Origin of the sequence: Streptomyces caniscabiei (genome assembly GCF_014930365.1) — a bacterium.
GTDB classification, from domain to species: Bacteria; Actinomycetota; Actinomycetes; order Streptomycetales; family Streptomycetaceae; genus Streptomyces; species Streptomyces caniscabiei.
This window is the reverse complement of the sequence record NZ_JABXWI010000019.1, coordinates 57,672-153,600: the sequence shown is the minus strand read 5'-3', so window position 1 is coordinate 153,600 and position 95,929 is coordinate 57,672. Positions and strand designations below refer to the sequence as shown.

The window sequence follows — 95,929 nt, the reverse complement described above, 5'->3', positions numbered from 1 at the left end:
GCGGCGGGCTTCGGGGCAGCCGGGGCGGGGGCGGCCGGGGCGGCGGGTGCGGCCTGGGCCGGGGCGGCGGGGGCCGCGGGTGTGGTGGTCGCTGCGGCCCCCGTGGCCGCAGAGCTCGCCGGAGCCGGGGCGGCAGCCGCGCCTGGCTTGTAGTCGGCGAAGAAGTCCCACCAGGCTCGGTCTACCGAATTCGGGTCCTGGAGGTACTGCTGATAGATCTCGTCGACGAGCCACTCGTTCGGACCGAAGGCCGCGGCGGGGTTCTTACCCGCTTGGTCTGCGTCGGTCGAGATGCTCGAGTTACTGGGGGACTGTGGCGACACGGCGGCAACCGCCCTCTTCCGCTTCACAAGGTGATGGACAGCGGGAATAAAGGCTACGCCCCCGTGGCCGGGAAGGTCAGGCCGAGCCCGCTCTTCGTCGCGTAAGTCACATCGGAACGCGTGTTTCGGGGGTGGAAATGGCGGGAAACAAGCGTGGTTCCGGTCTGGAACGGGTGTGGGGGGCGGGCGCCGGGCATGCGTCGGGTGGGGCCTGCGGGGATGTGCACCCGGCCCTCTGCTCGAACGCACCTGATCACACGTGTCCGGCTGGGCGGATCTGCCATGGATCTTGTGGCTCCGGTTCGAACTTTACGTCAACTTGGGGGAGAAGTAAGCCCCGGGAGGATGAGCGAAATCTGGCAATGGCGGGGGGATTCAGCCAGGTGGGATGTGGGTATCGCGGGATTTTTCCGCCCCCGCCGCCCCTACCCGTCCCATCCTGTCCCTGGGGGCTGCGCCCCCGGACCCCGCTGGGTGGGTGAGGGTGCGTGGTCGGGTGCGGGTGGGTGGGGGTTGCTCGCGCAGTTCCCCGCGCCCCTGAAAGCCTGCGGTCGCCCGGCGCCTGAAAGCCGCGGTCACCCGGCGCCTGAAAGCCGCGGTCACCCGGGGCCTGAGAGCGTGCGGTCGCCCGGCGCCTGCAAGCGGTGGCTCGGTGGTCCCCGCCAGTGTGCGGCTCGCCTACGTGAGTGCCGGGCCCTGGGGTTTCGGGGGTATGCCCGGGAGGATCACCTGGATGCGGCAGCCCTTGGGGGATTCGGCTACTCCGATGCGGCCGCCGTGGAGGTCCACCGCCCAGCGGGCGATCGCCAGGCCCAGGCCGGTGCCGCCGTCGCTGCCGGGGCCGTGGGGGGAGCTGACGGCGCCGCGGTTGAAGCGTTCGAAGACGCGGTGCCACTCGGACTCGGGGATGCCGGGGCCCTCGTCCAGGACTTCCAGGTCGAGGGAGTCCGGGGTCGGTCCCCGCCGGGCCTTCACCGTCACGCGGCCGTGCGCCGGGCTGTGCTTCACCGCGTTGTCGATGAGGTTCGCGACGACCTGGTGGATGCGTTCCGGGTCCGCGTTGGCCGTCAGCTCCGGCGGGTGCACGTCCAGGTGCAGGTGCACGTCCGTACGCGTGTGCTTGCCGGAGTCCGAGGCGACGCCGCCGCGGGCCGAGGAGACCATCTGGGCCTCCTTGAGGACGCCCGAGAGGTACGGCCAGACCTCGAAGCGGCGGCGGCGCAGCGGGACGACGCCGTTGTCCAGGCGGGACAGATCCAGGAGGGTCTCCACCAGCCGGCCGAGGCGCTCGGTCTGCTTCAGGGCCGTACGCATCGTCTCCGGGTCGGCCTGGGTGACGCCGTCGACGATGTTCTCCAGGACCGCCCGCAGGCCCGCGATGGGCGTACGCAGCTCGTGGGAGACATTCGCCACGAGCTCCTTGCGCTGGCGGTCCTGGGCCTCCAGCTCGTCCGCCATGAGGTTGATCGTGTGGGCGAGGTCGCCCAGCTCGTCCCGGCGGTTCTCACTGACCCGCCGGGTGTAGTCGCCGCGCGAGATGGACCGGGCGACCGCGTTCATCTCGTCCAGCGGCGCGGTGAGCGAATGCGCCACGAACTGCGTTATCAGGAGTGTGGCGATCATCGAGAACACCGTGATGAAGCGGAGCTCCGTCTTGGTGTGCACCGCGATCATCGACAGACCGGTGGTGATCAGGACCGAGATGACGACGAGCGCGCCCAGCTTCGTCTTGATCGAGAAGGGGCGCACCCCGCCGAGCGGGCCCGCGCCCTTCCGCGACTGCATGCCACCGGGAGTCCGGTTCCGGGACCTCGGGTCACCGATTCCGCTCATCACGCCACCAGCCCCCTGCGCCTACCTGTCTGCGTGCCTACGAATGTCCCGCGCACGCGGGGCGGCGAGCACGGGTCAGGGAGTCGGGGTCTCCAGGGCGTACCCCACACCGTGCACCGTGCGGATCCGCTCCGCGCCGATCTTCCGCCGCAGCGCCTTGATGTGGCTGTCCACGGTCCGCGTCCCGGACGCGTCCGCCCAGTCCCACACCTCGGCGAGCAGCTGCTCGCGCGAGAGTACGGCACGCGGGGTGTTCGCGAGACATACGAGGAGGTCGAACTCGGTGGGCGTGAGGTGCACGTCCTCGCTGCGCACCCGGACGCGGCGCTGCGCGTGGTCGATCTCCAGCTCGCCGAGGCGCAGGATGCCCGAGCGCGGTGTGGTCGCGGCCAGCGCGGCGCGCTCCACCCGGCGCAGCAGGACGTGCACGCGCGCGGCCAGTTCACGCATGGAGAACGGCTTGGTCATGTAGTCGTCGGCGCCGACGCCGAGCCCGACCAGCATGTCCGTCTCGTCGTCCCGGGCGGTGAGCATCAGCACGGGGACGGGCCGCTGGGCCTGGACTCGCCTGCACACCTCCAGGCCGTCGAAGCCGGGCAGCATGATGTCGAGGATCAGCAGGTCGGGCTGCCAGGCCTCCGCCGTGTCCACCGCGGCCGGTCCGTCGGACGCGGTCTGCACGACGAAACCCTCGGCGCGCAGGCGGGCCGCGATGGCGTCGACGATCGTCGGGTCGTCCTCGACCACGAGCACGCGGCGCTGTGCGCCCGGCGTCGCCGTGGCGCTGTTGTGGGTGGTGTGTGTCTGCTCCATCGCCCGCCCCTGTGTTGCTTTCCGGAATCCGTGGGGTGATCCCTTGACTACGCATGGCTGCGCATGACTGCGATTGACGCTTGAATGATCGGCGTCAGGCAAGCAGGGTACGGGCAGTCACCGCACCAGGGCTATCCAGGTCGGATCGCGAGGTGCACGACGTCCGGAACTCCTCGGGCAACCGGGATCTCTTCGGTACGCACCTGCTGGAACCCGGCATTCCCCAAGGTTTCCTCGAATTCCGCAGATGGCCGGGCCGACCACACGGCAAGCACCCCACCTGGCCTCAACACCCTTGCGCAGCTTGCCAGTCCGGTAGGCGAGTAGAGGCTGTCGTTGGTCTCGGAGACGGTCCAGTCGGGCCCGTTGTCGATGTCCAGGCAGAGCGCGTCGAACGTGTCGGATGTCTCATTGACGTACGTGACGAGATCGGCTTCCACGACCTCCGTACGGGGGTCCGCGAGCGCCTCGGCGGACACCTCGGCCAGTGGTCCTGCGCGGTGCCACGCGATGACGGAGGGTTCGCGTTCGACAACTGTGATCGCGCCCCAGCGCGGGTCCGCGGCGGCTCGGGCGAGCGAGAAGCCGACGCCGAGACCCCCGATGAGCACATGTGGCCGAGAACGATCCGTCAGCGCGGAGAGGGCGGCGTCGACCAGCAGCCGCTCCGAGCGGCCGTCCGAAGTGTCCATCAGGAAGCACCCGTTGGCGATGATCTGCAACAGCTCTCCGTGCCGTCGCAGCACGACCTCGCCGTAGGGGCCCTCGTGCCGGTCGATGACCACGGGTTCGTCGGTGATGGGCATCCGCCCATCCTCGCGTGCCCCCGGCTCCGGAGCAGCCGAATTACGGCGGACGGTGACGCCGCGTGTACAACTCGGTGGTGAATGGCTCGAACGCCGCGTGGTGTCAGAGCGTCAGGCCGTGGCCGTACGGGAAGACCGGGTCCGCGGTGTCGTTGGGGACGTCCGGGCGGGACGCCTCGACGGCCGCCATGGAACGGGGCAGTTCGAAGGGCAGCCGGCCCTCGGCCCGGGCCCGGCCGAAGGCCACGTCGAGCAGGGCCGTGTCCGAGGCCCCGTAGTCGGCGACGAGCGCGGCGGCCTTCTCCGCGATCTCCGGGAGCACGGCGGGCCGATCCAGGTTGACGCAGACCAGGGTCGGCACGGCCGCCAGCAGCGCCAGGATCTCCTTCAGCCGCTCCTCGTCGAACGCCAGCGACCCGGAGTGGAAGAAGGACTCGAACAACCCCGGCCGCTCCTCGTACGGCGTGCGCAGCCGCAGCACGGCGACGTCCGCGTGGGCCGGGTCGGCCACGACGTTGCCGTACAGGGACGCCGTCTGCGCGCCGACCCCCTCGACGTACAGGTTGGGGCGGTCGGTGAGCGGGAGGAGGGAGTGGTTGGTCAGGACCGTGAGCGAGCGGCGCTGGGCGGCCTCGCCGAGGGCGGTGAACTCGCTCGCGCCGACGGTCTCCTCGGCCCGGTCCGGGTCGACGTACCGCCTCTCGAAGAGGCCGAGCGCGAACTTCACGCGCAGCAGACGGCGGACCGAGGCGTCGACGCGGTCCTCGGTGATCCGGCCGGAGCGGACCAGCTCGACGATCACCTCGGGGCACTGTTCGCCGCCGAACTGGTCGGCGCCCGCGTCCAGGGCCTTCGCGGCGCGTTCGGCGACGGTGAGGTGTTCGACGCCCCAGGCGTGGGCCTGGTGCGGTTCGCCGCCGATGGTCGCGTCGGTGAGCAGGCCCCAGTCGGTGCAGACGACGCCGTCGAAGCCGAGGCGTTCGCGCAGCAGTCCGGTGAGGACGTCCCGGTTGAAGCCGAAGCCGACCTCCTCCCAGCCGTCCACGCCGATCGGCTGCCCGTAGTACGGCATCATCTGCGCGCACCCCGCCTCGACGGCGGCCCGGAAGGGCGCGAGGTGGTGGTCGTGCATGCCGCCGGGATAGATCTGCTCCTTGCCGTACGGGAAGTGCGGGTCCTCGCCGTCGCGTTGCGGGCCGCCGCCGGGGAAGTGCTTGACCATGGCGGCGACCGACCGCGGGCCGAGCCGGGGTCCCTGGAGGCCGCGTACGTACGCCCTGGCCAGCGCGCTCGTGACCTCGGCGGACGAGCCGAAGGTGCCGGACTGGCGCGACCAGCGGGGCTCGGTGGCGAGGTCGATCTGCGGGTGCAGGGCGACCCGGAAGCCGACGGCGAGGTACTCGCGGCGGACCGTGTCGGCGAACTTCTCCACCAACTCCGGTTCGCCGATCGCGCCCAGGCCCAGCGGCTCGGGCCAGGCCGAGAAGGCACCGGCGCCGAAGGAGGCGCCCGGGTGGTCGGTGAACGAGTGGCGCGGGTCGGTGGAGAGGGTGACCGGGATGCCCAGGCGGGTGTCGGCCGCGAGCGCCTGGAGCCGGTTGACCCATTCCGCCGTCTCGCGCGCGCCGTGGCCGCCCATGAGGTTGAAGTGGGTCAGCCGGCCGTCCACGACCAGTTCCGTGGTGCCCTGCCGGGGTGACGGCCCGTCGGTCGACTCCACGAGCGTCCCGTTCTCGTTCATCGTCAGCATCGTGTGGAAGAGCTGACCCGCCTTCTCCGCGAGGGTCATCCGGGACAGCAGGTCCTCCACCCGTTCGTCGACGGGCCGGCTCGGGTCGAGGTACGGGGCTGTGGACATCCTGGGTTCCTTGGACGAGGCGGGGGCAGGGTGCGAGTGGGGGTCACCTGACCGCGCGGACGGTCCGGGGTGACGGTGATGACTCTCCTGGGAACTCGGGGGGACGAGGGCTGCGGCGTCGCCGCGCAGGTCAGTTCAGGGAAGCAGTAAAACCGAGTGGCTACTAGGTTTTGCGCAAGTGGCCACTCTCACGCGGCAGATGGCTTGAAAGAAGAGGGTGGTTGACTCGTGTAACCGCCGGTCCGCGAGGGCTCTGGCGGCCGTGGGGCGGGGGCTAAAGTGGCGGACATGGTGCGAAACCCGAGGCCGGAGGGGCCGGAGGGGCCGGAAAGTTCCGACAGCTCCGCGGTGCGCGCGCCGGAGGACTCCGGTGGCGTGCGGGGCACGTACGCCGTCGGGGACGAGCGGCGGCTGCGCATCCTCGACGCGGCCGTCGATCGCTTCGCCCAACGGGGTTTCCATGCCTCCTCGTTGACGCGGATCGCCGCCGACGTCGGCATCACCCAGGGCGGGCTGCTCCATCACTTCCGGAGCAAGGAGGACCTGCTCGTCCAGGTCCTGGAGCGCATGGACCAGACCGACCGGGAGCGGTTCTTCTCCCGGGAGTTCGAGTCGGCCGCCGACATGTTCACGGCGCTCGTGCGACTGGCCGAGTACAACAGCACCCGGCTGGGCCGCACCCGGATGTTCAACGTCCTGGCCGCCGAGGCCGGCGACCCCGGGCATCCCGCCCACGCCTACTTCGTCGAGCGGTACGCCGAGGTGATCGGCACGCTGTCCGCGGCGCTGCGGCGCGGGGTGGACAGCGGTGAACTGCGGGCCGGCACGGATGTGGTGGCCGTGGCGCAGGAACTGGCCGCGGTGATGGACGGGCTGCAGATCCAGTGGGTGCTGGATCCGAAGGGGTTCGACATGGCGGGCCGGTTCCGGGCGTATGTGGAGCGGGTGGGGCGGGAGATCGGGGCGGCGGGGACGTAGGGGACGTCGGGGGCGTGGGGTCGCGTAGCTGTCGGCTTGCTGTGAATCGTCCTTCGGGTGGCGGAGGTCACAGACAAGGACGTACCGGGGCGTCGAGGGTGAGGTGAAACGGAAGGAGCGCCTCACCTTGGATGCCGCCGAGACTGTGGAGACCGCGGGGCCCGTCCTCGACGGCATCCCGCGGCAGCCCGGTGGGGTGCCGGGTGGAGCGTCCGTTGCGGCGCCCGGCGGGGCGTCCGGTGGGGCGTCCCGTGGGGTGACGGAGCGGGGACCGGCGGAGGTCGCGGACGTCGGGGCGTACGTGAAGCCCGGGGCGTACGCGGCGCCCGGGGCGTACGCGGCGCCCGGGGCGCATGTGGAGCCCGAGGCGCACGCCGGGCGGGTGTCCTCCTTGCGTCGGCGCGCGCCGTTCCCGCGACCCTGGCGGCTGCTCCCCACCCCCGTCGGCACGCCCTTCACCTTCCTCTACGCCACCGTCCTCGTGGTGACCTCGCTCGTCGCCGAGTACGCCGACCCTGCCCTGGTGCACGCGCTGCACCAGGGCTCCAGTACGGATGTGGCGCATCTGGTCCGCACCCCCGTACTCGTCCTGCTCGCGAGCGCGCTGTGGGTCGCGGGCGGGGTCGCTTCCCTGTACGCCGTCGCCTTCCTGCTGGTGCTGACCGCGCTGGAACGCCGGATCGGCGGGTGGCGCACGGCCGGTGTGTTCCTGTCGGGCCATGTCCTCGCCACCCTCGCGACGGAGGTCCCGGTGGGCTTCGCCGTCCTGGCCGGCCATCTTCCCGACAGCTCCCTCCACCGCCTCGACTACGGCATCAGCTTCGGAGTGGCCGTGAGCGCGGGCGCGTTGGCGGGCCTGCTGCCACCGTGGCCGCGCCGGCTGCTGCTGCTGGGCTTCGGCGGGATGCTGGTGGACGACCTGCTCGCCTACGCGGACCCGATGACCAACTGGGGGCATCTGCTGTCCCTGGCGATCGGGGTGGCTGCCTGGCCGGTGGTGCGGCGGTGGCGGCACCAACGCCGTGGCTCAGGCGGGGCCGGTGAACTTCGCGCTGGTCAGTGGGGCCCGCACCGTCCAGCCCAGTGACTCGTACAGGGCCCGGCCGTCCGGGCTGCCGGCCAGTACGCCCGTCTCCGCGCCCTGTTCACGGGCGGTCCGGGTGAGGGTGCGCATGACGAGGGTGCCCAGGCCGCGGCGGCGGTGGGCCGGGGATGTCTCTATCTGGTCGACGACCGCCGTCGCGCCGGTCGGGGCGACCTGGCCGCGGGCCGCCAGGGAACCGTCCGGTGCCGCGACCATCACGCGGGTCACGCCGCCGCGCGACCAGACGCGCAGCCGGTAGCCGTCGGGCACGGAGGCCGGGGGCTCGTGGGGGTCCAGGCGTACGGACATGAGGTAGCCGGGGTCGGGGTCGATCCACCAGCCCTCGCCGAGCCATGAGGTCACCGACGACGAGTCCGCGAAGACCTTGAGCCAGGTGCCGGGCCCGGTGACCGCGTCCGCCACCTTGCGTACGGCCCTCTCCTCCACGTCGACGTTCGTCGCCGCGAGGACGTGACGGGTGACGTGGTGGGCCAGGCCCATGTCGATGGTGAAGCCCCACGGCTCGACCACCGGGGGCGCCGCTCCCCGCGACACGACCCATCCGTCGACCCACGCCCGCACGATTCCGTCCACGCCGCCCCCGCTCCGCGATCTCTGTAAGGGATGGGATGAGAATACGGGTGTTACGGGAGGGTGGGGGTGTGGCGTGGGTCTCCCGTTCGGCCTCGTCCGTCGCCCGTCGCCCGTCGGCCTCGTCCGGTCGCCCGTGGGGCCGGCCGTCGTGATCGCCCACAGCGAACGGGCGGCGGCTCGGGGAACATTCCTCGGCTCATGCGCATTGAGTCGGCATAGCTCAACTTGACTGCCGAGGGAGAGATCATGGCTTCGACGTCCGCACCGCTCACCCTGCCCGTACTGCCGCTCGACGACGAGGTCGTGCTGCCTGGCATGGTGGTGCCGCTGGACCTCAATGACACGGATGTACGGGCCGCGGTGGAGGCCGCGCAGGCCGCGGCGCGGGCGGTGCCCGGGAAGCCCAAGGTGCTGCTGGTGCCGCGGATCGACGGCGCGTACGCGAGCACCGGTGTGCTCGGGGCCGTCGAGCAGGTCGGACGGTTGGCCGACGGGGATCCCGGAGCGCTGATCCGCGCCATAGGGCGGGTACGGATCGGGGCCGGGACCACCGGGCCCGGTGCCGCCCTGTGGGTGGAGGGCACGCGGCTCGACGACAGCGTGCCGGAGCCGCTGCCCGGACAGGTCGCCGAACTCGTCAAGGAGTACAAGGCACTTGCCACCAGCTGGCTGCGCAAGCGCGGCGCCTGGCAGGTCGTGGACCGGGTCCAGGCGATCGACGACGTCTCCGCGCTCGCCGACAACTCCGGCTACTCGCCCTTCCTCACCGTCGAACAGAAGATCCAGCTCCTGGAGACCGCCGACGCCGTCGCCCGGCTGAAGCTCGCCACCCAGCTGCTCCGCGACCACCTCGCCGAGCAGGACGTGGCCGAGACCATCGCCAAGGACGTCCAGGAGGGCGTCGAGAAGCAGCAGCGCGAGTTCCTGCTGCGGCGTCAGCTCGAAGCCGTCCGCAAGGAACTGCGCGAACTGAACGGCGAGAAGGACGGCGAGGAGTCCGACGACTACCGGGCCCGCGTCGAGGCCGCCGACCTGCCGGAGGCGGTCCGGGAGGCCGCGCTCAAGGAGGTCGACAAGCTGGAGCGGTCCAGCGACCAGTCGCCCGAGGGCGGCTGGATCCGCACCTGGCTCGACACCGTCCTCGAACTCCCCTGGAACGAGCGGACCGAGGACGCGTACGACATCCAGGGTGCGAAGGGTGTCCTCGACGCCGAGCACGCCGGGCTGGAGGACGTCAAGGAGCGCATCACCGAGTACCTGGCGGTGCGCAAGCGGCGTGCTGATCGGGGCCTCGGCGTCGTCGGCGGGCGGCGCGGCGGTGCCGTGCTCGCGCTCGTCGGGCCGCCCGGCGTCGGCAAGACCAGCCTCGGCGAGTCCGTGGCGCACGCCATGGGGCGCAAGTTCGTCCGGGTCGCGCTCGGCGGTGTGCGGGACGAGGCGGAGATCCGCGGCCACCGGCGCACGTATGTCGGGGCGCTCCCCGGACGGATCGTCCGCGCCGTCAAGGAAGCCGGGTCCATGAACCCCGTCGTCCTGCTCGACGAGATCGACAAGGTGGGCTCCGACTTCCGGGGCGACCCGGCGGCGGCGCTGCTGGAGGTCCTCGACCCCGCGCAGAACCACACCTTCCGGGACCACTACCTGGAGGTCGAGCTGGACCTGAGCGATGTCGTCTTCCTCGCCACGGCCAATGTGCTGGAGGCGATCCCCGAGGCCCTGCTCGACCGGATGGAACTCGTCCGGCTCGACGGGTACACGGAGGACGAGAAGGTCGTCATCGCCCGGGACCACCTGCTGCCCCGCCAGCTGGAGCGGGCCGGGCTCGACGCCGACGAGGTCGTGCTCGACGAGAGCGCCCTGCGCAAGCTCGCCGGTGAGTACACGCGCGAGGCGGGCGTCCGGAACCTGGAGCGGTCCGTGGCACGGCTGCTGCGCAAGGTCGCGGCCCAGCACGAACTGGGGCAGCGGGAGCTGCCGTTCACCGTCACCGACGAGGATCTGCGCGAGCTCATCGGCCGGCCGCACCATGTGCCCGAGTCGGCCCAGGACCCGGCGGAGCGGCGTACGGCGGTGCCCGGTGTCGCGACCGGACTGGCCGTCACCGGGGCGGGCGGCGACGTCCTCTACGTCGAGGCGTCCCTCGCCGACCCGGAGACGGGCGCGGCGGGGCTGACCCTCACCGGTCAGCTGGGCGACGTCATGAAGGAGTCCGCGCAGATCGCGCTCTCCTTCCTGCGCTCGCACGGCGCGGAGCTGGAGCTGCCCGTCGCGGACCTCAAGGACCGGGGCGTGCACATCCACTTCCCGGCGGGCGCGGTCCCCAAGGACGGCCCCAGCGCCGGCATCACCATGACGACGGCCCTCGCCTCGCTGCTGTCGGGGCGGCTGGTCCGTACGGACGTGGCGATGACGGGTGAGGTCTCGCTGACGGGCCGTGTGCTGCCGATCGGCGGGGTGAAGCAGAAGCTGCTCGCCGCGCATCGGGCCGGTGTCACCACCGTCATCATTCCCAAGCGGAACGAGGCCGACCTGGACGATGTGCCGGCCGAGGTGCTGGACAAGCTGGACGTCCACGCGGTCACCGATGTCCGGCAGGTGCTGGAGCTGGCGCTGGCTCCGGCGGCGGTGGAGGTGCCTGTGGCGGCGTGAGCGCTCCGCTGTGAGGGGGTGGGGTGCGTGCGGGTGAGTGGGCGGGTGCGGGTCCGGTGGGGCTTCTCGCGCGGTTCCCCGCGCCCCTGAGAAGCCGGGGCTGCGCCCCGTGCTTTTCGTCGAAGGGCCGAAGGCTCCTTCAGGGGCGCGGGGAACCGCGCGACCAGCCCCCACCGGACCCGCGGGTGACCTGGGCGATGTCCACCCCCCACCTACGAAATACTGACCCGCAGGTAGCCGGAATCGGAAAGCAGGAGCGCTGACGTGCACGACGAGGGCGGAAACGGCGACGGCGGTGGGGTCGGGGCCGGCGGGCCGGTGGCAGAAATGCCGACGGCCGGCATGGACCAGGCGTTCCTGGCCCTCGAACGCGAGTTGACGGTCCTGCTGCGGCGGGCCCGCGCCAAGTCCGGCGAGATGGCCCGGGCCGTCCACCCCGACCTGGAGTCCGCCGCCTACGGCCTCCTCGCCCGCCTCGACGAGGCCGGCCGGCTCCGCGCCACCGAACTCGCCGCCTACATCGGCGTCGGCAAGGCCACCATGTCCCGTCAGCTCCGCGCCCTCGAACACCTGGGCCTCATCGCCCGCGAACCCGACCCGGCCGACGGCCGCGCCTGGCTCGTCCACCTCACGGAGGAGGGCCGTGCCCGCTTCCGGGCGGTCCGGGACGCCCGGCGGGGGGCGTACGTACGACAGCTGGCGGGGTGGGACCGCGACGAGGTGGCCGAACTGGCGCGGTTGCTGCACCAGCTGAACCGGGGAGTGGAGGGCTGAGGCCCGAGAAGGGCGCTCACCACTCCACGAGCACCACGCTCGCGTCGTCGTGTGTCTTGGCGCGGCCCAGGAACCGTCGTTCCACGTCGGTGGTCTCCAGTTCCCGTACCCGCTGCACCAACCCCCGCGCCCCCGTCTTGCGGACCAGGGTGAGGCAGTCCGTCCAGTCGCCCTCGTGGAACGTCTCCACCCAGCGGCCCGCCCCGTCGGTCAACGCCACCAGTGCGCGGACCTCCTCGCGGGGGACGGTTCCCGTCACCGCCCGCGCGGCCACGGCGGGGTCTGCGGCGGCCGTCCAGAATCCGCCCTCCTTGTTCCGCACCGTCGAGTCGACGATCGCGGCCGTCGCGAGCGAGGCCCGGGGCAGCAGGGAGAGACGGTCGTCCAGGACGGCCCACACCGCGCCGTCCGGCCGCTCGAACAGCAGGGCCGAGTCCGACAACACCAGGTACTCCACGGCCTCCGTGGACCAGCGGGCCAGGACCACCGTGGCCTGCGGGGTTCGCGGGTGAGAAAGGTCACAGGTTTGGGCGTGGGCCCGGGCGGTACGAGAAATGGCCTGTGAGAGCACGTCGGGCAACGGTGAATCCCGCTCCGAAACGGACAGTTCGGTCAGGGTGCCGCCGAGGCGGGAAGTGAACCATGCGACCGAATGTCGACAGCCGTAGCCCTCGGGCGGCGGAGTCACGCCGTCGAGGACGACGAGGGCGCCGCCCTGTCCCCCCGCGGGCAGGGCCACCGACGCGAAGTCCTCGTTGGGGCGAAGGGGATCGCCGGGTTCCGAGACGAGTTCCGTGCGCATTCGGCCAGTCTGCACGAGCCCGCCACAAGATCCGTGAAAGGCCGACAACGGTCGCCGTACGACCCGGACCCTCCAGGCGGGCCGCCGGGTTTGGCATGGAATGATCGTGAGCGGTGAAGCGCGGCGGCGAATACTGTCAAAGCGCGTCGCCGACGTCCAACCGGCCCGCTGCGGAGGGCATCGGCACGAGCCGGAGGAACTTGCCCGCCAACTCCCCGGGGATGTTCACTCCTTCGGGTGGCGGGACTGATGATGCGGGACCACTGCCCACCGGCACTGGGAGGGTCGGGAGCCGTACCGGGGGGACGGCCGTATTTGACGAGTTGACGGATCGTCACCCGGGCCAATGGGTACACGAGTCAGGAATGCGAGCACCGGTGCAGAAGACGCGGCCTCGGCGCGCAGGCAAGCAGGCAGCTTCGAAGGCCTCCGCGGCCTCCCCGAACCAGCAGGGGACGGCACAGGCAGGGGCCCCCGCCGTCGGCACCGGGCGGAAGGCGCACGTACGCAACCGGCTCATCGTCGCCGTGGCCGTCGTGGCCGCCGCCATAGCGGGCGCCGGGGCGCCCTCGATCCTCGCCGCCTCGGAACAACTGCACGACACCCAGCGCCTGGTCACGCTCGCCGAGCAGACCCAGGAGGCCCTCACCCTCGCGCACGCGCTCGCGGACGAACGGGACGAGGTCACCGCGTACATCGCCGCCGGGCGCCCGAAGTCGGCCGCGCCCAGCAAGCAGCGCAGTGACCGCGTCGACACCCAGGCCGAGGAGCTGAGCGCCGACACCGACACCTCCGCCGCCCTGCGGGAGGACATCGAGTCCATCGCCGCCGTGCGGCAGGCGGCTGTCTCCGGGAAGAGCACCGCTCTGGAGGCGCACACGGCGTACACCGCCGTCGTCACCGAACTCCACGCCCTCGCCGAGGAACTGGCCGCCGACCTGCCGCCGCGCGCGGGTGGCGGCGCCTACGCCCTGGCCGAACTCGACAGCGCCGTCCAGCAGGCCGCCGCCGCCCGCGGGCTCCTCGTCGCCGCGCTCAGCGTCCCGACGACCACCCAGACGGTCATCGACCCCACCACCGGGCTGCCCACCACCAGGACCGGCGCCTCGGCCGCCGACGCGAAGCAGCGCGACGCCCTCACCGCCGTCGCCCAGCAGGCCCGCGTCCGTTCCGACGCCGCCCTCGCCCACTTCCGCGAGACCGCTCCCGCCGCAGGACGCTCCTCCTACGACGCCACGGTCAACGGCCCCGAGGCCGACGCCGCCGACACGTACCTGGCCGACCTCACCGACCAGCCCACGCTCTCCGCCGGCGAGGCCGGCACCAGCGCCGAGAAGGTCGGCGCCGCCCTCTCCGCCCGTGTGGACCTGATGCGCGGCGCCGAGTCCTCCCTCTACGACCGGCGCACCAAGGACCTCGCCCAGCTGCGCGACGAGGACGTCACCGCGCTGGAGATCCGGGTCGCCGTCCTCGGCGCCCTGATGCTCCTGGCCGTCGGTGTCGCCACCGGCATGGCCCGCTCCCTCACCCGCCCGCTCGCGGTGCTGCGCATCGGCTCCGCCCGGGTCGCCGGCGACCCCGCGCACGAGGAACCGGTCAAGTTCACCGGCCGCAACGACGAGTTCGCCCAGGTCGTGCGCTCGGTCAACGCGCTCCACGCGCACGCCCTCGCCCTGCACGAGCGGCTCGCGCCCCTGGAGGGCGACCGCAAGCACCTCATCGGCCAGCGCCAGACCATGGCCGACGACCGCGACCGACTGCGCGCCGAACTCGCCGAGGCGACCGCCTGTCTGACGAAGGTCCAGCACAGCGTCCACGCCACCTTCGTCAACCTCGCGCTGCGCACCCTCGGCCTCGTGGAGCGGCAGCTCGCCGTCATCGAGTCGATGGAGGAGCGCGAGCAGGACCCCGACCGGCTCGCCACCCTCTTCAAGCTCGACCACTTCGCGACCGTCATGCGCCGCCACAGCGAGAACCTCCTCGTGCTGGCCGGCCACGAGCACGTCCAGCACCACGCCGGACCCGTCCCGCTCGTCGACGTCGTCCGCGCCGCGGTCAGCGAGATCGAGCGCTACGAACGCGTCCGCATCGCCGCGCTGCCCCCGGGGGCGCACGTCGCCGGGTTCGCCGCCGACGACCTCAGCCACCTCCTCGCCGAACTCCTGGAGAACGGCACCTCGTTCTCGCCGCCGGAGATGTCCGTCGAGGTCACCGGCCATCTGAGGGAGAACGGCGAGATCACCCTCTCCGTCCAGGACGGCGGCATCGGCGTCGCCCCCGAGCGGCTCGCCCGGCTCAACTCCCGCCTCGCCGACTTCGATCCCGAGGCGCCCTACGAGCAGGAGGACGGCGAGGGCCTCGGCCTCGGCCTGTACGTCGTGGCCCGCCTCGCCCACCGGCTCGGCACCCCCGTCCGGCTCCAGCCGCACGGCTCGGGCGGCACCGCCGCGGTCGTCGTCCTGCCCAAGGCGCTGCTGGCCCCCACGCCCGCCGTGCCCGTGGGCACACCGGCCTCCGTCACGCCCCAGTTCTCGCTGCCGGGCGCCGACGCCGAGGCCAACTCAGGCGTCCTGCCCGGCCGATCCGTCGCCGTACGCGAGCCCGAGGGCGACGGCGACCCGCTCATCGAGGCGGCCGAGCGGGCACTTCAGGCGAGGGAGGCCGTGGGGACGGCCGCCGACGCCGCAGAGGCCGCCGGGAGCGTCGTACCGGAAGACGACGCACCCGAGGCCGCACCCGGCCCCGACACCGGGGCCGGGACCGGGACCGGGGCCGGGACCGGACCCGTGTCCGGGGCCGAGTCCGTGTCCGAGACGACGATGGAGCTCTTCGCTCCGGTGGCCCCGGGGAAGGGCGCCGACGAGGAGAGCGACGAGGGCTTCGCCGCCCACGACACCGACGCCGGCACAGGCGTGGGCACGGACGGCGACACCGACGGCGACACCGACGTCTCGTACCCGGGCGAACCCGACACCCACGAGCGGGCCGCCGACGAGGGGAACACGGCGCGCGCGACCGAGGGATCACGGTCCGGGGCGGAGGGGCCACGGGGTGATGCGACCCCGCGGCTCACCGACAAGGGGCTGCCCAAGCGCACGCCCAGGATCACCGCGCCGGTGCCCACGACCCCCCGGCCACGGGTGGGCGGCGTGAACGCCGAGGAACTGCGCCGTCGGCTCGGCGGGTTCCACCAGGGGGCCAGGGAGGGGCGGCGTGACGTCGAGGCGGAGATCGCCGAGCAGTCGGGTGAGACACGGATGCCCGTGCCGCACGAGTACCGGACAGAGGCAGTTGACACCACGGGGGGCACTTCCGAGGAGGAAAGCAGTTGACCGCGCCCATGACCTTCGGACTGAGCAGTGAAGCCCGCAACCTGCACTGGCTCCTGACCAACCTGGTGGAGGAGGTGCCGGGACTGCTGTCGGTCGCGGTGGTCTCCTCCGACGGACTGCTGCTGCTCTCCTCCGACCCCGGCAGAAACGCCGCGGCCCGCGAGGCCCGGGAAGCACGCCCGCAGGGCCCGCGGGGCTCCGCCGCCGACCTGGCCACCATCGTCTCCGGCATCGGCAGCCTCACCATCGGCGCCGCCAAGCTGATGGAGTTCGGCGGGGTCAAGCAGACGATGGTCGCGATGGACGAGGGCAGCCTCTTCGTGATGTCGATCAGCGACGGCTCGCTGCTCGGGGTGCACGGCTCCCCGGACTGCGACATGAGCGTGGTGGCCTACCACATGGCGCTCTTCGTCGGCCGCGCCGGCCATGTGCTCACCCCGGAACTCCGCAGCGAACTGCGCAAGTCCCTGGAGGCCGAGTCCCAGCGGGAGACCGAGGCGGCCGGGAGCCGGCGATGAGCGGCCCCAGGCAGAACAGGGCGCGGGCCCACGAGTCCGGCCGGGTGAAGCGGCCGCCCGCGACGAAGGGCGCGACGGGCGCCAGGAGCACGAAGGGCGCCAAGAGGCTGCCCGTGCGCGGCGGCGACCGCAAACCCGCCCGCGTACGCCCTTACTCGCTCACCGGCGGCCGCACCCGCTTCGGTCACGTCCTCCTCGTGGAGACGTTCGTCGCCGTGCTCGAAGCCCCGGCGGAGCGGCCGGAGTTGGCTGGGGGTGCCGCCCACATGTTCCATCGTGGGGGAGGTTCACTCAACACCAAGGTGATGCCCGAGATGCGGGCCATCGTCGAACTCTGCCGCCGCATGCGGACGGTGGCGGAGATCGCCGCGCTGCTGAAGATGCCGCTCGGCGTGGTCCGCGTCCTCCTCAGCGATCTCGCGGACCAGGGAAAGATCCGTGTGTACGGAACAGGTCACGGACCGGGACAGCCGGACCGCGCTCTGCTGGAAAGGGTGCTGAGTGGACTCCGCCGTCTCTGACGCCGCCTCGGCCGGCGTCAACCCCGACGCCTCGGCCGGCGTCACCCCGGGCGTCGACGACGACGCCTCCCGTGTCGGGACAGACACGGACGCGCCTCGTGTCGGGACGGACGCGGACGCGCCCCGTGTCGAGATAGACGCGGACGCTCCTCGTCTGGACGTGGACGCCGTGCGTGCCGGTCTCGGCACGCACGGCGTCGGCATCGACACCGGTACGACCCCACCCGGGGGCTACGCCCGGGCGGCCTCCCGCGGTCTCGACCGGCTCGCCGAAGCCGAGGCGGAGGCCGACACCGGCCCCGCCGGGCCCGGCGCGGAGCCCGAGGAGGAGCTGAAACCCTGGCAGTCCGACCTGAGCCGGGCCCCCATCGCCACCAAGATCGTGGTGGCGGGCGGCTTCGGCGTCGGCAAGACCACCTTCGTCGGCGCGGTCTCCGAGATCACCCCGCTGCGGACCGAGGCGCTGATGACCGAGGCCAGCGTCGGCACGGACGACCTCTCCAAGACGCCGGACAAGCTCACCACCACCGTGGCCATGGACTACGGCCGCATCACCCTCGACGACGACCTCGTCCTCTACCTGTTCGGCACCCCCGGGCAGGAACGGTTCTGGTTCATGTGGGACGACATGGTGCGCGGCGCGATCGGCGCGGTCGTCCTCGCCGACACCCGCCGCCTCGACGACTGCTTCCCCGCGCTCGACTACTTCGAGAGCTGCGGACTGCCGTACATCGTCGCGGTCAACGCCTTCGACGGCAGTGTGCGCTACGAGCCCGAGGACGTCCGGGACGCGCTGACCGTGCCCGACCACGTGCCTGTCATGATCATGGACGCGCGCAAGCGGGCCTCCGCGATGGAGACCCTGCTGGCGCTGTGCGCCCACGCGATATCCCTCAGCCCCGAGTAGTCCCCGAGCGGGACGTCACGGGACGCCACGGACGAACCAGGAGACCTGTCCGGATGCGGAAGATTCTCGTCGTCGGAGCCGGCCAGTCCGGGCTGCAACTCGCCCTCGGGCTCCAGTCGCACGGGTACGAGGTCACACTGATGTCCAATCGCACCCCGGACGAGATACGCGCGGGCCGCATCATGTCCACCCAGTGCATGTTCGACTCGGCCCTGCGCCACGAGCGCGAGAGCGACCTCGGCTTCTGGGAGTTCCAGGCGCCGCGGATCGAGGGCGTCGGCGTCTCCGTCGCCGGCCCGGACGGGCAGCGCGCCGTCGACTGGGTCGGCCGGCTGCGCGGGTACGCGCAGGCCGTGGACCAGCGGGTGAAGATGGCCGGCTGGATGGAGACGTTCTCCCGGCGGGGCGGCCAACTGGTCGTCCACGGCGCCGCGGTCTCCGACCTGGACTACTTCTCCCGGCTGTACGACCTCGTGCTCGTCACCGCGGGCAAGGGCGAACTGGTGCGGATGTTCCGCCGCGACGCCGCCCGCTCGCCCTACACCGAACCGCAGCGCGCGCTCGCCGCGGTGTACGTCCACGGACTGGGCCCGCGCCCCGAGCACCCGGAGTTCGACGCGGCCCGCTGCAACCTGGTGCCCGGCGCCGGCGAACTCATCGTCCAGCCCGTCCTCACCACCTCCGGGCGCGCCGACGCCCTCTTCTGGCTGGGCCGGCCCGGCGGGCCGCTCGACGTCTTCGAGGGCGTGCGGAACGCGGAGGAGCAGCTCGCGCTGACCCTGGAGCTCATGCGGCGGCACACGCCCTGGGAGTACGCGCGGGCCACGGACGTCGAGGTCACGGACCCGGGGGCGGCGCTGACCGGCCGCTACACACCTGTCGTACGGCACCCCGTCGGACAGCTCCCGAGCGGCGGGCTGGTGCTGGGCGCGGGGGACGTCGTCGTGGCCAACGACCCGCTCACCGGGCAGGGCGCCAACTCGGCGGCCAAGTGCGCGGCCGTGTACCTCTCGGCGATCCTCGACCACGGGGACGGCCCGTTCGACGAGGTGTGGATGCGGCGGACGTTCGAGCGGTTCTGGCAGATCGCGGGGCCCGTCACCAAGTGGACCAACACGATGTTGGCTCCGCCGGCCGAGCACGTCATGGAGCTGGTCGGGGCGGCCGAGGGGCTGCCGGTGGTGGCGGATCGATTCGCCAATGGCTTCGACGACCCTGCGGATTTCGAGGGGTACTTCTACGAGGCGGAGAAGACGCGGGCGTATCTCGCGGAGGTCGCGGGCGGGTAGGGACCGGGCGCCTACCGGGGTGAGGGTGCGGGTTCGTCGGCGGGTGCGGGTGGGTGGGGCTTCTCGCGCAGTTCCCCGCGCCCCTGAAAAGCTTGAGGGCCCGGCAGCTTCGACGATGCGGCCTTGGCGGTGTCCTCCGATTCCTTGACGGCGGCGAGCTGGTCCGGGGTCAGGGAGGCGAGGAGTTTCTCGATCTCGTCCAGGCGGTCGGACGCGGTGTCGTGTTCTCGCCGGTGCTGTTCGGCGAGGGTGAGCTGACGGTCCAGGGCCACGCGCGCCCGGCGGGCGAGGGCGTCGGTGTCCTGTTCGCTGCCGGCCAGGCGCTTGATCGTCTCGGCCCGCTCCCGCGCCACCTGCCCGATCACATGGCCCTGCTCCAGCGCCCGGTGCGGGTCCCGGCTCATCAGCAGCCGTACGTAGGGGGAGAGCGCGGTGCTGCTGTTCTGGTACTGCTGCCGGGCCAGCCGGCCGGCCGCGCCCCGGCTGTCGTGCAGGGAGAGACGGGCCGCCGCGAGCCGGTGGTCGAGCCCCGCCACCTCGGCCCGTTGTCTCCTCAGCTCCTCGCCGGTCCGGTGGTACGCCCCGGTGGCCTTCTCGGCCTCCTGGTGGAGCCGCCGCAGGTCGGTGAGAAGCTCGGCGACCGAGTGACCCTCGGGGGAGGGGGACTCGTCGGGGATCTCGGCGGTCTCGTCGGTGGTCTCGGCGAGGGAGCGCGTGGGGGCGTCGGCGGCGGGCGGTTCCGTCGTGGCCAGGGCGGGTGCGGGGGCCGTGGTGAGGAGGGCGCCGGCCGTGAGGGCCGTGACCGTCACCGTACCGACCAGGCGCAGAAGCCTTTCTGACATGTCATCACCTCCGGTGCTCAGGTGGGCCGTCCACCTCGCACCGGCAGGATCGGGGCGGGGGGAGGCGGCCGCGCGCCGGGTGGACCGTTCGGTGCCGGGGTGTCACTCGTCGGTGGGGCGCGGACGCGCGGGCGGCGTGGCGGATTGCCCGTCCGCCGCGCCCGGGGTGCCGGCGTCCGCCGGGGCGTCCGGCTTGGACCAGGGCCACTTCAGATGGCGCCGGGGGTCCGCGTCCGGGGCGTACTCGTACTTCCACAGCTGGTGCAGCAGGCCGCCCCGCCCGGCGTCGACCCGGCGGTAGACGAGGACCGTCGGCGGGCCGCCGGCCGCGTCGGGCACCGGGACCCGGTACGTCTTCGGGGGGTGCCCGGTGATGCCGAGCAGCACGGGCAGGACGCGCCCGTCGAGGGGGCCGCCCACGAAGGGGGTGTCTTGGCTCTTCACCGGACCAGTGTCACAGCAGGTGCCCGGCGTCGGCGACGACGGGCAGGACGCGGCGGGCCAGGGCTCCGACGGCGCCTTCGGGGGTCTCGACGGTGAGGGCGTGCCTGACGGCGGCGGCGGTCTGCGCGTCGCGGCCGGCGGTGGCGGTGAGACAGGCGACGAACTGCTCGACGAGCCAGTCGCGGAGTTCGCCGACGTCCGGCTGTTTGCCCTCGTCGAGCCAGATGAGGGAGGCGGCCTCCACGGAGGTGATCCACATCCGGACGGTCATCCGCAGCCGGAGGCCCGGCTCGGTGACCTCCAGGTGGCGCAGGATGTGCTCGGCGGCGGCGCGCCGGACCCCGTCCACGATGGCCGTCGCGCGGGAGGTCTCCACGACGCTGCCGCCCTGGAGGAGGGCGCTGAAGCCGGTGTCATGGGTGTCCACGAAGGCGAGATACCGGTCGAGGGCGCGGGCGAGGCGGCTGGTGAGGGGGCCCTCGGCGGGCTCGTCGAAGCAGTGCTCCAGCTCTTCGGCGGCCGTGCGCAGGGCCGCCTCGTAGAGCTGCTGCTTGCCGCCGGGGAAGTAGCGGTAGACGAGGGGCCGGGAGACGCCGGCCGCCTCCGCGACGTCGTCGAGGGAGACGTCCTCGGGCGCGTGGTGTGCGAAGAGCTCCAGGGCCGCGTCCAGCAGCTGGCTGCGCCGTTCTTCGACACTGAGCCGACGGTACGTGCGGGTGGGGGCCTCGGACGTCATACCCGCAGGGTAGTCGGGGGTGGGTGGGGACTGCCGAGATCGCGTCAGGGGGTGGGGCTGCGTGTGCGTCGGCGGGTGCGGGGCCGTGGTCTTTCAGGCCCGCAGGGGCCTGGTCCTTTAGGGGCGCGGGGAACTGCGCGAGAAGCCCCACCGGGCCGCACCCGCCGACGCACCCGAACCCCCATCCCCTGACGCACCCGAACTAGACCTACGGCAACAACCCCGACGACTTCCACATCCGTCGGCCCACACCCCGCAGCACCCCGATGTCGTCCAGGAAGTCCGTCAACCGCTTCGCCCCGGTCTGCATGATGTCGCGCCGGTGCCCGCTGGCCCGTACCTGGGCGACGGCCGCCCGCTGGTCGAGGCCGACGTTCGAGTAGACCTCGGGGTTGATGAAGGCGACCGAGAAGACGCGGGCGAACTCGCCGGACGAGACGCGGGTGAAGCTCCGGGACAGCCGCGGAGCGGTCACCATCTGGCGGCGCAGCTCCTCACGCGCGTACCGCACATGCCGTGCCTCCTCGACGACATGGATCCGCGTGACCCCCCGGATCAGCGGCTGCACCCGCTCGTCCGCGAAGGTCAGCCGCTGCATCCAGTCGAGGATCTCCTCGCCGAGCAGGGTCGCCGTGAAGGACCCCGGTGTCGTCGAGATCGTCTTGAAGACACGGCCCAGATTCTGGTGCAGCCGGCTCACCGGGTAGTACGGCGTACCGCCCTTGCTGATCAGCCGGGCGAACATCTTCGAGTGCCGGCACTCGTCCTCGATCTCGGTCAGCGCGTAGCGCACATGCGCGCTGGTCGCGGCCCGGTCGTAGATGTGCCGGACGAGCAGCTGCATGAGGATGATCTCGAACCAGATGCCGAGGGAGGCCAGCGCCGCGGCCTCGTGCCGGGACAGCGCGATGCGCTGCTCCTCCGACATCCTCCGCCACATCGGCGTCCCGTACAGGGACACCAGCTCCGGCGGCCAGAACCACTTCCCCTCCTCGAAGGGGGCGTCCCAGTCCAGCTCCTCGTCCGGGTCGAAGGAGTGCTTCGCGGACGAGAGGAGCAGCCGCTCGGCCACCTGTTCCCGGTCCTTGAGGAGCCCGAGCGCGTCGCGCAGCACGTCCGCCTCCGACCCGGGGTTGGTCGCGTTCACCGAGGTCACCGTAGTCATGGCTGTCGCAGCTCCTCGTACGGGATGGCAGGGGGTCACCGGCGTGGTTACCAGCGGTCACCGCTTATGAGACTACTTGTCAGCAAGGCCGTCAATCCTTTGCGCGTGACTTGTGCAGTAGCGTGCTGGCGTGTCCATGCCTCCATCGCCTCAGCAGCCCTACGGCCAACAGCCGCCGCACCAGGGGCCCTACGGCCAGCAGCCGCCGCCTCAGGGGCCCTACGGCCAACAGCCGTACCCGCCGCAGCAATCACAGCCGCAGCCCTACGGTCAGCAGCCGCACGTACCGCAGCAGTACCCGCCGCAGCAGTACCCGCCGCCACCGCAGCAGTACGGCGCGCCCCACCCCGCCGGGTGGCAGCCCTCGCCGCCGCCGAAGAGCCGGACGGGGCTCGTCCTCGGGCTCGTCGGCGGGGTCGTCGGGCTCGTGGTGCTCGGGGCCGTGGGCCTGTGGGTCGTCGGGACGCAGAGCACCAGCGGTTTCCCGGAGGCCGAGTACAAGCTGGCCCTGCCCGAGACCGTCCTCGACGGTGAGTACAAGCTGGCCCAGGACCTCTCCGACACCGAGGGAAGCCAGGTGGAGGACGAGGCGGAGGGCGCCTTCGACGCCCGTGACGTCACGGCCGCCGTCGCGCAGTACGCGCCCGCGGGCGACGGGGCCGAGGGTGCCCTGATCGTGTCGGGCATGTACGGCCGGTTCAAGAACACCGACGCCGCCCGCGACAACATGCTGAAGGGCGCGGCCGGGGTCAGCTCCATCACGGTGGTCGTGCCGCCCGAGGACTACACCCCGGGCGACTCCGACCTCACCATCAGCTGCCAGGTCGTCACCCAGAACCAGGCCGGCAGCAAGATCACGTACCCCATGTGCGCCTGGGCCGACGGCAACACGGGGGCGTCCGTCGCCGAGCTGAGCGTGGAGAGCGTCGGACAGGACGCCTCGAAGGTGGACGTGGAGGCCTTCGCGGAGCGCACCCTTCAGGTCCGCTCCGAACTCCGGCAGCCGATCAGCTGAGGACCGCGTCAGCGACGGGCTCCGCCGGTCCCGCCGGGAACGACGTGCGCAAGGTGAAGGCGTACGGCGTCGGGCCGTGGGCGCGGAGGTGGAGGATCCGTGCCTCCGCCTCGGCCACGGTGGGCCGGTGGCCGGCCGGAACCCACCACAGCGCGGTCGCCGCCTCGCTCAGCCGCTCGAACCACTCCCGCCTGCGGGACAGCAACTCCCGGTGCTGTCCCTGGTACATGAACGCGGTCAGAGCGTCGGTGTCCCGCCACACGGACATGTTGATGATCAGCCACTCGTCGTCGAGGACGGGGATGTCGGTCGCGTTGCCGGAGTCGCTCTGGAGGCGCCAGACGAAGCCGGGGGAGCGGTCCGCGACCGCGTTCACGGGGTCGAGGGCGTCGACGAAGTCCTTCAACTGGGGTGAGTCCAGGGGGGCTTGGAGGCGGGCGATGTTCACCTGGGCGAGTTCGTACGCGGCGGTCGTCATGGGCGAACGGTAGGGCCGGGCGGGAGGGCGGACCCACTGCTTATCTCAGGAACCGGACAGGTGATCACGGGGCGCTCCCCTCAGCCGGAGGCCTTCAGCACCGCCCGCATCACCTCCCGCGCGATCGGTGCCGCGTCCCCACCCCCGCTGATGTCGCCCCGGACCGCCTCCGCGTCCTCCACCACCACCGCCACGGCCACCTCGGGTTCCATCGCCTCGTCGGACTGGGCCCAGCCGACGAACCAGGCGAACGGGGTGCCGGAGTTGCCGAGGCCGTGCTGGGCGGTGCCGGTCTTGCCGCCGACGGTGGCGTGGCGCAGGGCCGCGTTGGCGCCGGTGCCGTTCTCGACGACGCCGCGCATGAGGTCGCGCAGCCGGCGCGCGGTGGTGGGTTCCATGGCCTGGCGCGGGGTGCGCGTGCCCGAGCCGGCGACCGTGCGCCCGCTCGCCGTGGTGATGCGTTCGACGAGGTACGGCGGCCGCACCGAACCGCCGTCCGCGACGGCCGCCGCGACCAGCGCCATCTGCAGGGGGGTCGCCCGGGTGTCGTACTGGCCGATGGACGAGAGCGCGAGCTGCGCCCGGTCCATCTCGGTGTCGAAGCTGCTGGGGGCGACCGAGAAGGGGATCCGCAGGCCGACGTCGTTGAAGCCGAAGGCGCGGGCGGTGTCCGTCATGGCGTCGAGGCCGACGTCCACGCCCAGTTTCGCGAACACCGTGTTGCAGGACCACTCGAAGGCATAGCGCAGCGAGGCGTTCTCGCACCCCTCGACCTCGTTGGAGAGGGAGGTCGTGGTGCCCGGCAGGGTGTACGGATCGGGAGAGCGGGTCGGCGCGTCGAGGTCCTCGACCACGCCGGTGTCCAGCGCGGCGGCCGCCGTCACCACCTTGAAGGTCGAGCCCGGCGGATAGGTCTGCCGCACCGCCCGGTTGAGCATGGGCCTGCTCGCGTCTTCGTTCAGCCGGGCCCACGCCTCGGCCGCCTCGCGCCCGTTGCCGGAGAGCGCCCCGGGGTCGTACGACGGCCGCGAGACCAGCGCCAGGACGCGTCCGGTGGCCGGTTCGAGCGCGGCGACCGCGCCACGACGGGTGCCGAGGCCCACGTACGCCGCCCGCTGGGCCGCCTCCTGGATCGTGGTGACGACCGAGCCGCCCGCGTTGCGGTCGCGGGTGATGTCGTTCCACAGCGGGAGGAAGGAGAGCAGCGGGTCGCTGCCGTCGAGGACGGAGTCCTCCGCGTGCTCCAGGAACGTCGTCCCGTACACCTGCGAGGCGAAGCCGGTGACCGGCGCGTACAACGGGCCGTCCCGGTAGGTGCGTTCGTAGCGGAGCTGCTCCCCGGTGTCCTTCGAGCCGGTGACCGGGCGCCTCTCGACCATGATGTCGCCGCGCGGCTGGCCCCAACGGGCGATCTCCGGGCGGCGGTTGGCGGGGTTGTCGTCGTAGGCCCGGGACTGGAGGACCTGGACCCGGGTGGCGTTGAGAAGAAGGGCGAGCAGCAGCAGGGCGCACAGGGCGGCGGCCCGGCGGATGTACCTGGTCATGCGCCCCGGCCCTCCCCGTGCGCGGCGGGGCCCGGCGGGCTCTCCTGCGGCGGTCCGGGGGCGTACTGCCGCCTGGAGGAGTCGCTCAGCCGGATCAGCAGCGCCACGATGACCCAGTTGGTGACGACGGACGAGCCGCCCTGCGCGAGGAAGGGCATCGCCATGCCGGTCAGCGGGATGAGGCCCATGACACCGCCGGCGATGACGAAGACCTGGAGGGCGAGGATCGAGGCGAGGCCGGTGGCCAGGAGCCGGCCGAAGGGGTCGCGCAGGGCGAGGCCGGCCCGGAAGCCGCGCTCCACCAGCAGGGCGTAGAGCAGGAAGATCGCGGAGAGTCCGGCCAGGCCCAGCTCCTCACCCGCCGTGGCCAGGATGAAGTCGGACTTGGCGGCGAAGCCGATCAGGATGGAGTGGCCGAGGCCGAGCCCGGTGCCGAGCAGCCCGCCGGCGGCGAACGCGAAGAGGGACTGGGCGAGTTGGTTGGGTCCCTGTCCCGCCTCGATCGACGCGAACGGATGCAGCCAGTCCTCGACCCGGCTGTGGACGTGCGGTTCGAGCCAGCCGACGGCGACCGCGCCCACGCATGCCAGCAGCAGCCCCACCGCGATCCAGCCGGTGCGGCCCGTGGCGACGTACAGCATGATCACGAACAGGCCGAAGAACAGCAGGGAGGTGCCCAGGTCCCGTTCCAGGACCAGCACGCCGACGCTCAGCAGCCAGATGGTGACGATCGGGCCGAGGACGCGCCCGGTGGGCAGCTGGAGACGCTTGAACCGCCAGATCTGACGTCCGGCGTACGCCAGCGCGTTGCGGTTCGCCGCGAGATAGCTGGCGAAGAACAGCGCGAGCAGCACCTTCGCGAACTCGCCCGGCTGGATGGAGAACCCGGCGATCCGCACCCAGATCCGGGCCCCGTTGACCGGCGGGAAGAGGATCGGCAGCGCCAGCAGCCCGAGCGCGGCCACCACGGAGACGTACGCGTACCGCTGGAGCACCCGGTGGTCCCGCAGCAGCGCCACCACCGTGATGAACAGCGCGACCCCGAGCGTCGACCAGTTCAGCTGCGCGGGCGCCGCGTGGTCGGCGGGCGTCTCCAGGTCGAGCCGGTGGATCAGCACCAGACCCAGGCCGTTGAGGAGCACCGCGATCGGCAGCAGCAGCGGATCGGCGTACGGCGCCCGCAGCCGGACCACGAGATGGGCCAGCAGCGCGAGCACGCCGAGCCCGGCGCCGTAGTCGGCGGCGCCGGGCGGGACCGTGCCGTTCTCGGCCAGACCGACAGCGCAGTAGCCGTACACGGAGAGCAGGACGGCCGCGACGGTGAGGGTGAGCTCGACGCCTCGGCGCCGGAGCAGGCGTACGGCGGGCGGCGGGGACGGGTCCGAGTGATCCGCCGCCAGGGTCGTTCCGGCCTTGTGGTTCATGCCCGGAACTTACCCAAATGCACTGCCTTGTGTGTCTTGTCGGTCAGGCGTCGCACCAGCGTGGCGCCTTGAACGGGGCGATGTAGCGGGCCGAGCCCCAGGCCCAGGTGCCGTCGACGAGCAGGTACCACTGCCGGTTGCCGTCGACGCTCTGGCCCTCGGTGCGGCAGTAGATCTTGACGATCTCGCCGTGGCGCGCGACCCGGACGACCGAACCTCCACGGGTCGGGGCGCTGCGCAGGACGAGGCCGGTGCGGGCGACGACCTCGCCATTGACGATCTGCTTGCTCTCGCGGGGGTCCTCCTGTTCGACGCCGGCGGCGGGAGTCGTGGCCGCGAACGCCAGAAGGGCGCCACCGGCAGCGGCTATTCCGAACCGCATGAGCAGAATCCGCAGGGACATCTGATGCTCCTCCAGGGAATAAGCGGGCGAGGCTGACTATTCGCCACGTTAGGAGGAGGGAGGGTGGGGCGCCTTTCCCAATGGGCCATCAGAGCGGCGCGGCCCGTCAGGGGCGCGGGGCAGTGTCTGATGTGCGGCTCCGCCGCGTGGGCGCGATCAGCCCCCACCGGCAGTCAGTCGCAGAACAGCCGACGCACCCCCATCGGGAGCGTTTTCGAATTCCAACCGAGCCCCCAACACCTCCGCCTGCCCCACTGCGATCGTCAACCCCAACCCGTGCCCCTTGGCGGAGCCCGACGTACGAAACCGCTGCGGCCCCTCGGTCAACAGGTACCCCGGGAACCCGTCCCCGTGGTCCCGCACACTCACCACCGCCCCCTCCACGGTCAGCACCACCGGAGGCGCCCCGTGCCGGTGGGCGTTGGCCACCAGGTTCCCCAGCACCCGCTCCAGCCGCCGCCGATCGGTCTCCACCCACGCGTCCTCGACGACCCGCACCTCGGTCTCGCCGTTCGTGTGCGCGGCCACCCGCTCCACCACCGGCCCGAGCCGGATCGCGTCCAGCTCCAGCCGCTCGCTCCCCGCGTCCAGCCGCGAGATCTCCAGCAGATCCTCGGTCAGCGTCCGCAGCGCGGCGACCCGGTCGCGCACCAGCTCCGTCGGCCGCCCCGCCGGCAGCAGCTCGGCCGCCGCGTGCAGCCCGGTCAGCGGTGTCCGCAGCTCGTGCGCGACGTCCGCCGTGAACCGCTGCTCGCCGAGCAGCTTGCGTTGCAGCGTGGACGCCATGGTGTCGAGCGCGGCGGCCACCGCGGCCACCTCGTCGCGGTACCGCGCCGGGTCCGTCGTACGGGGATCGCCCACCCGCGCGTCCAGGTCGCCCGCGCTGATCCGCCGGGCCACCTGCGAGGTCGTGCGCAGCCGCCGGGTCACCCCGCCGACGCCCAGCGCGCCGACGACCAGCGTCACGCCGATCGCCAGGGCCGAGGAGCCCAGGATGGCCCGGTCGAGGTTCTCGATGGTGGCCGCGCTCTGCGCGTAGTCGATCTGTACGGCGAGGGCGCGACCGTCGGCCGGAGCGGCGGCCCACATCGAGGGAACCCCGGCGACGACCCCGACCATCGTGCCGCGCCGCCCGCTCACCGCCAGCTCGCGCAGCTCCCCCGGCAGGCCACGCGGATCGATCCCGGAGTCGGGCGGGAGCCGGTTCCCCGCCTCGTACGCCCGCGCCGCCTCGTCGAGCCGGACCAGCGCGCGGGAACGGGCGTCGCTCACGGTCCGGTCGGTGACGGAGACATGGACGAGGGCGCCGAGCAGCGCGGCCAGCCCGCAGCACATGACCGTGATGAAGGCCAGCGCCTTCCAGGTGAGCGAGGACGTCCACCGGGGCAGGCCGAACCGTTTCCGCGCGGACCTCTCGCCGCTCACCCCGGCCTCACCGACGACGAGGCGGAGGATGAGGCGGCGGGGGAGTGGGAGTGCTTCCCCGGTCCGCCCACGCGGAGGATCTCGTCCCGTGTGAGCAGCATCGCCAGCTGGTCCTCGTCCCAGGTCCACTGTGTGCGGTACTCGTAGCCGACGATGCCCGCGGGGGAGCGGATGATCACCGTACGGCCGGCCAGCTCGACCGCGAGCACGGCGTCGTCGCTGGCCAGCACCTGCACCAGCCGGTCCGCCTGGAACGTGTACATCCGCACCGCCGTCTGATTGCCGGGCAGCAGCCGGAAGCCGAGCACCATGTCGTCGCGCCCGTCGCCGGTGAGGTCCCGGTAGTAGGCCTTGAGGACGGGGCACCGGGTTCGACGGGCGTCCGTGCCGGAGGTCCCGTCCGGGCCGGCGGTTCCGTCCGGGCCCTCCTCGGCGCTCTCCCCGGCGCCCTGTCCGCAGTCGGCCATGCGCGCGGCCGTCCCCCCGTAGACGGCATCGGACCCGGAGTACACCTCGGGGTGCGCGGCGATCTCGGCGCGGACCACGGCCAGCGGGTCCACCTTGTGGATGTCCTCGCCGGGGGCCTTGACGCCCCTGACCACCTCCGTCTCGGCCTCGCCGTAGTCGTAGGCGGGGGAGGAGGCGGGCGGCTCCCCGGGCCACAGCCGGGTCGGGCCGCTCGCGGTGGGTGTCGTGCCCGCGCTCACCAGGCCCCCGGAGTCGCCGCAGCCGCCCAGCAGCAGGACGGCGGCGAAGGCGCCGACGGCAGCGCGCGCGGGGCGGCTGGGGGACACGGGACTCCTGGGCGTACGGGTGAGGGACATGGGGAAGGGGGTGTGGTCCCGTACACCCTAATTCGTGCGGAAGTACTTTTTCGTGACGGCTCGGTCGCGCCCGCCCGGTGCTGGGCCTGCTACTGCCGTTCGCCCGGCTACTCGGCCGACTCCTCCAGCTCCTCCAGCAGCCGGACCGTGGCCAGTCCCGTGTGCAGGTACTCCACGAACAGCTCGTTGTGCAGCGCCCACGGCGAACGGCGGGTGCGGATGAGCCGGATCGCCTCCTCGGCGGAGTGGCCGTCGCGGATCAGCGCGTGCGCCACGACCAGACCGGAGCGGTTGTACCCGCTGTAGCAGCGGACGAGGACCCGTTTGCCGTCCTCCAGCGCGTCGCACGCCGCCTGCGCCAGCCGCATCACACCCGCCAACTGCGTCCCGTCCAGCGGCCCGTCCGGGATCGGCCACACATGGTGCTCGACCCCGTCGTCCGGCCCGTGCCCCGGCAGTCGCAGCAGGGTCAGCACCAGGTCGAACTCATCGCGCACGACCGCGAATTCGACGCCCCCGGCACCGGCCGGCCCAGCGAACTCGTGTCCGCCCATCCACAGCCCGGGCACGATCTCGCTCCACGGTTCCCGCGGAGCCGGGACATCGGGTTGCTTGCGCGTCCGCAACGGCGCCTCCCCCAGGCCTCGGAGCCCATCCGACGGACCATGGCCCTCGACGACGGGTCGTCACCCCAAAGGTAGCCGGGTTCTTGCCGATGGAGCACCCCGCCTGTTCCCATGGTCGTGGGGTGATGGTGCATGAGCGGACTGCGCGTCATACCGACCTGGCGTCACGGACAGCAACGTTTGTACGTGTGCCGGACCGACGGGAGGAACGTCGCCTGGTACGACCGTGAGTCGGGCCGGGTGAATCTCCTCAGCGAGGAGCTGAGACAGGACGTGATGGCCGTCCTCGGCCCCTTCGTCACCGGCCCGGTCACCGTGGGGCCGCCACCCGTGCCGACCCCCGCCGAGCTGGCCCGGCTGAGTCTCCCCCCGGACGACGACCTCGCCCCCAACCGGCCCGGCGAAGCCCTGCTGATCTCCCTCGACCGCGCCCCCGGCCCGGCACACCGGCTGCGCCCCGACCCGCGCCGTCGGGCCCTGGCCGCCGAGCGGACCGTCGGTGACGCGCTGGACCGGCTGGAGGGCGCCGGCTGGCACACCCTGCACTCCGTGCCGCTGCCCGGCGGTGACCGCATCCACCATCTGGTCGTCGGCCCCGGGGGCCTGTTCTGCGTCCGCTCCGTCCACGCCCGCAGGCAGCGCGTCGTCGTCACCGACCCCATGGTCGCGGTCGGCCGGCACGAGCCCCGCGCGCTGCTGCGCGGACTCCGCGCCGACGCCGACCGCGCCTCCTACGCCCTGACCGCCGAGGTCCGTCCGGTCCTCGCCCTCGCCGAACCCTCCTCCGTCGCGGTCACCACGCCGCTGCGCGAGGTGCGCGTCCTGCGCGACACGGACCTGGCCGAACTCGCCCGCGCGGGTGGGGTGCTGAAGCCGGCGGACGTGGAGGGACTGCACGCGATGGCCCGCGACCGGCGGACGTGGACGCGGGTGTAGACCGTCGGTGTCGGTGTCGGTGTCGGTGTCGGTGTCGGCGTGTGCGGTGGCGGGTTGCGTCACGGCAGGGGGTGCGCGGCCTCCGGGTCCAGGAGGGGGGCCAGCAGGTCGCCGTGGTCCTGGAGGCGGGGCGCGATGTCCGGGGCGCGGAAGACCAGCACGCCGGGGGAGGCGCACTCCTCGACCTCGGTCCAGGTCACCGGCGCGGAGACGGTCGGCTCGGGACGGGCCCGCAGGGTGTACGGCGCGGCCGTGGTCTTGCGGGCGGCGTTCTGGCTCCAGTCGACGAAGACCTTGCCGGGGCGCAGACTCCGGGTCATCCGGTGGACGACCCGGCGGGGCATGGCCTGCTCCGCCTCGACGGCGAGTTCCCTGGCGTACTCCGAGACCCGCTCCGAGGACGCCCCGCGCACCGCCGCCAGCAGATGCAGCCCCTTCGACCCGGACGTCTTCGCGTACACCTCGATCCCGTCCGCCGCGAGCCGCTCCCGCAGCCAGCAGGCCACCTCGCAGCACTCGACGACCGTCGCGGGCGACCCCGGGTCCAGGTCGAACACCAGCCGGTCGGCCTCGTCGGAGGTGCGGACGGTCCACTGCGGTGTGTGGAACTCGGCGACCAGGTTCGAGGCCCACATCAGGCTCGCCAGGTCCTGGACCAGCACCATCCGGGCCGGCCCCTCCATCCGCCGCACCTCGGCGGTGGTCACCCAGTCCGGGGTGCCCGGCGGCACGTTCTTGGTGAAGAAGACCTGGCCGCCCGGCCCGTCCGGGTAGCGGAGGAAGGAGACCGGGCGGTCGCGCAGGTGCGGCAGCAGGGCGTCCGCCGTCGTGGCGTAGTAGTGCAGCAGCTCCCCCTTGGTGAAGCCGGTCGCCGGGTGGAGGACCTTCTCCAGGTTGGAGAGGGCGACCCTGTGCCCCTCCACCTCGGTGATCGGCGTCATGGAAGCCAGAATCCCATTGCGCAGGAAAGGGGGCAAAGCGCCCCGTATTCGGACGCTCAGGCGCCCACGTACGCCGCCAGGTGCTCGCCGGTGAGGGTGGAGCGGGCCGCGACCAGGTCGGCCGGGGTGCCCTCGAAGACGATCCGGCCGCCGTCGTGGCCGGCGCCGGGGCCGAGGTCGATGATCCAGTCGGCGTGCGCCATGACCGCCTGGTGGTGCTCGATGACGATCACCGACTTGCCGGCGTCGACCAGCCGGTCGAGCAGCCCCAGCAACTGCTCCACGTCGGCGAGGTGGAGACCCGTGGTCGGCTCGTCGAGCACGTAGACCCCGCCCTTGTCGCCCATGTGGGTGGCCAGCTTCAGCCGCTGCCGCTCACCGCCGGAGAGCGTGGTGAGCGGCTGGCCGAGGGTGAGGTAGCCGAGCCCGACGTCCGCCATCCGTTCGACGATCCGATGGGCGGCCGGGGTGCGCGCCTCGCCCTCGCCGAAGAACGCCTCGGCCTCGGTCACCGACATCGCGAGCACCTCGCTGATGTCCCGCCCGCCGAAGCGGTACTCCAGCACCGACGCCTCGAACCGCTTCCCCTCGCACTCCTCGCACGTCGTGGCGACGCTCTGCATGATCGCCAGGTCGGTGTAGATGACCCCGGCACCGTTGCAGGTGGGACAGGCGCCCTCGGAGTTGGCGCTGAACAGCGCCGGCTTGACCCCGTTGGCCTTGGCGAAGGCCTTGCGGATGGGGTCGGCCAGCCCGGTGTACGTCGCCGGGTTGCTGCGCCGGGAGCCGCGGATCGGGGTCTGGTCGACCGACACCACGCCCTCCTCGCTCGGGATCGAGCCGTGGACCAGCGAGCTCTTCCCGGAGCCGGCCACACCGGTGACGACGGTGAGCACGCCGAGCGGGATGTCGACGTCCACGTCCTGGAGGTTGTTCGCCGTCGCGCCCCGGATCGCCAGCGTGCCCGTGGGCTGGCGCACCGTCTCCTTCAGCGCGGCCCGGTCGCCGAGATGACGTCCGGTGACGGTGTCGCTCGCCCGCAGCCCCTCCAGGGTGCCCTCGAAGCAGACCGTGCCGCCCGCCGTACCGGCGCCGGGCCCGAGGTCCACGACATGGTCGGCGATGGCGATCGTCTCCGGCTTGTGCTCCACCACCAGCACCGTGTTGCCCTTGTCGCGCAGCCGCAGCAGCAGGTTGTTCATCCGCTCGATGTCGTGCGGGTGCAGCCCGATGGTCGGCTCGTCGAAGACGTACGTGACATCGGTGAGCGAGGAACCGAGGTGGCGGATCATCTTCGTCCGCTGCGCCTCACCGCCGGAGAGCGTGCCGGAGGCGCGGTCCAGCGAGAGGTAGCCGAGGCCGATCTCCACGAAGGAGTCGAGCGTGTAGTGCAGCTTGGCGAGCAGCGGCGCCACCGACGCGTCCTCGATGCCGCGCGCCCACTCGGCGAGGTCCCGGATCTCCATGGCGCAGGCCTCGGCGATGTTGAGCTTGCCGATCCGTGAGGAACGGGCCAGTTCGCTGAGCCGGGTGCCGTCGCAGTCGGGGCAGACGGCGAAGGTGACCGCCCGGTCCACGAAGGCCCGGATGTGCGGCTGCATCGACTCGCGGTCCTTGGAGAGGAAGCTCTTCTGCAGCTTCGGGATCAGCCCCTCGTACGTCAGGTTGACCCCGTTGACCTTCACCTTGGTCGGCTCGCGGTACAGGAAGTCGTGCCGCTCCTTCTTCGTGTACTTGCCGATCGGCTTGTCCTTGTCGAAGAACCCGGACTCGGCGATCACCCGCACCACCCACCCGTCCCCGGTGTAGGTGGGGATGGTGAACGGGTCCTCGGACAGCGACTTGGACTCGTCGAACAACTGCGTGAGATCGATGTCGGAGACCGTGCCCCGGCCCTCGCAGTGCGTGCACATCCCGCCGGTGCGGCTGAACGTCACCTTCTCGGTCTTGGTCTTGTCGGCGCCCCGGTCGACCGTGAGACCGCCGCTCGCCGAGACCGAGGCGACGTTGAAGGAGAACGCGCCGGGCGGGCCGATGTGCGGTCTGCCGAGCCGGCTGAAGAGGATGCGCAGCATCGCGTTGGCGTCGGTGGCGGTGCCGACGGTGGAGCGCGGATCGGAGCCCATCCGCTGCTGGTCCACGGTGATCGCGGTGGTCAGCCCGTCCAGCACGTCCACCTCGGGGCGGGCCAGGTTCGGCATGAAGCCCTGGAGGAAGGCGCTGTAGGTCTCGTTGATCAGCCGCTGCGACTCGGCGGCGATCGTGTCGAACACCAGCGAGCTCTTCCCCGAGCCGGAGACCCCCGTGAACACGGTCAGTCGGCGCTTGGGGATCTCGATGCTGACGTCCTTGAGATTGTTCTCCCGCGCCCCGTGCACACGGATCAGGTCATGGCTGTCGGCGGCGTGCGGCCCGGGAGCCTGCGCCCGCGTCCGCGCGCTCGTGGCCTTGGTCATCGTTCCTCCATCTGTCGTGCGGGGCCGCGTCCACGGCCACCACCGGCGTCGCCGCCCGCTTCCGATCCGCTGGGCCCGGCTCCACCGACACCAGGTGTCCCGGTTCCGGGGCCGCCGGAACAGTCCGCTGCGTACGGTACGTGCGAGGGGGCGCCGGAGGCGCGTGTTCCGGGGGTCGGCCGAGGGGCAGCGGGGTTCTGCCGGGGTTCTGCCGGGGTTCTCTCGCGGACACCGAAGTCACGGACGCCGTACGGCTGCTTCGCCGGCTCCCGGACGATCTCGGCGCCGTCCGCCTCCAGCCGTGCGAAGGTGCCGTGCGTCCGGGTCGGTGTGCGGGAGGAAGCTCGCGTCGATGGTGAGGTCCATGACTTTCACGCTAGGCGCGCCCCACCCACCGGCGCTTCTCGAATCCTGACCGGTCGGGCGGTCGGGCGGTCGGGCGGTCGGGCGGTCGGGCGGTCGGGCGGTCGGGCGGTCGGGAGGTCAGGCGGCCTGGTGGTCGGGGGTGGTCGGGGGTGTGCCGGGGGTCGACGGGCAGGGGTGGCGGGTCGGCGTTACGGTGTGGACAAACCGGAAGCAGGGACCCGAAAGGTGCGTGCTGCCCCGTGCGATCCATCTGGAACGGCGCCATCTCCTTCGGCCTGGTCAGCATCCCGATCAAGCTGGTGAACGCGACCGAGAGCCATTCCGTCTCCTTCCGCCAGGTCCACCTGGAGGACGGCGGCCGCATCCGTTACCGCAAGGTCTGCGAGCTGGAGGACCGCGAGGTGACGCAGGGGGAGATCGGCAAGGCGTACGAGGACGCGGACGGGACGATGATCCCGATCACCGACGAGGATCTCGCGTCGCTGCCCATCCCCACGGCCAAGACGATCGAGATCGAGGGCTTCGTACCGGCGGAGAGTGTCGATCCGCTCCAGGTGGACGCCGCGTACTACCTCGCGGCGAACGGGGTGCCCGCGGCCAAGCCGTACACCCTCCTCCGTGAGGCGCTCAAGCGCAGCGGAAAGGTCGCCATCTGCAAGTTCGCGCTGCGGGGGCGCGAGCGGCTGGGGATGCTCCGGGTGGTGGACGACGTGCTGGCGATGCACGGTCTGCTGTGGCCGGACGAGATCCGTACGACCGAGGGGGTCGCGCCCGACGCGAGTGTCACCGTCCGCGACAAGGAACTCGACCTGGCGGACGCCCTGATGGACACGCTCGGCGAGGTCGACCTGGATACCCTCCACGACGACTACCGCGAGGCGGTGGAGGAACTGATCGCGGCGAAGGCCTCCGGCGAGGAGCCGCCGAGCACTCCGATGCCGGCCGCGGAGGGCAAGGTCCTCGACCTCATGGCGGCGCTGGAGAAGAGCGTGCGCGAGGCCAAGGAGTCCCGGGGCGAGGACGTCGACGCCGATGTCACGCACCTCGCGTCCCGGCCGACGCCCAAGCAGTCGCCCGGCAAGAAGTCCACGGCGTCGACGGCGTCAACGGCGTCCACGGGCGGAACGGGCAGGAAAACGGCCGCACCCAAGAAGTCCACGTCCAAGTCGGCCCAGCCGACGAAGAAGGCGGCCACGAAGAAGCAGACGCCCAGAAAGACGGCGGCGACGAAATCGACGAAGTCGTCCACGGCGAAAACCGCGGCGAAGAAAACCCCCGCAAAGAAAACAACCACCCGCAAACGCACGGCGTGACCAACCAGCCGACGAGCGAACAGAGCCGCGGCTGACCACCACCAACGCCGCGCCGCCGAGGCCTGCGCCACAGCGCCGACACCTCGCCCCGACGCCTCTGATCCGACGCCCCGCGCTGAGGCCCCACCCCGCCGCCCCTGCGCCGAGACCTGCGGCGCCGCCCTGCGCTGGGTCCCGGTCCGGGGGCCGCTCCGTGCACTTTGGTGGCATGCGCCGGGATCGCCCGTGCCGAGGTCCTACGCCGCCGCTCCTGTACCGACGCCTTGCGCTGGGGCCCAGTCCGCAGGGCCGCTCCACGGCTCTGGGTGGCCGCGCACCCCCGCGCCGCCGCCCTGAACTGCGTTCCCCTGCGTCCGCCGCCCCCGGCCCGCGCTGAGGCCCTGGGCCAGAAGCTCGCTCCGGGCAGAGATCGCCTGCGCGAGCCGGGATCGCACGCGCTGAGGCCCTGGCGCTGAAGCCCCTGCGTCGCCGCCCCCGCTGAGGCCCTGGCGCTGAAGCTCCTGCGTCGCCGCCCCCCCGCTGAGGCCCGGGCCGTATGGCCGCTACACGAGCGGGGATCGCCCGCGGCGGGATCGCCCGGGCGGGGGCTGGGCGCTGAGGCTCTGGTCCGACGCCCCGCGCTGAACCCTGCGCCATCCCCAGGGCTGAAGCCTCCGCCCCCCGCCCCGCCGATTCCCGCCCCTCCCTCCTCTCCGCCGCTGCCCGACCGCTCTCCCTCTGCCGGGCCCACCTACCGCCGAGCCCTCTCTGCCGAGCGCACCCTCCGCCAGCGCCGCCCGTACTCCGCCGAACCCCCACCCGCCGAACTCCTACTCCGCCGCAGCGGCGCTCAGCCACGGTCGTGGCGGTCGGCGGTGTCGAGACGGCCGGACGTGTGGCTGTCGCAGTAGGCGGTCGGCGGTGGCCTTTGCGTCCCGTGGCCGCCACCGGCGCGCCGCCCCGGCCCAGCCTCTTTCCCGACCCGGTGAGCCTGCCGCCGGCCCCCCTTCGCTGTCCGGCAGCCCGCCCGTCGCTGAGCCACTCCTCCGCCGCACCCGGGGCCGGGGGGTGTCCGCCCCGCCCGGAGGGCTACACGCGGCGGAGGGCCAGGACCGCGTTGTGGCCGCCGAAGCCGAAGGAGTTCGTGAGGGCGAGGTCGCCGTCGGCCGGGAGCGGGCGCGGCGCGCTGGTGACGACGTCGAGCGCGATGGCGCGGTCCTGCTCGGCGCAGCCGATGGTCGGCGGGATGAGCCCGTGATGGAGTGTGAGCGCGGTGGCGAGGGCCTCCACCGCCCCGGCCGCCCCCTGAAGGTGCCCGAGGTGCCCCTTGAGCGCCGTCACCGGCACCCGGCGCCCCGACAGCACCGCCCCCAGCGCGTTCGCCTCCGCGAGGTCACCGTCGACCGTGGCGGTGGCATGCGCGTTGACGTGGACCACGTCCGAGGGCGACGCCGCCGCGTCCTCCAACGCCCGCCGCAGCGCGAGCGCCACCCCCGCCCCCGAGGGATCGGGCGCCGCCATGTGGTGCGCGTCGGCGGACAGCCCCCACCCGGCGGCCTCGCAGTAGACCCGGGCCCCACGAGCCCGGGCGTGGTCCTCCGCCTCCAGCAGCAGGAACCCCGCCCCCTCCCCGTTCACGAACCCGTCCCGGTCCTTCGCGAACGGCCGGGACGGACTCGCCCCACCACCGTCCAGCCCGTGCCGCGACAGCGCCCGCATCGCCGCGAAGGACGCCATGATCGCCGGCGTCACCACCGCCTCCGCGCCACCCGCGAGCGCCATGTCCACCCGCCCGTACCGGATCCGGTCGACCGCCTGCCCGATCGCCTCGGTCCCGGAGGCGCACGCACTGGTGACGGTCCGCGCCTCCCCGGTGATACCGAGGTCCAACGAGATCTGCGACGCCGCCTGCGAGGGCACGCACATCGGCGTCGTGAGCGGCGAGACACCGCGCGGCCCCCGGTCCCGTAACTGCCGGTCGCCGGCCACGAGCACCGACGCGTCCCCGAGGATCGCCCCGGCGGACACCCCGACCCGCCCCGCGTCGACCCCGCTCTCCGCCGTACCGCCGGGAGGGAGGCCCCCGTCCCGCCACGCCTCCCGCGCCGCCAGTACGGCGAACCGCGCGGCCCGGTTCATACGCCGGGCCCGGGGCCGTGGGAGCAGCTCGGCGGGATCCACCGGCACCGTCCCCGCGACCCGCACGGGTAACCCCGCGAACTCCTCCCCGTCCAACTCCCGTATCCCGCAACGCCCGTCCAGCAGGCCCTGCCACAGCTCACTCACGCCCACCCCGAGCGGAGTGACGGCCCCCAGCCCCGTGACGACCACCCGACGCCCCACCGAGTACGACATGCGCCCTCCCCAACCTGCCGGCCCCGCCCCATCCTCCTGTTCCAGAGATAGTTCCCGCTTCAACTGCTAGGACGCACCCGGGGAGGGTGTCTCACAGGCACGCCCGAGCGCGCAGCACAGCGCAGCACGACCCGTAGCCCCTCGTGACGCCGTAGCCCCTTGTGACGCCGAAGTCCCTTGTGACGCCGTAGCTCCTTGTGATGCCGAAGTCCCTTGTGACGCCGTAGCCCCTCGTGACGCCGAAGTCCCTCGTGACCCGTAGCCCGTCGCGACGCCGCAGCGCGCGCACCGCGATCCGCAGCGCCCCGGGAGCCCTTGCGCACCCGAGCCGCAGCGCGCATCGCGCGCCACCCCGCTCCGCCCGCTCAGAGCACCTTCGCCCGCACCAACGCCGAGAGGACGAGCGTGCCCGGCAGAAGGGGCAGCCAGACGGTGAGCACGCGGTAGCCGATGACCGTGGTGGTCGCCAGGGTCGCCGGCGCGCCGAAGGCGACCAGGGTGAAGACGAGCGCCGCGTCCATCGGCCCGAGGCCGCCCGGCGCGGGCACGGCACCGGCGGCCGTGCTGGCGACGAGGTAGGCGAAGAGCATCTGCGGCCAGGACACGGGCAGCCCGAGCGAGGAGCCCACCGACGCGACCACGGCCCCCTGGCACAGGGGGAAGGCGGCGGCCCCGCCCCACAGGGCGAGCGCGCGGACGGGGCGGCCGTGCACGATCCGGGTGTCGGTGAGGGCGGTCCGCAGTCCTCCGATCAGGGGACGCCGCAACGGCCGTACGGTCGTGATCAGTGTGACCAGGGCGGCGAGGCTGACGCCGGTGATCGCGCCGATCAGGGCGAGCGTCTCGCCCTTGGGAAGCAGTTCGGTCAGGCGCAGCGTGCCCGGGAAGGCGACGACGAAGGCGACGATCACCAGCGTCTTGGCCACGGGTTTGACCGCCGAGTAGAGGGCGAGCGAGGACGTGGCACGGGCGAGGGGGATGCCCCGGCGCCGCAGGAAGCGCAGGACGACGGCGTGGGCGCCGATGTTGCCCGGCAGCGCGTGCCCCGCCGCCCCGGCCGCGAACTGCGTCGCCAGCAACTGGCCCCGCGGCAGCCGTTCGGGCACCGCGCCCTGCCGTACGCACGCGGAGGCCACCGAGCACAGGGCGGTGAAGAACACCCCGGCCAGCAGCCACCGCGGATCGGCCGACGCCAGCCGTACGGCACCGCCGTGCACGGTCCGCCAGTCGACCGCCGCCCAGATGCCGAGCAGCACCAGCGGCAGCATCGTGAGCGCCAACCGCAGCCGTCGGCCGTTGGCGGGCGTCCGGGCGGGAAGCAGTGCCCGGAGCCTGCCGGGCAGCAGAGCCATGAGCCGGCTCGGGTGGGAGCCCGTGGGACAGGAGGGATCGGGATCGCAGGAGGTGACGGAGTCGCAGGGGGCGACGGGGTCGTGCAGGTCGGGGGAGGGGCGCACCGAGGTGTGGCCGGGAAGCGGCGTCGGCTCAGGCGCCGGGGCGGACTCCGGCGCAGGCTCCGCGTCGGGCGTGAGGGCGCGTGGCGGAGAGGCCGGCACCGGCGGGTCCACGGGACGGGCCGGGCTGGGTATCAGGGTGAGCGGATCGGGGACCGGGGACGGGGTGGGCCGCGAGGGGGGCGGCGCGTCGAGCGGGAGCGGGAACAAAGGGCACGTCGTCCTTCCGCGTCGCGTCGGTACGGCGGGGGACCGCGCCGGCGGAGGCAGGGCAAGTCAAGAACGAAGGGAACCCCAGGACCGTTCCCACCCCAAATGACTCCCCGGTATGCACCGCCCGAACTCCTGCCACCGCGAGAACGACGACACCGCGTCCGAACAGCGGCTCCGCCGCCGAGACCCGCCGCACCCCACCATCCCACATGAGACACAAGTCACTCCCAAACCCCCCGCGGCGGGGACACCACCCACCCCTGCGCCACCCTCCCCCCACCCCGCTGCGCCCGACTCCACCGAAAGCAAAGCCGCCCACCCCCCCCATCCCCGCGCAAGCCTCACCCACCCACAACCTCCCCACCCGGCCCGCCCCACCCCGCCGTTGTGATATGCGTCACCCAAGGTCTAGGGTTGTAGCGCCTGGCAGGCGGCCCGTGGGCGCGTCCGGTGGCGGGGTGCGGCGGGTCGTGCGCAGGTGAGGGAAGTGATCCCGTTGTCCGTCTCCTGGGACGACATCGGCGGTCTCGTCGATGCCCATGAACGTTTCCTCGCGGGCGCGCACGTCGACTCCGACGTCCGTGACCCGGTCCTCGACTCCTGGAAGCGCTGCCGTTCCGCCGGCCTGGAACCCCACCGGCTGCTGGTCCCCTTCGTGCCGGACCTGGCCATGGAGGACCCGTTCCTGCGCGCCGCCGACCCGGTACTCACCCGGCTCACCGCGTCCCTCGCGCACGTCAGCATGACCGTCGTGCTCTGCGACGGACAGGCCCGCATGGTCCAGCGACACGGTGGCGACCGCCAGCTCCTCACCCGGCTCGACGAGGTGAACTTCGCCCCCGGTTTCTGCGCCTCCGAGGCCGCCGCCGGCACCAACGGCGTGGGCACCGCCCTCGCCGAGCGGCAACCCGTCCTCGTCCTCGGCCGGGAACACTTCGCCGACTGCCTCTCCCCGTTCGCCTGCGCCGGCGCCCCCATCCGCAACCCGCTCAGCGGCCGCGTCGAGGCCGTCCTCGACCTCACCTGTCTGCGCGACGACGGCGACCCCACCATGCTGCGGCTCGTCCGGGAGGCCGCCCACGACATCGAGGCCGCCCTCCTGGAACAGGCCACGGAACGCGAACGCGCCCTCCTCGCCGCCTACCGCCGAGCCGCCCGCGCCACCGCGGGCCCCGGCCCCGGCTCGGGCCCCGGTGCGGGCGTATTTCCCAGCGCATCCGATCCCGCATCCGATCCCGCATCCGCATCCGCTTCCCCCTCCGCCGTGGCCCCGGGCACCGCCACCTGGCCCCGCCAACCCGAGCGGCCCTCCTGGCCGCCCGACGGCGAGGGCAGGTACGCCGAGACGCTCGGCCGCGTCGACCTGGCCATCCTCCGGGAGAAGGCCGAGGAACTCATCGCCTCCCCGCACCGCACCCTCGACGAGGTCACCCTCTCCGGCAACCGCGTCGCCACCCTCCTGCGCCGCCCGATCATGAGCGAGTCGGGCGAGACCGGCGTCGTCGTCGAGGCCCGCGTCCTGGGCGGCCCCCACATCCGCCACACACAACTGGCCCCGCCCGCCGAAGCCCCGCCGCCGCACCCCCCGACGCGCCCCCGCCCGCACCGCCCCGCGCCCGCGACGGCACGCCGGTCCTCGCCCCCGCCCGCACCGCAGCCCCTCTCTCCCACCACCAGACGACAGCCCCCCGCGCCGTCCCTCACCCCCACACTCGCCCCCCGACCCACCACCACCCCCGCCCCGTCATCCCCACCGGTCCTCCTCCGCCCCGGCCCCCGCCCGACTCTCACACCCCCACCGCCCCACCCGGCCCCGTACGAACCCACCCCGCACGAACCCGACGCACCCCCCGGAACCGCACCCTCCGGAACCGCACCCCCCGGAAACACCACCCGCGGAACCACGCCCCCTGAAGCCACCACCCCCGAAACCTCCACCCCCGAAACCTCCACCCCCGACGCCTGGCTGCTCCTCATCGGTGAACCCGGGGTCGGCCGTCTCGCCGTCCTCGCGCGTCGGCGCCTCGAACTGCTGCACGACGCCGGAGTCCGCATCGGCACCACGCTCGACGTCACCCGTACCGCGGAGGAACTCGCCGAGGTCGCCGTCCCCCGGTTCGCCGACTTCGCGGCCGTGGACCTGCCCGTCTCCGTCCTCCTCGGCGACGAGCCGGAGCCCCTCGGCCCCGGCACCCGGCTGCGCCGGGTCGCGCTGAGCGCCGTACACGAGGAATCGCACCTGTACGAGGTCGGGGACCCCGTGCGCTACGTCCCCTCCACCCCGCAGGCCCGCAGCTGGGAGACCGGCCGCTCGGTGCTGGAACCCGTCCTCGCGGAGGCGGGCGGCTGGCTCGCCCAGGACCCGGCCCGGCTGGAGCGCGCCCTCGCCGCCGGCATCCACTCCCTGATCACCGTGCCGCTGCGCGCACGTGGCGCGACCCTCGGCGTCGTCAGCTTCTACCGCTCCGAGCAGCCCGCCCCGTTCGAGGACGACGACCTGTCGCTGGCCCAGGAACTGGTCGGCCGCGCGGCCATCTGCATCGACAACGCCCGCCGCTACACCCGCGAGCACAACACCGCCCTCGCCCTGCAACGCAGCCTGCTGCCGCGCGGCCGCCCCGAACAGAGCGCGGTCGACGTCGCCTACCGCTACCTCCCCGCCCAGGCGGGCGTCGGCGGCGACTGGTTCGACGTCATCCCGCTCTCCGGCGCCCGGGTCGCCCTCGTCGTCGGCGACGTCGTCGGCCACGGCCTGCACGCCGCCGCGACCATGGGCCGACTGCGCACCGCCGTCCACAACTTCTGCGCCCTCGACCTGCCCCCGGACGAACTGCTCACCCACCTCGACGACCTCGTCGGCCGCCTCGACCGCGGCGAGGGCTGGGCGGTGGAGAACACCCACGAGGACTCCGGCATCGTCGGCGCGACCTGCCTGTACGCCGTCTACGACCCGGTGTCCCGACACTGCGCCCTCACCCGCGCCGGGCACCCGCTGCCGGCGGTGGTCGCCCCCGACGGGACGGTGGAGTTCGTCGACCTGCCCTCGGGGCCGCCGCTGGGCCTCGGCGGCATGCCCTTCGAGACGATCGAGCTCGAACTGGCCGAGGGCAGCCAACTGGTCCTCTACACCGACGGCCTGGTCGAGGACCGCCACCGCGACATCGACACCGGCCTCGACATGCTCCGTACCGTGCTGGCCCGCCCCGACCGCGCCCCCGAGGACACCTGCGAGGCCGTCCTCGACGCTCTGCTCCCCGCCCGGCCCTGTGACGACGTGGCCCTGCTCGTCGCCCGCACGAACACGCTGGGCCCGGAGCGGGTCGCCCAGTGGGACCTGCCCAGCGACCCGGCGGTCGTCTCCCGCGCCCGCGAGGCCGTCACCGGGCAGCTCGCCGCCTGGGGACTGGACGAACTGGCCTTCACCACCGAACTGGTGGCCAGCGAACTCGTCACCAACGCCATCCGCCACGCCACCGGCCCGGTCCAGCTCCGCCTCCTGCGCGACCGCGCCCTGATCTGCGAGGTCTACGACGGCAGCGGCACCTCACCCCGGCTGCGCCGCGCCCGCACCGAGGACGAGGGCGGCCGGGGCCTCTTCCTCGTGGCCCAGCTCACCGAACGCTGGGGCACGCGCTACACCCCCGACGGCAAGACCATCTGGACGGAACAGCCCCTGCCCCGACCGTGATAGCGGAGGACCGGTCGACCCTGTCGGCGGCGGCCCCAGAGCACCCGCGGGAACGGGCAGCCGGGCCAGCCGGTCGTCACGGGTGAAGCCCATCTGCCACAGCGTGCGCAACGTGTTCGGCCCCGATGGGCGGCGCAGTGGCGGTGTGCCAGCGCCTCAGGGGCGATGCTCACCCCGCCTCGGGCGCCGATCACCGAGTCGGGCACGTCGGCCGCGTCACGCCCGCTTGCTCTACGAGGCGGCGGTCAGCATGACGGAAGGTCGGGGCGGCGGCGACAAGTAAAATCCAGCAGCAAAAGCCCAGTTCACCCCACCCCCGCACCCCACGAGGCCACCGGACGATGCGCCCCCCTCAACCCGCCCCCTGCCGGGTAACGGTCTGCCGGGACTGCTGCTGCGGCACCCCCAAACTCCCGGGCGTGGACCACGAGGCCCAGACCACCCGCCTCAAATCCCTCGTCCCCACCCGCATCTCGGCCTGCCTGGACGCCTGCGACCAGGCGAACGTGATCGTCGTCCAACCCTCGGCAGCAGGCCGAGCCGCAGGCGCCCGCCCCGTCTGGCTGGGCCTGGTCAACGACCCCGAAGCCACGGAGGACATAGCCACCTGGGTCCGCTCCGGCGGCCCGGGCGTAGCCCCCATGCCCCCCATCCTCGACCTCTACCTCTTCACCCCACCGGCCCGCCGCACTTCCCCCTGAGCCATCGCGCCCGACGACCAGCCACACCACCGAAGGTTGCCGACCTACTGCTGAACTGACACTGAGCCAATCAACAGACACCCGAAGCCCAACCACTCAACAGCCCGCGCCCCGACCAACCCATCAAGCTCCACCGCTGACCAGCCACAACCCAATGCCCACCAACTGAACAACGCAGGTCCACGACGAAGCCCGGACTACGGGACAGCCCCATAAGCAAAGACCCCGGCCTCAGCGTTTCCGCTGGTGACGGGGTCTTTGGGCACCTCATACAGGGTGCCCCCGGCAGGATTCGAACCTGCGCACACGGCTCCGGAGGCCGTTGCTCTATCCCCTGAGCTACGGGGGCGTGTCGGGCGCCTTGTGTGGCGGCGACGGGTAGAACCCTACCAGCTCTCCAAGGGAGATCATGAACGGGTTTTGCCGGGGTGAGAGCGGGGTTGAGGGGCCGGGCGTCGCCCGCAGGGGGTGGAAGTGGGGAAAACCCGGACGCGGCGGTGGGCGCGGACCTACTCTCGAGTTGTGCCAGGCGCGTCCGGCCGGGTGCTTGTTGTGGACGACAACAAGGTCATCCGGCAGCTGATCAGGGTCAACCTCGAGCTGGAGGGCTTCGAGGTGGTGACCGCGGCCGATGGTGCCGAGTGCCTTGATGTCGTGCATCAGGTGCGGCCCGACCTCATCACCCTCGACGTCGTCATGCCTCGGCTCGACGGACTCCGTACCGCCGCCCAGCTCCGTGGGGACCCGCGGACACGGCGTCTCCCTCTCGCCATCGTCAGCGCCTGTACCCAGTACGAGGTCGAGGCGGGACTCGACGTCGGTGTCGACGCGTTTCTCGCCAAGCCCTTCGAGCCCAGCGAACTCGTCGCCCTGGTAAGGCAGTTGGTCGAGCGTTCCCGTGACGGGGGCGACAGCCTCCCTGACAGTCCCGCTGCCGCCAACGGCGTCTCCGCCAACAACATCGGCACCGGCACCAACGTCACCACCACCCCCGGCCCCGCCTCCACCAGTGCCCCGGCCGGCGGCGTCGGGAACGCGAGTGAGCCCGCCGAACGCGCGGAGCGCGCCGGTCGCACCGGAAGTTGACGGTCGTGTGTTGAGGGGCGAGTGGTTCAGTGATCTCCCTGAGCTTCCGTCCCGGTGACCCCCTGCCGTCTCCCACTCCGGCACGCCCGCTCCCGCCGCGCCCCCTATTCAGTCCAGCCCCGCCGTCCACATCGCGGACCCCGGGGTAAACCGGCTCGCATACCCACCCCCCTCCTCCCATACGCTTGTCCCGTGACCCCCGTCGAGCTCTCCCGCACCGTGCTGCGCGCGGTGCGTCGTGCTGTGGACGAGGGTGAGCTGAGCGTGGCGGTCCCCGCACGCGCCGTCGTCACTCCGCCCGGGCCCGGCGGACGTGGGGACTACGCCACGAACATCGCCCTGCAGCTCGCCCGGCCCGCCGGCCGGCCCCCACTGCAGGTTGCCGAGATCCTGCGACCCCACCTCAGCCGTACCGACGGCGTCGCCGCCGTCGAGATCACCGGTCCCGGCTTCCTCAACATTCACCTCGACCGGGCCGCCGTCACCGCCCTGGTCCACCAGATCCAGCGAGACCACGGCACCCGATCGGGCCAGGTCAGCCAACCCGGCCAGGCCACTCACCTCGGTCAAGCCGGCCAACCAGGTCAAGGTCCCGCCCCGCTCCCGTACGGCCACAGCGACGCCCTCGCCGGGCACCTCGTCCGGTTGCGCATCCCGTACGAGATCCGCGCCGAGGTCGTAGCCGACGCGCTCGTACGGATCGTCGGCAGCCAAGGCGGTCGAGTCGAGGTCCACCACCTCCGACCCCATGCCGCCCCAGAGGCAGACGAAGACGAAGACACAGGGGCAAGGGCAAGGGCAGTGGCAGGAGCAAGGGAAAGGACAGGGTCGGAGAAGTTCCACGAGCACGCCTCTCTCGACGAACCGGCGATCAGCCCCATCGATCTCAGCCCGGTCCCCGCCCCGGAAGACCCCACCCCCCTCGGCCCCGACGCCCTCCGCTGGGCCCTTCTGCACCCGGCCGCCCACGACCGCCCACGGATCACCGCGGACCTCCTCGTGCAGCGGGCGGCCAACCCCCTCTTCCGTGTCCGTTACGCCCACGCCCGAGCCCGCGCGCTCACCCGTAACGCCGCGGCCCTCGGTTTCACCGGCGCCCCGGGCGATCTGAACACCCCCGACGCCCCGCAGACCCCCACCCCCCACACCCCCACCCCCCACACCCCACCCCCCTCTCGCCCAACCGCCGCCGTCACCACCCCAGACGCTGCGACCACGCCCTCCGCACCCCCCACCGCCGTCACCACCCCCGACGTGACCACCCCCCTCGTCAGCGCCCTCACCGAATACCCGTCCGCCCTCGCCCGAGCAGCCACGCACCGCGCTCCCGATCGTCTCGCCCGGCACCTGGTCGTCCTCGCCGACGCCCTGCTCGCTTTCCAGCACACGGTGCTGCCGCGCGGCGACGAGAAACCCTCGGCCGCCCACCGCGCCCGGCTGGCTCTTGCCGAAGCCGCCGGGACGGTGCTGGCCGGCGGCCTGTCCCTGCTCGGCATCGACGCACCCGAATACCTCTGAGCAACCCCGCGGAGCCCAAGCCACAGAGCGGCAGCCAGCAAGCAGCAACCAGGAAGCAGCAAGCAGGGAGTAGGGGCCCTCCGCCCCGCACCTGCCCCCCTGCCCCTGTCCCCCCGGCCCCGCCCCGTTCGCCCAAGCCCGCGCCCCCGCCCAGAGAGCACACAGAAAGCCCAACAGACATGAGCCGTTCCGCACACCCCGCCGGGCCCCGTCACGCCGACGTGCTTCCCGAGGGGCACTACTCCGCTCCGCCCGCCGACCTGAACACGCTGGACCCGAAGGTGTGGGCGCAGACCGTCACCCGTACCGCCGACGGAGTCGTCAGTGTCGGTGGGATCGATGTGAAGGCGCTCGCGGAGGAGTTCGGCACGCCCGCGTACTTCGTCGACGAGGCCGACTTCCGCGCGCGGGCGCGCGCCTGGCGCACCGCGTTCGGGCAGGACGCCGACGTGTTCTACGCCGGCAAGGCGTTCCTGTCCCGTGCCATCGTGCGCTGGCTGCACGAGGAGGGGCTCAACCTCGACGTCTGCTCCGGCGGTGAACTCGCGACCGCGCTCTCCGCCGGTATGCCCGCCGACCGCATCGCCTTCCACGGCAACAACAAGTCCGAGCAGGAGATCCGCCGGGCCGTCGAGGCCGGCGTCGGGCGGATCGTGCTCGACTCGTTCCAGGAGATCGTGCGGGTCGCGCACATCGCCCAGTCGCTCGGTACACGGCAGCGGGTGCAGATCCGCGTCACCGTCGGCGTCGAGGCGCACACCCATGAGTTCATCGCCACCGCCCACGAGGACCAGAAGTTCGGGATCCCGCTGGCCGGGGGGCAGGCCGCCGAGGCCGTACGGCGGGCGCTCAAGCTCGACGGGCTCGAACTCATCGGGATCCACAGCCACATCGGGTCGCAGATCTTCGACACCTCCGGGTTCGAGGTCGCCGCCCACCGCGTCGTCGGGCTGCTCAAGGACATCCGTGACGAGCACGGTGTCGAGCTGCCCGAGATCGACCTCGGCGGCGGACTCGGCATCGCCTACACGAGCGACGACGACCCCCGCGAGCCGCACGAGATCGCCAAGGCGCTCACCGAGATCGTCAACCGGGAGTGCGAGGCCGCCAGGCTGCGCGCGCCCCGGATCTCCGTCGAGCCCGGGCGTGCCATCGTCGGTCCGACCGCCTTCACGCTCTACGAGGTCGGCACCATCAAGCCGCTGGACGGGCTGCGGACGTACGTCTCCGTGGACGGGGGCATGTCCGACAACATCAGGACCGCGCTGTACGACGCCGAGTACAGCGTCGCGCTGGTGTCCCGGACCTCCGACGCCGAGCCGATGCTGGCGCGGGTGGTCGGCAAGCACTGTGAGAGCGGTGACATCGTGGTGAAGGACGCGTTCCTGCCGGCGGACCTGGCACCGGGTGACCTGATCGCGGTGCCGGCCACCGGTGCGTACTGCCGTTCCATGGCGAGCAATTACAACCACGTGCTGCGCCCGCCGGTGGTCGCCGTCAATGATGGAGAGGCCCGCGTCATCGTCCGCCGCGAGACGGAGGATGATCTTCTCCGGCTCGACGTCGGCTGATCCGCAGACGGAAGCGGTTGATCCGCAGACGGAAATCTGCTGATCCGCTGACGAAGGCTTTCGGTCGTCGGCTGGTCCGCTGACGAAGGAAAGACCCGGGCCGGAAGATCTTCGTCTTTCGGCCCGGTGAAAATGAAATAGATGTCTCACGATCCGGACCGGGGATAGAAACTCCCGTCCGGTGAGTGAGACTGGTCCCACCGTGTTCGGTATGTCGGTATGTGAGGAAACGAGGTCGGATGATGCGTACGCGTCCGCTGAAGGTGGCGCTGCTGGGCTGTGGGGTAGTCGGCTCAGAGGTGGCGCGCATCATGACGACGCACGCGGACGACCTCGCCGCGCGCATCGGCGCCCCGGTCGAGCTCGCGGGCGTGGCCGTACGGCGGCCCTCCAGGGTCCGTGAGGGCATCGACCCCGCCCTCGTCACCACCGACGCCACCGCGCTCGTCAAACGGGGGGACATCGACGTCGTCGTCGAGGTCATCGGCGGTATCGAGCCCGCCCGCTCCCTGATCACCACCGCGTTCGAGTACGGCGCCTCCGTCGTCTCCGCGAACAAGGCCCTCCTCGCTCAGGACGGCGCCGCCCTGCACGCCGCCGCCGGGGACCACGACGCCGACCTCTACTACGAGGCCGCCGTGGCCGGTGCCATCCCGCTGATCCGTCCGCTGCGCGAGTCCCTCGCCGGCGACAAGATCAACCGGGTGATGGGCATCGTCAACGGGACGACCAACTTCATCCTCGACAAGATGGACACCACCGGCGCCGGTTACCAGGAGGCCCTCGACGAGGCCACCGCGCTCGGCTACGCGGAGGCGGACCCCACCGCCGATGTCGAGGGGTTCGACGCCGCCGCCAAGGCCGCGATCCTCGCCGGCATCGCCTTCCACTCGCGCGTACGCCTCGACGACGTGTACCGCGAGGGCATGACCGAGGTGACGGCGGCCGACTTCGCCTCCGCCAAGAACATGGGCTGCACCATCAAACTGCTCGCCATCTGCGAGCGGGCCGCGGACGGCGGGTCCGTCACCGCGCGCGTGCACCCCGCGATGATCCCGCTGACGCATCCGCTCGCCTCCGTGCGCGGCGCCTACAACGCGGTGTTCGTGGAGTCGGACGCCGCCGGTCAGCTGATGTTCTACGGACCGGGCGCGGGCGGTGCCCCCACCGCCTCCGCCGTGCTCGGGGACCTCGTGGCCGTGTGCCGCAACCGGCTCGCGGGGTCCACCGGACCCGGCGAGTCCGCCTATGCCGCCCTGCCGGTCTCGCCGATGGGCGAGGTCGTCACGCGCTACCACATCAGTCTCGACGTCGCCGACAAACCGGGTGTTCTCGCCCAGGTGGCGACCGTGTTCGCGGAGCACGGAGTGTCGATCGATACGGTTCGCCAGCAGGGCAAGGACGGCGAGGCCTCTCTCGTCGTCGTCACCCACCGCGCCTCCGACGCCTCCCTCACCGGGACCGTCGAGGCGCTGCGCAACCTCGACACCGTGCGGGGTGTCGCCAGCATCATGCGGGTTGAAGGAGAGTAACCAGCAATGACCCACCAGTGGCGCGGAATCATCGAGGAGTACCGGGACCGGCTGCCCGTCTCCGACAGCACGCCGGTCGTGACGCTCCGCGAGGGCGGTACGCCCCTCGTCCCCGCGCAGGTGCTCTCGGAGCGCACGGGCTGCGAGGTCCACCTCAAGGTGGAGGGCGCGAACCCCACCGGGTCCTTCAAGGACCGCGGGATGACCATGGCCATCACCCGGGCGAAGGAGGAGGGCGCGAAGGCCGTCATCTGTGCCTCCACGGGCAACACCTCTGCCTCCGCGGCCGCCTACGCCGTCCGTGCGGGCATGGTCTCGGCCGTGCTCGTCCCGCAGGGCAAGATCGCGCTCGGCAAGATGGGCCAGGCCCTGGTGCACGGCGCGAAGATCCTCCAGGTCGACGGCAACTTCGACGACTGCCTCACCCTCGCGCGTGAACTGAGCGACAACTACCCGGTGGCGCTGGTCAATTCGGTGAACCCGGTGCGGATCGAGGGCCAGAAGACCGCCGCGTTCGAGATCGTGGACATGCTCGGCGACGCCCCCGACATCCACGTCCTGCCGGTGGGCAACGCGGGCAACATCACGGCCTACTGGAAGGGCTACAAGGAGTACGCCGCCGACGGTATCGCCGCGAAGACGCCCCGTATGTGGGGCTTCCAGGCCTCCGGCTCGGCGCCGATCGTGCGCGGCGAGGTCGTCAAGGACCCGTCGACGATCGCCACCGCGATCCGTATCGGCAACCCCGCGTCCTGGAACTACGCCCTGGCCGCGCGGGACGAGTCGGGCGGCTTCATCGACGAGGTGACGGACCGTGAGATCCTGCGCGCCTACCGGCTGTTGGCCGCGCAGGAGGGTGTCTTCGTGGAGCCCGCCTCCGCCGCTTCCGTGGCCGGTCTGCTGAAGGCCGCCGAGGCCGGCAAGGTCGACCCGGGCCAGACCATCGTCTGCACGGTCACCGGCAACGGCCTCAAGGACCCGGACTGGGCCGTCGCGGGCGCCCCGCAGCCCGTCACGGTCCCGGTGGACGCGGCGACGGCGGCCGAGCGCCTCGGTCTCGCCTGACTTCCTCCACGGCCACTCGCGTATCCTCTCGCCCAGCCGTTCGAAAACACCTGAGAGTCGCGCGTAGACGTCGATTCTCGGGGGATAACCCTGACAGGACCCGACGGGGGGTGCACAGGGGGCTTACGACACGCATCGTGCGCCTCCTGTGCGCCCTATGTCGCCACAGAACCTTCCTTCGATAGGCTGTGGTGAACCCGCCCGCCGCATATGCCCCGCAAGGGTGCGGCGCCGTGCCGTCCTGAGCGGCCGCCGGGTTCCAGGTACCTGTCGAACGTCAATCGAATGTCATTCGGCAATCGTCAATCCCGCAGTTCAAGGAGAGTCATCGAGCGATGGCCGGTCCAGCGTTCCGCGCCGCCGCCGTACGGGTGCGCGTCCCCGCCACCAGCGCCAACCTCGGTCCGGGCTTCGACGCCCTGGGCCTGTCGCTGGGGCTCTACGACGACGTGGTCGTCCGGGTGGCCGACTCCGGCCTGCACGTCGACATCGCGGGGGAGGGCAGCGAGACCCTTCCGCGCGACGAGCGGCATCTGCTCGTCCGCTCCCTGCGCACCGCCTTCGACCTGCTGGGCGGACAGCCCCGGGGCCTGGAGATCGTCTGCGCCAACCGCATCCCGCACGGCCGCGGCCTCGGCTCCTCCTCCGCCGCCATCTGCGCCGGCATCGTCGCCGCCCGCGCCGTGACCATAGGCGGCGACAACCGCCTCGACGACGCCGCGTTGCTCGAACTGGCCACGGAGATCGAGGGTCACCCCGACAACGTCGCGGCCTGCCTCCTCGGCGGTTTCACCCTCTCCTGGATGGAGGGCGGCGCCGCGCGGGCGATCAGGATGGACCCCGCGGATTCCATCGTTCCGGTGGTTTTCGTCCCCGGGAAGCCGGTTCTGACGGAGACGGCGCGCGGACTGCTCCCGCGCAACGTCCCGCACGTCGACGCGGCAACCAACGCGGGCCGGGCGGCCCTCCTCGTGGAAGCCCTGACCAGGCGCCCCGAGCTGCTGCTGCCCGCCACCGAGGACCGGCTGCACCAGGAGTACCGGGCGCCCGCCATGCCGGAGAGCGCGGCCCTGGTCGAGCGACTGCGGGCCGACGGCGTCCCGGCGGTCATCTCCGGCGCCGGACCCACGGTCCTGGCCCTGGCCGACGAGGCCAGCGCCGACAAGGTGGCCGATCTCGCCGGTGCGGGATGGGCCGCCAACCGGCTGGACCTCGACGCCCGAGGGGCGTGTGTCCTGCCGCTGACCACCACCGTCGCCGAACCCGGCGCCGACAGCGGCGACGAGTAGGCGTTCGGTTGCCGGATTTCGAGAGGGGGAATGTTTGTTGGATCCGGTAGTGTTAACCTCAAGTCTGCACCTGCCCCAGCCATGGCGAGGTGCTTATCGTCCCCGTCCGGGACAACCATTCTTCCGGGAGTCTCCCAAGCCGCACTGTGCTTCGTACGTCAAGCTGTACGCCGTACGCAGGCACTGAGCGGTCTGCCGAGCAGGCTCCGGAACCGGCGCATCGCCGAGCCGCGTGACACAGACACTGAGTGCCACGGCCCGGAAAGCGCCGAATCACCAGAAATTCCCCTCCGCCGCCTTTGGCGGACCACCGCCCCGGCACGGTCCACACGAACAGGACCGAAGCCGGACAGCACAAACGGTCGCCGAGCCAGAAGGCCGACGTCCGCTCCAGGGAAGGACCCTTCGTGAGCGACACCACCGATCTGATGGGCGCACGTGTCGAGGACACCGCTGCCGCGCCCGCCACGGACGCCGCGCCTGCCAGCGGTGCCGGCTCCCGGCGGCGCCGCGGCACCGGCCTCGAGGGCATGGTGCTGGCCGAGCTGCAGCAGGTCGCATCCGGCCTCGGCATCAGGGGCACCGCGCGGATGCGCAAGAGCCAGCTGATCGAGGTCATCAAGGAGGCGCAGGCGGGCGGGGGAGCCCCGGCGAAGGCCGAGGCCGCCACCGAGACCAAGCCGAAGCGCCGCACCACCTCGAAGGCGCGTACGGGCGACGACGCCGCCCCGGCCGAGAAGGCCACCGCAGAGAAGGCCACCGCCAAGAAGGCCGCGGCGCCCGCCGAGAAGGCCGAGAAGGCCGTGGCCCAGCAGCAGATCGAGATCCCCGGCCAGCCGGCCGGTGGCGACGAGGCGCCCACCGAGCGCCGTCGGCGCCGGGCCACCGCCGACGCGGGCAGCCCCGAGACGGTCGCCGCCGAGGCGAAGAGTGAGCCGAAGGCCGAGACCCCGGCCGCGTCGGCCGAGACCAGGGCCGACGCCGGTGACCAGGGCGGCGAGGGCCGTCAGGGCCGCCGCGAGCGTGGCCGTGACCGGGGCGAGCGTGGGGACCGCGGTGAGCGCGGCGACCGCGGCCGCCGCGGCAAGGGCGACGAGCAGCAGCAGGGCGGCGGCCAGCCGCAGCGCGACCGCGGCCAGCAGCAGGGCCAGCAGCAGGGCGGCGGCCGCCAGGACCGCCAGCGTGACAACGGCCCGCAGGACGACGACGACTTCGACGGCGGACGCCGTGGCCGTCGCGGCCGCTACCGCGACCGTCGTGGCCGTCGCGGCCGTGACGAGATCGGCGCCCCCGAGCCGCAGCTCGCCGACGACGACGTCCTGATCCCCGTCGCGGGCATCCTGGACATCCTCGACAACTACGCGTTCATCCGTACCTCGGGCTACCTGCCCGGCCCGAACGACGTCTACGTCTCCCTCGCCCAGGTCCGCAAGAACGGCCTGCGCAAGGGTGACCACGTCACCGGTGCGGTCCGCCAGCCCAAGGACGGCGAGCGCCGCGAGAAGTTCAACGCGCTGGTCCGCCTGGACTCGCAGAACGGCATGGCGCCCGAATCCGGGCGCGGGCGCCCGGAGTTCAACAAGCTGACGCCGCTGTACCCGCAGGACCGGCTCCGTCTGGAGACCGACCCGGGCGTGCTCACCACCCGCATCATCGACCTCGTCGCGCCGATCGGTAAGGGCCAGCGCGGTCTGATCGTGGCCCCGCCGAAGACCGGCAAGACCATGATCATGCAGGCCATCGCCAACGCGATCACGCACAACAACCCCGAGTGCCACCTGATGGTCGTCCTCGTCGACGAGCGTCCGGAAGAGGTCACCGACATGCAGCGGTCGGTGAAGGGCGAGGTCATCTCCTCGACCTTCGACCGCCCGGCCGAGGACCACACCACGGTCGCCGAACTCGCCATCGAGCGCGCCAAGCGCCTGGTGGAGCTGGGCCACGACGTCGTCGTGCTGCTCGACTCGATCACGCGTCTGGGCCGTGCCTACAACCTGGCGGCGCCGGCCTCCGGCCGCATCCTGTCCGGTGGTGTCGACTCGACCGCCCTGTACCCGCCGAAGCGCTTCTTCGGAGCGGCCCGCAACATCGAGGACGGCGGCTCGCTGACCATCCTCGCCACCGCCCTGGTGGACACCGGGTCCCGCATGGACGAGGTCATCTTCGAGGAGTTCAAGGGCACCGGCAACGCCGAGCTCAAGCTCGACCGCAAGCTCGCCGACAAGCGCATCTTCCCGGCGGTGGACGTGGACGCGTCCGGCACCCGTAAGGAAGAGATCCTGCTCGGCAGCGACGAGCTCGCCATCACCTGGAAGCTGCGCCGGGTGCTGCACGCGCTCGACTCCCAGCAGGCGATCGAGCTGCTTCTCGACAAGATGAAGCAGACGAAGTCGAACGGCGAGTTCCTGCTGCAGATCCAGAAGACGACGCCGATGCCCGGTAACGGCGACTAGGTCTCGTACCTCTGAAAACGCTGGGGTCACCCTCTTTGTGAGGGTGGCCCCAGTTTTCTGTATGCGACACGTGTACGATCACGGTCTTCTACGATCAGCTTCTGCACGTTCTGATCAAGCATGCTCAACCATTGCACTCCCAGGGGGGAATTGAGTGGCCAGACCTCTGTCCGGAGCCATAGCCGCCGCGATAGCCGGGACGCTTCTGATGTCGTCCGCGAGCGTGGCCGGCGCCGACACCACCTCGACACCGGACGAGGCGGATGTACGGATCGCCAAGGCGATGGCGGCGGACGACACCGTGGCCGTGACGCGGGAGCCGTCCTCGACCGAGAGCGCGGACACCGACGGCGACAGCGGCCTGAAGCCGTCCGCCCAGATCATCGGCGGCTCGACGACGACCATCGCGTCGGCGCCGTGGATGGCGCAGCTCTGGTACTACGACGAGACGCAGGACCTCGGCTTCTTCTGCGGCGGCACGGTCGTCTCACCGACGAAGATCCTCACCGCCGCGCACTGCGTGGACAAGAACCACTACAACTGGGTCAAGTACGGCGAGATAGTCACCGGCACCGACCAGCTGCCCACCTCCGTCTACAAGGACGACGGCAGCTTCGACCACCTCGACTACCACGGCGGCACGCCCAGCAAGGTCTCGCGCCAGTGGAACCACTCCTCGTGGGACGAGGAGGCGATCGACAACGACGTCGCGGTCCTCACGCTGTCCAAGCCCGTCAAGGCCACGCCGATCAAGATGACGACGTCCGGTGACACGGCCTCGTACGCGGCGGGCACCAGCGCGAAGGCGTACGGCTGGGGCCGTACCAGCTCCAAGACCCAGGACATCTCGCAGACGCTGAAGACGGCCACGCTGCCGATCGTCAGCGACACGACCTGCGCGAACACCTGGAGCCCCTACTTCGTCAAGGGGCACATGGTCTGCGCGGGCAAGCCGTCCGGCGGCACCGACGCCACGACCACCGCCACCTGCAACGGTGACTCCGGTGGCCCGCTCGTCGTCGGCGGCAAGGTCGTCGGCGTCGTCTCGTGGGGCGTCGAGGACTGTGTGTACGAGGGTGCCTACCCGGTCTTCGCCAAGGTCAGCACGTACGTCGGCGTGACCCAGCCGCGGGTCGACGACGCCGCCATCACCCGGGACGGCAAGGCCGACGTCTTCCTGCGCAACAAGGAGACCGGCACGGGCTACGTCCGCGCCTCCACGGGCTCCGCGCTCGGCGACCGCGCGGCCCTGACCGCCGAGGGCAGCTGGAAGGGCTACAACCTGGTCCAGCAGACCGACCTGAACCGGGACGGCTACCAGGACTTCGTCCTGCGCCGCTCCTCCGACGGTGACGTCTTCTGGCGGCGGTTCGTGCCCTCGTCCAACAGCTGGGCGACCACGCAGATCTTCGACAACTGGGCGACCCGCACCCGGATCGTCACCCCCGGCGACGTCACCGGCGACGCCCTGCCCGACCTGCTCTCGGTCGACTCGGCGGGCGCCCTGTGGATCTACCCGGGCAAGGGCAACGGGACGTTCTCGACCCGCGTCAAGGTCGGCACGGGCTGGAACACGTACAACGCGGTCCTCGGTCACGGCGACTTCACCGGCGACGGCAAGACCGACCTGATCGCGCGCACCAAGACCGGGTCGGACGTCTACCTCTACAAGGGCGCAGGCAAGTCCGGCACGGGCGCGTTCGCCACCCGGATCAAGGTCCGCTCGGACTGGAGCGCGTACAACACGCTCCTCACCCCCGGTGACGTGAGCGGCGACGGCCGGGCGGACCTGCTGGCCCGTACGCCGGCCGGGACGCTGTACCTCTACAAGGGCACCGGCAAGGCCACGAGCGAGATCTTCAGCACACGCGCCTCGGTCGGGACCAGCTACGCCCAGTACGACCTGCTCGGCTGAAACACCAGGTGAGCCCGGTCCCGCCGGGCTCATCGTCACACACGGTGCCCATCGTGCTCTGCGCGATGGGCACCGTTCGTCGTGCAACCCTTTCCCGGCATATCCCGTCTGACCGGGCGGAGCGGCCCTGGGACGCCGAGCAGGCGTCCTGGCCGCTTCCGACCCGACAGGCCTGGGCCTGAGCGCAGGGGGTAACCGACCGGAGAGAGAACGAGGAGCACATGTCCGCCGAGAGCACGCCGGACGCCGGCATACCGGGGAAGACGGGCACCACGGGCACCACCGGCCCGCGCCACCGCGCGGCCAAGGGAAGCCGCCGCAAGCCCCGCGAAGGGCACAGCAGAGCGGCGCTGGCCGTCGTCTGGACCGCCGCGGGCGTCCTGGTGCTCGGCGGCACCGGGATCGGCTACCTCTACTTCAAGCTCAACGGCAACCTCAAGAGCGTCGACATCAACCAGGCCCTCGGCACCGACCGGCCCCTCGACGTCGACAACGGCTCGCAGGACATCCTGGTCCTCGGCTCCGACACCCGCTCGGGCAGCAACAAGAAGCTGGGCGGCGGTGTCGACGACGGCAGCGCCCGCTCCGACACGGCGATGGTCGTGCACGTCTACGAGGGCCACAAGCGGGCCAGCGTGGTCTCCATACCCCGGGACACCCTCGTCGAGCGGCCCGAGTGCACCGACGCGAAGGGCGAGACGCATCCGGCGGCGTCGTACGCGATGTTCAACTCCGCGTACTCCACGGGGGGCGCCGCGTGTGCGGTGAAGACCGTGGAGTCCATGACGGGGATCCGGATGGACCACTACATCGAGGTCGACTTCGCGGGCTTCGAGAAGCTGATCAACGTCCTCGGCGGGGTTCCTGTGACCACCACGAAGGACATCAAGGACCCCGACAGCCATCTGGACCTCAAGGCCGGGGAGCACACGCTCACGGGCAAGCAGGCGCTCGGGCTCGTGCGGACGCGGCACGGGGTGGGGGACGGGTCCGACCTCGGGCGCATCCAGCTCCAGCAGGCGTTCATCAAGGCGCTGATCGAGCAGGTCGAGTCGGTCGGGATCTTCAGCAACCCCAAGAAGATCTACGACCTCGCCGAGTCCGCGACCGACGCCGTCACCACGGACTCCGACCTGGACAGCGTCAAGAAGCTCGCGTCCTTCGCCAACGGGCTCAAGGGCATCGGCTCCAAGAACATGACCATGGTCACGATGCCTGTCCAGTACGACCCCGCCGACCCGAACCGCGTCCTGGTGGACGAGGCGAAGTCGAAGCGGGTCTGGGCCGCGCTGAAGGCCGACAGGTCGATCCCGAAGTCGGCGACGAAGGGGACGGCTACGGGGGCCGCCGGGGGCGTGGTGGCCGCCGGCACTTAAAGGGGCGCGGGGAACTGCGCGACCAGCCCCGTACGGCCGGCAGCCGCCCACGGCGAGCACGAGGCACCCCATGGCGCGTGCCGACCGGGGGAGGCCCTTACCGGCGCTGACAGGGCGCCGCCTGCGCCCACCCGTGCCGCCCCAGCGGCACGACTGCCCGCAGCTGGAAAGGGCGAGGCAGCGGCGTGCCGCCCGCAGGTGGGCATGGCCGGGCGTGCCAGGACTGCCCGCAGCTGGGTACGGTCAGCTGCCCGCAGCTACGCAGGGTCAGCGGCAAGCGCGTCGGCAGTCGTGGGAATACCTGTGCGCACCCCCTGGTTTTGGGAGATGACGCCAGTGAATGGCAGACTGGTACGTCGGCTCCGGTTCACGCTCTCGCATCCCGCGGCAGCGACCCGGCGCCCTCCCGAAACTAGGAGACACCTTGAAGCGCGACATCCACCCCGAGTACGTCGAGACGCAGGTCAGCTGCACCTGTGGCGCGTCGTTCACCACCCGCAGCACGATCGAGAGCGGCACCATCCGTGCCGAGGTCTGCTCCGAGTGCCACCCGTTCTACACGGGCAAGCAGAAGATCCTCGACACCGGTGGCCGCGTGGCCCGCTTCGAGGCCCGCTTCGGCAAGGCTGCCGCTGCCAAGAAGTAGCGAGCCCCCAGCGCCGGTCCGCGGCGCCCCCATCGGGGGCGTCGGGACCGGCGCTTTGCGGTGCGGCACACAGATGTGCAGCCCATGGGTGCGGCTCAGGAGCGCAGCCACTCACAACGTCGTACGTCGTACAGGGAGCCGGAGAGATGTTCGAGGCGGTCGAGGAACTGGTCGGGGAACACGCCGACCTGGAGAAGAAGCTCGCCGACCCGTCGGTCCACGCGGACCAGGCCAACGCGCGCAAGCTGAACAAGCGCTACGCGGAGCTGACCCCGATCGTCGGCACGTACCGCACCTGGAAGCAGACCGGCGACGACATCGACACGGCCCGCGAATTCGCCGCGGACGACCCGGACTTCGCCGCCGAGGTCAAGGTGCTGGAGAAGCAGCGCGAGGAGCTGACGGAGAAGCTGCGGCTGCTGCTCGTGCCCCGGGACCCGTCCGACGACAAGGACGTCATCCTGGAGATCAAGGCGGGTGCGGGTGGTGACGAGTCCGCGCTCTTCGCCGGTGACCTCCTGCGCATGTACCTCCGGTACGCCGAGCGCGTCGGCTGGAAGACCGAGATCATCGACTCCACCGAGTCCGAGCTGGGCGGCTACAAGGACGTCCAGGTCGCCGTGAAGACCAAGGGCGGCCAGGGCGCCACCGAGCCCGGCCAGGGCGTCTGGGCCCGGCTGAAGTACGAGGGCGGCGTGCACCGCGTCCAGCGCGTGCCGGCCACCGAGTCCCAGGGCCGCATCCACACCTCCGCCGCCGGTGTGCTGGTCACGCCCGAGGCCGAGGAGGTCGACGTCGAGATCAACATGAACGACCTGCGGATCGACGTCTACCGCTCCTCCGGGCCCGGCGGCCAGTCCGTCAACACCACCGACTCCGCCGTGCGCATCACGCACCTTCCCACCGGAGTCGTCGCCTCCTGCCAGAACGAGAAGAGCCAGCTGCAGAACAAGGAGCAGGCGATGCGTATCCTGCGCTCCAGGCTGCTCGCCGCGGCTCAGGAGGAGGCGGAGCGGGAAGCCGCCGACGCCCGCCGCAGCCAGGTCCGTACCGTCGACCGCTCCGAGAAGATCCGTACGTACAACTTCCCGGAGAACCGCATCTCGGACCACCGCGTCGGCTTCAAGGCCTACAACCTGGACCAGGTCCTGGACGGTGAACTCGACGCGGTGATCCAGGCCTGCGTCGACGCGGACTCGGCCGCGAAGCTGGCGGCCGCGTAAGGCACGTACGAGCACGAAGAAGTACGACGGAGGACTTGCGTGAACCTGCTGCTCGCGGAAGTGGCCCAGGCCACCCAGCGTCTGGCCGACGCCGGCGTGCCCTCGCCGCGCAACGACGCGGAGGAGCTCGCCGCGTTCGTGCACGGCGTCAAGCGGGGCGAGCTGCACACCGTCAAGGACTCCGACTTCGACGCCCGGTACTGGGAGGTCATCGCCCGGCGCGAGCAGCGCGAGCCGCTCCAGCACATCACCGGGCGCGCCTACTTCCGCTACCTCGAACTTCAGGTCGGGCCCGGGGTGTTCGTGCCCCGGCCCGAGACCGAGTCGGTGGTCGGGTGGGCCATAGACGCCGTCCGCGCGATGGACGTCGTCGAGCCGCTCATCGTCGATCTGTGCACCGGCTCCGGTGCCATCGCCCTCGCCCTCGCCCAGGAGGTGCCGCGCTCGCGTGTGCACGCCGTGGAGCTGTCCGAGGACGCCCTGACGTGGACCCGCAAGAACATGGCGGGCTCCCGCGTCGACCTGCGCCAGGGCAACGCCCTGGACGCCTTCCGCGACCTCGACGGACAGGTCGACCTGGTCGTCTCCAACCCGCCGTACATCCCGCTCACCGAGTGGGAGTACGTGGCGCCCGAGGCCCGCGACTACGATCCCCAACTCGCCCTGTTCTCAGGGGAGGACGGCCTGGATCTGATCCGCGGCCTGGAACGCACCGCACACCGGCTCCTGCGCCCGGGCGGTGTCGTCGTCATCGAGCACGCCGACACCCAGGGCGGCCAGGTGCCCTGGATCTTCACCGAGGAGCGGGGCTGGGCCGACGCGGCCGACCACCCGGACCTCAACAACCGGCCGCGGTTCGCGACCGCCCGCAAGGCGCTGCCCTGATGAGCACGGACATGAGCACGCGCCCGACGACAACCCCCCAGCAGTACGTGTACGAGGAGGCCCGCTAAATGGCACGGCGATACGACACCAACGACGCGACCGACCGCGCCACCGGTCTGCGCGAGGCCGCGTCCGCCATTCGCCGGGGCGAACTCGTGGTGCTGCCGACGGACACCGTGTACGGCATCGGCGCGGACGCGTTCACGTCGGAGGCCGTGGCCGATCTCCTGGAGGCCAAGGGCCGGGGGCGCAACATGCCCACGCCCGTGCTCATCGGCTCCCCGAACACCCTGCACGGCCTGGTCACGGACTTCTCCGAGATGGCCTGGGAGCTGGTCGACGCGTTCTGGCCGGGCGCGCTCACGCTCGTCGCCAAGCACCAGCCGTCGTTGCAGTGGGACCTCGGTGACACCCGGGGCACCGTCGCCGTGCGCATGCCGCTGCACCCGGTCGCCATCGAGCTGCTGACCGAGGTAGGCCCCATGGCGGTCTCCTCGGCCAACCTGACCGGGCACCCGGCGCCGGAGAACTGCGACGCCGCCGAGGCGATGCTCGGCGACTCCGTCTCCGTCTACCTGGACGGCGGCCCGACCCCCGGCAACGAGCCGTCCTCCATCGTCGACGTCACGGGCAAGGTGCCGGTGCTGCTGCGCGCCGGGGCCCTGTCGGCGGAGGAGCTCCGCAAGGTCGTACCCGACCTTGAGGTGGCGAATTGACGGCCCCTGACGCGGGGCGTGGCATATGGGACGGGGAAGAGACGCGGACCTTCACGGGGCTGCCGCGGGACACCTTCCGCATCCTCCACGTCAGCACCGGCAACGTGTGCCGCTCACCGATCACCGAGCGGCTGACCCGGCACGCCCTGGCGGACCGGCTCGGGGACCCGCTGTGGGGCGGGCTGATCGTCGAGAGCGCGGGGACGTGGGGGCACGAGGGGGCGCCGATGGAGGCGAACGCGGAGGCGGTCCTCGCGGACTTCGGCGCGGACGCCTCCGGCTTCACCGGGCGCGAGCTGCTGGACGAGCACGTCATCAGGGCCGACCTGGTGCTGACGGCCACGCGTGACCACCGGGCGCAGGTCATCTCCATGGGGCACTCCGCGGGGCTGCGCACCTTCACGCTGAAGGAGTTCACCCGGCTCGTCCGCGCGATCGACCCCGCCACGCTCCCTCCCCTGGAGGAGGGCATGGTCGTCCGCGCACGTGCCCTGGTCCGTGCCGCCGCCGCTCTACGCGGGTGGCTCCTGGCCCCCACCGCCGAGGCGGACGAGGTCTACGACCCGTACGGGGCCCCGCTGCCGTTCTTCCGGTCGGTGGGCGACGAGATACACCAGGCCCTCGATCCGGTGGTGACGGCCCTCACGGGGGTACCCGCGAGGGCGTGACACCGGGCGCGTGTAGACCCGCGGGTCTACATTGGCCGTACGTCATCACAGCGAGCGAGCCGCTCCACAACACGTCGCCCCGGAGTCCATCATGTCGGTCACCCCTGTCCTAGAGGCCGATGTCCTGCGGCGGCAGGACCCTGAGCTGGCCGACATCCTGCTCGGTGAGTTCGATCGGCAGGCGACGACGCTGCAGCTCGTCGCCGCCGAGAACTTCACCTCGCCCGCCGTGCTGGCCGCGCTGGGGTCGCCGCTCGCCAACAAGTACGCGGAGGGCTACCCGGGCGCCCGCTACCACGGCGGCTGCGAGATGGTGGACGTCGCCGAGCGGCTGGCCGTGGAGCGGGCCAAGGCCCTCTTCGGGGCCGAACACGCCAACGTCCAGTCGCACTCCGGCTCTTCGGCCGTACTGGCCGCGTACGCGGCGCTCCTGCGCCCCGGCGACACCGTCCTCGCCATGGGCCTGCACTTCGGCGGTCACCTCACCCATGGCTCGCCGGCCAACTTCTCCGGCCGCTGGTTCGACTTCGTCGGCTACGGGGTCGAGGCCGAATCCGGGCTCATCGACCGCGAGCAGGTCCGCACCCTCGCCCGTACCCACCGCCCCAAGGCCATCGTCTGCGGGTCCATCTCCTACCCCCGGCACATCGACTACGCCTTCTTCCGTGAGGTCGCCGACGAGGTGGGGGCGTATCTGATCGCCGACGCGGCCCATCCGATCGGCCTGGTCGCCGGGGGAGCGGCGCCCAACCCGGTGCCGTACGCCGACATCGTGTGCGCCACCACGCACAAGGTGCTGCGCGGGCCGCGCGGCGGGATGCTGCTGTGCGGGAGCGAGCTGGCCGAGCGGGTCGACCGGGCGGTGTTCCCGTTCACCCAGGGCGGCGCGCAGATGCACACCATCGCCGCGAAGGCCGTCGCGTTCGGGGAGGCGGCAACCCCGGCGTTCACCGCGTACGCCCATCAGGTGGTCGCGAACGCCCGCGTCCTGGCCCGGGGGCTGGCCGAGCAGGGGCTCGTGGTCGTCACCGGCGGCACCGACACCCACCTGCTGACCGTCGACCCCGCGCCGCTCGGGGTGGACGGCCGCACGGCCAAGGGGCGGCTCGCGGCCGCCGGGATGGTCCTGGACTGCTGTGCGCTGCCGCACGGGGACGCCCGTGGCCTGCGGCTCGGCACGGCCGCGCTGACCACCCAGGGCATGGGCGAGGCGGAGATGGCGCGGCTCGCGGTGCTGTTCGCGGGGGCCCTCAGGGACGGCGGCGACGGCAAGCGGACGCGTGAAGAAGTACGGGACCTGGCCGGAAGATTTCCGCCGTATCCGCGCTGAGGTGGGGTAGACGCACCACCAGGCACAGCATCACGTGCAACCATCGTCGCTACCCGGATGTCCTCCACCGTATGCGTGCACCGTCGCGCGCATCGCTAGGGTGTGAGGCTGTGATGGCCAGCGAGACCTGTGGGGAAGCCCGTGCGTGAATACCTCCTGACGCTCTGCATCACGGCCGCGGTGACGTACCTGCTGACAGGGCCGGTACGGAAGTTCGCGATCGTGGCCGGAGCCATGCCGGCGGTTCGTGCGCGTGACGTCCACCGTGAACCGACGCCCCGCCTCGGCGGCATCGCGATGTTCTTCGGGCTGTGCGCCGGTCTGCTGGTCGCCGACCATCTGACCAATCTCAGCCAGGTCTTCGCCGAGTCCAACGAGCCGCGCGCCCTGCTCTCCGGGGCCGCGCTGATCTGGCTGATCGGCGTCCTGGACGACAAGTTCGAGATCGACGCCCTGATCAAGCTCGGCGGCCAGATGATCGCGGCCGGCGTGATGGTCATGCAGGGTCTGACGATCCTGTGGCTGCCCATTCCCAGTGTGGGGATCGTCGCGCTGACCCAGTGGCAGGGCACCCTGCTCACGGTCGCCCTGGTCGTCATCACCATCAACGCGGTCAACTTCGTCGACGGCCTCGACGGTCTCGCCGCCGGCATGGTCTGCATCGCCTCCGCGGCGTTCTTCATGTACGCCTACCGCCTCTGGTACAGCTACGGCATCGAGGCCGCGGCCCCCGCCACGCTGTTCGCGGCCGTCCTGATGGGCATGTGCCTGGGCTTCCTGCCGCACAACATGCACCCCGCGCGGATCTTCATGGGCGACTCCGGCTCGATGATGATCGGCCTGGTGCTGGCGGCCGGCGCGATCTCCATCACCGGGCAGGTCGACCCGGACGTGATGAACCTGTACGGCTCGGAGCGCAGCACGGTCTACTCGATGGTGCCGGTCTACATCCCGCTGCTGATGCCGCTGAGCATCCTCGCGATCCCGGCGGCGGACCTGATCCTCGCGATCGTGCGCCGCACGTGGCGGGGCCAGTCGCCGTTCGCGGCCGACCGGGGGCATCTGCACCACCGGCTGCTGGAGGTCGGGCACTCGCACAGCCGGGCCGTGCTGATCATGTACTTCTGGTCCGCGGTGATCGCCTTCGGCACCCTCGCGTACACGGTGAACTCGGCGTCGATGTGGATCGTCCTCGCCATCGCCATGCTCAGCGGGGTCGGCCTCTTCCTCCTGCTGCTGCCCCGCTTCACCCCCCGCGCCCCGCTCTGGGCCCAGCGCTTCGTCCCGCCCCGCTACCGCCGTCGCGTGGTCCCGGCGGCCGCGCCGGAGCCGGTCCCGGACTGGACGCCGTCCCTCAACGGGGCGACGGCGATCGGCGGCCGGGCGCACGACGAGGAGCGCAGCCCGGCGGGGGCTCATCGCTGACAGGTGCCGTCGCGGCGGGCCGGGCACCCCTCCCCGACGTACACGTCCCCCGCGTACACCTCCCCCAAGTACACATCCCTCAGGGACAATTGAGCACTTTGCGCCGCCATGACAGATTCATGATCAGCACGGGGGCGTTCGCGCCGGAGACATGATCGGCGCTGTTCCGGCGTCCCCGTGCAGGCCCGAACTCATGGGGGACACATGCGAAAGTCCATCGCTTCCGCTCTCGCCGTCGTGGCGCTCGGCGGTTCGCTCGGTCTGACGGCGACGCAGGCCTCGGCCGCCCCGGCGACCAAGGTGCTGCCGTTCCAGTTCAACACGAACGAGGTCCAGAAGGTCGAGGACGACGCCAAGTTCAAGACGACGGCGAAGGGCAAGGTCCAGTTCACGATCACGAAGAAGAGCTGGGACCACGGCATCGGCATCCGGCTCATCACCTGCGGCAAGGACTGGAAGTCCCTGACGGGCTGGAAGGAGTTCAAGAAGAAGAAGGGGCAGTACTACACCTTCGACAAGAGCCTCAAGAAGAACCAGTGCTTCAAGATCCAGGCGGGCCGCAGCTGGGCCGGTTACATCGACGGCAAGCTCAAGGGCAAGATCAAGAAGGCCTGACCGGGATCCCGCCGGCGTGATTCAGCGGCCGGGGGCCGTGTGCGCACCTCGCACACGGCCCCCGGCCGTTCCGTCGTGCGGGCGCAACGGTGGGCTCCTGTGCTGACGCCAAGGTAAGAATCTGACTAACGCTTTGCCGATGGCATGCAAGAACCTGGGGGAGCAAAACGTGCTTATACCAGACAAGTCGGCGTGGATTCTGCGCAGACGGGCGGGTTCACTCTCATGTGTGACCCTGGGCACGCCATTCAGGTAAAGACCTCATCAAATAGTTTGTGATACGGTTCACGAGAACCCCGGATGGAGCCGAAGGGCCGCGATACGACGGTCCACCGGCGTGAGATTTCCGCTCGCCCCCGGGGACTACGCTCGTCCATGACGACACCCTGCCCCCTTAAGCAAGCGGAGTTGCCGCCATGCCGTCCAATGACGTCCGGAACCTACTGCAGACCGCTGTACCCACGGCCGCTGCCGGTGTGATCTCGGTGGCTGTCAGTGGCGTGGTCGCGGGCGGCGAAGGGGCGCTCGGCGCCGCGGTCGGTACCGTGCTGGCCATCCTCTTCATGGGGATCGGCCTCTACGTGCTCCAGTGGACGGCAAAAACGCTCCCGCAGCTGTTCCAGGCGATGGGGCTGATGCTCTACGTCGCGCAACTCCTGCTGCTCATGATCTTCGTGGCCCTCTTCAAGGACACCTCTCTCTTCAACCCTCGCGCGTTCGCCGCCGCCCTCGTGGTCGCGACCGTCGTGTGGATGGCCGCACAGGCGCGTGCGCACATGAAGGCCAAGATCTTCTACGTGGATCCGGCCCCGGAGAAGAGTGACAAGTCCGAGAAGTCCGGGTCGTCGTCGTGAGAGGTAGGGGTGGAATAAGGGCTTGCGAGTTCTCCTGCTATCGTCCGGTGCCAACTGCGGCATCGCGGGCGCGGGCATCTGAGCTGACGCCTGCTCAATCGCGAGGCTTGATGCCCCCCAGCCGCCCCCACATCCGTAACACCAGTCCAGTGCCGACCCGCGGCAGCGCGCCGCGCCGACACAACGAGGTTGCCGTAGCTATGCGTCACGCCGAAGGAGCCCGCGGTGAGTGCTGATCCGACCCAGCTCGCCTTTGAGTGGGATTGCCGCATCCTGTCCGACAATGGCTGTGGCTTCCCGGCTCCGGGCCTGCACTCGTTCCTCTTCAAGCCGATCGCGACGGTCGGTGGGTTCGAGTTCAACAAGGTGATGCTGCTCGCGCTCATCACCACCCTCCTGGTGATCACCTTCTTCACCCTCGCCTTCGGCAAGGCGAAGGTGGTGCCGGGCAAGCTGCAGATGATCGGTGAGGCGGGCTACGACTTCGTACGCCGCGGCATCGTCTACGAGACCCTCGGCAGGAAGGAGGGCGAGAAGTACGTCCCGCTGATGGTCTCGCTCTTCTTCTTCATCTGGATCATGAACGTCTGGTCGGTGATCCCGCTGGCCCAGTTCCCGGTGTCGTCGATCATCGCCTACCCGATCATCCTCGCGGCGATCGTCTACATCGTCTGGATGTCGCTGACCTTCAAGAGGCACGGCTTCGTCGGCGGTCTCAAGAACATCACCGGCTACGACAAGTCGCTCGGCCCGGTTCTGCCGCTCGTCGTCGTCATCGAGTTCTTCTCGAACGTCCTCATCCGGCCCTTCACGCACGCGGTGCGACTGTTCGCCAACATGTTCGCCGGTCACCTGATGCTGGTGATGTTCACCGTCGCCTCCTGGTACCTGCTGAACAGCTGGATGATCCCGGCCGCCGGCGTCTCCTTCGTCATGACGATCATCATGATCCTCTTCGAACTCTTCGTGCAGGCCGTCCAGGCGTACGTCTTCGTGCTCCTCGCCTGCTCGTACATTCAGGGCGCTCTCGCCGAGCACCACTGAGCCCCTCCTCCGCACGCCCCAGAACGTCCGGTGGCCAACCCCCGCCGGTCCAAGAAAAAGAAGGAAGAATCAGCATGGCTGCCACTGAGACCCTCGCCGCTGTCACCGGTTCCCTCGGCTCCATCGGTTACGGCCTCGCCGCCATCGGCCCCGGCGTCGGCGTCGGCATCATCTTCGGTAACGGCACCCAGGCCCTGGCCCGCCAGCCCGAGGCCGCCGGCCTGATCCGCGCCAACCAGATCCTCGGCTTCGCCTTCTGTGAGGCGCTCGCCCTCATCGGCATCGTCATGCCGTTCGTGTTCGGTCGCTAATCAACAGCTACCAGACACTTTTCGACGAAAGGCACTGATGTGATCGCCAACCTGGTTCAGCTGGCGGCCGAGCAGGAGCAGAGCCCGCTCGTTCCTCCGGGTCCCGAGCTGCTCGTCGGCACCATCGCCTTCGCCATCGTGTTCTTCTTCTTCTGGAAGAAGCTGCTTCCGAACATCAACAAGGTTCTGGAAGAGCGCCGCGACGCGATCGAGGGCGGTATCGAAGAAGCCGACCGCATGAAGGTCGAGGCCCAGAGCGTTCTTGAGCAGTACAAGGCTCAGCTCGCCGAGGCTCGGCACGAGGCCGCGCGGCTGCGCCAGGAGGCGCAGGAGCAGGGCGCCACGCTCATCGCCGAGATGCGGGCCGAGGGCCAGCGGCAGCGCGAGGAGATCGTCGCCGCCGGTCACTCGCAGCTCGAGGCCGACCGCAAGGCCGCCGCTTCGGCGCTGCGTCAGGACGTGGGCAAGCTCGCCACCGACCTGGCCGGCAAGCTCGTCGGTGAGTCCCTGGAGGACCACGCCCGGCAGAGCCGCGTCATCGACCGCTTCCTCGACGACCTCGAGGAGAAGGCCGAGGCCGCGCGATGAACGGAGCGAGCCGCGAGGCCCTGGCAGCCGCACGTGAGCGTCTCGACGCGCTGACGGACTCCACGTCCGTGGACGCGGCGCGGCTCGCCGACGAGCTGGCCGCCGTCACCGCTCTGCTCCACCGCGAGGTGTCGCTGCGTCGGGTCCTCACCGACCCGGCGCAGTCCGGCGAGGCCAAGGCCGAGCTGGTCGGCCGTATCCTCGGCGGCCAGGTCGGCGCGACCACCGCCGACCTGGTGTCGGGCCTGGTGCGCTCCCGCTGGTCGCAGCCCCGCGACCTGGTGGACGCGCTGGAGCAGCTGGCCGACATCGCCGACCTCACGGCCGCGCAGCAGTCGGCCACGCTCGACGACGTCGAGGACGAGCTGTTCCGGTTCGGCCGGATCGTCGCCTCGAACACCGAGCTGCGGGCCGCGCTGACCGACCGTGCCGCCGGTGCCTCCGCCAAGAGCGAGCTGCTGCGCAGCCTGCTCGGCGGCCGCGCCAAGGCCACCACCGAGCGTCTGGTGACGCGCCTCGTGACCGCGCCGCGTGGACGTAGCCTGGAAGCGGGACTCGAGTCCCTGTCCAAGCTCGCCGCCGAGCGCCGGGACCGCGTGGTCGCCGTCGTCACCTCGGCGGTTCCGCTGAGCGACGCCCAGAAGCGCCGCCTCGGCGCCGCCCTGGCGAAGCTCTACGGCCGCACCATGCACCTCAACCTCGATGTGGACCCGGGCGTCGTCGGCGGGATCAGGGTCCAGGTCGGCGACGAGCTGATCAACGGCTCGATCGCGGACCGACTCGAGGACGCCGGCCGCCGCCTGGCGAGCTAGCACCAAACTTCATAGCAGTACGTACGTATGTCTGCGGCCCGGTTGGGCCGTGCAGAGGATTCACCTCGTTCAGGGGGGAGTCCCCATCCCCCCAAGTGAAACTTCGGGCCCAACAAGGAGAGCAGGGAACCCAGATGGCGGAGCTCACGATCCGGCCGGAGGAGATCCGGGACGCGCTGGAGAACTTCGTCCAGTCGTACAAGCCGGACGCGGCCTCGCGCGAGGAGGTCGGTACGGTCACCCTTGCCGGCGACGGCATCGCGAAGGTCGAGGGTCTCCCCTCGGCCATGGCCAACGAACTGCTGAAGTTCGAGGACGGCACCCTCGGCCTCGCGCTCAACCTGGAAGAGCGCGAGATCGGCGCCATCGTCCTGGGCGAGTTCAGCGGCATCGAGGAAGGCCAGCCGGTCACCCGTACCGGTGAGGTCCTGTCGGTCGCCGTGGGCGAGGGCTACCTCGGCCGCGTCGTCGACCCGCTCGGCAACCCGATCGACGGCCTCGGCGAGATCGAGACGTCCGGGCGCCGTGCCCTGGAGCTGCAGGCTCCCGGTGTCATGGCCCGTAAGTCGGTGCACGAGCCGATGGAGACCGGCTACAAGGCCGTCGACGCGATGACCCCGGTCGGCCGCGGCCAGCGTCAGCTGATCATCGGTGACCGCCAGACCGGCAAGACCGCGCTGGCCGTCGACACGATCATCAACCAGCGCGACAACTGGCGCTCCGGTGACGTGAACAAGCAGGTCCGCTGCGTCTACGTCGCCATCGGTCAGAAGGGCTCGACCATCGCCTCCGTGCGTGGCGCCCTCGAAGAGGCCGGCGCGCTGGAGTACACGACCATCGTCGCCGCCCCGGCGTCCGACCCGGCCGGCTTCAAGTACCTGGCGCCGTACACCGGTTCGGCCATCGGTCAGCAGTGGATGTACGAGGGCAAGCACGTCCTCATCATCTTCGACGACCTCTCGAAGCAGGCCGACGCCTACCGCGCCGTGTCGCTGCTGCTGCGCCGCCCGCCGGGCCGTGAGGCCTACCCGGGTGACGTCTTCTACCTGCACTCCCGTCTGCTGGAGCGCTGCGCGAAGCTCTCCGACGAGCTGGGTGCCGGCTCGATGACCGGTCTGCCGATCGTCGAGACGAAGGCCAACGACGTCTCGGCGTTCATCCCGACCAACGTCATCTCCATCACCGACGGCCAGTGCTTCCTGGAGTCGGACCTCTTCAACGCCGGTCAGCGTCCCGCGCTGAACGTCGGTATCTCCGTCTCCCGAGTCGGTGGTTCCGCGCAGCACAAGGCGATGAAGCAGGTCTCCGGCCGTCTGCGCCTCGACCTCGCCCAGTACCGTGAGCTGGAGGCCTTCGCCGCCTTCGGTTCCGACCTGGACGCCGCGTCGAAGTCGCAGCTGGAGCGCGGTCAGCGTCTGGTCGAGCTGCTCAAGCAGCCGCAGTACCAGCCGATGCCGACCGAGGACCAGGTCGTCTCCGTGTGGGCCGGTACCACCGGCAAGATGGACGACGTCCCGGTCGCCGACGTGCGCCGCTTCGAGAAGGAGCTGCTGGAGTACCTGCACCGCAAGGAGCAGGGCCTCATGACCTCCATCAAGGAGGGCGGCAAGATGTCGGACGACACCCTCACCGCTGTCGCCGACGCGATCGCCGAGTTCAAGAAGCAGTTCGAGACCTCGGACGGCAAGCTGCTCGGCGAGGACGCCCCGGCCGTCAACGTCTCCAAGTGACGTAAGGAAGGGACCTGACTCATGGGAGCCCAGCTCCGGGTCTACAAGCGTCGCATCCGATCCGTCACCGCGACCAAGAAGATCACCAAGGCGATGGAGATGATCGCCGCCTCGCGCGTCGTCAAGGCGCAGCGCAAGGTGGCGGCCTCCGCGCCGTACGCGGCCGAGCTCACCCGCGCGGTCACGGCGGTCGGTACCGGTTCGAACACCAAGCACCCGCTGACCACGGAGGCGGAGACGGCGACCCGTTCCGCGGTGCTGCTCCTCACGAGCGACCGCGGACTGGCCGGCGCCTTCAACTCCAACGCCATCAAGGTCGCCGAGCAGCTGACGGCGCGTCTTGAGGCGGAGGGCAAGGAGGTCGACACGTACATCGTCGGCCGCCGCGGTCTGGCCCACTACAACTTCCGCGAGCGCAAGGTCGTGGAGTCGTGGTCGGGCTTCACCGACGAGCCCACCTACGCGGACGCCAAGAAGGTCGCGGGTCCGCTGATCGAGGCCATCGAGAAGGACACCGCTGACGGCGGCGTGGACGAACTCCACATCGTCTTCACCGAGTTCGTCTCGATGATGACGCAGACGGCGCTCGACGCCCGTCTGCTGCCGCTCAGCCTCGACGAGGTGGCGAAGGAGGCGGCGCCGAAGGGCGAGATCCTTCCGCTGTACGACTTCGAGCCGTCGGCGGAGGACGTCCTCGACGCCCTGCTGCCGCGCTATGTCGAGAGCCGTATCTACAACGCGATGCTCCAGTCGGCCGCTTCCAAGCACGCCGCCACCCGCCGCGCGATGAAGTCGGCCACCGACAACGCGGGCGAGCTGATCAACACGCTCTCCCGTCTTGCCAACGCGGCCCGCCAGGCCGAAATCACCCAGGAAATCAGCGAGATCGTCGGTGGCTCCGCAGCCCTGGCCGACGCGACCGCGGGGAGTGACAAGTAATGACGACGACAGTTGAGACGGCCGTTGCCACGGGCCGCGTCGCCCGGGTCATCGGCCCGGTCGTCGACGTGGAGTTCCCCGTCGACGCCATGCCGGAGATCTACAACGCCCTTCACGTCGAGGTGGCCGACCCGGCCCAGGACGGCGCGAAGAAGACGCTGACCCTGGAGGTCGCCCAGCACCTGGGTGACGGCCTGGTCCGCACCATCTCCATGCAGCCCACCGACGGCCTGGTCCGCCAGGCCCCGGTCACCGACACCGGTGCCTCCATCACCGTGCCGGTCGGCGACTTCACCAAGGGCAAGGTGTTCAACACCCTTGGTGAGGTGCTGAACACCGACGAGAAGTACACGGGCGAGCGCTGGGGCATCCACCGCAAGGCCCCGAACTTCGACGAGCTCGAGTCGAAGACCGAGATGTTCGAGACCGGCGTCAAGGTCATCGACCTTCTCACCCCGTACGTCAAGGGTGGAAAGATCGGTCTGTTCGGTGGTGCCGGCGTCGGCAAGACGGTGCTCATCCAGGAGATGATCTACCGCGTCGCCAACAACCACGACGGTGTCTCCGTGTTCGCCGGTGTCGGTGAGCGCACCCGTGAGGGCAACGACCTCATCGAGGAGATGGCCGAGTCGGGCGTCATCGACAAGACCGCGCTGGTCTTCGGCCAGATGGACGAGCCCCCGGGCACCCGTCTGCGCGTGGCCCTCGCCGGTCTGACCATGGCGGAGTACTTCCGCGATGTGCAGAAGCAGGACGTGCTGTTCTTCATCGACAACATCTTCCGCTTCACCCAGGCCGGTTCCGAGGTGTCGACCCTGCTCGGCCGTATGCCCTCCGCGGTGGGTTACCAGCCGAACCTGGCCGACGAGATGGGTCTCCTCCAGGAGCGCATCACCTCGACCCGTGGTCACTCGATCACCTCGATGCAGGCGATCTACGTCCCCGCGGACGACCTGACCGACCCGGCCCCGGCCACCACCTTCGCCCACCTCGACGCGACGACGGTTCTCTCCCGTCCGATCTCCGAGAAGGGCATCTACCCGGCCGTGGACCCGCTGGACTCCACGTCCCGCATCCTGGACCCCCGCTACATCGCGGCGGACCACTACAACACCGCGATGCGCGTCAAGACGGTCCTGCAGAAGTACAAGGACCTCCAGGACATCATCGCGATCCTCGGTATCGACGAGCTCGGCGAGGAGGACAAGCTCACCGTCCACCGTGCCCGTCGTGTGGAGCGCTTCCTGTCGCAGAACACCCACGTCGCCAAGCAGTTCACCGGCGTCGACGGGTCGGACGTGCCGCTGGACGAGTCGATCACCGCGTTCAACGCGATCATCGACGGTGAGTACGACCACTTCCCGGAGCAGGCCTTCTTCCTCTGCGGTGGTATCGAGGACCTGAAGAAGAACGCGAAGGAGCTCGGCGTCAGCTGACGTCAGGCACATCGTGATCAGTGGGGGGCGAGGCCACACCTCATGGGGTGCGTCCCGCCCCCCTCTGTACTCCCTCTAGAATTGAACCCAACACCCGGCCGAGGCGCCGGGTGGTGACCCGAGGAGCCACCTTGGCTGCTGAGCTGCACGTCGCGCTGGTCGCGGCCGACCGAGAGGTCTGGTCGGGCCAGGCCACCCTGGTCGTCGCCCGGACCACGTCCGGCGACATCGGCGTCATGCCCGGTCACCAGCCGCTGCTCGGTGTGCTGGAGTCGGGCCCGGTGACCATCCGTACGAGTGAGGGCGGCACCGTCGTCGTCGCCGTGCACGGCGGTTTCATCTCGTTCGCGGACAACAAGCTGTCCCTGCTGGCCGAGGTCGCCGAGCTGGCCGACGAGATCGACGTCCAGGGCGCCCAGCGGGAGCTGGAGCGTGCGAAGGCGGAGGGCGATGCCGCCGCCGAGCGCCGCGCGGATGTACGACTGCGTACGGCGGGTGCGCGCTGAGCGCAGACGCCGTGTGATGCTGTACCTCAGCCGCGGCTGGGTCTGGATGTCCTCATCCCGACCCGGCCGCGGCTGAGGCGAATATGGGTGTTTTTTACGTTCCGTTACCTAGGAGACGAGGAGGTCGGTGTCGATGGTCCTCGCTCTGACTGTGTGCGGGTCGGTGATCGCGCTGGTGGTGGTCGGGCTCTTCGTCTTCGGACTGCGCCGACGTCTCATCCAGCGGTCCGGGGGCACCTTCGACTGCAGCCTCCGCTGGGACGCCCCGGAGAAACCCGGCACCGACGAGAACGGCAAGGGCTGGGGGTACGGCGTCGCCCGCTACAACGGCGACCGCATCGAGTGGTACCGCGTCTTCTCGTACTCGCCCCGCCCCCGCCGCGTCCTGGAGCGTGCCTCGATCGAGGTGGCCGGGCGCCGCACCCCCGAGGGCGAGGAGGAGCTGGCGCTCCTCTCCGACGCCGTGATCCTCGCGTGTCTGCACCGCGGGAACCGGCTGGAACTGGCGATGAGCGAGGACGCGCTGACCGGTTTCCTCGCGTGGCTGGAGGCAGCCCCGCCCGGACAGCGAGTGAATGTGGCGTAGCCACTTTCACTCGCTGGGTGGGGGTCCCCCCGGACGAAGTCTGGGGGAGCGTCAACGTGGCGTAGCTTCTACTTCAACCCGTTGCTGATCGCGTTCACCAGCTCTCCGTTGGTCGTGTCGCCGCTGAACTCCCAGAAGAAGGCGCCGCCCAGGCCCTGGTTCTTCGCCCAGGTCATCTTTCCGGCAATGGTGGACGGGGTGTCGTAGCTCCACCAGTTGCTGCCGCAGTGGGCGTAGGCCGTGCCGGCGATCGTGCCGGTGGCCGGGCAGGAGTTCTTGAGGATCTTGTAGTCCTCGATGCCCGCCTCGTAGGTGCCGGGGGCCGCGCCGGTCGCCGTGCCGCCGGGGGCGGACTGGGTGACGCCGGTCCAGCCGCGGCCGTAGAAGCCGATGCCGAGCAGCAGCTTGGCGGACGGGACGCCCTTCGACTTCAGCTTGGCGATCGCGTCGGCCGAGTTGAAGCCGGCCTGCGGGATCCCGGAGTACGAGGTCAGCGGGGAGTGCGGGGCGGTCGGGCCGTCCTTGTCGAAGGCGCCGAAGTAGTCGTACGTCATCACGTTGTACCAGTTCAGATGGGTCGCGGCGCCGCCGTAGTCGGCCGCGTCGATCTTGCCGCCGGAGGAGCCGTCGGCGGTGATGGCCGCGGTGACCAGGTAGTTCGGGCCGAACTCGGTACGCAGCGCCGACATCAGGTTCCTGAAGGCGGCCGGGCCCGAGGTGTCGCAGGTCAGACCGCAGGCGTTCGGGTACTCCCAGTCGATGTCGATGCCGTCGAAGACGTCGGCCCAGCGCGGGTCCTCCACGACGGCCTTGCAGGACTTGGCGAACGCGGCCGGGTTCTGCGCGGCCTGGCCGAAGCCGCCGGAGTAGGTCCAGCCACCGAAGGAGTACAGCACCTTGATGTGCGGGTACTTGGCCTTGAGCTGGCGGAGCTGGTTGAAGTTGCCGCGCAGCGGCTGGTCCCAGGTGTCGGCGGTGCCGCTGACGGACTGGTCGGCGGTGTACGCCTTGTCGTAGGCGGCGTAGGTGTCGTCGACCGTGCACTGGCCGTTCTTGACGTTGCCGAACGCGTAGTTGATGTGGGTGATCTTGGCTGCCGAGCCCGAGGTCACCAGGTTCTTGACGTGGTAGTTGCGGCCGTAGACGCCCCACTCGGTGAAGTAGCCGAGGTTGATCTTCGAGCCGGGGTTCGGGTTCGTGCCGCCCCCGGTGGTCCGGACGGCCGCCGCGCCGCTGACCGGGCCGGTCTGGTCGGCGGTGTCACGGGCCTGGACGGTGTAGGAGTAGTCGGTACCGGCGCTCAGGCCGGTGTCCGTGTAGGTGGTGCCGGTGACGGTGGCGACCTTGGCGCCGCCGCGCAGGACGTCGTAGTTCTTGATGCCCTTGTCGTCGGTGGCGGCGCGCCAGCTCAGCTTCACCGAGGTGTCGGTGACGTCCGAGGTGGTGGGGGTGCCGGGGGCGGAGGGTGCCGCGTCGCCGGGGACGCTGGGACCGCCGTCGCAACTGGCGCCGTTGAGCTTGCAGTTGGCCGGGGAGCCTGAGCCGCTCCCGTTGAAACCGAAGGAGACGGAGGCGCCGGGGGCGAGGGTGCCGTTCCAGGACTTGTTCCTGGCGGTCCAGTGGGTGCCGGAGGAGGTGACGTCCGCGTCCCAGGCGGAGGTGACCGTTGTGCCGGAGGGGAAGTCCCACTCGACGGTCCAGGAGCTGAGGGTGGTGGTGCCGGTGTTCTTCACCGTCCACTTGCCTTCGAAGCCGGTGCCCCAGTCCTGGGGCTTGGCGTAGGTGGCGGTCGCCTCCGTGGCCGCCTGTGCGGGGGTGGCGAGACCGACGAGGCCGGCGAGGGGGAGGAGAAGGGTCGCGAGACCCGCGGTGATTCTGTGCCTGAAGCGCATGTGCGCCTCCTTGTGGGGTGTCTTGATCATGAGCATGACGTGGCGCAGTGTGGCTGAGAATAGAAAGGTCTGGACCATAGGTCAATGGGTCTGGACCAATGCGCTCACGCCCGGCACCCACCGGCACCCCGGGCCGGGTCCTACCGAGTCGCTACCGGGGTCGTACCGGGGTCAGACCCGCAACTCCTGTGCCAGCACGGCCGCTTGCACCCTGCTGCGCAGATCGAGTTTTCCCAGCAGCCGGCTGACATGCGTCTTCACCGTCGCCTCCGCCATGTCCAGCCGAACCGCGATCTCCGCGTTCGACAGCCCTTCGCCCAGACAGGAGAGGACCTCCCGCTCCCGCCGGGTGAGGGAGTCCAGGACGGCCGGATCGACCGAGGGCTCCCGTACGGGCCTGGCGGCGAACTCCGCGATCAGCCGCCGGGTGACCGCCGGGGCGATCAGACCCTCGCCGCGCCCCACCGCCCGGACGGCCTCGATGAGGTCCCTCGCCTCCGTGTTCTTCAGCAGGAACCCGGCGGCCCCGGCCCGCAACGCCCCGAAGACGTACTCGTCGAGGTCGAACGTGGTGAGGACGAGGACGTCGGCCAGCCCCTCGGCGACCACCTGGCGGGTCGCGGACACCCCGTCCAGGCGCGGCATCTGCACGTCCATCAGCACCAGGTCCGGCCGCAGCTCCCGCGCGAGCGCCACCGCCCGCTCGCCGTCCGCCGCCTCCCCGACCACCTCGATGTCCGGCGCGCTGCGCAGAATGAGGACAAGCCCGGCCCGTACGGCGGACTGGTCCTCGGCGACGAGCACACGGATCATGCGGGTTCTCCTTCGGTGACGGGGAGCGCGGCGCGTACGCTCCAGATCTTGCCGTGCCGCGCGCTCTCGGGACCCGCCTCGAACGTGCCGCCCAGCAGGGCCACCCGCTCGCGCATCCCGACCAGACCGGCTCCCGAACCGGGTGCGCTCGGGCCGTCGCGGTCGCCGTACGGGCTGGTCACGGCGATGTCGAGGGAGCCGTTCGCCCGGCGCAGCGCGACGGTGACCCGGCCCGGGGCGGCGTGCTTGAGCGCGTTGGTGAGCGACTCCTGGACGATGCGGTAGGCCGCCAGCTCGACGGGGGCCGGGAGGGTCTCGGCGTGGTCGGCGTCCAGGGTGACGTCGAGACCATTGGTGCGGGCGCCCGCGACGAGGGATTCGAGGCCGTCGAGTGTGGGTGCGACGGACGGCTCGGTGTCGTCGCTCGAATCCCGCAGGATGCCGATCAGCCGGCGCATCTCCGCCAGCCCCGCCACGCTGTTCTCGCGGATGACCCCGAGGGCCTCCTCGGAGGTGCCCGGGTCGTCGAGGGAGAGGGCGGCCGTGGAGTGGATCGCGATCGCCGAGAGATGGTTGGCGACCATGTCGTGCAACTCCCGTGCCATGCGCGCCCGTTCGGACACGACGGCCTGGGCGCGGTCCATCTCCGCCAGCAGGGCCGTCTGTTCGGCGCGCAGCCGGGCCGCCTCGGCGGCGTCGCGGTGGTTGCGCACGATCCAGCCGGTGCCGGCGGGCATCAGGGAGACTAGGCCGACCACCACGCCGATCAGCAGCGCCTCGGGATCCCGGAAGGCCGTCAGCGGGACCACGGTGAAGGCGACGGTCACCAGTCCGGCGATCCAGGGCACCCGGCGGGCCGTGGCGGGTGGGCCGTACAGGACGGCCGCGTAGACCAGGTCGGTGAACATCAGGACCGTGATCAGGCTGCCCTGGGTCATGGTGTCCAGGGTCAGCGCGGCCCAGCCGACGATCAGGGCCGTGCGGGGCATGACGCGGCGCAGCGCCTCGCAGCCCGCCGTCACGACCAGGGGCGGCAGGACCCACCAGTGGCTCTCGAACACCACGATGCCGTCGCGGGGTGTGCGGGTGTCGAGGCCCAGGACCCACAGCAGCAGGCCGCCGAGGAGTCCGGCGGCGGCGATGCACAGGTCCATCCGGTGCGGGCGGGGCGGTCGTACGGCCATGCCCTCCATCCAACACGGGACGGGGATCCGGCGCCTGGTGCCCGGGAACGGTCCTGGACTGCATCTTTCGATGTACCGGCACTTCGTCACCGCCGACGACGTATCGGGGGCCGCTCGCCGGGAGCCTGGAAGGGTGAACGAGAGGAGCGAGTCGTGATCGTCGCGTTGATCATCGCCTGCGAGGTCGGTTTCTGGGTGCTGCTGGCCCTGGCGCTGGCCGTCCGCTACCTGTGGAAGAAGCGCCGGACCAGTGTCGTGCTGCTGCTCTGCGAGCCCGTGCTGGAGCTGGTGCTGTTCGTCGTGACCGCGATCGACCTGAAGAACGGCGCCGAGCCGAGCTGGGAGCACGGGGTGGCCGCGCTCTACATCGGCTTCACCGTGGGCTACGGCCACTACATGATCAAGTGGCTGGACGGCCACGCGGCGCATCGCCTGGGCGGCGGGCCCAAGCCGGCGGGGCCGCCGAAGTACGGCCTGGCCAGGGCCCGGCACGAGGGCAGGCTCTGGACCCGGACGCTGGTGGCGACCGGGGTGGCGCTGGCCCTGCTCCAGCTGGCCGTCTGGTACGTGGGCGACGACGGGAACGTCGATTCGCTGAGGTCGTTCCAGTGGGTGGCCCTCCGGGCCGCCGGCATCCACGGGCTGGTCGCCCTCGCCTACACGATCTGGCCGAAGAAGGAGCCGGACGCCCCGAAGGGCGGGGACCGGGACTCGGGGTACGCGAAGGAGAGGGCCGGGCGATGAGCGGGACGGTGGTCGGGGCGTCCAGGAACGTGTGGGAAGGGACCGGCACCTTCGTGATCGGCCTGGTGCTGTGGCTGTTCACGGACGGGATGGAGGTGCCGGTCGTCACCCTGACCAAGGTCGGCGTGGTGATGATGTGCGTGGGTGCTGTCCTCGTCGCGACGGGCCTCTACCAGCGGGTTCGCGGCACGACGGGCGACTAGCCCCCCGGCGCGGCGCCTACCGCTCCCCGCCCGGCACCCACAGCACGTCCCCGGCCTCCTTGTTCGCCGTCCTCGCGAGGATGAACAGGAGGTCGGAGAGGCGGTTGAGGTAGGTCGCCGTGAGGGGGTTCATCGCGTCGGCGTGGGTCTCCAGGGCGGCCCAGGTCGAGCGCTCGGCCCGCCGGACCACCGTGCAGGCCTGGTGCAGCAGGGCCGCGCCGGGGGTGCCGCCGGGCAGGATGAAGGAGCGCAGCTTCTCCAGCTCCCCGTTGAAGCGGTCGCAGTCCGCCTCCAGCTTGTCGATGTAGAACTGCTCGACCCGCAGCGGCGGGAACTCGGGGTCCTCGACGACGGGGGTGGAGAGGTCGGCGCCCACGTCGAACAGATCGTTCTGCACCCGCACGAGGACCTTGACGATCTCCTCGTCCAGTCCGCCCAGCGCGACCGCCGTGCCGATCGCCGCGTTGGCCTCGTTGGCGTCCGCGTACGCCGAGATCCGCGGATCGGTCTTGGGCACCCGGCTCATGTCGCCCAGGTTGGTGGTGCCCTGGTCGCCGGTCCTGGTGTAGATGCGCGTGAGATTGACCATGTGACCAGCGTAGTTACGCCCCGGCCGTCCGGAAGACCCGTGTGCCCACCGTCACGGAGACGGCCGTGAGTCCGACGGCCACCAGAACGCCGTACAGCATGGCCGGGGTGGCGTACGCGCCGACGTACGCGTCCCGCATCGCGTCCACCAGATAGCGGAACGGTACGAAGTGGGACAGGACGTCCAGCCAGCCCGGGGCCAGCGACATCGGGAGCATCAGACCCGACAGGAGCATCGACGGCATGGTCAGCGCGTTGACCGCCGGGCCGAACTCGTGCTGGGAACGCGCCTTCATGGCGAGCGCGTACGACAGCGAGGCGAGCGAGACGGTCAGCGCGGCCACGAAGGCGAAGCTGATCAGGACGCCGGCGAGGGGTGCGCGTAGTCCCATGACGAGGGCGGCGAGGACCAGCAGTAATGCCTGGAAGACGAAGACCGCCGCGTCGCGCAGCACCCGGCCCAGCAGCAGGGCGAGCCGGCTCGCCGGGGTGACGCGCATGCGTTCGATCACTCCGGTCTGCTTCTCCAGGATGACCATGAAGCCCGCGAACGAGGCCCCGAACAGGCCCAGTTGCAGCAGCAGGCCGGGCACCAGCACCTGCCAGGAGCTGCCCCGTGAGCCGAGCGGGACGTCGGCGAGCAGGGGACCGAAGAAGAGCAGATACAGCAGCGGCATCAGTACGCCGAACAGCATCGCGAAGCGGGAGCGCAGGGTCTGGCGGGCGTATCGCCCGAAGATCAGCGCGGTGTCGTGAAGCAGCATGGGAGTCCTCGGACCGGTTCTAGACGGCTACGGGGGTGTTGTCGGCGGGGGAGGGGCCGCGTCCGGTGATGGCCAGGAAGGTGTCCTGGAGCGTGGCGTCGATCGAGCCGCCGTGCTTCAGCTTGAGCGCGCTCGGGGTGCCGTCCGCCACGACCCGGCCCTGGTCGACGACGACGATCCGGTCGGCGAGGGCGTCCGCCTCGTCGAGGTAGTGCGTCGTCAGGAAGACGGTCGTGCCGCGCTCGTCGCGCAGTCGGCGGACCAACTCCCAGAGGTCGGCGCGGCTCGCCGGGTCGAGTCCGGTCGTCGGCTCGTCCAGGAAGAGGACCCGGGGCCGGTGGGTGAGCGCCATCGCGATGTCGAGCCGGCGCCGCTGACCGCCCGAGAGCGTGGCGCACTTGCGGTCCAGCAGCCCGGTGAGGTCCAGGTCCCGGGCCAACTCCTCGGCCCGCTCGGTGGCCTGGCTCTTCGTCAGGCGGTAGAGCCGTCCCTGGGTGACCAGTTCCTCCCGCACGGTGATCTGTGGGTCCACCCCGCCCGACTGCGCGACATAGCCGCAGGCCCGGCGTACTCCGGAGGGGTCGGTCGCCAGGTCGTGGCCCGCGACCGTGGCCGCGCCGCCGGTCGGCGGCAGCAGGGTGGTGAGCATGCGCAGGGTCGTCGTCTTGCCCGCGCCGTTCGGGCCGAGGAGGCCGAGGATCTCGCCGGGGCGCACGGTCAGGTCGATTCCGCGCACGGCTTCGACGGGGCCGCGTTTCGTCTGGAAGGTACGGCTCAGTCCGGCCGCACTGATGATGGGCATGACCCCAGAAAAACAGAGTCACTGAAAATTTGCAATGTCACCAAGTTTTCAGTGACCCCAGGGAAACGCCGTCGCCCGGCGGAGCGACCTACGATGTGCCCATGGCAGAGGGGCTCAGGGAGCGCAAGAAGCGCGAGACGAGGCAGCGGATCTCGGACATCGCCACCGGGCTGTTCCTGGAGCACGGCTTCGTGACCGTCACCATCGCGGAGGTGGCCGAGGCCGCCGACGTCTCCGTGAACACGGTCTACAACTACTTCCCGGCGAAGGAGGACCTCTTCTTCGACCGCAGCGCGGGCATCGTCGAACGGCTCGCCCGCTGGGTGCGTGGTCGTGACCGGGGCGAGTCGGCCGTCGCCGCCGTGCTGCGCGAGCTGCGTGCCGAGGTCGAGGCAGTCTCGCCGCGCGTCGGTCTGATGGAGGGCTACGACCGCTTCATGAAGGCCATCCACGAGGCGCCCGCGCTGCGGTCCCGGCTGTGGAGCATCCAGCAGGAGGTCCAGGACAGCCTGGAGGCGGCCCTCCGGGAGGAGACCGGCGCAGCCCCCGACGACCCCCTCCCCACCCTGATCGCGGGTCAGATCAACTGGGTCCACCAGACGGTGATGGCCGTCATCGGGCGCGAGATGCTCGACGGGCGCAATCCGGGCGAAGTGTCACGAGAGGTGCTTCTTCTTCTGGACGGCATGGAGGGCCTGTTGAGCGAGAAGGTGCTCAACTACGCCGTACGACCCATCGAGTGAGTGCTGCCGGTGTGATGTCCGTCCTTTGAGACGTGACTCGCGTTACTAAGCGGTCACACAGCCCCTCACGAGCGCTAGTGTCCGGCCGAGAGGTCAGTCATCGACAGCGCGTACCAGGGGAGTCGCACAGTGGCACGGAAGCTCGCCGTGATCGGAGCCGGACTCATGGGGTCCGGGATCGCCCAGGTGTCCGCGCAGGCGGGCTGGGACGTCGTCCTGCGTGACGTCACCGACGAGGCGCTCGACCGTGGCATCGGCGGCATCAGGGCGTCGTACGACAAGTTCGTGAGCAAGGGGAAGCTGGCGGCCGAGGCCGCCGAGGCGGCGCTGGGGCGGATCACCGCCACCACCGACCTCGACGCGGTCGCCGACGCGGACATCGTCGTCGAGGCCGTCTTCGAGAAGCTCGAGATCAAGCACGAGATCTTCCGGGCGCTCGACAAGATCGTCCGCGAGGACGCCGTGCTCGCCTCCAACACCTCCGCGATCCCGATCACCAAGATCGCGGCGGCCACCGAGCGGCCCGAGCGGGTCGTCGGCGTCCACTTCTTCTCGCCGGTGCCGATGATGCAGCTCTGCGAACTGGTGCGTGGCTACAAGACGAGCGACGAGACGCTCGCCACCGCACGGGAGTTCGCCGAGTCGGTCGGCAAGACCTGCATCGTCGTCAACCGGGACGTGGCCGGCTTCGTGACGACCCGTCTCATCTCCGCCCTCGTCGTCGAGGCCGCGAAGCTGTACGAGTCGGGCGTCGCCACCGCCGAGGACATCGACCTCGCCTGCAAGCTGGGCTTCGGCCACGCGATGGGACCGCTGGCCACGGCGGACCTGACGGGCGTCGACATCCTGCTGCACGCCACGAGCAACATCTACACCGAGTCGCAGGACGAGAAGTTCGCCCCGCCGGAGCTGATGCGCCGGATGGTGGACGCCGGTGACATCGGACGCAAGAGCGGGCAGGGCTTCTACACCTACTGACGCGGACCCGGCCCACGCCGGCCCGCACGTCACGGGCGGCCCCTCCCACGCATGTGAACGCATGAGCCTCTCCGGCCTCACCCCTTGAGGTGAATTCGGTATCGGTTCGCTCACAGACGGCAACCTGACGGTGTCAAACACCGTCAGACGTTGCATCACTCATCACGGAGTACGAGACGCACTCACGGGAGCGCTTATGTACATCAGGGGCGACCACGCCGAGCTGGTCGTCGGGGGCCGCCTCGACGTACGCAGCGCGGCGGACGCCCGTACGGTCCTGCACTCGGCCGTCGACGACGGAGCCGGCGACCTGGTGCTCGACCTGTCAGAGCTGGATTCCTGGGACGCCACCGGACTCGGGGTGATCATGGGAGCCCACCGGCGGGCGGGACGGTGCGGACGGCGGCTCGTGCTGCGCGATGTGCCACCGCAGATGCAGCGGCTGCTGGTGGCCACCAGGCTGCACCGCATCCTCGCGATCGAGGGCGGAATCGGTCTGGAGTCGTTGCCCAGAGTGTGAACGCGTGTACGGGCCCGTACGTATGGCTCTGTGTCTGCGGGGCACCCGTGGGGACCATGTGGGCGAAACGCACCACGCTCGCAATCCTCACGAGACTGTGATGTCTCGGACGGCGCGGGACCCCGGACTGTCGGAGATACTGTGCGAAGGTTTAGGGTTCGGCTGCCCGCCGCCAGCTACCCTCGAGCGGGTTCCGGACCAGAAGCGACAGCGCGGTGTGCGACACGGCCGGGAGGGGCTCCAGCACACGAGACGCTTTTGGGGGGCTAGGACCGATGGACCCGAACAACCGGGGACCCGAAGAGTACGGCCATGACGACGCACAGGCGCAGAGCAAACGTCCGCCACGGGACGCGCTGACGCAGGACTTCGACCGGCACGCCCCGGCGCTCGCCCGCACCGTCCAACTCGTCTCGGGCGACTTCCTGCTCACCGTCAACCCCGTCGACGGCAGCGAGATAGAGCACTGCCCACCGGGCGAACTGCCTGGTCAGCCCTTGAAGCACACAGCCGCCGAGCGTGCCGTCCTCGACCGCGCCGCCCTGCCGCCGGTGCCCCCGGGCCCCTCGCTGCCCAGGCTGCCGCTGCTCCAGCGCGACGAGGAGAGAGCACGCCTCGTACGGCTGCTGGCGCGCGGCCGCTCCGTGCGCCTGACCGGAGCCCCCGGTTCCGGTCGCACCACACTCCTCGACGCGGTCGCCGAGGACTGCGCGGATCTGGCCCCCGACGGTGTCGTCCGGCTGAGCGGTTTCCGGCGCACGGTCGACGACCTGCTGTACGAACTGTTCGCAGCCGTGTACAGCACACCGCTGTTCCGGCCCGCCCGGCAGCAGATCCTCGACATCGTGCGGGACATCGGCGCGGTCGTCGTCCTGGACGACCTGGAGTTCGGCGGGATCGCGCTCGACGAACTGCTCGACGCCACCCCCGAGTGCGCCTTCCTCATCGGCGCCACCCCCGCGACGCCCCTGCCGTCCGCCGACGCGCCCCTGGAGGAGATCGTCCTCGGCGGCTTCGACCGGGCCGGCAGCGAACAGCTGCTGGAACGCGCCGTCGGGCGGCCCCTCACCGAGGACGAGAAGAACTGGGCCGGCGACCTCTGGTTCGAGTCCGAGGGACTGCCGCTGCGCTTCACCCAGGCCGGTGCGCTGCTCAGGCAGCGGGACCGGCAGCGCGCCGGCGCGGACGCCGTCGACGAGTTCGGGGTCTTCCAGGAGGCGCCGCCCGTCGACACGCCCTTCGACGCCGTCCCGGACGGGCACGACCTGCCCCTGCCGTCGCTCGCCGAAGGGGCCGCGCCCGCCGCGCTGCTCGCCTCCCGGCTGAGCGCCTCCGCCCGCGAGACCCTCAGGTTCGCCGTCGCGCTCGGCGGGGAGATCCCGCACCAGGCGCACCTGCCCGCCCTGGTGGGCGACACCCACGCCGACGCCGCCCTCGGCGAACTCGTCGGCTGCGCCCTGGTGACACCTGTCGGCTCCCGCTACCGGCTCGCCGCCGGGGTGGGGACCCAGCTGGAGGCCGCCGGGTACGCGGACGACACCGAGGCGCGCGCCCGCACCGCCGCCCAGCACTACGCCTGGTGGGCCGGGCACCCCTCGGTCACCCCCGAGCGGGTCTCGGCCGAGGCCGACGCCGTCCTGGCCGCCCTCACCGCGCTCGTGCCGGCGACCACCCCGTCCGGTGAGGACGAGGAGAGCGCCGCCGTGGTGCTGGCCCGGCAGGCGGCGCCCGCGTTCGCCGCCGGGCTGCGCTGGAACGCCTGGGAGCGTTCGCTGCGGGCCGGCGCCGAGGCGGCCGGTCTCGCCGGTGAGACCGGCGAACAGGCCTACTTCCACCATGAGCTGGGCGTTCTCGCGCTCTGCTCCGGGCAGTTGGAGCGGGCCCGAGCGGAGCTGGAGGCCTCCATCGGGCTGCGCAACGTCCTCGCCGACAAGCGCGGCACCGTCGCCGGACGCCGGGCCCTCGCCCTGGTCGCCGACCGCTCCGGGGCGACACCGCCCGGCGGGCGCACGGCGGCGGGGGAGGAGGTGCCGGACGCCCGGCACGAGGAGTCGGCCTCGCCGCCCGGAGGCGTGCCGTCCGCGTACCCGCCCGCCGGCCCGACCGGGGCCGGCCTCGGGGCGTCGGGCGTGGCCGCGATCGGGTTCGGGACGGTGAGCGCGAACGGAGCCGGGTTCGGGGCAGTGGGCTCCGACGGAGCCGGGTTCGGCGCGGTGGGCTCGAACGGCTCCGGTCTCGGGTCTCCGTCCGGCTCGGGAGCGTGGGGCTCGGGGCCGGCCGACCAGGGCGGGGCCTCCTCGGCACCGGCGATCGGCGAGACGACGCTCGTCTCCCGGCGGGACGGCTCCCGGTCGCCCGCGCACCGACTGAGCGGCCTCAAGACCCTGGTCGGCGGGGCCCGGCGCAACCTGGTCGCGGCGGGCGCGGGTGCGCTCCTCGCGGCCGTCCTGGGCACGGTCGTCACCCTCGGCGCGACCTCCGACCGCAACGGCGACACCCCCGCCGAGCGGGTCGGCGTCAACCCGTCCGCCAGTGAGGGCGTCGACGACGGCGGCCTCGTCGCGGACCGACCCAAGGCGGGCGACGAGGGGGACACCCCGGGCACCCTGCCCGAACCGACCGGCCCCGGTCCCGACGGCACCTACGGCACGTCGGACGACCCCACCCCGTCGGACTCGGCGGGGCCGTCGGACGACCCGAGCGGTACGACGGGGTCGTCGGGCAAGCCGTCGCCGTCGCCGTCGAAGACCTCCCCGAAGCCGACGCCGTCCGACGACCCGTCGACGGACCCGACGGACGATCCGACCGGTGACCCGACGGACGATCCCACGGTCGACCCGACGGACGATCCGACCGGTGACCCGACGGACGATCCCACGGACGATCCGACCGACGACCCGCCGCCGCCCGGCACCACCGACACCGCCACCGCCCCGACGGCGACGACCGCCTCGGCGACCGTGCCCGAGCCTCCGGCCGACACCGTGGCCTGACGGTGACGGGGACGGTCCGGTCGTCTCCCGCGTGATCGAGAGGTTCGCGCGGGAGACGGGCGTGTCGCGGGGCGTTCAGCCGCCGTCGGACGCGGTCGTTTTGGCCGGGCGCGGGTGGCGCGGGATCGCGAGCGCGCACAGGGCGCCGGCGAGCACCACGGCGACGCCGACCCACACCGCCGGCCGCAGGCCGTCGACGAACTCCTGCGGGCCGCGCGTGCTGCCGTGGGCCACGAACACGGTGCTGAGCACGGCGATGCCGAGCGCGCCGCCGATCTCGCGGACGGTGGTGTTGGCGCCGGACGCCTTGCCCGCGTGCTCCCTGGCGACCGAGCCGAGGACCACCGCGGCCGTGGGGGCGAAGACGAAGCCCATGCCGATGCCCGCCACGATCATCGGGCCCACCAGGGAGGAGTAGGGCGTGTCGGTGTCCGCGACCAGGTTGATCCAGCCCAGCCCCACGCCCTGGAGGAACAGGCCGAGCGCCATCAGACGGCCGCCGCCGACCTTGTCGGTGAGGAGGCCGGCGACCGGGGCGACGAACATCGGCATCAGGGTCCAGGCGAGGGTGCGGACGCCGGCCTCCAGCGGGGTGCGAGGCGGCACCAGCTGGAGGTACTGGGCCAGCAGGAACAGGGAGCCGAACACGCCGAAGTACATCGTCGCCGAGACGACGTTGGTGAGGGTGAAGGCCCGCACCCGGTAGAAGGACAGCGGCAGCATGGGCTCCGGCGACCGGGCCTCCCAGGCGACGAAGGCGACCAGCAGCACGGTGCCGCCGAGCAACGCGCCCAGGACCTTCGCCGAGGTCCAGCCGTCGGGCTCGCCGTGCACGATCGCCCACACCACGGCGCACAGCCCGGCCGCCGCCAGCAGCATGCCGACCAGGTCCAGGCGGGTGCCGGGCAGGGAGCTCTCCCGCAGGGCGGTCAGGACCAGGGGGACGGCGATCACGCACACCGGGACGTTGATCCAGAAGATCCACCGCCAGTCGAGCCCGTCGACCACCGCGCCGCCCACCACGGGGCCCATGGCCACGGCCAGACCGCTCACCCCGGACCAGATGCCGAGCGCCATCCCGCGCAGGCGCTCGGGGACCGCCTGGGCGAGCAGGGTCAGCGACAGCGGCATGACCGCGGCGGCGCCGAAGCCCTGGAGGGTGCGGAAGGTGATCAGCTGGGCGCTGGTGTCGGACAGGCCGCAGCCTATGGAGGCCAGCGTGAACACGACGATGCCGGCGACGAAGACCTTGCGGCGGCCGAAGCGGTCACCGAGCGCCGCGCCGGTCATCAGCAGACAGGCGAAGCTCAGGACGTAGGCGTTGACGAACCACTGGAGCTGCTGGGTGTTCGCGTCCAGGCCGACGGCCAGGGTGCGCAGGGCCGTGGAGACGACGAGGTTGTCGAGCGCGACCATGAACATGGGCAGGCTGCACGCGACGACGGCGAGCCACAGGGGGATGCGCCGCTCGCCGGAGGCGGCCGGCTCCGGGGCGGGACTGTCGAGAACCGCGTTCTCTTCGGACAGCGTCATGGTGAGGGTTTCTCCCTGGCGGAAAGCGGGGCCGGTGGGGGTCAGGAGCCGTCGCGCGCCTGGTCGGCGAGGCGGCGCCGGGCATCCGGCCAGTCGATGGGCAGATCGGCCGACGGGGCCTGCCAGAAGGTGAAGACCGAGTCCTTCATCGTGGGCCGCAGGCCGTTCATGATCGACCGGTGCGGTTCGGTCTTGGCGTACTTGTACAGCGCGTCCTTGTCCTGCCACGCCGACAGGGTCCAGAAGGTGCGCTTCAGGGGCTGGGCGATCAGTGAGGCGCCGTAGGCCCCGGGCGCGCCGGAGACCTGCTTCCACGCGGACAGGGACTGGCGGAAGAACCGCGGTACGTCCTTGAACGAGCGGACCTCCAGCCGTGAGGCCATGACGAACGCCTCGGTGTCCGGTGCGGGGGTGCTGACCGTGGTCCAGCGCAGGGTGGGCATGGCTGTGCCCCTCTCCGGGGAGATATTGGATACCTTCACTATCTATGTTAGACAGTGAAGGTATCCAACTTCTAGTGCCGGGGGCGACCGATGCGAATCTCCGAGCTGAGCCGCCGCAGCGAGGTCTCCGTCGCGACGATCAAGTACTACCTCCGCGAGGGGCTGCTCCCGGCCGGGCGGCAGATCTCCGCGACGCAGGCCGAGTACGACGAGAGCCATGTGCGCAGGCTCCGGCTGATCCGTGCGCTGATCGGTGTGCGGGGACTGTCGGTGAGCACCACCCGGGAGCTGCTGGGTGTGCTGGCGGAGCACGCCGGTGACACCCACGTCCAGTTGGGCTTCGCCCTGGGGGCCATCCGGCTCACCGAGGAGTCCGCCGAGGCCCCCTCGGAGACGGGCAAGGTCGACGCCCTGGTCGAGGAGCTGGGCTGGAACGTGCACGAGGCGGCGCCCGCGCGCGCGGTGCTGGCCGAGACCCTGACCACGCTGCGGGCCCTGGGCGCCCCGCTCGACTGGCAGGTGCTGCTGCCGTACGCCCGCCTCGCGGAGCGCACCGCGACCCTCGACCTCGACCAACTGGAGGGGATCGAGGACTCGTTGGAGGCCGCCGAGCGCGCCCTGCTGCTGACCGTCCTCCTGGAGCCCGCGCTGCTGGCGCTCCGGCGCATGGCCCAGGAGAACGAGTCGGCACGCCGCTACGCCGGTGACCAGTAGTGCTTCGGCACATTGAGTGATCTCGGCTGATCGTGGGCGTGCTGGATGGCCGGCGCAACTCGTGCCGGTGTCGGGTTCTCCAGCAGGCTGGGCGTCACGTCGGCGTGGGACGGCGACGGCGTGGTCGAAGCGCTCCTCGCCCGAGGCCGTCCGTACGACGACTCCGTCCTCTCCTGCCGTATCGCGCCGACCCGCTGCGTGCACACACCCCCGCCACGATCACCGACAGTGCCACCCTGAGACGCAGCCTGGCCGCGGTGCGACGGCAGGGCTACGCGATCGTGTTCCCACCCGGGTGGTGCCCCACGTCAGAGCCGCGGCCGACGGTATGTCCCGCTCTTTAAGAGCCGCCGGCACGGGGGCGGGCGAGTTCGGCGCGAGAGCGGATGCCCGGGGTTTGTACTGTCCCTGGACACGTGACAGTGACGCGTGAGCCCCCGGAAACAGGGGGCGGCCTCCCGTGCCCGCGGGTCGGTTCGCGGGCAGGGGAGGGGGCGCGGCTAGAACAGGCGCAGCTTGTCGTCCTCGATGCCGCGCAGGGCGTTGTAGTCGAGGACCGCGCAGCCGATGCCGCGGTCGGTGGCGAGGACGCGGGCCTGGGGCTTGATCTCCTGGGCGGCGAAGATGCCGCGGACCGGCGCGAGATGCGGGTCGCGGTTCAACAGCTCCAGGTAGCGCGTGAGTTGCTCGACGCCGTCGATCTCGCCCCGCCGCTTGATCTCCACCGCGACGGTCGCGCCGTCGGCGTCCCGGCACAGGATGTCGACGGGGCCGATGGCGGTCATGTACTCGCGGCGGATGAGGGTGTAGCCCTCGCCCAGGGTCTCGATGCGGTCGGCGAGGAGTTCCTGCAGATGCGCCTCGACGCCGTCCTTGATCAGCCCGGGGTCGACGCCCAGCTCGTGCGAGGAGTCGTGGAGGACCTCCTCCATCGTGATGATGAGCTTCTCGCCCGCCTTGTTGACGACGGTCCAGACGCCCTCCTCGTCACCGGAGCCCTCCTTCAGCGTGCAGGGCGGCGACATCCAGTTGAGGGGCTTGTAGGCCCGGTCGTCCGCGTGGATCGAGACGCTGCCGTCCGCCTTCACCAGGATCAGGCGGGGGGCCGAGGGGAGATGGGCGGTGAGCCGGCCCGCGTAGTCGACGGAGCAACGGGCAATGACGAGACGCATGGTCGGCAACGCTACTCGACGCCGACGGGTGCGCGCGATTCGACCACCGGAACAGCCCTCACCCGAGCCCGCTCCTCTGCCGTCGCACCCTCCCGCGCACCGTTCGACGGCCCCACCGTGCACCGTTCGACAGCTCCGCCGATCCCGCCCGGTGACTGTCGCCCTCCGTCACGTCATCCCGCCCCTCACGTGCGCCTTCGTCGTCCCCCGGCATGTGCCACTGTCAACTCCTGTTCGGCATTGGCTGATTGTGTGCGTCACACGCCCTGTCGGTGCGCGCAATCTCCTGGTGCGGTCACGTTCGGTTGCTTACGGTAGAAACTGGAGGTCGCGAAGCGTGCACTCTGCGTGTTCGCCGACCCGATCTCCGCCCCTGTCCGTCAACCCCTGTTGTTGTGGGGGTGCGAGAGGAGAACCCATGTCGCTCGACGTCTCACCGGCCCTACTCGAACAGGCCGAGCGAGGCGAGGTCGACGAAGCCGCCTTCGTCGACTGCGTCCGGACCTCCCTGCCTTACGCGTGGGAGATGATCAGCTCTCTGGTGGCCCAGCTGAAGGTCGACGGCGGAGAGTTCGCCGACAACCAGACGCCCCCGCCGGACGAGCAGGCGCGCGGGCAGCTGCTGCGCGCGCTCGCCAGTGACGCGATTCGCGGCGCGCTCCAGCGGCACTTCGGTGTACGGCTGGCCTTCCAGAACTGCCACCGGGTGGCGGTGTTCCCGCTGGACCCGTCCGTGGACGACAGGCTGGCCCGCTTCACCTCGATCCGCGGCCAGCTCCTCAACCAGTCCCCGGAACTCCGGGACTGCTGAGGACATGACGCGCCACAGCTTGCCGCTCCCATCGCGGGAGGTGCATCGGTAACCGGGGCGGCAAGCTCCCCACGGTCGCGGTGGCTCAGCCGAGGTGAGGCAGCACCTCGGCACCGAGTCGTCGTACGTTCTCCTCCGTCGCCGCCAGATCGCCGGTGCCCTCGACGAGCAGGGCGAAGCGGGAGATGCCCGTCCGCTCACTGGTCGCCGCGAGCCGGTCGGCGCACAGCCGAGGGGTCCCCACCGGGTGCAGCCCGCAGAGCAGTTCGGTGTAGGCCAGCGGGTCCCGCATGGCGCGAGCGCGGCCGTCGACGGTGACATGCGCGTCGAGGCCCTGCTTCAGCCAGCCCGGCATCGCCTTGGTGAGCGCCTCCACGGCGTCGGTGCGCCGGTCCGCGATCTGGCAGACGCCGGCCGAGACATGGGCCGCGCCGGAGATCTCCTCCGGCGAACGGCCCGCCGCCCGGGCGCAGTCGCGCCACAGCGCGACCATCTCGGCCTTCTCCTCGTCCCCGACGTGCATGCCGAGGAGCATCGACAGCCCGCGCTCGGCGGCCAGCTTCACACTCGTCGGCGAGGTGCAGGCGACGACGACCTCCGGGCCCGGTGTCTCGTCCAGGTCCTCCGCCGGCCTCGGCACGACGGGGACCTCGCGGAAGCTGAATCGTTCCCCCGACGCCGACACCGCGGGCTCCCGCAGCCAGCGCATGAGCAGATCGAGTGATTCCGGGAAGCCCTTCTCGTACGCCTCCAGCCCGGAGCCGAACACCTCCAGGTCGACCCACGGCCCGCCCCGCCCGACGCCCAGGGAGAAGCGTCCGCCGGAGGTCACATGCAGCAACGCGGCCTGTTCGCCCAGGGCCACGGGATGGACGGTGGGCAGCACACTGACCGCCGTGCCGACCCGGATGCGCCGGGTGCGCCCCAGCAGTAACGCGGCGAGGGTGATCGCCGACGGGCAGGTGCCGTACGGCACGAAGTGGTGCTCGGCCAGCCAGACCGCGTCCAGCCCCGCCTCGTCCGCCACTTCGGCGGTCCGCACCGCCCGGTGGAGCGCCTCCCCCTGGCCCTGGCCGGGGAACTGGGCGCCCAGTACAAATGTTCCTACGTGCATCGCTCTTCCTGCTTCCTCGGCTCCGACTCGGGAGCTCCCCCACCGGCATAACCCCGTGACACGTGCCGAAGACACGGCCTGGCGACGAGATTTGCGGATTGTCTGCAGAATGCGCCGGGCGGAGGGCGTTCTGAGGGGATTGGCGACGTACGCGTACCCCCACCGGGTCCGCGTAGGCTGGACACCAACCCTGCTCCCTGTATAGCCCCGTGAGGTGTTCCGTGTCCCCGCGTCGCAACCGCCCCAAGGACTCCGGTGCGTCGGGCCCGTCGGGTCCGCCAGGCCGCAGCGCGGACGAGGACCCGTCGGACCGGTACGGCGGCTGGCAGACCAGTGAGCCCTGGCGGGGCGAGGAGTGGAGCGTGCGCCATGTGGCGGGCGCGAGCGCGGCCGGCAAGACCTACCGCTGCCCCGGCTGCGACCAGATGATCCCCTCCGGGGTGCCGCACGTCGTCGCCTGGCCCGAGCACTCCGGCGTCGACGAGCGCCGGCACTGGCACAAGGCCTGCTGGAACGCGAAGGACCGCCGCACCTCGCGGGTGCAGCGGTCCCGTAACGCGCCGAGGTTCTGACACCTCGCGGACCCTGGGTCGTGGTCCCGGTCAGACGTCCCGCTGCTCCAGCAGGGCGTACGCGCCGACGAACGCGGCGACCACCAGACCGAGCATGATCCACAGCGGGTCCCAGCCCGACGGGCCGGTCTGGCTGAGCTCCGCGCCGTAGAAGACGCTGAGCTGACTCGGGATCGAGTACTCCAGCAGGAACTCCTGCACGTCCTTCAGCGACTCCGAGAACATGAAGATCGCGATGACCAGCGGCGCGAGGAAGACACCGAGCATGATGGTGATCGCGCCGGCGGAGTGCCGGATCAGCGAGCCCATCAGCAGCGACAGCAGCCCGAAGAGCGCGAGGAACAGGCTCACGCCGACGGTGGCCTTGAACCACTCCTCGCCGTCGGGGCTCACCACCCCGTTGCCCTCCAGGATCGCGACCTGGGCGAAGCCGACGAACGCGGTCGTGACCAGGGTGACCGTGAAGGTGAGCGCGAAGAACACGATCGCCTTCGCGAGCAGCACCCGGCCACGGCTCGGGCAGGCCGTCATCGTGGTGCGGATCATCCCCGTGCCGTACTCGGACGCGGTGGTCAGCACTCCGAGCGTGATGACGCAGACGCTGCCGATCATCAGCCCGAACAGACCGAGGCCGAGCGGCGACTCGCCCTCCAGGTTCATGTCCGTGGAGGCGGCGATCAGGGCGAAGAGCAGACCGAGACCGATCACCAGGACGACGAAGACGCCCAGCGTCCACATCGTCGAGCGGACCGACTTGATCTTCGTCCACTCGGACGAGATCGCGTGCCCGAGGTGGGTGCGCACGATCGGGATCGGCGAGGTGTACGAAGTGCCCGGCGCGCCCTGCCAGTTGGGGGCGGGCGGCTGCTGGGTGAGGGGCGGCTGGGGCGTGCTCATCGGGCGTCCTCGGACTTCGTCAGGTCGGCGGCGGGCGCGGGGGCCGCGGGGGAGGGGGCGGGCGCCGGAGCGGGCGCGGCGGCGGGCTGCGCGGGGGCCAGGGGCGCGGCCGGGGGAGCGGACTGGGCGTACGGGTTCGGCTGGGGCTGCGCGGGCGCCGGAGCGTGCGCCGCGGGAGCCGGAGCGCCGTAGGGACCGGCCGGCGGCTGACCCTGCGGTGCCGGGTGGCCCTGCGGCGCGTACGGCTGGCCGCCCTGCTGCGGGGCCGGCGGGGCGTACCAGCCCGGCTGGCCCTGCCCGGGCACCGGCATCGGCGGCTGGGCGCCGGGCGGCAGGGGCTGCTGGAGACCGGCCTTCTGGTCGGTCGTCGAGCGGTAGTCGACCGCGCCCTGGGTCATCCGCATGTACGCCTCCTCCAGCGAGGCCTGGTGCGGCGACAGCTCCCACAGCCGTACGTCGGCGCCGTGCGCGAGGTCGCTGATCCGGGGGAGCGGCAGACCCATGACACGCAGTGCCCCGTCCTGCTCGGGCAGCACCTGGCCGCCTGCCTCGGTCAGCGCCGCCGACAGCTTCTCGCGCTGCTGCGGCTCGGTGTCCGGCGTCCGTACCCGTGCGAAGTCGGCGGAGTTCGCCGAGATGAAGTCCTTGATGCTCATGTCGGAGAGCAGCTGGCCGCGCCCGATGACGATGAGGTGGTCGGCGGTCAGCGCCATCTCGCTCATCAGGTGCGAGGAGACGAAGACCGTACGGCCCTCGGCGGCGAGCGCCTTCATCAGGTTGCGGACCCAGAGGATGCCCTCGGGGTCGAGGCCGTTGACGGGCTCGTCGAAGAGGAGCACCTGGGGGTCGCCGAGCAGGGCGGCGGCGATGCCGAGCCGCTGGCCCATGCCGAGCGAGAAGCCCTTGGAGCGCTTCTTGGCGACGTCCTGGAGGCCGACGACACCGAGCACCTCGTCCACCCGGCGGGCCGGGATGCCCGACAGCTGGGCCAGGGACAGCAGGTGGCTGCGGGCGTGCCGGCCGCCGTGCACCGCCTTGGCGTCGAGGAGCGCACCGACCTGACGGGCCGCGTTCGGCAGCTTGCGGTACGGATAGCCGCCGATCGTCACCTGCCCGGAGGTGGGGTTGTCCAGGCCGAGGATCATGCGCATCGTCGTCGACTTGCCCGACCCGTTGGGGCCCAGGAAGCCGGTGACGGCGCCCGGCCGCACCTGGAAGGAAAGGTTGTACACGGCCGTCTTGGCGCCATAGCGCTTCGTCAGGCCGACTGCCTCGATCATGCTCCGCACCCATCGAACGGTTCGTGACGTCTCGGACTCGTCTCAGGACGTCGGGGCGCACGCCCCCGTAAGGATTAGGAGCTTATCGGGGCGCTGACGGTTCCGGCCAAGAGGAAGTAAAACCGCGCAGGTCACGGGCCGGTTGTTTTGGCATGTACGTAACCGCTGGTCAGGACCTGCTCACGCGTCGCGCCGCTTCAGCGAGAGATATCCGCCGAGCAGGGCCGCGGCCACCCACAGCGCCATGACGGCGAGGCCGCCCCAGGGGCCGTAGGGCGTGTCGTCGTCGACCGGGGTGACCACCTGCATGATCCTGCTGCCGGCCTGGTCGGGGAGATAGCGGCCGACCTTCTCGGTGGCGCCGACGTTGCCCAGGATGTTGGAGATCAGGAAGAAGAACGGCATCAGGATGCCGAGCGACAGCATCGGGCTGCGCAGGATCGCAGCGACGCCCATCGAGAACATCGCGATCAGCGTCATGTAGAGCCCGCCGCCGAAGACCGCGCGCAGGACACCCGGATCGCCGATCTCGGCCCGGTGCGAGCCGAGCATCGCCTGGCCGAGGAAGAACGTCACGAAGCTGGTCACGAGCCCCACCGCGAAGGAGAGGGCGGTGGCCACGGCGATCTTGCTGAAGAGGA

86 protein-coding genes and 1 tRNA gene (1 of these 87 running past the window's edge) are annotated in these 95,929 nt (G+C 71.3%); 51 read left to right on the top strand and 36 right to left on the bottom strand.

Annotated features, from left to right (window positions below; translation table 11 throughout):
* From HW837_RS39350 to HW837_RS39330, 5 genes are all read right to left on the bottom strand, one after another.
* On the bottom strand, nucleotides 1-323 hold a 323-nt coding region (locus HW837_RS39350), incomplete at its 3' end, for a 2-oxoglutarate dehydrogenase E1 subunit family protein (protein ID WP_193383566.1).
* 678 nt (nucleotides 324-1,001) lie between these two features.
* Nucleotides 1,002-2,108 (bottom strand): sensor histidine kinase, encoded by a 1,107-nt coding sequence (locus HW837_RS39345; protein ID WP_078853588.1) that lies wholly within the window; start codon nucleotides 2,106-2,108, stop codon nucleotides 1,002-1,004.
* Between the two features lie 123 nt (nucleotides 2,109-2,231).
* Nucleotides 2,232-2,969 carry a response regulator transcription factor gene (locus HW837_RS39340; RefSeq protein ID WP_045558984.1) on the bottom strand — a complete coding sequence of 246 codons (738 nt, stop codon included), beginning with the start codon at nucleotides 2,967-2,969 and terminating at the stop codon, nucleotides 2,232-2,234.
* A gap of 131 nt (nucleotides 2,970-3,100) precedes the next feature.
* Nucleotides 3,101-3,775 carry a spermine/spermidine synthase domain-containing protein gene (locus HW837_RS39335; protein WP_045558983.1) on the bottom strand — a complete coding sequence of 225 codons (675 nt, stop codon included), beginning with the start codon at nucleotides 3,773-3,775 and terminating at the stop codon, nucleotides 3,101-3,103.
* Between the two features lie 103 nt (nucleotides 3,776-3,878).
* Nucleotides 3,879-5,633: a glycoside hydrolase family 3 protein gene (locus HW837_RS39330; RefSeq protein WP_045558982.1), complete on the bottom strand. Its 1,755-nt coding sequence runs from the start codon at nucleotides 5,631-5,633 to the stop codon at nucleotides 3,879-3,881.
* 288 nt (nucleotides 5,634-5,921) lie between these two features.
* Here HW837_RS39330 and HW837_RS39325 point away from each other — a divergent pair, with 288 nt between their 5' ends.
* Nucleotides 5,922-6,611 carry a TetR/AcrR family transcriptional regulator gene (locus HW837_RS39325; RefSeq protein ID WP_052682934.1) on the top strand — a complete coding sequence of 230 codons (690 nt, stop codon included), beginning with the start codon at nucleotides 5,922-5,924 and terminating at the stop codon, nucleotides 6,609-6,611.
* Between the two features lie 127 nt (nucleotides 6,612-6,738).
* Nucleotides 6,739-7,698, top strand: coding sequence for a rhomboid-like protein (locus HW837_RS39320; protein ID WP_237270567.1), 960 nt, complete (start codon nucleotides 6,739-6,741; stop codon nucleotides 7,696-7,698).
* Here HW837_RS39320 and HW837_RS39315 read toward each other — a convergent pair.
* On the bottom strand, nucleotides 7,639-8,289 hold the full coding sequence (locus tag HW837_RS39315) for a GNAT family N-acetyltransferase (RefSeq protein ID WP_093790692.1): 651 nt from the start codon (nucleotides 8,287-8,289) through the stop codon (nucleotides 7,639-7,641). The two genes, HW837_RS39320 and HW837_RS39315, sit on opposite strands and share 60 nt — an antisense overlap.
* Nucleotides 8,290-8,535: 246 nt before the next feature.
* Between HW837_RS39315 and lon the strand changes: the two genes are divergently transcribed.
* Both lon and HW837_RS39305 read left to right on the top strand, forming a co-directional pair.
* Entirely contained in the window at nucleotides 8,536-10,938 is a 2,403-nt protein-coding gene (lon, locus tag HW837_RS39310; protein WP_045558979.1) for an endopeptidase La, read from the top strand.
* A gap of 264 nt (nucleotides 10,939-11,202) precedes the next feature.
* Nucleotides 11,203-11,712 (top strand): MarR family winged helix-turn-helix transcriptional regulator, encoded by a 510-nt coding sequence (locus HW837_RS39305; protein WP_045558978.1) that lies wholly within the window; start codon nucleotides 11,203-11,205, stop codon nucleotides 11,710-11,712.
* A 16-nt stretch (nucleotides 11,713-11,728) separates the two neighbouring features.
* Here the strand turns inward: HW837_RS39305 and HW837_RS39300 are convergent, their stop codons facing one another.
* Nucleotides 11,729-12,514, bottom strand: a complete 786-nt coding sequence (locus HW837_RS39300) for a protein phosphatase 2C domain-containing protein (protein WP_193382015.1) — start codon at nucleotides 12,512-12,514, stop codon at nucleotides 11,729-11,731.
* Between the two features lie 377 nt (nucleotides 12,515-12,891).
* On the opposite strand from HW837_RS39300, the gene HW837_RS39295 reads away from it, so the two are divergent.
* The 5 genes from HW837_RS39295 to HW837_RS39275 all read left to right on the top strand — a co-directional run bounded on the left by HW837_RS39295 (nucleotide 12,892) and on the right by HW837_RS39275 (nucleotide 19,081).
* Nucleotides 12,892-15,846: a sensor histidine kinase gene (locus tag HW837_RS39295; protein ID WP_313895538.1), complete on the top strand. Its 2,955-nt coding sequence runs from the start codon at nucleotides 12,892-12,894 to the stop codon at nucleotides 15,844-15,846.
* Entirely contained in the window at nucleotides 15,843-16,364 is a 522-nt protein-coding gene (locus HW837_RS39290; RefSeq protein WP_045558975.1) for a roadblock/LC7 domain-containing protein, read from the top strand. The genes HW837_RS39295 and HW837_RS39290 overlap by 4 nt, the downstream gene beginning before the upstream one ends.
* Nucleotides 16,361-16,885, top strand: coding sequence for a DUF742 domain-containing protein (locus tag HW837_RS39285; protein WP_237270566.1), 525 nt, complete (start codon nucleotides 16,361-16,363; stop codon nucleotides 16,883-16,885). The genes HW837_RS39290 and HW837_RS39285 overlap by 4 nt, the downstream gene beginning before the upstream one ends.
* Nucleotides 16,886-17,216: 331 nt before the next feature.
* Nucleotides 17,217-17,792, top strand: coding sequence for a GTP-binding protein (locus HW837_RS48205; RefSeq protein WP_196790358.1), 576 nt, complete (start codon nucleotides 17,217-17,219; stop codon nucleotides 17,790-17,792).
* A 53-nt stretch (nucleotides 17,793-17,845) separates the two neighbouring features.
* A complete protein-coding gene (locus HW837_RS39275) occupies nucleotides 17,846-19,081 on the top strand; it encodes a styrene monooxygenase/indole monooxygenase family protein (protein WP_045558973.1) in 1,236 nt (411 codons plus the stop codon).
* An 11-nt stretch (nucleotides 19,082-19,092) separates the two neighbouring features.
* Here the strand turns inward: HW837_RS39275 and HW837_RS39270 are convergent, their stop codons facing one another.
* The 4 genes from HW837_RS39270 to HW837_RS39255 form a co-directional block, all read right to left on the bottom strand.
* A complete protein-coding gene (locus HW837_RS39270; protein ID WP_313895539.1) occupies nucleotides 19,093-19,923 on the bottom strand; it encodes a coiled-coil domain-containing protein in 831 nt (276 codons plus the stop codon).
* 102 nt (nucleotides 19,924-20,025) lie between these two features.
* On the bottom strand, nucleotides 20,026-20,367 hold the full coding sequence (locus HW837_RS39265; RefSeq protein ID WP_045558972.1) for a hypothetical protein: 342 nt from the start codon (nucleotides 20,365-20,367) through the stop codon (nucleotides 20,026-20,028).
* A gap of 10 nt (nucleotides 20,368-20,377) precedes the next feature.
* Nucleotides 20,378-21,103 carry a TetR/AcrR family transcriptional regulator gene (locus tag HW837_RS39260; RefSeq protein ID WP_045558971.1) on the bottom strand — a complete coding sequence of 242 codons (726 nt, stop codon included), beginning with the start codon at nucleotides 21,101-21,103 and terminating at the stop codon, nucleotides 20,378-20,380.
* Between the two features lie 208 nt (nucleotides 21,104-21,311).
* Nucleotides 21,312-22,268, bottom strand: a complete 957-nt coding sequence (locus HW837_RS39255) for an AurF N-oxygenase family protein (protein WP_045558970.1) — start codon at nucleotides 22,266-22,268, stop codon at nucleotides 21,312-21,314.
* A gap of 136 nt (nucleotides 22,269-22,404) precedes the next feature.
* On the opposite strand from HW837_RS39255, the gene HW837_RS39250 reads away from it, so the two are divergent.
* Nucleotides 22,405-23,283, top strand: coding sequence for a hypothetical protein (locus HW837_RS39250; protein ID WP_196790356.1), 879 nt, complete (start codon nucleotides 22,405-22,407; stop codon nucleotides 23,281-23,283).
* Here the strand turns inward: HW837_RS39250 and HW837_RS39245 are convergent.
* The 7 genes from HW837_RS39245 to HW837_RS39215 all read right to left on the bottom strand — a co-directional run bounded on the left by HW837_RS39245 (nucleotide 23,276) and on the right by HW837_RS39215 (nucleotide 30,007).
* A complete protein-coding gene (locus tag HW837_RS39245) occupies nucleotides 23,276-23,761 on the bottom strand; it encodes a DUF3291 domain-containing protein (protein WP_045558968.1) in 486 nt (161 codons plus the stop codon). The two genes, HW837_RS39250 and HW837_RS39245, sit on opposite strands and share 8 nt — an antisense overlap.
* Nucleotides 23,762-23,841: 80 nt before the next feature.
* A complete protein-coding gene (locus HW837_RS39240) occupies nucleotides 23,842-25,305 on the bottom strand; it encodes a penicillin-binding transpeptidase domain-containing protein (RefSeq protein ID WP_045558967.1) in 1,464 nt (487 codons plus the stop codon).
* A complete protein-coding gene (locus HW837_RS39235; protein ID WP_045558966.1) occupies nucleotides 25,302-26,729 on the bottom strand; it encodes an FtsW/RodA/SpoVE family cell cycle protein in 1,428 nt (475 codons plus the stop codon). The genes HW837_RS39240 and HW837_RS39235 overlap by 4 nt, the downstream gene beginning before the upstream one ends.
* A gap of 43 nt (nucleotides 26,730-26,772) precedes the next feature.
* Complete coding sequence (locus HW837_RS39230) at nucleotides 26,773-27,132, bottom strand: SH3 domain-containing protein (RefSeq protein ID WP_045558965.1); 360 nt, start codon at nucleotides 27,130-27,132, stop codon at nucleotides 26,773-26,775.
* Between the two features lie 156 nt (nucleotides 27,133-27,288).
* The gene (locus HW837_RS39225) at nucleotides 27,289-28,557 is read right to left on the bottom strand and encodes a sensor histidine kinase (protein ID WP_045558964.1); all 1,269 of its coding nucleotides are present in this window, start codon (nucleotides 28,555-28,557) and stop codon (nucleotides 27,289-27,291) included.
* Nucleotides 28,554-29,381 carry a hypothetical protein gene (locus tag HW837_RS39220; protein WP_237270993.1) on the bottom strand — a complete coding sequence of 276 codons (828 nt, stop codon included), beginning with the start codon at nucleotides 29,379-29,381 and terminating at the stop codon, nucleotides 28,554-28,556. Before HW837_RS39220 ends, HW837_RS39225 begins: the two co-directional genes overlap by 4 nt.
* Before the next feature lie 107 nt (nucleotides 29,382-29,488).
* A complete protein-coding gene (locus tag HW837_RS39215) occupies nucleotides 29,489-30,007 on the bottom strand; it encodes a protein-tyrosine phosphatase family protein (protein ID WP_045558962.1) in 519 nt (172 codons plus the stop codon).
* A 132-nt stretch (nucleotides 30,008-30,139) separates the two neighbouring features.
* Between HW837_RS39215 and HW837_RS39210 the strand changes: the two genes are divergently transcribed.
* On the top strand, nucleotides 30,140-30,943 hold the full coding sequence (locus HW837_RS39210; RefSeq protein WP_045558961.1) for a nuclease-related domain-containing protein: 804 nt from the start codon (nucleotides 30,140-30,142) through the stop codon (nucleotides 30,941-30,943).
* 59 nt (nucleotides 30,944-31,002) lie between these two features.
* Here the strand turns inward: HW837_RS39210 and ligD are convergent, their stop codons facing one another.
* Both ligD and HW837_RS39200 read right to left on the bottom strand, forming a co-directional pair.
* The gene (gene ligD / locus HW837_RS39205) at nucleotides 31,003-31,884 is read right to left on the bottom strand and encodes a non-homologous end-joining DNA ligase (RefSeq protein ID WP_045558960.1); all 882 of its coding nucleotides are present in this window, start codon (nucleotides 31,882-31,884) and stop codon (nucleotides 31,003-31,005) included.
* A gap of 56 nt (nucleotides 31,885-31,940) precedes the next feature.
* A complete protein-coding gene (locus HW837_RS39200) occupies nucleotides 31,941-34,340 on the bottom strand; it encodes an ATP-binding cassette domain-containing protein (RefSeq protein ID WP_045558959.1) in 2,400 nt (799 codons plus the stop codon).
* 605 nt (nucleotides 34,341-34,945) lie between these two features.
* On the opposite strand from HW837_RS39200, the gene ku reads away from it, so the two are divergent.
* A complete protein-coding gene (gene ku, locus HW837_RS39195) occupies nucleotides 34,946-36,019 on the top strand; it encodes a non-homologous end joining protein Ku (RefSeq protein ID WP_045558958.1) in 1,074 nt (357 codons plus the stop codon).
* Between the two features lie 1,068 nt (nucleotides 36,020-37,087).
* On the opposite strand, the gene HW837_RS39190 is transcribed toward ku, so the two are convergent.
* Both HW837_RS39190 and HW837_RS39185 read right to left on the bottom strand, forming a co-directional pair.
* Nucleotides 37,088-38,353, bottom strand: a complete 1,266-nt coding sequence (locus HW837_RS39190; protein ID WP_093790686.1) for a beta-ketoacyl-[acyl-carrier-protein] synthase family protein — start codon at nucleotides 38,351-38,353, stop codon at nucleotides 37,088-37,090.
* 365 nt (nucleotides 38,354-38,718) lie between these two features.
* Complete coding sequence (locus HW837_RS39185) at nucleotides 38,719-39,705, bottom strand: lysylphosphatidylglycerol synthase transmembrane domain-containing protein (protein ID WP_234442613.1); 987 nt, start codon at nucleotides 39,703-39,705, stop codon at nucleotides 38,719-38,721.
* An 802-nt stretch (nucleotides 39,706-40,507) separates the two neighbouring features.
* Here HW837_RS39185 and HW837_RS49165 point away from each other — a divergent pair.
* Together HW837_RS49165 and HW837_RS39170 are read left to right on the top strand one after the other, a co-directional pair.
* Nucleotides 40,508-43,708, top strand: coding sequence for a SpoIIE family protein phosphatase (locus HW837_RS49165; protein ID WP_390623558.1), 3,201 nt, complete (start codon nucleotides 40,508-40,510; stop codon nucleotides 43,706-43,708).
* 341 nt (nucleotides 43,709-44,049) lie between these two features.
* Nucleotides 44,050-44,409, top strand: coding sequence for a hypothetical protein (locus HW837_RS39170; protein WP_045558954.1), 360 nt, complete (start codon nucleotides 44,050-44,052; stop codon nucleotides 44,407-44,409).
* Nucleotides 44,410-44,686: 277 nt separating this feature from the next.
* On the opposite strand, the gene HW837_RS39165 is transcribed toward HW837_RS39170, so the two are convergent.
* Nucleotides 44,687-44,758: transfer RNA gene (locus HW837_RS39165), tRNA-Arg, on the bottom strand.
* A 173-nt stretch (nucleotides 44,759-44,931) separates the two neighbouring features.
* On the opposite strand from HW837_RS39165, the gene HW837_RS39160 reads away from it, so the two are divergent.
* The 27 genes from HW837_RS39160 to HW837_RS39030 all read left to right on the top strand — a co-directional run bounded on the left by HW837_RS39160 (nucleotide 44,932) and on the right by HW837_RS39030 (nucleotide 74,528).
* The gene (locus tag HW837_RS39160) at nucleotides 44,932-45,495 is read left to right on the top strand and encodes a response regulator (RefSeq protein ID WP_234442611.1); all 564 of its coding nucleotides are present in this window, start codon (nucleotides 44,932-44,934) and stop codon (nucleotides 45,493-45,495) included.
* Nucleotides 45,496-45,687: 192 nt separating this feature from the next.
* Nucleotides 45,688-47,013, top strand: a complete 1,326-nt coding sequence (gene nrtL, locus HW837_RS39155; protein ID WP_193381835.1) for an ArgS-related anticodon-binding protein NrtL — start codon at nucleotides 45,688-45,690, stop codon at nucleotides 47,011-47,013.
* Between the two features lie 179 nt (nucleotides 47,014-47,192).
* On the top strand, nucleotides 47,193-48,584 hold the full coding sequence (gene lysA, locus HW837_RS39150) for a diaminopimelate decarboxylase (protein ID WP_045558944.1): 1,392 nt from the start codon (nucleotides 47,193-47,195) through the stop codon (nucleotides 48,582-48,584).
* Between the two features lie 239 nt (nucleotides 48,585-48,823).
* The gene (locus HW837_RS39145; protein WP_033526526.1) at nucleotides 48,824-50,116 is read left to right on the top strand and encodes a homoserine dehydrogenase; all 1,293 of its coding nucleotides are present in this window, start codon (nucleotides 48,824-48,826) and stop codon (nucleotides 50,114-50,116) included.
* Between the two features lie 6 nt (nucleotides 50,117-50,122).
* Nucleotides 50,123-51,181, top strand: a complete 1,059-nt coding sequence (gene thrC / locus HW837_RS39140; RefSeq protein ID WP_045558943.1) for a threonine synthase — start codon at nucleotides 50,123-50,125, stop codon at nucleotides 51,179-51,181.
* A gap of 335 nt (nucleotides 51,182-51,516) precedes the next feature.
* On the top strand, nucleotides 51,517-52,470 hold the full coding sequence (gene thrB / locus HW837_RS39135) for a homoserine kinase (RefSeq protein ID WP_193381836.1): 954 nt from the start codon (nucleotides 51,517-51,519) through the stop codon (nucleotides 52,468-52,470).
* Nucleotides 52,471-52,877: 407 nt separating this feature from the next.
* Nucleotides 52,878-54,923 (top strand): transcription termination factor Rho, encoded by a 2,046-nt coding sequence (gene rho / locus HW837_RS39130; protein ID WP_193381837.1) that lies wholly within the window; start codon nucleotides 52,878-52,880, stop codon nucleotides 54,921-54,923.
* A gap of 208 nt (nucleotides 54,924-55,131) precedes the next feature.
* Nucleotides 55,132-56,838 carry a trypsin-like serine protease gene (locus tag HW837_RS39125; RefSeq protein ID WP_193381858.1) on the top strand — a complete coding sequence of 569 codons (1,707 nt, stop codon included), beginning with the start codon at nucleotides 55,132-55,134 and terminating at the stop codon, nucleotides 56,836-56,838.
* A 221-nt stretch (nucleotides 56,839-57,059) separates the two neighbouring features.
* The gene (locus HW837_RS39120) at nucleotides 57,060-58,214 is read left to right on the top strand and encodes an LCP family protein (protein ID WP_093790662.1); all 1,155 of its coding nucleotides are present in this window, start codon (nucleotides 57,060-57,062) and stop codon (nucleotides 58,212-58,214) included.
* A gap of 424 nt (nucleotides 58,215-58,638) precedes the next feature.
* A complete protein-coding gene (rpmE, locus tag HW837_RS39115) occupies nucleotides 58,639-58,860 on the top strand; it encodes a 50S ribosomal protein L31 (RefSeq protein ID WP_028804216.1) in 222 nt (73 codons plus the stop codon).
* A 146-nt stretch (nucleotides 58,861-59,006) separates the two neighbouring features.
* Complete coding sequence (gene prfA, locus HW837_RS39110) at nucleotides 59,007-60,083, top strand: peptide chain release factor 1 (protein ID WP_045558938.1); 1,077 nt, start codon at nucleotides 59,007-59,009, stop codon at nucleotides 60,081-60,083.
* Between the two features lie 39 nt (nucleotides 60,084-60,122).
* Nucleotides 60,123-60,968: a peptide chain release factor N(5)-glutamine methyltransferase gene (prmC, locus tag HW837_RS39105; RefSeq protein WP_045558937.1), complete on the top strand. Its 846-nt coding sequence runs from the start codon at nucleotides 60,123-60,125 to the stop codon at nucleotides 60,966-60,968.
* Nucleotides 60,969-61,036: 68 nt separating this feature from the next.
* Entirely contained in the window at nucleotides 61,037-61,684 is a 648-nt protein-coding gene (locus tag HW837_RS39100; RefSeq protein WP_033526519.1) for an L-threonylcarbamoyladenylate synthase, read from the top strand.
* Complete coding sequence (locus HW837_RS39095; protein WP_060883293.1) at nucleotides 61,681-62,352, top strand: arsenate reductase/protein-tyrosine-phosphatase family protein; 672 nt, start codon at nucleotides 61,681-61,683, stop codon at nucleotides 62,350-62,352. Before HW837_RS39100 ends, HW837_RS39095 begins: the two co-directional genes overlap by 4 nt.
* A gap of 91 nt (nucleotides 62,353-62,443) precedes the next feature.
* Nucleotides 62,444-63,682 (top strand): serine hydroxymethyltransferase, encoded by a 1,239-nt coding sequence (locus HW837_RS39090; protein ID WP_045558936.1) that lies wholly within the window; start codon nucleotides 62,444-62,446, stop codon nucleotides 63,680-63,682.
* 141 nt (nucleotides 63,683-63,823) lie between these two features.
* Complete coding sequence (locus HW837_RS39085; protein ID WP_193381838.1) at nucleotides 63,824-65,107, top strand: MraY family glycosyltransferase; 1,284 nt, start codon at nucleotides 63,824-63,826, stop codon at nucleotides 65,105-65,107.
* Between the two features lie 204 nt (nucleotides 65,108-65,311).
* Nucleotides 65,312-65,722, top strand: a complete 411-nt coding sequence (locus HW837_RS39080) for a hypothetical protein (protein ID WP_060883291.1) — start codon at nucleotides 65,312-65,314, stop codon at nucleotides 65,720-65,722.
* A 416-nt stretch (nucleotides 65,723-66,138) separates the two neighbouring features.
* Nucleotides 66,139-66,576 carry a Cg1360 family ATP-synthase-associated protein gene (locus HW837_RS39075; RefSeq protein WP_086797440.1) on the top strand — a complete coding sequence of 146 codons (438 nt, stop codon included), beginning with the start codon at nucleotides 66,139-66,141 and terminating at the stop codon, nucleotides 66,574-66,576.
* Nucleotides 66,577-66,849: 273 nt separating this feature from the next.
* The gene (gene atpB / locus HW837_RS39070) at nucleotides 66,850-67,620 is read left to right on the top strand and encodes a F0F1 ATP synthase subunit A (protein WP_045559235.1); all 771 of its coding nucleotides are present in this window, start codon (nucleotides 66,850-66,852) and stop codon (nucleotides 67,618-67,620) included.
* Between the two features lie 74 nt (nucleotides 67,621-67,694).
* On the top strand, nucleotides 67,695-67,931 hold the full coding sequence (locus HW837_RS39065; protein WP_045558932.1) for an ATP synthase subunit c family protein: 237 nt from the start codon (nucleotides 67,695-67,697) through the stop codon (nucleotides 67,929-67,931).
* 39 nt (nucleotides 67,932-67,970) lie between these two features.
* Nucleotides 67,971-68,519, top strand: a complete 549-nt coding sequence (locus HW837_RS39060) for a F0F1 ATP synthase subunit B (RefSeq protein WP_045558931.1) — start codon at nucleotides 67,971-67,973, stop codon at nucleotides 68,517-68,519.
* A complete protein-coding gene (locus tag HW837_RS39055) occupies nucleotides 68,516-69,331 on the top strand; it encodes a F0F1 ATP synthase subunit delta (protein WP_045558930.1) in 816 nt (271 codons plus the stop codon). Before HW837_RS39060 ends, HW837_RS39055 begins: the two co-directional genes overlap by 4 nt.
* A 134-nt stretch (nucleotides 69,332-69,465) precedes the next feature.
* Nucleotides 69,466-71,061, top strand: coding sequence for a F0F1 ATP synthase subunit alpha (atpA, locus tag HW837_RS39050; protein ID WP_005480248.1), 1,596 nt, complete (start codon nucleotides 69,466-69,468; stop codon nucleotides 71,059-71,061).
* A gap of 21 nt (nucleotides 71,062-71,082) precedes the next feature.
* Nucleotides 71,083-72,000: a F0F1 ATP synthase subunit gamma gene (locus HW837_RS39045; RefSeq protein ID WP_045558929.1), complete on the top strand. Its 918-nt coding sequence runs from the start codon at nucleotides 71,083-71,085 to the stop codon at nucleotides 71,998-72,000.
* Entirely contained in the window at nucleotides 72,000-73,436 is a 1,437-nt protein-coding gene (atpD, locus tag HW837_RS39040) for a F0F1 ATP synthase subunit beta (RefSeq protein WP_045558928.1), read from the top strand. Before HW837_RS39045 ends, atpD begins: the two co-directional genes overlap by 1 nt.
* Nucleotides 73,437-73,567: 131 nt before the next feature.
* A complete protein-coding gene (locus tag HW837_RS39035; RefSeq protein ID WP_033526509.1) occupies nucleotides 73,568-73,942 on the top strand; it encodes a F0F1 ATP synthase subunit epsilon in 375 nt (124 codons plus the stop codon).
* A gap of 133 nt (nucleotides 73,943-74,075) precedes the next feature.
* Nucleotides 74,076-74,528, top strand: a complete 453-nt coding sequence (locus HW837_RS39030) for a DUF2550 domain-containing protein (RefSeq protein WP_045558927.1) — start codon at nucleotides 74,076-74,078, stop codon at nucleotides 74,526-74,528.
* Nucleotides 74,529-74,596: 68 nt separating this feature from the next.
* Here HW837_RS39030 and HW837_RS39025 read toward each other — a convergent pair whose 3' ends face one another.
* The 3 genes from HW837_RS39025 to HW837_RS39015 form a co-directional block, all read right to left on the bottom strand.
* Nucleotides 74,597-76,420, bottom strand: coding sequence for a glycoside hydrolase family 18 chitinase (locus HW837_RS39025; RefSeq protein ID WP_193381839.1), 1,824 nt, complete (start codon nucleotides 76,418-76,420; stop codon nucleotides 74,597-74,599).
* 171 nt (nucleotides 76,421-76,591) lie between these two features.
* Nucleotides 76,592-77,233 carry a response regulator gene (locus HW837_RS39020; RefSeq protein WP_045558926.1) on the bottom strand — a complete coding sequence of 214 codons (642 nt, stop codon included), beginning with the start codon at nucleotides 77,231-77,233 and terminating at the stop codon, nucleotides 76,592-76,594.
* A complete protein-coding gene (locus HW837_RS39015; protein WP_193381840.1) occupies nucleotides 77,230-78,417 on the bottom strand; it encodes a sensor histidine kinase in 1,188 nt (395 codons plus the stop codon). Before HW837_RS39015 ends, HW837_RS39020 begins: the two co-directional genes overlap by 4 nt.
* Nucleotides 78,418-78,570: 153 nt before the next feature.
* Here HW837_RS39015 and HW837_RS39010 point away from each other — a divergent pair, with 153 nt between their 5' ends.
* Complete coding sequence (locus tag HW837_RS39010; RefSeq protein WP_045558924.1) at nucleotides 78,571-79,161, top strand: hypothetical protein; 591 nt, start codon at nucleotides 78,571-78,573, stop codon at nucleotides 79,159-79,161.
* Nucleotides 79,158-79,364 (top strand): DUF5708 family protein, encoded by a 207-nt coding sequence (locus HW837_RS39005; protein WP_193381841.1) that lies wholly within the window; start codon nucleotides 79,158-79,160, stop codon nucleotides 79,362-79,364. Before HW837_RS39010 ends, HW837_RS39005 begins: the two co-directional genes overlap by 4 nt.
* A gap of 16 nt (nucleotides 79,365-79,380) precedes the next feature.
* Here HW837_RS39005 and HW837_RS39000 read toward each other — a convergent pair whose 3' ends face one another.
* Genes HW837_RS39000 through HW837_RS38990 form a run of 3 tightly spaced genes read right to left on the bottom strand, consistent with a single transcriptional unit; the run spans nucleotide 79,381 to nucleotide 81,518 of the window.
* A complete protein-coding gene (locus HW837_RS39000; RefSeq protein WP_045558922.1) occupies nucleotides 79,381-79,953 on the bottom strand; it encodes a cob(I)yrinic acid a,c-diamide adenosyltransferase in 573 nt (190 codons plus the stop codon).
* 13 nt (nucleotides 79,954-79,966) lie between these two features.
* Complete coding sequence (locus HW837_RS38995) at nucleotides 79,967-80,716, bottom strand: ABC transporter permease (RefSeq protein WP_193381842.1); 750 nt, start codon at nucleotides 80,714-80,716, stop codon at nucleotides 79,967-79,969.
* Nucleotides 80,717-80,735: 19 nt separating this feature from the next.
* On the bottom strand, nucleotides 80,736-81,518 hold the full coding sequence (locus tag HW837_RS38990; protein WP_193381843.1) for an ABC transporter ATP-binding protein: 783 nt from the start codon (nucleotides 81,516-81,518) through the stop codon (nucleotides 80,736-80,738).
* A gap of 101 nt (nucleotides 81,519-81,619) precedes the next feature.
* Between HW837_RS38990 and HW837_RS38985 the strand changes: the two genes are divergently transcribed.
* The 4 genes from HW837_RS38985 (at nucleotide 81,620) to HW837_RS38970 (ending at nucleotide 86,752) form a co-directional block, all read left to right on the top strand.
* Entirely contained in the window at nucleotides 81,620-82,261 is a 642-nt protein-coding gene (locus HW837_RS38985; protein ID WP_093790656.1) for a TetR/AcrR family transcriptional regulator, read from the top strand.
* A 129-nt stretch (nucleotides 82,262-82,390) separates the two neighbouring features.
* Nucleotides 82,391-83,239 carry a 3-hydroxyacyl-CoA dehydrogenase family protein gene (locus tag HW837_RS38980; RefSeq protein WP_045558919.1) on the top strand — a complete coding sequence of 283 codons (849 nt, stop codon included), beginning with the start codon at nucleotides 82,391-82,393 and terminating at the stop codon, nucleotides 83,237-83,239.
* Nucleotides 83,240-83,435: 196 nt separating this feature from the next.
* Nucleotides 83,436-83,759: an STAS domain-containing protein gene (locus HW837_RS38975; RefSeq protein ID WP_033526497.1), complete on the top strand. Its 324-nt coding sequence runs from the start codon at nucleotides 83,436-83,438 to the stop codon at nucleotides 83,757-83,759.
* Nucleotides 83,760-84,034: 275 nt separating this feature from the next.
* Nucleotides 84,035-86,752: an orc1/cdc6 family replication initiation protein gene (locus HW837_RS38970; RefSeq protein WP_193381844.1), complete on the top strand. Its 2,718-nt coding sequence runs from the start codon at nucleotides 84,035-84,037 to the stop codon at nucleotides 86,750-86,752.
* Between the two features lie 75 nt (nucleotides 86,753-86,827).
* Here HW837_RS38970 and HW837_RS38965 read toward each other — a convergent pair whose 3' ends face one another.
* Nucleotides 86,828-88,285, bottom strand: coding sequence for an MFS transporter (locus HW837_RS38965; protein WP_078853579.1), 1,458 nt, complete (start codon nucleotides 88,283-88,285; stop codon nucleotides 86,828-86,830).
* 41 nt (nucleotides 88,286-88,326) lie between these two features.
* Entirely contained in the window at nucleotides 88,327-88,728 is a 402-nt protein-coding gene (locus tag HW837_RS38960; protein WP_093790654.1) for a DUF3291 domain-containing protein, read from the bottom strand.
* A gap of 90 nt (nucleotides 88,729-88,818) precedes the next feature.
* On the opposite strand from HW837_RS38960, the gene HW837_RS38955 reads away from it, so the two are divergent.
* Together HW837_RS38955 and HW837_RS50585 are read left to right on the top strand one after the other, a co-directional pair.
* Nucleotides 88,819-89,442 carry a MerR family transcriptional regulator gene (locus HW837_RS38955; RefSeq protein ID WP_093790653.1) on the top strand — a complete coding sequence of 208 codons (624 nt, stop codon included), beginning with the start codon at nucleotides 88,819-88,821 and terminating at the stop codon, nucleotides 89,440-89,442.
* A 32-nt stretch (nucleotides 89,443-89,474) separates the two neighbouring features.
* The gene (locus tag HW837_RS50585) at nucleotides 89,475-89,786 is read left to right on the top strand and encodes an IclR family transcriptional regulator domain-containing protein (RefSeq protein ID WP_371271458.1); all 312 of its coding nucleotides are present in this window, start codon (nucleotides 89,475-89,477) and stop codon (nucleotides 89,784-89,786) included.
* Nucleotides 89,787-89,942: 156 nt separating this feature from the next.
* Here HW837_RS50585 and nucS read toward each other — a convergent pair whose 3' ends face one another.
* A complete protein-coding gene (gene nucS, locus HW837_RS38945; RefSeq protein ID WP_045558915.1) occupies nucleotides 89,943-90,614 on the bottom strand; it encodes an endonuclease NucS in 672 nt (223 codons plus the stop codon).
* 418 nt (nucleotides 90,615-91,032) lie between these two features.
* Here nucS and HW837_RS38940 point away from each other — a divergent pair, with 418 nt between their 5' ends.
* A complete protein-coding gene (locus tag HW837_RS38940) occupies nucleotides 91,033-91,425 on the top strand; it encodes an SCO5389 family protein (RefSeq protein ID WP_005480204.1) in 393 nt (130 codons plus the stop codon).
* A gap of 85 nt (nucleotides 91,426-91,510) precedes the next feature.
* On the opposite strand, the gene HW837_RS38935 is transcribed toward HW837_RS38940, so the two are convergent.
* The gene (locus HW837_RS38935) at nucleotides 91,511-92,539 is read right to left on the bottom strand and encodes an LLM class flavin-dependent oxidoreductase (protein ID WP_045558914.1); all 1,029 of its coding nucleotides are present in this window, start codon (nucleotides 92,537-92,539) and stop codon (nucleotides 91,511-91,513) included.
* A 221-nt stretch (nucleotides 92,540-92,760) separates the two neighbouring features.
* Between HW837_RS38935 and HW837_RS38930 the strand changes: the two genes are divergently transcribed.
* Complete coding sequence (locus tag HW837_RS38930) at nucleotides 92,761-93,111, top strand: hypothetical protein (RefSeq protein ID WP_060883273.1); 351 nt, start codon at nucleotides 92,761-92,763, stop codon at nucleotides 93,109-93,111.
* 30 nt (nucleotides 93,112-93,141) lie between these two features.
* On the opposite strand, the gene HW837_RS38925 is transcribed toward HW837_RS38930, so the two are convergent.
* From HW837_RS38925 to HW837_RS38915, 3 genes are all read right to left on the bottom strand, one after another.
* Complete coding sequence (locus tag HW837_RS38925) at nucleotides 93,142-94,008, bottom strand: ABC transporter permease subunit (RefSeq protein ID WP_045558912.1); 867 nt, start codon at nucleotides 94,006-94,008, stop codon at nucleotides 93,142-93,144.
* Nucleotides 94,005-95,288, bottom strand: coding sequence for an ABC transporter ATP-binding protein (locus HW837_RS38920; RefSeq protein ID WP_093790651.1), 1,284 nt, complete (start codon nucleotides 95,286-95,288; stop codon nucleotides 94,005-94,007). Before HW837_RS38920 ends, HW837_RS38925 begins: the two co-directional genes overlap by 4 nt.
* A 180-nt stretch (nucleotides 95,289-95,468) precedes the next feature.
* Nucleotides 95,469-95,929 carry the 3' portion of an ABC transporter permease gene (locus HW837_RS38915; protein ID WP_045558910.1) on the bottom strand. It continues 310 nt past the right edge of the window, so the window shows 461 of its 771 coding nt (coding positions 311-771); the start codon falls outside the window, past its right edge; its stop codon occupies nucleotides 95,469-95,471.

Coding starts and splice junctions, on each gene's coding strand:
- HW837_RS39345 (WP_078853588.1), bottom strand. CDS start 2,108: ATGCAGTCGCGGAAGGGCGCGGGCCCGCTCGGCGGGGTGCGCCCCTTC.
- HW837_RS39340 (WP_045558984.1), bottom strand. CDS start 2,969: ATGGAGCAGACACACACCACCCACAACAGCGCCACGGCGACGCCGGGC.
- HW837_RS39335 (WP_045558983.1), bottom strand. CDS start 3,775: ATGCCCATCACCGACGAACCCGTGGTCATCGACCGGCACGAGGGCCCC.
- HW837_RS39330 (WP_045558982.1), bottom strand. CDS start 5,633: ATGTCCACAGCCCCGTACCTCGACCCGAGCCGGCCCGTCGACGAACGG.
- HW837_RS39325 (WP_052682934.1), top strand. CDS start 5,922: ATGGTGCGAAACCCGAGGCCGGAGGGGCCGGAGGGGCCGGAAAGTTCC.
- lon (WP_045558979.1), top strand. CDS start 8,536: ATGGCTTCGACGTCCGCACCGCTCACCCTGCCCGTACTGCCGCTCGAC.
- HW837_RS39300 (WP_193382015.1), bottom strand. CDS start 12,514: ATGCGCACGGAACTCGTCTCGGAACCCGGCGATCCCCTTCGCCCCAAC.
- HW837_RS39285 (WP_237270566.1), top strand. CDS start 16,361: ATGAGCGGCCCCAGGCAGAACAGGGCGCGGGCCCACGAGTCCGGCCGG.
- HW837_RS39275 (WP_045558973.1), top strand. CDS start 17,846: ATGCGGAAGATTCTCGTCGTCGGAGCCGGCCAGTCCGGGCTGCAACTC.
- HW837_RS39270 (WP_313895539.1), bottom strand. CDS start 19,923: ATGTCAGAAAGGCTTCTGCGCCTGGTCGGTACGGTGACGGTCACGGCC.
- HW837_RS39260 (WP_045558971.1), bottom strand. CDS start 21,103: ATGACGTCCGAGGCCCCCACCCGCACGTACCGTCGGCTCAGTGTCGAA.
- HW837_RS39255 (WP_045558970.1), bottom strand. CDS start 22,268: ATGACTACGGTGACCTCGGTGAACGCGACCAACCCCGGGTCGGAGGCG.
- HW837_RS39250 (WP_196790356.1), top strand. CDS start 22,405: ATGCCTCCATCGCCTCAGCAGCCCTACGGCCAACAGCCGCCGCACCAG.
- HW837_RS39245 (WP_045558968.1), bottom strand. CDS start 23,761: ATGACGACCGCCGCGTACGAACTCGCCCAGGTGAACATCGCCCGCCTC.
- HW837_RS39240 (WP_045558967.1), bottom strand. CDS start 25,305: ATGACCAGGTACATCCGCCGGGCCGCCGCCCTGTGCGCCCTGCTGCTG.
- HW837_RS39235 (WP_045558966.1), bottom strand. CDS start 26,729: ATGAACCACAAGGCCGGAACGACCCTGGCGGCGGATCACTCGGACCCG.
- HW837_RS39230 (WP_045558965.1), bottom strand. CDS start 27,132: ATGTCCCTGCGGATTCTGCTCATGCGGTTCGGAATAGCCGCTGCCGGT.
- HW837_RS39220 (WP_237270993.1), bottom strand. CDS start 29,381: ATGTCCCTCACCCGTACGCCCAGGAGTCCCGTGTCCCCCAGCCGCCCC.
- HW837_RS39210 (WP_045558961.1), top strand. CDS start 30,140: ATGAGCGGACTGCGCGTCATACCGACCTGGCGTCACGGACAGCAACGT.
- ligD (WP_045558960.1), bottom strand. CDS start 31,884: ATGACGCCGATCACCGAGGTGGAGGGGCACAGGGTCGCCCTCTCCAAC.
- HW837_RS39200 (WP_045558959.1), bottom strand. CDS start 34,340: ATGACCAAGGCCACGAGCGCGCGGACGCGGGCGCAGGCTCCCGGGCCG.
- HW837_RS39190 (WP_093790686.1), bottom strand. CDS start 38,353: ATGTCGTACTCGGTGGGGCGTCGGGTGGTCGTCACGGGGCTGGGGGCC.
- HW837_RS39185 (WP_234442613.1), bottom strand. CDS start 39,705: ATGGCTCTGCTGCCCGGCAGGCTCCGGGCACTGCTTCCCGCCCGGACG.
- HW837_RS39170 (WP_045558954.1), top strand. CDS start 44,050: ATGCGCCCCCCTCAACCCGCCCCCTGCCGGGTAACGGTCTGCCGGGAC.
- lysA (WP_045558944.1), top strand. CDS start 47,193: ATGAGCCGTTCCGCACACCCCGCCGGGCCCCGTCACGCCGACGTGCTT.
- HW837_RS39145 (WP_033526526.1), top strand. CDS start 48,824: ATGATGCGTACGCGTCCGCTGAAGGTGGCGCTGCTGGGCTGTGGGGTA.
- thrC (WP_045558943.1), top strand. CDS start 50,123: ATGACCCACCAGTGGCGCGGAATCATCGAGGAGTACCGGGACCGGCTG.
- thrB (WP_193381836.1), top strand. CDS start 51,517: ATGGCCGGTCCAGCGTTCCGCGCCGCCGCCGTACGGGTGCGCGTCCCC.
- HW837_RS39125 (WP_193381858.1), top strand. CDS start 55,132: ATGTCGTCCGCGAGCGTGGCCGGCGCCGACACCACCTCGACACCGGAC.
- HW837_RS39120 (WP_093790662.1), top strand. CDS start 57,060: ATGTCCGCCGAGAGCACGCCGGACGCCGGCATACCGGGGAAGACGGGC.
- prfA (WP_045558938.1), top strand. CDS start 59,007: ATGTTCGAGGCGGTCGAGGAACTGGTCGGGGAACACGCCGACCTGGAG.
- HW837_RS39100 (WP_033526519.1), top strand. CDS start 61,037: ATGGCACGGCGATACGACACCAACGACGCGACCGACCGCGCCACCGGT.
- HW837_RS39090 (WP_045558936.1), top strand. CDS start 62,444: ATGTCGGTCACCCCTGTCCTAGAGGCCGATGTCCTGCGGCGGCAGGAC.
- HW837_RS39080 (WP_060883291.1), top strand. CDS start 65,312: ATGCGAAAGTCCATCGCTTCCGCTCTCGCCGTCGTGGCGCTCGGCGGT.
- HW837_RS39075 (WP_086797440.1), top strand. CDS start 66,139: ATGCCGTCCAATGACGTCCGGAACCTACTGCAGACCGCTGTACCCACG.
- HW837_RS39065 (WP_045558932.1), top strand. CDS start 67,695: ATGGCTGCCACTGAGACCCTCGCCGCTGTCACCGGTTCCCTCGGCTCC.
- HW837_RS39055 (WP_045558930.1), top strand. CDS start 68,516: ATGAACGGAGCGAGCCGCGAGGCCCTGGCAGCCGCACGTGAGCGTCTC.
- atpA (WP_005480248.1), top strand. CDS start 69,466: ATGGCGGAGCTCACGATCCGGCCGGAGGAGATCCGGGACGCGCTGGAG.
- HW837_RS39045 (WP_045558929.1), top strand. CDS start 71,083: ATGGGAGCCCAGCTCCGGGTCTACAAGCGTCGCATCCGATCCGTCACC.
- atpD (WP_045558928.1), top strand. CDS start 72,000: ATGACGACGACAGTTGAGACGGCCGTTGCCACGGGCCGCGTCGCCCGG.
- HW837_RS39030 (WP_045558927.1), top strand. CDS start 74,076: ATGGTCCTCGCTCTGACTGTGTGCGGGTCGGTGATCGCGCTGGTGGTG.
- HW837_RS39025 (WP_193381839.1), bottom strand. CDS start 76,420: ATGCGCTTCAGGCACAGAATCACCGCGGGTCTCGCGACCCTTCTCCTC.
- HW837_RS39020 (WP_045558926.1), bottom strand. CDS start 77,233: ATGATCCGTGTGCTCGTCGCCGAGGACCAGTCCGCCGTACGGGCCGGG.
- HW837_RS39015 (WP_193381840.1), bottom strand. CDS start 78,417: ATGGCCGTACGACCGCCCCGCCCGCACCGGATGGACCTGTGCATCGCC.
- HW837_RS39005 (WP_193381841.1), top strand. CDS start 79,158: ATGAGCGGGACGGTGGTCGGGGCGTCCAGGAACGTGTGGGAAGGGACC.
- HW837_RS39000 (WP_045558922.1), bottom strand. CDS start 79,953: ATGGTCAATCTCACGCGCATCTACACCAGGACCGGCGACCAGGGCACC.
- HW837_RS38995 (WP_193381842.1), bottom strand. CDS start 80,716: ATGCTGCTTCACGACACCGCGCTGATCTTCGGGCGATACGCCCGCCAG.
- HW837_RS38990 (WP_193381843.1), bottom strand. CDS start 81,518: ATGCCCATCATCAGTGCGGCCGGACTGAGCCGTACCTTCCAGACGAAA.
- HW837_RS38985 (WP_093790656.1), top strand. CDS start 81,620: ATGGCAGAGGGGCTCAGGGAGCGCAAGAAGCGCGAGACGAGGCAGCGG.
- HW837_RS38975 (WP_033526497.1), top strand. CDS start 83,436: ATGTACATCAGGGGCGACCACGCCGAGCTGGTCGTCGGGGGCCGCCTC.
- HW837_RS38970 (WP_193381844.1), top strand. CDS start 84,035: ATGGACCCGAACAACCGGGGACCCGAAGAGTACGGCCATGACGACGCA.
- HW837_RS38965 (WP_078853579.1), bottom strand. CDS start 88,285: ATGACGCTGTCCGAAGAGAACGCGGTTCTCGACAGTCCCGCCCCGGAG.
- HW837_RS38960 (WP_093790654.1), bottom strand. CDS start 88,728: ATGCCCACCCTGCGCTGGACCACGGTCAGCACCCCCGCACCGGACACC.
- HW837_RS38955 (WP_093790653.1), top strand. CDS start 88,819: ATGCGAATCTCCGAGCTGAGCCGCCGCAGCGAGGTCTCCGTCGCGACG.
- nucS (WP_045558915.1), bottom strand. CDS start 90,614: ATGCGTCTCGTCATTGCCCGTTGCTCCGTCGACTACGCGGGCCGGCTC.
- HW837_RS38940 (WP_005480204.1), top strand. CDS start 91,033: ATGTCGCTCGACGTCTCACCGGCCCTACTCGAACAGGCCGAGCGAGGC.
- HW837_RS38935 (WP_045558914.1), bottom strand. CDS start 92,539: ATGCACGTAGGAACATTTGTACTGGGCGCCCAGTTCCCCGGCCAGGGC.
- HW837_RS38925 (WP_045558912.1), bottom strand. CDS start 94,008: ATGAGCACGCCCCAGCCGCCCCTCACCCAGCAGCCGCCCGCCCCCAAC.
- HW837_RS38920 (WP_093790651.1), bottom strand. CDS start 95,288: ATGATCGAGGCAGTCGGCCTGACGAAGCGCTATGGCGCCAAGACGGCC.